Annotated in this window: 106 protein-coding genes and 1 pseudogene (1 of these 107 running past the window's edge); 50 read left to right on the top strand and 57 right to left on the bottom strand. The window is 59.2% G+C overall.

The features are described from left to right. The 15 genes from KVG88_RS11230 to KVG88_RS11160 form a co-directional block, all read right to left on the bottom strand. Positions 1–526, bottom strand: partial view of a sigma-54 dependent transcriptional regulator gene (locus KVG88_RS11230; RefSeq protein ID WP_150704809.1) — the start only. The gene continues 950 nt to the left of window position 1, outside the view; 526 of the gene's 1,476 nt are visible here — the first part of the coding sequence; the start codon lies at positions 524–526; its stop codon lies off the left edge, out of view. Between the two features lie 172 nt (positions 527–698). Next, positions 699–995 carry a flagellar protein FliT gene (fliT, locus tag KVG88_RS11225; protein WP_217871367.1) on the bottom strand — a complete coding sequence of 99 codons (297 nt, stop codon included), beginning with the start codon at positions 993–995 and terminating at the stop codon, positions 699–701. A 24-nt stretch (positions 996–1,019) separates the two neighbouring features. Then, positions 1,020–1,409 carry a flagellar export chaperone FliS gene (fliS, locus tag KVG88_RS11220; protein WP_217871366.1) on the bottom strand — a complete coding sequence of 130 codons (390 nt, stop codon included), beginning with the start codon at positions 1,407–1,409 and terminating at the stop codon, positions 1,020–1,022. A gap of 153 nt (positions 1,410–1,562) precedes the next feature. Then, positions 1,563–2,948, bottom strand: a complete 1,386-nt coding sequence (gene fliD / locus KVG88_RS11215; protein ID WP_217871365.1) for a flagellar filament capping protein FliD — start codon at positions 2,946–2,948, stop codon at positions 1,563–1,565. 81 nt (positions 2,949–3,029) lie between these two features. After that, positions 3,030–3,380, bottom strand: a complete 351-nt coding sequence (locus tag KVG88_RS11210; RefSeq protein WP_217871364.1) for a flagellar protein FlaG — start codon at positions 3,378–3,380, stop codon at positions 3,030–3,032. Between the two features lie 74 nt (positions 3,381–3,454). Continuing rightward, positions 3,455–4,879, bottom strand: coding sequence for a flagellin N-terminal helical domain-containing protein (locus KVG88_RS11205; protein WP_217871363.1), 1,425 nt, complete (start codon positions 4,877–4,879; stop codon positions 3,455–3,457). A gap of 248 nt (positions 4,880–5,127) precedes the next feature. Beyond that, positions 5,128–6,057, bottom strand: coding sequence for a ketoacyl-ACP synthase III (locus KVG88_RS11200; RefSeq protein ID WP_217871362.1), 930 nt, complete (start codon positions 6,055–6,057; stop codon positions 5,128–5,130). Between the two features lie 300 nt (positions 6,058–6,357). Then, a complete protein-coding gene (locus KVG88_RS11195; RefSeq protein WP_217871361.1) occupies positions 6,358–7,950 on the bottom strand; it encodes a flagellar hook-associated protein 3 in 1,593 nt (530 codons plus the stop codon). Positions 7,951–7,963: 13 nt separating this feature from the next. Further along, positions 7,964–9,976 carry a flagellar hook-associated protein FlgK gene (flgK, locus tag KVG88_RS11190; RefSeq protein WP_150704802.1) on the bottom strand — a complete coding sequence of 671 codons (2,013 nt, stop codon included), beginning with the start codon at positions 9,974–9,976 and terminating at the stop codon, positions 7,964–7,966. 24 nt (positions 9,977–10,000) lie between these two features. Continuing rightward, on the bottom strand, positions 10,001–11,287 hold the full coding sequence (gene flgJ, locus KVG88_RS11185; protein WP_150704801.1) for a flagellar assembly peptidoglycan hydrolase FlgJ: 1,287 nt from the start codon (positions 11,285–11,287) through the stop codon (positions 10,001–10,003). Between the two features lie 13 nt (positions 11,288–11,300). Next, positions 11,301–12,410, bottom strand: coding sequence for a flagellar basal body P-ring protein FlgI (locus KVG88_RS11180; protein ID WP_150704835.1), 1,110 nt, complete (start codon positions 12,408–12,410; stop codon positions 11,301–11,303). Between the two features lie 18 nt (positions 12,411–12,428). After that, positions 12,429–13,124: a flagellar basal body L-ring protein FlgH gene (gene flgH, locus KVG88_RS11175; protein ID WP_150704800.1), complete on the bottom strand. Its 696-nt coding sequence runs from the start codon at positions 13,122–13,124 to the stop codon at positions 12,429–12,431. Between the two features lie 53 nt (positions 13,125–13,177). After that, complete coding sequence (gene flgG / locus KVG88_RS11170) at positions 13,178–13,963, bottom strand: flagellar basal-body rod protein FlgG (protein ID WP_008055493.1); 786 nt, start codon at positions 13,961–13,963, stop codon at positions 13,178–13,180. A 45-nt stretch (positions 13,964–14,008) separates the two neighbouring features. Then, positions 14,009–14,749 carry a flagellar basal body rod protein FlgF gene (locus tag KVG88_RS11165; protein WP_150704799.1) on the bottom strand — a complete coding sequence of 247 codons (741 nt, stop codon included), beginning with the start codon at positions 14,747–14,749 and terminating at the stop codon, positions 14,009–14,011. A gap of 274 nt (positions 14,750–15,023) precedes the next feature. Continuing rightward, complete coding sequence (locus KVG88_RS11160; RefSeq protein WP_217871360.1) at positions 15,024–16,583, bottom strand: sigma-54-dependent transcriptional regulator; 1,560 nt, start codon at positions 16,581–16,583, stop codon at positions 15,024–15,026. Positions 16,584–16,951: 368 nt separating this feature from the next. On the opposite strand from KVG88_RS11160, the gene phhA reads away from it, so the two are divergent. The 6 genes from phhA to KVG88_RS11135 all read left to right on the top strand — a co-directional run bounded on the left by phhA (position 16,952) and on the right by KVG88_RS11135 (position 21,394). Next, complete coding sequence (gene phhA, locus KVG88_RS11155; RefSeq protein ID WP_150704797.1) at positions 16,952–17,743, top strand: phenylalanine 4-monooxygenase; 792 nt, start codon at positions 16,952–16,954, stop codon at positions 17,741–17,743. Positions 17,744–17,847: 104 nt separating this feature from the next. Further along, positions 17,848–18,204, top strand: a complete 357-nt coding sequence (locus KVG88_RS11150; protein WP_056853042.1) for a 4a-hydroxytetrahydrobiopterin dehydratase — start codon at positions 17,848–17,850, stop codon at positions 18,202–18,204. Further along, positions 18,204–19,397, top strand: coding sequence for an amino acid aminotransferase (locus tag KVG88_RS11145; RefSeq protein ID WP_217871359.1), 1,194 nt, complete (start codon positions 18,204–18,206; stop codon positions 19,395–19,397). Before KVG88_RS11150 ends, KVG88_RS11145 begins: the two co-directional genes overlap by 1 nt. Before the next feature lie 307 nt (positions 19,398–19,704). Further along, the gene (locus tag KVG88_RS31185) at positions 19,705–19,836 is read left to right on the top strand and encodes a hypothetical protein (protein ID WP_263597392.1); all 132 of its coding nucleotides are present in this window, start codon (positions 19,705–19,707) and stop codon (positions 19,834–19,836) included. 73 nt (positions 19,837–19,909) lie between these two features. Then, the gene (locus KVG88_RS11140; RefSeq protein WP_217871358.1) at positions 19,910–20,095 is read left to right on the top strand and encodes a hypothetical protein; all 186 of its coding nucleotides are present in this window, start codon (positions 19,910–19,912) and stop codon (positions 20,093–20,095) included. A gap of 99 nt (positions 20,096–20,194) precedes the next feature. Further along, complete coding sequence (locus KVG88_RS11135; protein WP_217871357.1) at positions 20,195–21,394, top strand: MFS transporter; 1,200 nt, start codon at positions 20,195–20,197, stop codon at positions 21,392–21,394. On the opposite strand, the gene arfB is transcribed toward KVG88_RS11135, so the two are convergent. From arfB to KVG88_RS11100, 7 genes are all read right to left on the bottom strand, one after another. Then, positions 21,391–21,804, bottom strand: coding sequence for an alternative ribosome rescue aminoacyl-tRNA hydrolase ArfB (gene arfB / locus KVG88_RS11130; RefSeq protein ID WP_056853046.1), 414 nt, complete (start codon positions 21,802–21,804; stop codon positions 21,391–21,393). The two genes, KVG88_RS11135 and arfB, sit on opposite strands and share 4 nt — an antisense overlap. Positions 21,805–22,016: 212 nt before the next feature. Further along, entirely contained in the window at positions 22,017–23,429 is a 1,413-nt protein-coding gene (locus KVG88_RS11125; RefSeq protein WP_150704793.1) for an amino acid permease, read from the bottom strand. Positions 23,430–24,281: 852 nt separating this feature from the next. Beyond that, positions 24,282–25,502, bottom strand: a complete 1,221-nt coding sequence (gene rluB, locus KVG88_RS11120; RefSeq protein ID WP_150704792.1) for a 23S rRNA pseudouridine(2605) synthase RluB — start codon at positions 25,500–25,502, stop codon at positions 24,282–24,284. 251 nt (positions 25,503–25,753) lie between these two features. Then, positions 25,754–26,725: an SMC-Scp complex subunit ScpB gene (gene scpB, locus KVG88_RS11115; protein ID WP_150704791.1), complete on the bottom strand. Its 972-nt coding sequence runs from the start codon at positions 26,723–26,725 to the stop codon at positions 25,754–25,756. Positions 26,726–26,736: 11 nt separating this feature from the next. Beyond that, the gene (locus KVG88_RS11110) at positions 26,737–27,555 is read right to left on the bottom strand and encodes a segregation and condensation protein A (protein ID WP_150704790.1); all 819 of its coding nucleotides are present in this window, start codon (positions 27,553–27,555) and stop codon (positions 26,737–26,739) included. Then, on the bottom strand, positions 27,556–28,185 hold the full coding sequence (locus KVG88_RS11105; protein WP_150704789.1) for an L-threonylcarbamoyladenylate synthase: 630 nt from the start codon (positions 28,183–28,185) through the stop codon (positions 27,556–27,558). 13 nt (positions 28,186–28,198) lie between these two features. Then, positions 28,199–29,062 carry a PHP domain-containing protein gene (locus KVG88_RS11100; RefSeq protein ID WP_150704788.1) on the bottom strand — a complete coding sequence of 288 codons (864 nt, stop codon included), beginning with the start codon at positions 29,060–29,062 and terminating at the stop codon, positions 28,199–28,201. Between the two features lie 87 nt (positions 29,063–29,149). On the opposite strand from KVG88_RS11100, the gene KVG88_RS11095 reads away from it, so the two are divergent. The 6 genes from KVG88_RS11095 (at position 29,150) to KVG88_RS11070 (ending at position 33,437) form a co-directional block, all read left to right on the top strand. Next, positions 29,150–29,746, top strand: coding sequence for a septation protein A (locus tag KVG88_RS11095; protein ID WP_150704787.1), 597 nt, complete (start codon positions 29,150–29,152; stop codon positions 29,744–29,746). Position 29,747: 1 nt separating this feature from the next. Then, a complete protein-coding gene (locus tag KVG88_RS11090; RefSeq protein WP_150704786.1) occupies positions 29,748–30,047 on the top strand; it encodes a YciI family protein in 300 nt (99 codons plus the stop codon). Positions 30,048–30,157: 110 nt separating this feature from the next. Further along, positions 30,158–30,568 (top strand): SH3 domain-containing protein, encoded by a 411-nt coding sequence (locus KVG88_RS11085; RefSeq protein WP_150704785.1) that lies wholly within the window; start codon positions 30,158–30,160, stop codon positions 30,566–30,568. A 7-nt stretch (positions 30,569–30,575) separates the two neighbouring features. Next, entirely contained in the window at positions 30,576–31,253 is a 678-nt protein-coding gene (locus KVG88_RS11080; protein ID WP_056853056.1) for a response regulator transcription factor, read from the top strand. A gap of 277 nt (positions 31,254–31,530) precedes the next feature. After that, positions 31,531–31,980, top strand: a complete 450-nt coding sequence (locus KVG88_RS11075; protein WP_150704420.1) for a Spy/CpxP family protein refolding chaperone — start codon at positions 31,531–31,533, stop codon at positions 31,978–31,980. Positions 31,981–32,093: 113 nt separating this feature from the next. After that, the gene (locus tag KVG88_RS11070) at positions 32,094–33,437 is read left to right on the top strand and encodes a sensor histidine kinase (protein WP_217871356.1); all 1,344 of its coding nucleotides are present in this window, start codon (positions 32,094–32,096) and stop codon (positions 33,435–33,437) included. 112 nt (positions 33,438–33,549) lie between these two features. On the opposite strand, the gene KVG88_RS11065 is transcribed toward KVG88_RS11070, so the two are convergent. After that, positions 33,550–34,116: an NAD(P)H nitroreductase gene (locus tag KVG88_RS11065; RefSeq protein WP_217871355.1), complete on the bottom strand. Its 567-nt coding sequence runs from the start codon at positions 34,114–34,116 to the stop codon at positions 33,550–33,552. A 121-nt stretch (positions 34,117–34,237) separates the two neighbouring features. Here KVG88_RS11065 and KVG88_RS11060 point away from each other — a divergent pair, with 121 nt between their 5' ends. Beyond that, positions 34,238–35,692 (top strand): TrkH family potassium uptake protein, encoded by a 1,455-nt coding sequence (locus tag KVG88_RS11060; protein WP_150704417.1) that lies wholly within the window; start codon positions 34,238–34,240, stop codon positions 35,690–35,692. On the opposite strand, the gene KVG88_RS11055 is transcribed toward KVG88_RS11060, so the two are convergent. Continuing rightward, positions 35,649–36,710 (bottom strand): AraC family transcriptional regulator, encoded by a 1,062-nt coding sequence (locus KVG88_RS11055; RefSeq protein ID WP_217871354.1) that lies wholly within the window; start codon positions 36,708–36,710, stop codon positions 35,649–35,651. The two genes, KVG88_RS11060 and KVG88_RS11055, sit on opposite strands and share 44 nt — an antisense overlap. A gap of 159 nt (positions 36,711–36,869) precedes the next feature. Between KVG88_RS11055 and KVG88_RS11050 the strand changes: the two genes are divergently transcribed. Next, on the top strand, positions 36,870–37,181 hold the full coding sequence (locus KVG88_RS11050; RefSeq protein WP_075948932.1) for an Mpo1-like protein: 312 nt from the start codon (positions 36,870–36,872) through the stop codon (positions 37,179–37,181). Positions 37,182–37,200: 19 nt separating this feature from the next. Beyond that, positions 37,201–37,791: an HD domain-containing protein gene (locus tag KVG88_RS11045; RefSeq protein WP_217871353.1), complete on the top strand. Its 591-nt coding sequence runs from the start codon at positions 37,201–37,203 to the stop codon at positions 37,789–37,791. Between the two features lie 91 nt (positions 37,792–37,882). Here the strand turns inward: KVG88_RS11045 and KVG88_RS11040 are convergent, their stop codons facing one another. Continuing rightward, positions 37,883–38,698 carry a UDP-2,3-diacylglucosamine diphosphatase gene (locus KVG88_RS11040; protein ID WP_217871352.1) on the bottom strand — a complete coding sequence of 272 codons (816 nt, stop codon included), beginning with the start codon at positions 38,696–38,698 and terminating at the stop codon, positions 37,883–37,885. 135 nt (positions 38,699–38,833) lie between these two features. On the opposite strand from KVG88_RS11040, the gene KVG88_RS11035 reads away from it, so the two are divergent. After that, complete coding sequence (locus tag KVG88_RS11035; protein WP_150704413.1) at positions 38,834–39,592, top strand: helix-turn-helix transcriptional regulator; 759 nt, start codon at positions 38,834–38,836, stop codon at positions 39,590–39,592. Between the two features lie 154 nt (positions 39,593–39,746). Next, positions 39,747–40,640: a DMT family transporter gene (locus KVG88_RS11030; RefSeq protein ID WP_217871351.1), complete on the top strand. Its 894-nt coding sequence runs from the start codon at positions 39,747–39,749 to the stop codon at positions 40,638–40,640. Here KVG88_RS11030 and KVG88_RS11025 read toward each other — a convergent pair. From KVG88_RS11025 to recQ, 4 genes are all read right to left on the bottom strand, one after another. Then, positions 40,634–40,921 carry an Rdx family protein gene (locus KVG88_RS11025; RefSeq protein ID WP_150704411.1) on the bottom strand — a complete coding sequence of 96 codons (288 nt, stop codon included), beginning with the start codon at positions 40,919–40,921 and terminating at the stop codon, positions 40,634–40,636. The genes KVG88_RS11030 and KVG88_RS11025 overlap by 7 nt on opposite strands. Before the next feature lie 78 nt (positions 40,922–40,999). Continuing rightward, positions 41,000–42,676: a motility hub landmark protein FimV gene (locus KVG88_RS11020; protein ID WP_217871350.1), complete on the bottom strand. Its 1,677-nt coding sequence runs from the start codon at positions 42,674–42,676 to the stop codon at positions 41,000–41,002. A 127-nt stretch (positions 42,677–42,803) separates the two neighbouring features. After that, positions 42,804–43,238 carry a MarR family transcriptional regulator gene (locus KVG88_RS11015; protein ID WP_150704409.1) on the bottom strand — a complete coding sequence of 145 codons (435 nt, stop codon included), beginning with the start codon at positions 43,236–43,238 and terminating at the stop codon, positions 42,804–42,806. 119 nt (positions 43,239–43,357) lie between these two features. Next, on the bottom strand, positions 43,358–45,484 hold the full coding sequence (gene recQ, locus KVG88_RS11010; RefSeq protein WP_217871349.1) for a DNA helicase RecQ: 2,127 nt from the start codon (positions 45,482–45,484) through the stop codon (positions 43,358–43,360). A 317-nt stretch (positions 45,485–45,801) separates the two neighbouring features. On the opposite strand from recQ, the gene KVG88_RS11005 reads away from it, so the two are divergent. The 6 genes from KVG88_RS11005 to KVG88_RS10980 all read left to right on the top strand — a co-directional run bounded on the left by KVG88_RS11005 (position 45,802) and on the right by KVG88_RS10980 (position 51,927). Further along, positions 45,802–46,389 (top strand): UPF0149 family protein, encoded by a 588-nt coding sequence (locus KVG88_RS11005; protein ID WP_150704407.1) that lies wholly within the window; start codon positions 45,802–45,804, stop codon positions 46,387–46,389. 10 nt (positions 46,390–46,399) lie between these two features. After that, on the top strand, positions 46,400–46,795 hold the full coding sequence (locus tag KVG88_RS11000) for a YbaN family protein (protein ID WP_150704406.1): 396 nt from the start codon (positions 46,400–46,402) through the stop codon (positions 46,793–46,795). Positions 46,796–47,271: 476 nt separating this feature from the next. Continuing rightward, a complete protein-coding gene (gene lapG / locus KVG88_RS10995) occupies positions 47,272–47,979 on the top strand; it encodes a cysteine protease LapG (RefSeq protein WP_217871348.1) in 708 nt (235 codons plus the stop codon). 22 nt (positions 47,980–48,001) lie between these two features. Then, complete coding sequence (gene lapD / locus KVG88_RS10990) at positions 48,002–49,942, top strand: cyclic di-GMP receptor LapD (protein ID WP_217871347.1); 1,941 nt, start codon at positions 48,002–48,004, stop codon at positions 49,940–49,942. Between the two features lie 89 nt (positions 49,943–50,031). Next, positions 50,032–51,045 (top strand): carbohydrate binding domain-containing protein, encoded by a 1,014-nt coding sequence (locus tag KVG88_RS10985; protein ID WP_217871346.1) that lies wholly within the window; start codon positions 50,032–50,034, stop codon positions 51,043–51,045. Positions 51,046–51,090: 45 nt separating this feature from the next. Beyond that, on the top strand, positions 51,091–51,927 hold the full coding sequence (locus KVG88_RS10980) for a carbohydrate binding domain-containing protein (RefSeq protein ID WP_217871345.1): 837 nt from the start codon (positions 51,091–51,093) through the stop codon (positions 51,925–51,927). A gap of 67 nt (positions 51,928–51,994) precedes the next feature. Here the strand turns inward: KVG88_RS10980 and KVG88_RS10975 are convergent, their stop codons facing one another. Then, positions 51,995–59,149: a retention module-containing protein gene (locus tag KVG88_RS10975; RefSeq protein ID WP_217871344.1), complete on the bottom strand. Its 7,155-nt coding sequence runs from the start codon at positions 59,147–59,149 to the stop codon at positions 51,995–51,997. A gap of 592 nt (positions 59,150–59,741) precedes the next feature. Here KVG88_RS10975 and KVG88_RS10970 point away from each other — a divergent pair. The 3 genes from KVG88_RS10970 (at position 59,742) to KVG88_RS10960 (ending at position 64,782) form a co-directional block, all read left to right on the top strand. Continuing rightward, on the top strand, positions 59,742–61,100 hold the full coding sequence (locus KVG88_RS10970) for a TolC family outer membrane protein (protein ID WP_150704398.1): 1,359 nt from the start codon (positions 59,742–59,744) through the stop codon (positions 61,098–61,100). 148 nt (positions 61,101–61,248) lie between these two features. After that, positions 61,249–63,408: a type I secretion system permease/ATPase gene (locus KVG88_RS10965; protein WP_217871825.1), complete on the top strand. Its 2,160-nt coding sequence runs from the start codon at positions 61,249–61,251 to the stop codon at positions 63,406–63,408. Positions 63,409–63,417: 9 nt separating this feature from the next. Next, a complete protein-coding gene (locus KVG88_RS10960; RefSeq protein WP_217871343.1) occupies positions 63,418–64,782 on the top strand; it encodes an HlyD family type I secretion periplasmic adaptor subunit in 1,365 nt (454 codons plus the stop codon). A 138-nt stretch (positions 64,783–64,920) separates the two neighbouring features. Here the strand turns inward: KVG88_RS10960 and KVG88_RS10955 are convergent, their stop codons facing one another. After that, entirely contained in the window at positions 64,921–65,517 is a 597-nt protein-coding gene (locus KVG88_RS10955; protein ID WP_150704396.1) for a tRNA-uridine aminocarboxypropyltransferase, read from the bottom strand. 5 nt (positions 65,518–65,522) lie between these two features. Continuing rightward, the gene (locus KVG88_RS10950; RefSeq protein ID WP_150704395.1) at positions 65,523–66,416 is read right to left on the bottom strand and encodes a LysR family transcriptional regulator; all 894 of its coding nucleotides are present in this window, start codon (positions 66,414–66,416) and stop codon (positions 65,523–65,525) included. A 325-nt stretch (positions 66,417–66,741) separates the two neighbouring features. On the opposite strand from KVG88_RS10950, the gene speB reads away from it, so the two are divergent. The 5 genes from speB to KVG88_RS10925 all read left to right on the top strand — a co-directional run bounded on the left by speB (position 66,742) and on the right by KVG88_RS10925 (position 71,549). Further along, on the top strand, positions 66,742–67,692 hold the full coding sequence (speB, locus tag KVG88_RS10945) for an agmatinase (RefSeq protein WP_056853080.1): 951 nt from the start codon (positions 66,742–66,744) through the stop codon (positions 67,690–67,692). A gap of 9 nt (positions 67,693–67,701) precedes the next feature. Beyond that, the gene (locus KVG88_RS10940) at positions 67,702–68,124 is read left to right on the top strand and encodes a YybH family protein (protein WP_217871342.1); all 423 of its coding nucleotides are present in this window, start codon (positions 67,702–67,704) and stop codon (positions 68,122–68,124) included. Positions 68,125–68,175: 51 nt separating this feature from the next. Then, positions 68,176–69,687: a purine-cytosine permease family protein gene (locus tag KVG88_RS10935; protein WP_217871824.1), complete on the top strand. Its 1,512-nt coding sequence runs from the start codon at positions 68,176–68,178 to the stop codon at positions 69,685–69,687. 42 nt (positions 69,688–69,729) lie between these two features. Further along, positions 69,730–71,109, top strand: coding sequence for a sodium:solute symporter family protein (locus KVG88_RS10930; protein WP_150704392.1), 1,380 nt, complete (start codon positions 69,730–69,732; stop codon positions 71,107–71,109). Positions 71,110–71,297: 188 nt separating this feature from the next. After that, on the top strand, positions 71,298–71,549 hold the full coding sequence (locus tag KVG88_RS10925; protein WP_150704391.1) for an acyl carrier protein: 252 nt from the start codon (positions 71,298–71,300) through the stop codon (positions 71,547–71,549). Positions 71,550–71,772: 223 nt separating this feature from the next. Here KVG88_RS10925 and KVG88_RS31180 read toward each other — a convergent pair whose 3' ends face one another. The 5 genes from KVG88_RS31180 to KVG88_RS10905 all read right to left on the bottom strand — a co-directional run bounded on the left by KVG88_RS31180 (position 71,773) and on the right by KVG88_RS10905 (position 76,751). Then, positions 71,773–71,901 carry a PA1414 family protein gene (locus tag KVG88_RS31180; protein ID WP_007914492.1) on the bottom strand — a complete coding sequence of 43 codons (129 nt, stop codon included), beginning with the start codon at positions 71,899–71,901 and terminating at the stop codon, positions 71,773–71,775. Positions 71,902–72,040: 139 nt separating this feature from the next. Continuing rightward, positions 72,041–72,934 (bottom strand): putrescine utilization regulator PtrR, encoded by an 894-nt coding sequence (gene ptrR / locus KVG88_RS10920; RefSeq protein WP_150704390.1) that lies wholly within the window; start codon positions 72,932–72,934, stop codon positions 72,041–72,043. 78 nt (positions 72,935–73,012) lie between these two features. Then, complete coding sequence (locus KVG88_RS10915; protein WP_217871341.1) at positions 73,013–73,945, bottom strand: DMT family transporter; 933 nt, start codon at positions 73,943–73,945, stop codon at positions 73,013–73,015. Between the two features lie 163 nt (positions 73,946–74,108). Beyond that, on the bottom strand, positions 74,109–75,554 hold the full coding sequence (locus tag KVG88_RS10910) for an NCS1 family nucleobase:cation symporter-1 (RefSeq protein ID WP_150704388.1): 1,446 nt from the start codon (positions 75,552–75,554) through the stop codon (positions 74,109–74,111). Positions 75,555–75,914: 360 nt separating this feature from the next. Then, a complete protein-coding gene (locus KVG88_RS10905) occupies positions 75,915–76,751 on the bottom strand; it encodes a CvfB family protein (protein ID WP_150704387.1) in 837 nt (278 codons plus the stop codon). Positions 76,752–77,100: 349 nt separating this feature from the next. On the opposite strand from KVG88_RS10905, the gene KVG88_RS10900 reads away from it, so the two are divergent. The 3 genes from KVG88_RS10900 to KVG88_RS10890 all read left to right on the top strand — a co-directional run bounded on the left by KVG88_RS10900 (position 77,101) and on the right by KVG88_RS10890 (position 79,168). Beyond that, positions 77,101–77,289: a PFL_1563 family small protein gene (locus KVG88_RS10900; RefSeq protein WP_172668627.1), complete on the top strand. Its 189-nt coding sequence runs from the start codon at positions 77,101–77,103 to the stop codon at positions 77,287–77,289. A gap of 206 nt (positions 77,290–77,495) precedes the next feature. Next, positions 77,496–78,221, top strand: a complete 726-nt coding sequence (locus tag KVG88_RS10895; RefSeq protein ID WP_150704386.1) for a TorF family putative porin — start codon at positions 77,496–77,498, stop codon at positions 78,219–78,221. 77 nt (positions 78,222–78,298) lie between these two features. After that, positions 78,299–79,168, top strand: coding sequence for a DUF6279 family lipoprotein (locus tag KVG88_RS10890; RefSeq protein WP_150704385.1), 870 nt, complete (start codon positions 78,299–78,301; stop codon positions 79,166–79,168). Between the two features lie 65 nt (positions 79,169–79,233). Here the strand turns inward: KVG88_RS10890 and KVG88_RS10885 are convergent, their stop codons facing one another. Beyond that, entirely contained in the window at positions 79,234–79,623 is a 390-nt protein-coding gene (locus KVG88_RS10885; protein ID WP_150704384.1) for a transcriptional regulator, read from the bottom strand. Positions 79,624–79,796: 173 nt separating this feature from the next. Here KVG88_RS10885 and KVG88_RS10880 point away from each other — a divergent pair, with 173 nt between their 5' ends. Both KVG88_RS10880 and KVG88_RS10875 read left to right on the top strand, forming a co-directional pair. Next, positions 79,797–80,531, top strand: a complete 735-nt coding sequence (locus KVG88_RS10880; protein ID WP_217871340.1) for a DUF899 domain-containing protein — start codon at positions 79,797–79,799, stop codon at positions 80,529–80,531. A gap of 75 nt (positions 80,532–80,606) precedes the next feature. Next, positions 80,607–80,882, top strand: a complete 276-nt coding sequence (locus KVG88_RS10875; RefSeq protein WP_150704382.1) for a hypothetical protein — start codon at positions 80,607–80,609, stop codon at positions 80,880–80,882. A gap of 61 nt (positions 80,883–80,943) precedes the next feature. Here KVG88_RS10875 and KVG88_RS10870 read toward each other — a convergent pair whose 3' ends face one another. Next, positions 80,944–82,284 (bottom strand): DEAD/DEAH box helicase, encoded by a 1,341-nt coding sequence (locus KVG88_RS10870; protein ID WP_150704381.1) that lies wholly within the window; start codon positions 82,282–82,284, stop codon positions 80,944–80,946. A gap of 192 nt (positions 82,285–82,476) precedes the next feature. Between KVG88_RS10870 and KVG88_RS10865 the strand changes: the two genes are divergently transcribed. Next, positions 82,477–83,775, top strand: coding sequence for a mechanosensitive ion channel family protein (locus KVG88_RS10865; protein ID WP_150704380.1), 1,299 nt, complete (start codon positions 82,477–82,479; stop codon positions 83,773–83,775). A gap of 131 nt (positions 83,776–83,906) precedes the next feature. On the opposite strand, the gene KVG88_RS10860 is transcribed toward KVG88_RS10865, so the two are convergent. Next, complete coding sequence (locus tag KVG88_RS10860) at positions 83,907–84,551, bottom strand: hydrolase (protein ID WP_150704379.1); 645 nt, start codon at positions 84,549–84,551, stop codon at positions 83,907–83,909. 158 nt (positions 84,552–84,709) lie between these two features. On the opposite strand from KVG88_RS10860, the gene KVG88_RS10855 reads away from it, so the two are divergent. Next, the gene (locus KVG88_RS10855) at positions 84,710–85,597 is read left to right on the top strand and encodes a LysR family transcriptional regulator (protein ID WP_217871339.1); all 888 of its coding nucleotides are present in this window, start codon (positions 84,710–84,712) and stop codon (positions 85,595–85,597) included. Between the two features lie 55 nt (positions 85,598–85,652). Here KVG88_RS10855 and KVG88_RS10850 read toward each other — a convergent pair whose 3' ends face one another. The 3 genes from KVG88_RS10850 to KVG88_RS10840 all read right to left on the bottom strand — a co-directional run bounded on the left by KVG88_RS10850 (position 85,653) and on the right by KVG88_RS10840 (position 87,895). Beyond that, on the bottom strand, positions 85,653–86,519 hold the full coding sequence (locus KVG88_RS10850) for a carboxylate/amino acid/amine transporter (protein WP_217871338.1): 867 nt from the start codon (positions 86,517–86,519) through the stop codon (positions 85,653–85,655). Between the two features lie 312 nt (positions 86,520–86,831). Beyond that, positions 86,832–87,431: an FMN-dependent NADH-azoreductase gene (locus KVG88_RS10845; RefSeq protein ID WP_150704376.1), complete on the bottom strand. Its 600-nt coding sequence runs from the start codon at positions 87,429–87,431 to the stop codon at positions 86,832–86,834. A gap of 149 nt (positions 87,432–87,580) precedes the next feature. Then, positions 87,581–87,895, bottom strand: a complete 315-nt coding sequence (locus KVG88_RS10840) for a 3-phosphoglycerate kinase (RefSeq protein ID WP_150704375.1) — start codon at positions 87,893–87,895, stop codon at positions 87,581–87,583. Between the two features lie 49 nt (positions 87,896–87,944). On the opposite strand from KVG88_RS10840, the gene KVG88_RS10835 reads away from it, so the two are divergent. The 5 genes and pseudogenes from KVG88_RS10835 to aqpZ all read left to right on the top strand — a co-directional run bounded on the left by KVG88_RS10835 (position 87,945) and on the right by aqpZ (position 93,157). Then, positions 87,945–88,868 carry a PA3225 family LysR-type transcriptional regulator gene (locus KVG88_RS10835; protein WP_150704374.1) on the top strand — a complete coding sequence of 308 codons (924 nt, stop codon included), beginning with the start codon at positions 87,945–87,947 and terminating at the stop codon, positions 88,866–88,868. A gap of 14 nt (positions 88,869–88,882) precedes the next feature. Beyond that, positions 88,883–89,688: pseudogene (locus KVG88_RS10830) on the top strand (alpha/beta fold hydrolase). Positions 89,689–89,691: 3 nt separating this feature from the next. After that, positions 89,692–90,249: a peptidylprolyl isomerase gene (locus KVG88_RS10825; RefSeq protein ID WP_150704372.1), complete on the top strand. Its 558-nt coding sequence runs from the start codon at positions 89,692–89,694 to the stop codon at positions 90,247–90,249. 93 nt (positions 90,250–90,342) lie between these two features. After that, complete coding sequence (locus KVG88_RS10820) at positions 90,343–92,175, top strand: ABC transporter ATP-binding protein (protein WP_217871337.1); 1,833 nt, start codon at positions 90,343–90,345, stop codon at positions 92,173–92,175. 283 nt (positions 92,176–92,458) lie between these two features. Beyond that, a complete protein-coding gene (gene aqpZ / locus KVG88_RS10815; RefSeq protein WP_150704370.1) occupies positions 92,459–93,157 on the top strand; it encodes an aquaporin Z in 699 nt (232 codons plus the stop codon). A 16-nt stretch (positions 93,158–93,173) separates the two neighbouring features. Here aqpZ and KVG88_RS10810 read toward each other — a convergent pair whose 3' ends face one another. Then, complete coding sequence (locus KVG88_RS10810) at positions 93,174–94,298, bottom strand: GNAT family N-acetyltransferase (RefSeq protein ID WP_217871336.1); 1,125 nt, start codon at positions 94,296–94,298, stop codon at positions 93,174–93,176. 283 nt (positions 94,299–94,581) lie between these two features. On the opposite strand from KVG88_RS10810, the gene KVG88_RS10805 reads away from it, so the two are divergent. Beyond that, positions 94,582–95,898, top strand: a complete 1,317-nt coding sequence (locus KVG88_RS10805; RefSeq protein ID WP_150704368.1) for a putative porin — start codon at positions 94,582–94,584, stop codon at positions 95,896–95,898. Between the two features lie 132 nt (positions 95,899–96,030). Here KVG88_RS10805 and KVG88_RS10800 read toward each other — a convergent pair whose 3' ends face one another. From KVG88_RS10800 to KVG88_RS10755, 10 genes are all read right to left on the bottom strand, one after another. After that, positions 96,031–97,083, bottom strand: coding sequence for an AI-2E family transporter (locus KVG88_RS10800; RefSeq protein ID WP_150704367.1), 1,053 nt, complete (start codon positions 97,081–97,083; stop codon positions 96,031–96,033). Positions 97,084–97,152: 69 nt separating this feature from the next. Next, the gene (locus tag KVG88_RS10795; protein WP_150704366.1) at positions 97,153–97,959 is read right to left on the bottom strand and encodes a DUF4892 domain-containing protein; all 807 of its coding nucleotides are present in this window, start codon (positions 97,957–97,959) and stop codon (positions 97,153–97,155) included. An 8-nt stretch (positions 97,960–97,967) separates the two neighbouring features. Continuing rightward, entirely contained in the window at positions 97,968–98,627 is a 660-nt protein-coding gene (locus tag KVG88_RS10790; RefSeq protein ID WP_217871335.1) for a glutathione S-transferase family protein, read from the bottom strand. Between the two features lie 50 nt (positions 98,628–98,677). Continuing rightward, a complete protein-coding gene (locus KVG88_RS10785; protein ID WP_217871334.1) occupies positions 98,678–99,532 on the bottom strand; it encodes an alpha/beta hydrolase in 855 nt (284 codons plus the stop codon). Further along, positions 99,529–100,332, bottom strand: coding sequence for an alpha/beta fold hydrolase (locus KVG88_RS10780; RefSeq protein WP_150704363.1), 804 nt, complete (start codon positions 100,330–100,332; stop codon positions 99,529–99,531). The genes KVG88_RS10785 and KVG88_RS10780 overlap by 4 nt, the downstream gene beginning before the upstream one ends. A gap of 164 nt (positions 100,333–100,496) precedes the next feature. Continuing rightward, positions 100,497–100,940, bottom strand: a complete 444-nt coding sequence (locus KVG88_RS10775) for a hotdog fold thioesterase (RefSeq protein ID WP_095056564.1) — start codon at positions 100,938–100,940, stop codon at positions 100,497–100,499. Positions 100,941–100,971: 31 nt separating this feature from the next. Continuing rightward, positions 100,972–102,627, bottom strand: coding sequence for an AMP-binding protein (locus KVG88_RS10770; protein WP_217871333.1), 1,656 nt, complete (start codon positions 102,625–102,627; stop codon positions 100,972–100,974). A gap of 160 nt (positions 102,628–102,787) precedes the next feature. Further along, positions 102,788–103,243: a phosphohistidine phosphatase SixA gene (sixA, locus tag KVG88_RS10765; protein WP_150704361.1), complete on the bottom strand. Its 456-nt coding sequence runs from the start codon at positions 103,241–103,243 to the stop codon at positions 102,788–102,790. Beyond that, a complete protein-coding gene (locus tag KVG88_RS10760; RefSeq protein WP_150704360.1) occupies positions 103,240–103,587 on the bottom strand; it encodes a DUF4389 domain-containing protein in 348 nt (115 codons plus the stop codon). The genes sixA and KVG88_RS10760 overlap by 4 nt, the downstream gene beginning before the upstream one ends. 30 nt (positions 103,588–103,617) lie before the next feature. Then, complete coding sequence (locus KVG88_RS10755) at positions 103,618–104,643, bottom strand: NAD(P)H-dependent glycerol-3-phosphate dehydrogenase (RefSeq protein WP_150704359.1); 1,026 nt, start codon at positions 104,641–104,643, stop codon at positions 103,618–103,620. 195 nt (positions 104,644–104,838) lie between these two features. Between KVG88_RS10755 and KVG88_RS10750 the strand changes: the two genes are divergently transcribed. From KVG88_RS10750 to KVG88_RS10725, 6 genes are all read left to right on the top strand, one after another. Further along, a complete protein-coding gene (locus tag KVG88_RS10750) occupies positions 104,839–106,962 on the top strand; it encodes a TonB-dependent receptor plug domain-containing protein (protein WP_217871332.1) in 2,124 nt (707 codons plus the stop codon). 1 nt (position 106,963) lies between these two features. After that, positions 106,964–107,896, top strand: coding sequence for an ABC transporter substrate-binding protein (locus KVG88_RS10745; RefSeq protein ID WP_217871331.1), 933 nt, complete (start codon positions 106,964–106,966; stop codon positions 107,894–107,896). Next, positions 107,893–109,794 carry an ATP-binding protein gene (locus KVG88_RS10740; RefSeq protein ID WP_217871330.1) on the top strand — a complete coding sequence of 634 codons (1,902 nt, stop codon included), beginning with the start codon at positions 107,893–107,895 and terminating at the stop codon, positions 109,792–109,794. The genes KVG88_RS10745 and KVG88_RS10740 overlap by 4 nt, the downstream gene beginning before the upstream one ends. Before the next feature lie 247 nt (positions 109,795–110,041). Next, entirely contained in the window at positions 110,042–110,557 is a 516-nt protein-coding gene (gene fabA, locus KVG88_RS10735) for a 3-hydroxyacyl-[acyl-carrier-protein] dehydratase FabA (RefSeq protein ID WP_003227150.1), read from the top strand. Positions 110,558–110,568: 11 nt separating this feature from the next. Continuing rightward, on the top strand, positions 110,569–111,789 hold the full coding sequence (gene fabB / locus KVG88_RS10730) for a beta-ketoacyl-ACP synthase I (protein WP_007974551.1): 1,221 nt from the start codon (positions 110,569–110,571) through the stop codon (positions 111,787–111,789). Positions 111,790–112,173: 384 nt separating this feature from the next. Continuing rightward, a complete protein-coding gene (locus KVG88_RS10725; RefSeq protein ID WP_150704355.1) occupies positions 112,174–112,362 on the top strand; it encodes a hypothetical protein in 189 nt (62 codons plus the stop codon). A 52-nt stretch (positions 112,363–112,414) separates the two neighbouring features. On the opposite strand, the gene KVG88_RS10720 is transcribed toward KVG88_RS10725, so the two are convergent. The 3 genes from KVG88_RS10720 to mazG all read right to left on the bottom strand — a co-directional run. Further along, positions 112,415–113,362 carry a hypothetical protein gene (locus KVG88_RS10720; protein WP_217871329.1) on the bottom strand — a complete coding sequence of 316 codons (948 nt, stop codon included), beginning with the start codon at positions 113,360–113,362 and terminating at the stop codon, positions 112,415–112,417. Between the two features lie 186 nt (positions 113,363–113,548). After that, complete coding sequence (locus tag KVG88_RS10715) at positions 113,549–114,091, bottom strand: DUF2058 domain-containing protein (RefSeq protein WP_150704920.1); 543 nt, start codon at positions 114,089–114,091, stop codon at positions 113,549–113,551. Between the two features lie 28 nt (positions 114,092–114,119). Next, a partial coding sequence (gene mazG / locus KVG88_RS10710; RefSeq protein WP_217871328.1) for a nucleoside triphosphate pyrophosphohydrolase occupies positions 114,120–114,944 on the bottom strand: 825 nt, incomplete at its 5' end.

Raw genomic sequence — 114,944 nt, 5'->3', positions numbered from 1 at the left:
ACTCGCCGAGGATCAGCACGCTGGCATCGGTATCGGCGACTTGCTGCATCATCTGGCGGACGTGTTGAATCGCCCGGCTGGTGCCGACAAGGCTACGAAATAGATTGGGTTCGCGATGGCGGCCGCGCTCGCGGGCCTGGTCGTACATCTCGCGATAGACCTGGGCACGGTGCAGCGAGTCGAGCAATTTGCTGTAGCTCGGCGGCATTTCGAGGGTCGAAAGTACCCGACGACGCTGGTCTTCAGGCAGGTCAATGGAAGAATTATCGCCCATTAACAAAACCGGAAGGAACTCATCCCATGTCGACAGTGTCTTTAGCAAGCCCAGAAGCGCACCAGGAGCATTGACCGTCCCGATGAGGACACAGATCACTTCTCGACTAGACGACAAAGAGCCGACAGCCTGCTGCCAGTCATGGCTACCGCAGGGTAAATTTTCTTCACCGAGAAAATTTAAAATCACCGCCAGGTCGCGGCGGCGGACGCTATCGTCATCAATCAGCAGAATTTTGGTTTCACGCCACATGCAATAGCAACTTCCCTAGTCAACTCGATGCCCAAAATGCTGGGGCAAGCTAAACGCTTGCAGGCACAAATATGCCTGAAGACGACTGAAATCTGGAACAGCCACTAGTTAAGTCAAAAAACCGTGCACAGTCAAATTTATGGCGCACTATGTTTGGATTAACTGGCGTCAATTAACCAAACAGATGGTAAACCTTTGATGCCTTTTGTGCTTGGTTGATCTGCGACATCTCGTCGACTATCGCCTGACGCTCACCCATCGTCGCTGTCAGCAGATCCTTGTACACCGCCAACAACCCTTCCAGATTGCTGCGCAATGCCTCTTCGTCGATCGGTGCCTCGCTGAGCACCTCGTCAACGCATTCGCGACAGGCTGAGTCCAGCTCGCCAATCGCATCCCAATTGCGCGCCGCCAGGGCGTCGATCAGGGCTTCACGGGTTTCTTCAATCCGCCGCAGTGCTTGACTCATGACGTCATCCTCAGACCCTCGGGCCTATTGATTGGCAATGGCATCCCAACCGCTTTTCAGGGTTTCGAGCAAACCCGATACTTCGTCGATGATTTCGGCTTTGTTGTCGCGATTGGCCTCCATCAGACGCGTCATCATGTAGGCGTAGAGGTTGTCGAGTTGCTGAAGCGACGCCGGATCATCGGTCTTCTCGGGATTCAAGCCATCGCGCAAGCCGATGATGATGTCCACCGCCTTGCCGATCATCAACCCCTTGAGTGCGATGTCGCCCCGCTCCATCGCGCCTTTGGCCTGGGCCATGCGATCCAGCCCGCCCTCCATCAGCAGTTGTACCAGGCGATGAGGATTGGCTTCAGAGATCTGAGCATGGGAATTGACCTTCTGGTATTGGCGAAGGGCTCTCATGGGGTTCATGTTTCTACCTCGTGACAGACAACAACTGAAAAAGGATTGCTCTGATCATTATGTCGACTGAGCAGCACATAACTTTAACCCAGTCCGACCACCAAAGAAAAAACCCAGGCGCTGTCACTACAGACTGCCTGGGTTTTTTATGCCTGATCCGAATCAGCTGTCCTTCGGATTGTTGAGCGCATTGAGCGTGGTCATGATGCTGTCGCTCTGGGCACGCAGCTTGGCTACCAGGGAGTCCATGGCGGTGTATTTGGCACTCAGGCTTGCTTGCAGGCTGGCCATCCGTGCATCGAGGGAATCCTGTTGTTTTTGCAGGTCACCCAAACTATCAGTAAGGCTAGCCGAACGCGCAGCGAAAACACCGGTCTTGCTTAAGGCAAAACTATCGGTCGCAGCTTTCATCCGCGCCAGCAAGCCTGTATCACCAGTGAATATGCCGTTGATGTCTGCAGCGTTCGTTTTAACTGCGGCATCCCACGCCTTGTCATCAATTGTCAAAGTGCCTGTTTTCTGATCGGTCTGCACCCCAAACTGGGACAGCGCTTTCATCTGGCCTGCACCCGACATCGAGTTCAGCTCACTTCGTACTGAAGACAACATTGAGCGCAAAGCAGCATCGCCAGTCAGAACACCAGATGTTACTGATCCATCGGCATTCTTGGTCACCTGAGTTTCAGCGTTGACCGCCTTAATCAAAGCGTTATATGTATCGACAAAGCCTTTTACTGCAGATTTCAGAGTCGCAGTATTAGCGGCGACTGTGATTGTATTCGCTGTCGGATCAGTAGCGCCGGATGCCTTGGGTGAAACCCCTGTAAGCTTTAGAGTAACGCCGCTAATCGCCTCAGAAATGGTATTAGACTTGGAGCTCATCGTCTGCCCATCAATGCTGTACAACGCATTTTTTGGTGGAGCTAGAACAGTCATTCCGGTCTGCAGACCGGAAGTACCTGTAAGGGTGATATCTGTACCCTCGCCAGTGGTGGTCGAAGTCATCACTAACCGAGATCCGGTTGAGTCGGTCAAAATATTCGCGCTCAATCCCTGATTAGCGTATTGCGAGTTGATAGAATCGCGGACCTGCTGCAGTGTGGCACCAGCTGGAATACTGACATCGTATTTTTTCCCATCCTGATTGATGGTTAGATTCGTAGGTGTGGCACCCGCATTAACTACCGACGTAGCACCGTCAGTAAATACCTTGGTAGATATCTTGGATGCTGCTGCCAACTGAGTTACGACCAGCGAAAAACTCCCGGCTGCAGCGCCGTTCCCAGTAGTTACCGTAGCGACCTTTTCATCAGAGGACGTGCCGGTCAAACCACTGAAGCTGGCAGTGTTTTTCATGGTTTCCAACGCACTACGAAAGGCATCCAGCGCCGCTTGGATTTTGCCAATAGATGACAGCGAGTTTGTCGCCTTGAGCATCTGGTTGTTGATCTGTGTTTGCTTGGGCGCTCTCTCGGAATCAACCAAAGACTTCACGATCGCTTGAGTATCGATATTCGAACCAATACCACTAACCGTTGTACCCGCCATCATCTCTCTCCTTATCCAGTGGCTGCCGACTTCTTGACTAAGCGTGTGCTAATCATCGACAGCAACAAAATTCATGCCAGTTCAGACTTTATCGTCAAACAATAAACTACTGGCGCTCGACAGGCTTTGTGCCAGCTTCAGTGCAGTTTCCGAAGGGATCTGACGAATCACATCACCAGTTTCGGTGGCGATGACCTTGACGACTACCCGGCCAGTGGAATCATCAATGGAAAAATCCAGTTTGCGCTGGGCAGCCTGGACAAACTCCTGGATATCGGTCACTGCTTTTTGCAGGTCATCACGCTTGGGCTCGGAGCCCAATGACGCAACGGCTCCAACCGTAGGCTGATCCTGATTGGCGGTGACACTCGACGCTGCACTCTGCGGCACAACGGCCGGATAAGACAGGTTCAACTTGACGCTCATGTCCATGCTAAATCTCCTCATCACGGAAAAGACGAAAGGGCACGTAAACGCGCCCTTCCGTCAGCCACCAAGCGCTGGAATTACTGAAGCAGCTTCAGTACAGCAGATGGCAGCTGGTTAGCCTGGGACAGGATCGCAGTGGAAGCCTGTTGCAGGGTTTGTTGCTTGGTCAGCTGAGCAGTTTCCGACGCGAAGTCGACATCCTGGATCACGCCACGAGCAGCGGTAGAGTTGTCCGAGATGCTGCGCAGGTTCGACACAGTGCTGTCGAAACGGTTTTGCACAGCACCGAGGTCAGCACGCTGGGAGTCGATATTGCTGATCGCTTGAGTGATCACGTTGATCGCGTTCTGAGCGTTTGCAGCGGTAGTCACGTCGGTGCTGGAAACAGCAACCTTAGTGGAAGCAACAGCCGCACCACCAAACAGACCAGTCAACGCACCAGCTGCAGCCTCGGACATCGAATAGCTGCTGGTGGAGTTCAAGGAAACAGCACCAACAGCAGTCAGGCCGTTAGCTAGTACTGCGGAGCCGCCGGTGCCGCCGGAGGCGTTTTTGGTTGCTACCGAGATAGTGTTAGCACCACCGCCGATGGCGCTAAACGCAAGGTTTTCGCCAGTATCGGATTTCACGGACAAGGTAGACGCCTTAGCATCATAGTTGACGCTGATACCCAATTTGGCAGCACCGGATTTCAGTTGGTCAGCCAAATCGTTGAGGTTGGTCACACCCACGAAAGCTACCGATGCACCGCCAACAGTCAGAGTGAAGTCAGAGGCAGCGATAGTTGGTGTAGCGAGGGTGAACACAGCTTCGGTGCTAGCGGTAGCGGTCAGACCACTTACAGCACCGTCCATTTTGGCTGCGATGGTTTTGGCCGAGTCAGTTGCGACGGTGGCAATAGTCTTAGTTTGACCGCCACCGTTGATAACAATGTTGCCCGCGGCAATAGGAGCTGCAGCTGGAGTGATACTTGTACTTTTAATTTGTTGCGAGCCAATGTTGCTGGCCGACACATCACCCAGAGTCATGTTGATGGTCTGGTTAGCGTTGGCGCCCACTTGGAAAGCGGTAGTACCGAAAGAACCGTCCAGCAGGTTGCGACCACCGAAGGTAGTGGTGGTAGCGATACGGGTCAGCTCGGAAGTCAGAGCAGCATATTCAGCGTTGTTCGATTTACGGTCTTCGGCGCTTGGCGAGCCGTTCGCGGAAGCCAGAGCCAGAGTACGCATTTTCTGCAGGATGTTGGTGGATTCCTGCATCGCGCCTTCAGCAGTTTGCGCGATGGAAATACCATCACCGGCGTTCTTGATAGCGGTCTGCAGGCCGTTGATCTGGCTGGTCAGACGGTTGGAGATTTGCAGGCCAGCAGCGTCATCTTTAGCGCTGTTGATACGCAGGCCGGAGGACAGACGCTGCATGGAAGTCTGCAAGTTGCCGGAAGCTTTGTTCAGGTTGTTCTGAACGGTCAAGGAAGCAAGGTTGGTGTTTACTGTTAAAGCCATGACGAAATCCTCGTTGGATGGATACTTCGGCTTCCGGCCCTGACATCCGTCGGGTTTGGCCTAGAGAACCTACGTAATAGTTATCGTCGTGAGGTGGCTTTGCTTGAGGGGTTTTTTCGAATTTTTTAATGGCAGCGTGCCAGCCCTTTATTTTCAAGGCTTTACAGACAAAAAATCGGCGCCAGAAAAACGCAAAACGCCCGGCAACTTGGGTTGCCGGGCGTTTTTTATGCCTTCGCTCGAGCTGATCAACCGCGATAAAGAATCGCCGACCCCCACGAAAGGCCCACGCCGAAGCCGCTGATCGCCACGCGCGTCCATTTGGAATCGAACACGTGGTTCTGCAACAGCAACGGAATGCTCGATGAAACCGTGTTGCCGGTTTCGAGCATGTCCTTGACGAATTTCTCCGGCTCACCCTCTTCAAAGCGGCGCGCCACGGCATCGACGATGGCCGCGCTGCCCTGGTGAATGCAGAAGGCATCGATATCGGCGGCCTGCAGGTTCGACTCGTCCAGCAGCTCATGCAAATGCGCCGGGACTTTCAGCAATGCAAAGTTGAAGACCTGGCGGCCGTTCATGAAGAACACACCGTCGGTGACCTTCAGGTGCGGCGCGCCGGAACCGTCGGTGCCGAACTTCGACTTGCCCAGCTGCCAGACGGCGTTTTCGCCCATCCAGGTGGCCGTGGCGGCATCGCCAAAGAGCATGGTGGTGTTGCGGTCTTCCGGATCGACGATCTTCGAATACGGATCGGCGGTGATCAGCAGGCCGTTTTTCAGCCCTGCCGCTTCCATGAAGCCTTTAATCGCGTAGATGCCGTACACGTACCCGGAACAGCCCAGGGAAATATCGAAAGCGGCGACATGGGTCGGCAGGCCCAGCTTGTCCTGAACGATCGCAGCGGTGTGCGGCAACCCTTCTTCATCACCGTTCTGGGTGACAACGATCAGGCAGTCGATGGCTTCACGCTTGAGTTCGGGACTGGCGGCGAACAGCGCGTTGGCGGCTTCGACACACAGATCGGACGTTTCCTGATCGGCATCCATGCGCGGCAAAAACGCCGAACCGATCTTGCCAAGGATGAAGGTTTCATCCTTGTCGAACTTTGCACCCTGGGCGTAGTTATCAACCCCGGCTGCCGGCACGTAACTCGCAATATTTTTTATGCCAATCATTATGGCTTCCCAATAATAAACAGCTGAACATCGCCGCTCGCTGAATCGAGGGCGTCTACAGTCAGGGCCTGGCATCGTCGGCGCTCAAGCAAACGCCTTGAACAGTCCGCCACCTTTCACCGCCCGCAGACAGGATACAGTGAAGATGCGCGTTTTGACTGACGGGTCACTCAGAGATCGCTGCTTTATTTGATTTTATGGTCCAGATCCTGCCTCTTCAGCTCCACCACCGGCTGAAAAAAATGCAAAAAAAAGCCAGCCCCCTATGACAGGGACTGGCCGCGAGCGGTCAAGACCGACTCAAAGCTTGTTGAACAGGCTCAACTGAGACACCTTGGCGAACGCCAGTTGCGCGGCTTGCAGCATGGTTTGCTGCAAGGTCAGGCGTGTCAGCACTTCAGCCGGATCGGTATTCTTGATCGTGTTGCCGGTCGATTCGTTGATCAGGCCAGAGCTGGTGTTCTGCTCTGCCTGCATATCCATCACATTACCCCGTGCACCGATCGCTCCGCGCGCCAGGTCGACCTGGTTTTTCGAGTTATTCAGGTTGGCAATGGCGGAAGCGACGGTGTCTTCCAGAAAACGCTGGGCGACAGGGTTGCCTTGGGTTGGCGCATCAAGCGCCGAACGCAGCTGACTAATAGTATCGAGTACGTTCTGGGTCTGGTGGGTATTGACCGCGATATCAAATTGATCGCCTGCCGCTGGCGTCGGCGGTGTACCGCCTAACGTGAAGCTCACACCAGCCGCTGTCGCCACGCCAGCCACTACAGTCCCGGTGGTGACCGGAGTGCTGGTGCTGGTCAGAGGGCGGGTGTAGAGCTCGAAGGTGCCAGGACCGGTGAACTTCAGAACGGCTCCACCTTCAGGGAAGAAGCTCTTGTAATCGGCAGCATTGGTCACTGCGGTCTGGGTGATGATCGCTGTCGAGGTATTACCCGGCGCACGATTGGCCACGAAGCTATCCGGCTTGGCCGCCAGCTGGAAACTGTGACCGGCGATCACCGCATCAGCGGAGGCCGAGTCAGCCGGGGTGTCGCCAGCCTGGAAGGTGATATCCAGCTTGAAGGTCACACCGCGGAAAGTGACGTCGGAACCGCCCTTGGCATTCGGATCAAACTTGCCACCACCGGTTGCTTCGGCCGTCACGTCATTACCCAGCGCATCGGTAATCACAAACTGGGTACTGCTGGTGAACGCCATGGTGTAAGGCTGACCACCGCGGAAATTCGCATCGAAAGCCGGACCGGAACTAACCAGCCCCGGGGACAAGTCCACACGTCCGTCATTGACGGCCGGCGCAGTCATTGTGGTGGTGCTGCGGGCCGCGTTGATCGCCTGCTGGAAAACCTCCCAACCGGTATCGTTCAGACCCAGGGACATCGAATCGCCGATCTTCAGTTCCAGCTGGGTCTGATCACCCTGATAGCTGTAGGTACCATCGCTGTTACGCACAAACGGTTGAGTGTTATTGCTCGCGCCGGAGAAAATGAACTTGCCGTTGGCATCCTTGCTGTTCATCAGGCTCAGCAATTGCTCTTCGGACTGCTTGAGTTCGGCGGCGATGGATTTACGGTCATCGTCATTCAACGAACCGCCACCGGCACGAATCGCCAACTCGCTGACTTTCTGCAGCACGTTGTTGATGCTGTCCAGCACGCTTTCTTCCTGCGCCTGGGCGGTGTTCAACGCGCTGATATTGGTCGTGTACTGACCCAGCATGGCCTTCTGCTGCTCCAGTTGCAGAAGACGAGCCGCACCGACAGGATCATCCGCCGCCGTTTCGAGCTTGACGCCACTGCTGGCCTGCTCGGCCGTCTTCATCACATTCTGGAGGTTGCGAGAATAGTTGGCGGCCGTCGTGGCGTAATACTGTGCTGTAGAAATGCGCATGTTCTACGGCTCCTTAAAGGGCATTGATCAGGGTGCTGAAAATTTCCTGCGCAGTCTTGATGATCTGCGAAGAGGCCGTGTAGTACTGCTGGTATTTGGTCAGGTTGCCCGCCTCTTCATCGAGGTCGACGCCCGACAGCGAGTCACGGGCATTTCGCGCACCGGTCAGGATGGTGTCGGTGGCCGTGCCATCCAGCTGAGCTTGCTTGGTCAGGGAACCGACGGTCGTCACCAGACCACCATAAGCTTCAGTGAAACTCACGCCTGGGCTGGTAGCGCTGGCGCCGATCGTAGCCTTGGTTTGCAGGGCGAGCAGCGACTGCGCATTGCGGTTGTCGGTGCTGTCGGCCGCCGTCATGGCAATGTTGAAACTGTCACCCGAGGCTGGGCTGCCGCTGACCGTCATTGCCACATTGAAGGTTTTGGGGTTGCCACCGGCATCGGTGTAAGGCACGGCAATGTTCAGGTCGTTGTTCTGACCGGGGACGATGTTGCCCGTACCAATGCTGTTGCCCTTGGAGTCGAACACCTCATACGCCGTGGCGCTGGTCATCAGCATGCGCACCGGCATCGAAGCCTTGACTGCCGTCTGCACTTCCAGGCGCTGCACCGGATCGTAGATATCCAGAGAAGTCTTCAAGTTCGGCTGGCTCACTGCACCGGTGCCGTCATTGCCCGAGGCCTTGGTGGACGTCAGCGGAGCGGACGTGGCCAGGGTCTTGGTGTCGGTCATGACCGTGGTCATGTCGGCGGCAGAGCCGCGGGTCGGGGTGATCTTGAACGAATCGCCGACGGCCACGGTGCCCGAATTGATGCTCAGGCTGAAACCATCGATAACCGGATCGGCGGCAGGCGGTGTCGCGAAAGCGAAGTTGCCCATGTCGGAGTTATCCGACAGGCGACGCACGTTGTAGCCCGTCGCCGTGATGGTCACCTGATAATCACTGGCCGCCAGTTTGCTGGTGTCCTTGATGGTGACATTCAGATTGCCGGACGCCGGATTGTTGTTGGCGTTGGCAATGCTGCGCTCGCTTATGGCTTTCAGGCTGTTGATGTTGTTGAACAGCGCCGCGCCGAAGTTGCCGTTCTGATCCAGGCCCTGGCCCAACTGCTTGTTGACCTGATCGGCGACGACCATGGCGATGCGACCGAGGCCATTGACCGCCGGTGCAAGCACTTCGTTGCGATAACGAACCAGGCCGCCCATCTCGCCGCCGCTCATCACACCGGTGATGTCGATCGACGAGCCGTTGCGATCCATGATGATCGAGGAACGGGTCGGATCGGCCGGGTCCGGCGCCACGCGCAGTTTGTTGACGGTATCGCCGACCACCAGTGGCTGGCCGCTGCCCAGGTAAATATCCAGTCGACCATCAGTCTCGGTCACCTGCGTGCCGACCAGTTCGTTGAGCTGGCGAATGGTTTCGTTGCGCTGGTCCAGCAGTTCGTTGGGCGTACCACCGGAACCGCTGACTTCAGCGATTTTCTTGTTGTACGCGGCAACGGTCGACGCCAGCTTGTTGACCTGATCGGCCATCGAACCCAGCTGGTCGTTGATGTAGGTGTTTTGCTGCGACAACTGCTGCGAGATCGCATTGAAGCGGCTGCTCAAGCCCTGGGCATTGGTCAGCAAGGCCTGGCGTGCAGCGTTGTCGTTGGAGTTGCCCGCCAGCGTCTGCAAGGACGCGAAGAACGATTGCAAAGTCTTGGTCACACCGGTGCCGCTGTCGGACAGCAGCTTGTCGACCTGGGTGGCCTGGCCCAGATAAGCCTGCGCGTCGCTGTTGAGCGAGGTGGTGGTCTGCAATTGCGCATCAAGGTAGCTGTTGTACACCCGACGCACATCGGCCAGCGTCGTACCGGTGCCAATGAACACATTGCCGTACTGAATAGAATTCTTGCTGTTCTGCACAGTTTGCTGGCGCGAGTACCCGACGGTATCGACGTTGGAAATGTTATTACCGGTAGTCACCAACGAGGCGTGGCTAGCGGACAAACCCGACATTCCGATGTTGAGTAAACTCATGGTTCAGACCTTGATCCTTAATGCCTATAAAGGCGTGGTGGAAACGCCCGCCGCAGCGTAGTTCTGGTAACTCGTCATCTGCTTGGCTATCTGCGAAATCTTGCTCGCGTAGTCCGGGTCGGTTGCGTAACCGGCCTTTTGCAACTCGCGTACAAACTGTTCTGGGTTATCGGCCGACTTCACGACATCTTGATAGCGATTATTCGTCTGCAACAACGTTACAAGGTCATGGAAACTGTCCTTGTAAGAGTCGTAGGAGCGGAACTCGGCCGTCTCCTTGACCATCTCGCCATTTCTGAATTCGCTGGTGATCGCCCGCGCCGAATCGCCCTTCCAACTGCTGCTGGCCTTGATGCCGAACAGGTTGTGACTGCTGCTGCCGTCCTGCGCGCGCATGACCGACTTGCCCCAACCGGTTTCCAGGGCAGCCTGGGCCACCAGGTAGCGTGGATCGACACCAATGCGTTCGGCCGCTTCTTTGGCCATCGGCAGCATGGTGTTGACGAATTCGTCGGCGGAGCTGAAGGCTTTCTTCGCTGGCGCCAGAGGAATCTGCGCGATGGCCCGACCGTGAATCTGCAAACCGCCGTTCGACGCGGCTTGTGCATTGGCCAACCAGTCGCCGTTGTACAGAGGCCCAGCGCCGGTGATGGTGGTGCGTTCAGGCAAAGCTGTTTTGTTGACCGCCGCAGTTGTCGCAGTTGGCGTGGCCGAAGGCACCAGGCCGGCGAGCAAGCGGTCAGCCAGTTTCGGTGGCAATGCCAGACGCCGCTGATTGATCAGCGCCATGTCATTGCTGTGTGCGCCCTCGCCTGTCGGCGCCTTGACCGAACGCGATGCCCACAAAGGACGCTCACCATTGACCCGCGACAGCGGCCCATTGATTGCCACCGTGCCCGCCGCAATCGGCGTTTGCGCGGCGGCTTTCGCAGCTTCCTGCTTGGCGGCGGACAAGGTCGCGGCCTCACCCGGCGCCAGCGGTTTGTTCTTCGACATCTGCCGCATCAGCACGTCGGCCAGGCCGATACCACCGCCCTCGCGGGACATGGAAACGGCCAGTTGCTGGTCGTACATTTCCTGATACTGCTTGGCTTCAGCGGTGTTGAGCGGGTTGTCCTTGCCCAGCGCTTCGGTGGCCGAGCGCATCGACTTGAGCATTTCGCCGAGGAACAGTGACTCAAACTCCTGCGCCACTTTGCGCATGTTGGCGTCACTGTTCTTGTCGCCGACCTTGAGCTGATTCAGCCGGTTCAGGTCGGAAAACGCCCCCGAATCGCTGCCGCTGACCCGACCACTCTTGAACATGTCCATAGGATCGCCGTCCTTAAATCACGATCAGGTCGGCTTGCAACGCGCCGGCCTGCTTCAGTGCTTCGAGGATGGCCATCAGGTCACCCGGTGCGGCGCCAACCTGGTTCACCGCTCGGACAATTTCGTCGAGGGTGGTGCCCGGGCCGAACTTGAACATCGGTTTGGCTTCCTGTTCGGCGTTGACCCGCGAGCGCGGCACGACAGCGGTCTGGCCATTGGACAGAGGGCCGGGCTGGCTGACGATCGGGTCTTCGGTGATGGTCACTGTCAGGCTGCCGTGGGTAACGGCTGCCGGAGAAACCTTGACGTTCTGACCGATCACGATGGTGCCGGTACGGGAGTTGATGATGACTTTCGCCACCGCTTGGCCGGGATCGATTTCGAGGTTCTCGAGTATCGACAGATAGTCAACGCGTTGGCTCGGATCGAGCGGCGCGGTCACGCGAACCGAACCACCGTCGATGGCCTGGGCAACGCCAGGGCCGAGCATGTCGTTGATCTTGTCGACGATGCGCTTGGCGGTGGTGAAGTCGGAACGGTTGAGGTTCAGGGTCAGGCTGTTGCCCTGGTTGAAACCGCTCGGCACCGCTCGTTCAACCGATGCACCGCCAGGGATGCGACCGGCCGACGGAACGTTGACAGTGATCTTCGAACCGTCCCGACCTTCGGCATCGAAACCGCCGACCACCAGGTTGCCCTGGGCGACTGCGTAGACGTTGCCATCGATACCTTTGAGCGGCGTCAGCAGCAACGTGCCGCCACGCAGGCTCTTGGAGTTGCCGATGGACGACACGGTGATGTCGACCTGTTGCCCCGGTTTGGCGAATGCCGGCAGATCAGCACTGATCGACACCGCCGCGACGTTCTTCAATTGCACGTTGCCCGAACCCGGCGGCACCTTGATGCCGAACTGCGAAAGCATGTTGTTGAAGGTCTGCAGGGTGAACGGGGTTTGCGTCGTCTGGTCGCCGGTGCCGTTAAGCCCGACCACCAGGCCGTAACCGATCAATTGGTTGGACCGCACGCCCGAAATGCTGGCGATATCCTTCAGACGCTCGGCTTGAACGTTGAAGGCTGCCGACAACATCAGAGCGGCAACGAAGAGGCTTTTGAAGTTCAACATGCTCAACTGGAAAGCCACCTAGAAAGGGAACAGCGGGCTGAGGAAGAAACGGTCGAACCAGCCTGGCTGACTCGCATCGGCAAACGAACCGGTGCCCGAGTAGGTAATGCGCGCATCGGCGACGCGGGTCGACGGCACGGTGTTGTCGGTAGAGATGTCATCGGCGCGAACAAGACCGGCTATGCGCACCAACTCATCGCCAGTGTTCAGCGTCATCCACTTCTCGCCGCGTACTGCGATGATGCCGTTGGGCAACACATCGGCGACGGTCACGGTGATCGAACCGGTCAGGGTGTTGCCCTGCGCTGCCTTGCTGTCACCCTTGGTCGCGCGGTCGCCTTCATAGCTGGCGTCCAGGCTCAGGTCACCACTGCCAAATGGGTTGTTGGTGTTCGGGGTGGAGCCGAACAGCGAACTCAGGCCAATGCTGGCCTTGCTGTTCTTGCCGATTTGCGAGTTGGCGTTTTTGCTCGCCTGGGTCTTCTCGTTCAGGGTGATGGTGATGATGTCACCGACCCGGAACGCCTTGCGGTCGCCATAAAGATTCTGCTCAAACCCGGCCTGATAAATCGAACCGTTATTCGCGGCAGCCGGTAGCGGCGTGCGCGGCAACACCGGGGCATAGTAAGGATCATTGGGTTTGGGTGTCGGACCGACACAGCCGGCGAGCACGGTGATCCCACTCAATGCCAGAACAGAAACGAAGCGATTCATGACCCTTACCTCACGGTGCTGCAGGCGGTCGCATGACCGCCTCATAGACTTGATTACAGATTCTGCGTTACGAACGAGAGCATCTGGTCGGCGGTGGAGATCACCTTGGAGTTCATCTCGTAGGCGCGCTGAGTGGTGATCATGTTGACCATCTCTTCAACGGTGCTGACGTTGGAAGTTTCCAGGGTGTTCTGCAGCGTGGTACCGAAACCGGCCAGGCCCGGCGTTCCGACTTGCGGTGCACCACTGGCAGCGGTTTCCAGGAACAGGTTGTTACCGACCGCTTGCAGACCGGCCGGGTTGATGAAGTCGGCGGTTTGCAGGTTGCCGATCACCTGGGAAGCCGGGTTGCCGGCCACGGTGATGGACACGGTGCCGTCCTTGCCCACGGTGAACGTCTGGGCGTCGTTCGGGATGACAATCGCCGGCTCCAGAGCGAAGCCGCTGGCGTTGACGATCTGGCCGTTGGAGTCCAGGTGGAAAGTACCGTCACGGGTGTAGGACGTGGTGCCGTCTGGTTGCAGGATCTGGAAGAAACCGCGACCGTCGATGGCCATGTCCAGCGGCTGCTCGGTGGTTTGCAGGCTGCCGGCGTTGAAGTTTTTCTGGGTGCCGACGATGCGCACACCCGTACCCAATTGCAGACCGGACGGCAGTTCGCTGTCCTGGGTCGACTGGGCGCCTGGCTGACGCTTGATCTGGTAGAGCAAGTCCTGGAACTCGGCGCGGTCACGTTTGAAACCCGTGGTCGACACGTTCGCCAGGTTGTTGGAAATGGTGGTCAGGTTGGTGTCCTGGGCGGACAGACCGGTTTTGGCAACCCATAGAGCCGGAAGCATTCGATTCTCCTCGTGCGCCTGTTTTACGGCGCGACGTTCTGATAATTAGCTGATCTGCAAGACCCGAGCCATGGCCTGGTCGTCTTCTTTGGCGGTGTTCATCATCTTGATGTGCAGCTCGAACTGCTTCGACAAGGCCAGCACCGAGGTCATCTCGTCCACGGCGTTGACGTTGCTCGACTCAAGAAAACCGGACACCAGTTTGACGTCGGCATCGGCTTGCGCCGGCTTGCCGTCCTTGGTGTGGATCGAACCGTCCAGGCCCTTGGTCATGTTCTTGATGTCCGGGTTGACCAGCTTGATGCGGTCGACTTCAGCCATCACGCGAGGCCCTTCGCCCATCGCACGAATGCTGATGGTGCCGTCTTCGCCCACTTCGATCTGCTGCTCGGGCGGCACGGCAATCGGGCCGCCGTTGCCGATCACCGGCATGCCGTTGCCGGCACGCAGCACGCCCAAGGCGTCGACCACCAGGCTGCCGGTGCGCACGTAGCTTTCGCCACCATCAGGGTTCTGCACCGCCAGCCAACCGTTGCCCTGCACGGCGACATCGAGGTCGCGGCCGGTCTGTACCAGCGAGCCGGGAGAGAAGTCGGTGGCCGGGCGTTCGGACATGGCAAACGCACGCGCCGGAAAGCTGTCGCCGAACACCGGCATCGAACGCGCCTGCTCCAGGTCTTTCTGGAAGCCGTTGGTGGAGATGTTCGCGAGGTTGTTGGCATGAGCCTTTTGCGCCAGTGCATTCTGGCTGGCGCCGGTCATTGCCACATAAAGGTACTTGTCCACAATCTTTCCTCTGCCTGCCGGACGTTTGCCGCCCACTGCTGTACTGACGAGGCATAAGCAATTTGTAGACCAACTTGGTTTTGGCGGTGCGAGACCCGGCAAACAAAGGACTTGAAGGATTCAGAGGGGATCAGTGGATTTGAATCGGAGACGAAAAACCGGCGGTGTTATGCCGCTTCGCGGCAACGGAACAAAAGATCGCAGCCTTCGGCAGCTCCTACAGGGGATTGGCGTCCAACCTGTAGGAGCTGCCGAAGGCTGCGATCTTTTGATCTCAGGAAATGTCTTTGCCCACCTCGTAATCACGCAATTTGTTGGCGATGGTGGTATGCGAAACACCGAGGCGCTTGCCCAGTTGCCGGCTGCTTGGGTGCTCGGAATACAACCGTTCCAGCACAGCCTTTTCGAAGCGCCCGACAATCTCGTCCAGCCCGCCCTCCAGCGAAAAATCGCCAAGCGGCTGACGCACGCCGTAATCCGGCAAACGAATGTGCTCGGCCTTGACCATGCCGCCATCGCACAAGGAAACCGCCTGGAAGAGTACGTTTTCCAGCTGCCGCACGTTACCCGGCCAATGATAGTGACTGAGCCGATCCATGGCCGCCGGGGCCAGTTTCGGCAACGGGCAACCGATCTGCCGACTGGCCTGATCGAGGAAGTGCTCCACCAGCGGCGGCAACCCGTCGAGGCATTCGCGCAGTGGCGGAATGTGCAGTGACAATACGTTCAAGCGGTGATAGAGGTCCTGGCGAAACTCGCCACGTGCGCAGAGTTCGGACAGATCGACCTGAGTCGCGCAAATCACCCGCACGTCGAGGTAGACCTCTTCATCGCTGCCTACGCGACGGAAGCAACCGTCCTGCAGGAAACGCAGCAACTTCACCTGCAAACGCGGGCTCATTTCGCCGACGCCATCGAGAAACAACGTACCGCCCGCCGTCAATTCCAGCAGACCGAGCTTGCCTTCCGCCCGCGCCCCTTCGAAAGCACCCGGGCCGTAGCCGAACAGTTCGGTCTCGGCCATGGACTCGGGCAAGCCGGCACAGTTAAGCGCCATCAACGGCGACTGCCCGCGCGGGCTGGCCAAGTGGCAAGCGCGTGCCAACAGTTCTTTGCCGGTACCGGTTTCCCCTTCTATCAATAGCGGTGCATCGAGTGGCGCCATGCGCCGCGCCTCACGTACCACCGCGGCCATGACTTTCGAGCTCTGGAAGATACTGTCGAAGCCGCGCAACTCCTGCTTGCGCACGTTGTAGATGCGCTCGCCCACCCGGTCGGCGCGGTGCAGCGTGAGCACGGCACCGGCCATGGCTTCGCTGTCGTCATGCTCCGATTGCAGCGGCGCGATGTCGGCCAAAAACACATCGCCCTTGACCTTGACCCGCAGCCCGTTGATTCGCGACTTGCTGGCGCGCACCAGTTCCGGCAAGTCGAAATCCTCAGCGTAACGCGACAGTGGAATCCCCGGGACTTCATCGACCCGCACACCCAGCAACTGCGCCGCCGCACGGTTGGCCGCGACGATGGAGCCGCCCATGTCGATCGACAACACCGGAAACTCCAGGGCCCCAAGCAGTGCATTGAGTTCCATGTGCCGACGCTCGCTGGGCATCAGCCCTACACGCTTGACGCCAAATACCCCGCCAATCGCTTCGAATTTCGGACGCAATGCCTGGAACTGAATATTGATCAGGTTGGGGCAATGCAGATAGATCGCGTTGCCATGCTCACCACCCACCTCACCGCGCGCCACGTTGATGCCGTACTCCACCAACAAGTTGAGAATGTCGCGCAGGATGCCGATGCGGTTCTGGCAGTGGACTTTGATACGCATATAAAAGACCTGATAAACGATGATTGACCTGTGAGAGCCGGCCTGCTGGCGATGGCATCGCATCAGGCAATATGAATGTTGAATGACACGCCGCTATCGCCAGCAGGCTGGCTCCCACAAGTTTTGCCCGACTTTTCTGTCGAGACACGCAGATAGTCGTCAAGATTATGTGACAGTCATGACGCTTTTCAAACCCGGAAATCTCAACAACTACGCGCCAGCCGTCGATTCGTAACGAAAACTTTACGAATAACGGGGAATTTTCCTACGTACGGCTCGAGCCCCCTGCTGCAACAACGCAATCCTTGGGGTATTCCTAGGTCCATAGCAGCACATAACAAGAACGAATCCCCTAGCAGGAGAGCAGCATGAAGCAGACGCAATACGTGGCTCGCGAGCCCGATGCGCAAGGTTTTATCGACTACCCCGCCGAAGAACACGCGGTGTGGAACACGCTGATTACTCGCCAACTGAAGGTGATCGAAGGACGTGCGTGCCAGGAATACCTGGACGGTATCGAAAAACTCGGTCTGCCCCACGACCGCATTCCGCAACTGGGCGAGATCAACAAGGTCCTCGGTGAAACCACCGGTTGGCAGGTTGCTCGCGTACCGGCGCTGATTCCCTTCCAGACCTTTTTCGAATTGCTCGCCAGCAAGCAGTTTCCAGTGGCTACGTTTATTCGTACCCGCGAAGAGCTGGATTACCTGCAAGAGCCGGACATTTTCCACGAGATCTTCGGCCACTGCCCGCTGCTGACCAATCCATGGTTCGCCGAATTCACCCACACCTACGGCAAACTCGGCCTGCAAGCGAGCAAGGAAGAACGCGTGTACCTCGCGCGCCTGTATTGGATGACCATTGAATTCGGCCTGGTCGACACGCCGCAAGGCCAACGCATCTACGGCGGCGGCATCCTGTCCTCACCGAAAGAGACCGTGTATTGCCTGTCGGATGAGCCTGAGCATCAAGCCTTCGACCCGCTGGAATGCATGCGCACCCCCTACCGCATCGACATTCTGCAACCCGTGTATTTCGCGCTGCCCAATCTCAAGCGCCTGTTCGACCTCGCCCACGAAGACATCATGGGCATGGTCAAGCAAGCCATGCAGATGGGGCTGCACGCACCGAAATTTCCGCCTAAACCAAAAGCCGCGTGATCCGCCGCTTTTAGAATCAAGTGAGCCTGTCAGAAACCCACGCGATGCATTAGCGTGGTGTGCCTGACGGCCGATTTTCCAACATTCGATTTCAGGAACACATCATGACCGCTCTCACCCAAGCCCATTGCGAAGCCTGCCGCGCCGATGCTCCACAAGTCAGCGACGAAGAACTGCCGATCCTGATCAAACAGATCCCGGATTGGAACATCGAAGTTCGCGACGGCATCATGCAGCTGGAAAAGATTTTCCTGTTCAAGAACTTCAAACACGCGCTGGCGTTCACCAACGCTGTTGGTGAAATCTCCGAGGCCGAAGGTCACCACCCGGGCCTGCTGACCGAGTGGGGCAAAGTCACCGTGACCTGGTGGAGCCACTCCATCAAAGGTCTGCACCGCAACGACTTCATCATGGCCGCGCGCACTGACATCGTTGCCAAGGACGCCGAGGGCCGCAAGTAATGCACTTCGACGCCATTGGCCGCGTGCCCGGCGACCCGATCCTGGGCCTGATGGAGGCTTATGCGCAGGACCCGAACCCACGCAAGTTCGACCTCGGTGTGGGCGTCTATAAGGACGCCCAGGGCCTGACGCCGATTCCGCAGTCGGTGAAGCTCGCCGAAGCACGTCTGGTGGAGCGTCAAACCACCAAGACTTACATCGGCGGTCACGGCGAGCCGGCGTTCGGCAAAGCAATCAATGAGCTGGTACTCGGTGCCGACTCAAAACTGATCGCCGAGCAACGCGCCGGCGCTACCCAGACACCGGGTGGCACCGGAGCCTTGCGCCTCAGTGCAGACTTCATCGCTCAGTGCCTGCCGGGCCGTGGCGTGTGGTTGAGCAATCCGACCTGGCCGATCCACGAAACGATTTTCGCGGCCGCCAAGGTCAGGGTCAGCCACTACCCGTACGTGGGCAGTGACAACCGGCTCGACATTGACGGCATGCTCGCCGCACTCAACGAAGCGCCCAAGGGCGACGTGGTGTTGCTGCACGCCTGCTGCCATAACCCAACCGGGTTCGATCTGTCCCACGAGGATTGGCGCCGTGTGCTGGAGGTTGTGCGCAAACGCGAACTGCTGCCGCTGATCGACTTCGCCTACCAGGGCTTCGGCGATGGGCTGGAGCAGGATGCCTGGTCGACCCGGTTGTTCGCCGCCGAGTTGCCGGAAGTGCTGATCACCAGTTCCTGCTCGAAGAACTTCGGCTTGTACCGCGACCGCACCGGTGCGTTGATCGTCTGCGCCAAAACCGCCGACAAACTCATCGACATCCGCAGTCAACTGGCCAACATTGCCCGCAACTTGTGGTCGACGCCGCCGGACCACGGTGCTGCTGTGGTGGCAACCATCCTCGGCGACCCGGAGCTGAAAAGCCTTTGGGCCGATGAAGTGGAAACCATGCGCCTGCGGATCGCCCAACTGCGCAGCGGCCTGTTGGAAGCGCTCGAACCCCACGGTTTGCGCGAGCGATTTGCGCACATTGGCGAGCAGCGAGGGATGTTCTCCTACACCGGCCTATCGCCGGAGCAGGTGAAAAATCTGCGCGACCATCACAGCGTGTACATGGTCAGCTCGGGACGGGCCAACGTTGCGGGCATCGACGCCACACGCCTGGATTTACTGGCCGAGGCGATTGCCAACGTCTGCAAATAGCCTGAAACACTGCGACACCTCTTGTGGGAGCCAGCCTGCTGGCGATAGCGGTCTATCAGTCAACATCACCCCGCTTAAAAGATCGCAGCCTGCGGCAGCTCCTACAGGATTAACACCGATTCCATGTAGGAGCTGCCGCAGGCTGCGATCTTTGCTTTTCTGAAACAAACCTGTCTATACAACCCCATCCGTCGAAACAAACGGATATAAAAGTCCGATTGTCATTTTTACTGCTGTATCCTGCCCAGGCTTTTTTAAAAGCGCGGATCTACCAGATCTATCAACAGACTTAGCGAGGAGCGCAACCATGCACGAGATTCCTAATCTCCCCTTCCCAAGCCTGCACGTACCTGAGCAGACGACCACGCAACAAGCCGGCGCCCAGCAGCCCGAGCCCAAAGAAGCACCTGACAGCCGCAAGGCTGACAGCGAAGACTGAAACACCTGCCGTACAGACCGTGTGGAAAGCGCTAACATGCGCTTTCCACACTGCCTGAATTGAGCCCTTGACCATGACCGATGAATTTAGCGAAGCCCAGGCCAGCGTCCTGATCGGCACCGCCGAAAAAATGATCGAGATCTGGAATCGCCTCTCCCCCGAGAAACAGGCCGCTTTGCTCGAACGTTTCGGCACCGAAGAAAATGCTTTGGCCGCACTGGTGACCACGCAACTGGTGGCCCCTGCCAAGCCCGAATGACGCCGCCCGGCAAATAGTTTTACTTTTTCACAACCCACGACAACCAGCACCGCTATCATAAGCAGCCTATCTATCCTGCTTTACCGTGGACCTTTACCCATGTCTGAAAACCAGCGCCCCCTGGCGGTCACGCTGCAAGTTGTATCCATCGTCCTTTTTACCTTCATCGGCTACCTGAACATTGGCATCCCGCTCGCCGTATTGCCCGGTTATGTCCATAGCGACCTGGGCTTCGGTGCGGTGATCGCCGGCCTGGTGATCAGCGTGCAATACCTGGCCACCCTGCTCAGCCGCCCGTACGCCGGGAAAATCATCGACAACAAAGGCAGCAAACTGGCGGTCATGTACGGCCTCGCCGGTTGCGGTCTGAGTGGTGTGTTCATGCTGATTTCAGCCTGGACCCAAAGCCTGCCGATGCTCAGCCTGATCAGCCTGCTGATCGGTCGCCTGGTGTTGGGCAGCGCGGAAAGCCTGGTGGGTTCCGGTTCGATTGGTTGGGGCATCGGCCGGGTCGGCGCGGCGAATACCGCCAAGGTCATTTCGTGGAACGGCATCGCCAGTTACGGCGCACTGGCGGTCGGCGCGCCGCTGGGCGTGCTGCTGGTCAATCAAATGGGTTTGTGGAGCATGGGCGTGAGCATCGTGCTGCTGGCCGTGCTGGGCCTGCTGCTGGCCTGGCCGAAAACCGCCGCGCCGATCGTTGTCGGTGAGCGTTTGCCGTTCATGCATGTGCTCGGCCGCGTGCTGCCACACGGCTGTGGCCTGGCGTTGGGTTCGATTGGTTTCGGCACCATCGCCACGTTCATCACCCTGTATTACGCCACCCAGCAGTGGGACAACGCCGTGCTGTGCCTGAGCCTGTTCGGTGCCAGCTTCATCGGCGCGCGCCTGTTGTTCGGCAACCTGATCAACCGCCTCGGCGGTTTCCGGGTGGCGATTGCTTGTTTGTCGGTGGAAACCCTGGGCCTGTTGCTGCTGTGGCTGGCACCGGACGCGCACTGGGCGCTGGCAGGCGCGGCATTGAGCGGTTTCGGTTTCTCACTGGTGTTCCCGGCGCTGGGCGTTGAAGCGGTCAACCTCGTGCCGGCCTCCAGCCGTGGCGCGGCGGTGGGTGCTTACTCACTGTTCATCGATTTGTCACTGGGGATCACCGGACCGCTGGCCGGTGCGATTGCCGCCGGGTTCGGCTTTGCGTCGATCTTCCTGTTCGCCGCGCTCGCCGCACTCAGCGGCCTGGCGCTCAGCGTGTACTTGTACCGGCAGGCGCCGAAACAGCGTGAAACGCGGGACACGCGTTAGAAATCGACCTTGCCGCGCCCGGCCTTGATGTTGCCGCGCTTGCTCTTGGATTCGAGCCGACGGGTTTTCGAACCGAGGGTCGGCTTGGTCGGGCGACGTTTCTTTTCGACCTTGGTGGCGCTCTGTATCAGCTCGACCAGACGCTCGAGGGCGTCGGCGCGGTTCTGCTCCTGGGTCCGGTATTGCTGGGCCTTGATGATCAGCACGCCATCGCTGGTGATACGACTATCGCGCAGCGCCAGCAGCCGTTCCTTGTAGAACTCGGGCAACGACGAGGCCGGAATGTCGAAGCGCAGGTGCACGGCGCTCGACACCTTGTTGACGTTCTGCCCACCGGCGCCCTGGGCGCGAATGGCCGTCAACTCGATCTCGGCATCCGGCAGGTGCACGTTGTTGGAAATCACCAGCATGGAAAAGCGTCCGTATTCAGAGCGTGCAGGATAACGCGAATGATGGACTGACTGCCGATCGAACACTGTAGGAGCTGCCCAAGGTTGCGATTTTTTGATCCTGGCTTTGAAAAGAAAAGTCAAAAGATCGCAGCCTTCGGCAGCTCCTACGATGCGCCAGACGCAGAAACAACAAACCCGGCACTAGGCCGGGTTTGTTGTTTCTGGCGGAGTTACTCCGTCGCGGCCTGCAACGCACGCTGAGCAGTGCGCTTGTTCTTGATGCCGTAGCAAACCCACATGAACACGACCCATACCGGAATCGCGTACACCGAGATCTGGATCCCCGGGATCAACAGCATCACGCCAAGGATGAACACCACGAACGCCAGGCAGACGTAGTTCCCGTACGGGTACCACAAGGCCTTGAACAACGGCGTTTGCTTGGTTTTGTTCATGTGCTGGCGGAACTTGAAGTGCGAGAAGCTGATCATCGCCCAGTTGATCACCAGAGTGGCAACCACCAGCGACATCAACAGTTCCAGCGCGTGTTGCGGGATCAGGTAGTTCAGCAGAACGGCAATCAACGTCACCGCTGCCGAAGCCAGGATCGACCGCACCGGCACGCCGCGCTTGTCGATTTTCCCCAGTGCTTTCGGCGCATCGCCCTGCTCGGCCATGCCCAGCAGCATGCGGCTGTTGCAGTAGGTGCCGCTGTTGTACACCGACAATGCCGCGGTCAGGACCACAAAGTTGAGGATGTGCGCAGCGGTGTTGCTGCCCAGCATCGAGAACACCTGCACGAACGGGCTGCCGCTGTAGGAATCACCGGAGGCGTTCAGCGTGGTCAGCAGGCTGTCCCATGGGGTCAGCGACAGCAGGATCACCAGGGCACCGATGTAGAAAATCAGGATCCGGTAGATCACCTGGTTGATGGCTTTCGGGATCACGGTTTTCGGCTTGTCGGCTTCAGCGGCGGTGAAACCGAGCATTTCCAGGCCGCCGAAAGAGAACATGATGATCGCCATGGCCATCACCAGGCCGCTGACACCGTTCGGGAAGAAACCACCGTGGGACCACAGGTTGCTCACCGAGGCTTGCGGGCCGCCGTTACCGCTGACCAGCAAATAGCTGCCCAGGCCGATCATGCCGACAATCGCCACGACCTTGATGATCGCGAACCAGAATTCGGCCTCGCCAAACACTTTGACGTTGGCCAGGTTGATCGCGTTGATCAGCACGAAGAACGCTGCCGCCGTGGCCCAGGTCGGGATGTCCGGCGCCCAGTAGTGGATGTACTTGCCGACGGCGGTCAGCTCGGACATGCCCACGAGGATGTACAGGATCCAGCAGTTCCAGCCCGACAGGAAACCGGCGAAACCGCCCCAGTATTTGTGCGCGAAGTGGCTGAAGGAACCGGCCACCGGCTCTTCGACGATCATTTCGCCCAGTTGGCGCATGATCATGAAGGCAATGAAGCCGCAAATGGCGTAGCCGAGAATCATCGACGGCCCGGCGGATTTCAGGACCCCGGCCGAGCCGAGGAACAAACCGGTACCGATCGCGCCACCGAGGGCGATCAGTTGAATGTGGCGATTTTTCAGGCCGCGTTTCAGCTCGCCTGAATGCGAGTTTTGTCCACTCATGAAAAGGGTCTCACGCAAGGTTTGATGATGTTCAGAAGACGTTGCTGCTCAAGAAATGCGTTAAGCGGCACCGATCAAACCCCAGCGCAGGCACCAGGAGTTCAGCGTATTTACAACGGTCATGCGTCACCTGTTTGTTTTTATCTGTGACGAAATCGAACCCGACACGCTCGTGACGCGGCGGAGTGAACAAGGCGGATAGCCTTGAGGTTTGCGCAGATGCACAGGAGGTCACAGGTAAAACGCGCGCATTGTACACCGCTAACCCCCTGCTGCCAGACCCGCTGGACAAGCGTGTCTATGGCCGGGATTGCCTGTATCCGCCCCGAGCGACTCGGGCGGCTGCAAATACGGGGTCAGACCCTTGCGGATCCTTGACGGGGACGACAGAAAAACCATCCCGGATGGAGAAATGAAAACGGATTGCGGCGTTCATTGCGCCTCCTTTTTGTTATGCACCTGCACGACAGGCATGGCGCGCATAACACCTTGCTGGGGCCGAGGAAACAAGCGGGCTAGAGGGTTGGGAGGAGTAAAGAAGGCGTCGAGGCGTAAGCGATTTTTTACAGTATTCGGGGAGCGGTGAATTCAGAGGGAAACACGGTGTAATTCGTAAGGTTTTCTTTACGGAGCGTAAATTCGGGTTTCCACATAGGCGTCCGGGGTGCGGCGACTGGCGCTATCGCGAGCAGGCTCGCTCCCACATTTTGAACACCGTTCGCCCATGCAAACTCATTTCCCGGTAGGAGCGGTCTTGCCCGCGATGGCGTCCTCAAGAACGCTAGAGGGCTAAAGCCAGGCACAAAAAAACGCCAACCCGAGGGTTGGCGTTTTTTATGAAGCGCTTACCGATTACTCAGGCTTGCGACGGCCAAAACCAGGACGCTGGCCCGAACCGGCCGGTGCGCCACGGCGCTTGCCCGACGGCTTGTCACCGTCGACCAGGCTGATGCCAGGACGCTTCGACGCCGGCTTGGCCGGACGCTTGGTGTCGGCTGGACGATCCGCAACCGGCGTACCACGACCTTCGCCACGCTCGGTACGGCCATTGGCCGGACGCGGCGTACGCGGACCGCGCTCACCATCCTGACGGGCGGCCGGCTTGCGACCTGGACGCTCGCCTTCGATCTGCGGCTCGCGGCTGGCACGAGGCGCGGCAGGTGCGGTGGCAGCACCAGTGGCGGGACGCAAGGTGCGTACACGCTCGGTCTTGGCCATAGGCCGCGACGACTTGCGCTGCATCCGGTCAAGCTTGTCTTTGCTCTTGGCGTTCATCTGCGGCATGGCGACCGGCGTCAGACCAACCTCGGCACTCAGGATGTCGACTTCGTACTGGCTCATTTCGCGCCAGCGGCCCATCGGCAGGTCGGAGTTGAGGAACACCGGACCGAAACGCACGCGCTTCAGACGGCTGACCACCAGCCCCTGGGATTCCCACAGGCGACGAACTTCGCGGTTACGGCCTTCCATCACCACGCAGTGATACCAGTGGTTGAAACCTTCACCACCTGGCGCCTGTTTGATGTCGGTGAACTTCGCCGGGCCATCTTCCAGGACCACGCCAGCCTTCAAACGCTCGATCATCTCGTCATCGACTTCGCCACGCACACGCACCGCGTATTCACGGTCCATCTCGTAGGAAGGATGCATCAGGCGGTTGGCCAGCTCACCGTCGGTGGTGAACATCAGCAAACCGGTGGTGTTGATGTCCAGACGACCGATGTTGATCCAGCGGCCTTCTTTCGGCTTTGGCATCTTGTCGAACACGGTCGGACGACCTTCCGGGTCGACACGGGTGCAGATCTCGCCATCGGGCTTGTTGTACATGATCACGCGGCGGACCGACTCGGCGGCCTCTTCGCGCTTGATCACCTTGCCATCGATGGTGATGGCGTCGTGCATGTCGACGCGCTGACCAAGGGTGGCGTCTTTGCCATTGACCTTGATGCGGCCGTGGCTGATCCAGGCTTCCACGTCACGGCGCGAGCCGACGCCGATACGGGCGAGGACTTTCTGCAGCTTTTCGCCTGCTGGGCCGATTTCCTGGTCGTCTTTCTGGTCTTTGATACTCATCTGGGCACCTCCCGGTGTGTTCTGAAAACTGGGTACTTGGGCGAAGGGATCGCCGAAGGGTCGCGAATCATACGCGCATGCAGGCGTTTGCGCATCAGAGACTAGCTGATCAGGGCAAGGTTATTTGCTTTTCCGCCGATCGGTGGTGCTGTCTGTTAAGAGCAAGATTAAAAGATCGCAGCCTGCGGCAGCTCCTACATTGGAATGCGTTCCTCTGTACGGGCTGCCGCAGGCTGCGATCTTTTGACGCTTCAGTCTTCGAATTCGCGGCGTTCGGCTTCGATGGCTTCGGCCAGAGCCAGGGCTTCGGCTTCTTCGTCGCTTAATTCGGGCTCGGGTTTCGGTTGCTCCAGCGCGGCAACGGCAGCCAGGAGTTTTTCACGGGCTTCGGCCACGCCGAGGATGTCGTCGTCTTGGTCCGGCTCAATTTCCGGCTCAGGCTCGATCTGCAAAACTTCAGGTTCCGGCTCGATGTCGGGCTGCTCCGAATCAAACTCAGGCGCTACGCCATCGCGGAGTAAATCATCGAAGTCGGTCTTGATCCCCTCTTCCATGCTATCCAGTTCCAGCAGCAGCGTATGGAAACTGGTCTCCTCTTTAGGTTCTTCCGGCTCGGCGCTGGCATCGGCCAATTCTTGCAACGCAGCCGGTACCGGCGCGTCGTCGAAATCGAGCACCGGGTCGGGTTCCAGTTCACGCAGCTCCGCCAACGGCGGCAGGTCGTCGAGGTTTTTCAGGTTGAAGTGATCGAGAAACGCCTTGGTGGTGGCGAACATGGCCGGTTTGCCCGGCACGTCGCGGTAACCGACGATGCGAATCCACTCGCGCTCCATCAGTGTCTTGACGATCTGGCTGTTGACCGCCACACCCCGCACATCTTCAATTTCGCCGCGGGTGATCGGCTGCCGATAGGCGATCAGCGCGATGGTTTCGAGCATGGCCCGCGAGTAACGCTGCGGCCGCTCTTCCCACAAACGCCCGACCCACGGCGAAAACTTTTCGCGGATTTGCAGACGATAACCGGAAGCGACTTCCTTCAGCTCATACGCACGGCCATCGCAGGATTTACCCAGGATGGTCAGGGCTTTCTTGAAAACCGCCGGGTCCGGGCGCTCGGCTTCTTCGAAGAGTTCGAACAGACGTTCCAGGGATTGCGGCTTTCCCGAGGCCAACAGAAAGGCTTCAAGCAATGGCGCCAGCTCGCGGGGTTCACTCAGGTTCATGATTAAACTCGTTATTCGGCTCGGGCTCGCACATGGATCGCGGCGAACGGCTCATTCTGCACCAACTCGACCAAGGATTCCTTGACCAGTTCGAGAATCGCCATGAACGTCACGACAACCCCCAAGCGCCCTTCTTCAGCGGTGAACAGTTCGACAAACGGCACAAAGCCGCCGCCCTTGAGCCGTTCCAGCACATCGCTCATGCGCTCGCGGGTGGACAGGGCTTCGCGGCTGACCTGATGGCTTTCGAACATGTCGCCTCGGCGCAGCACCTCGGCCATCGACATCAACAGCTCTGACAAGCGCACATCCGGCAACAGCTTGCGCGCCCGGGCCTCCGGTGCATCGAGCTTGGGCACCACCACGTCGCGACCGACGCGGCTCAGGCCGTCGATGCCTTCGGCGGCAGCCTTGAACCGCTCGTACTCCTGCAAGCGACGGATCAGTTCGGCGCGCGGGTCGTCTTCCTCGTCTTCGACGGTTTCGGCCCGCGGCAGCAGCATCCGCGACTTGATCTCGGCGAGCATTGCGGCCATCACCAGATATTCGGCCGCCAACTCCAGGCGCACCGACTGCATCAGCTCGACGTAGCCCATGTACTGGCGGGTGATTTCCGCCACCGGGATGTCGAGGATGTTGATGTTCTGTTTGCGGATCAGGTACAGCAGCAGGTCGAGCGGGCCTTCGAAGGCCTCGAGAAAGACTTCCAGCGCATCCGGTGGAATGTACAGGTCCAGCGGCATTTCCATGACCGCCTGGCCATAGACCATGGCGAAGGGCAGCTCTTGCTGGGCTCCGGCCTGACTGTCGACGGGTTCTACTGCTGACATCTATGCCTCGGCCATGAACGGCGCAGGATCGCCGCACCCGACACGGATCACTTCCGGCTCGCCATCGGCGAGGTTGATCACCGTGGAAGCCTTGATCCCGCCGAAGCCGCCGTCGATGATCAGATCGACCTGATGCTCAAGCAATTGGCGCATTTCGTAGGGATCAAACATCGGGTCGGTTTCACCGGGCATGATCAGGCTCACGCTCATCAACGGCTCGCCGAGTTGGTCCAGCAGCGCCAAAGCGATGGGATGGCTCGGCACTCGCAGGCCGATGGTGCGTTTTTTCGGGTGCAACAACAGCCGCGGGACTTCGCGGGTGGCGTTGAGAATGAAGGTATACGGCCCCGGCAAGTGCGCCTTGAGAATGCGGAAGGTGCCGGTGTCGATCTTGGCGAACAGGCCCAGTTGCGACAGGTCGCTGCAGATCAATGCAAAGTTGTGCTTTTCATCCAGCCCGCGCAATCGGCGCACCCGTTCCACGGCCTCTTTGTCGCCGATCTGGCAACCTATGGCGTAGGAAGAGTCTGTGGGGTAAATCACCACCCCGCCTTTGCGGATGATCTCGACTGCCTGTTTGATCAGGCGCGCTTGCGGGTTTTCCGGATGAATCTGGAAAAATTGACTCACATTCTCTACCTGTTCAGACGGCGGCAATAACTGGGTCATGTTTGAATCGGCACCACAGGGGTGGCAGATCCTCCGGGAGCGGGCGGTACTCACCGATTTCCGACCACCCGCCGGGGCCATGAAAATCGCTGCCGGCGCTGACCAGCAGACCGAACTCGCGGGCCAGAATGGCCAGGCTGCCCACCTGTTCGGCGGGTTGGTGACCATTGACCACTTCGATCGCGTGGCCCCCTGCTTGAATATAGTCGGCAATCAGGCGGCGACGTTTGCTGCGAGTGAATTCGTAATGCCAAGGGTGAGCCAGGCTGACCCAGGCCTTGGCCGCGCGCAGGGTTTCGACGGTTTCTTCCAATGTCGGCCAGTGCTGCTTGACGTCTCCCAGCTTGCCGGCGCCCAGCCATTTGCGAAACGCTTCAGCGCGATCCTTTACCAAACCTTCGCGCACCATCCAGTCGGCAAAGTGCGGCCGGGCCGGTGCGTTGCCGCTGTCGCCCAGTTCCTGCTGGATCTGCCGGGCGCCTTCCAGCGCGCCGGGCATGCCCTTGAGCGCTAGTTTGCGGCTTATTTCTTCGGACCGTAGCCAGCGGCCATCGTGCAATTTGGCAATCGCTTCGACCAACGGCGCGGCATTGACGTCGAAACCGTAGCCCAGCACATGAATGGTCGCCCCGCCCCAGGTGCAGGACAATTCGACGCCATTGACCAGTTGCATGCCCAGCGCGTTCGCCGCTTCGCGGGCTTCAGCGATGCCTTCGAGGGTATCGTGATCGGTCAAGGCCAGGACTCGCACGCCTTTCTCGAACGCACGCGCAACCAGTACCGCAGGCGCCAGGGCGCCATCGGAGGCCGTGCTATGGCAGTGCAAATCAACATTCACAGGGCTTTGTAACCTCAAATCAGCTGGCGCTATCGCGCGCCCATATGTTTGTTATTATGCCGCCACATCCTGCTTCTGGCTGCCACTGTGAAACAATTCATCGATTTCATCCCGCTCCTGCTGTTTTTCATCGTTTTCAAAATCGATCCACGGGTCGTCGACATCGCCGGCCACGAGATAACTGTAGGCGGTATTTACAGCGCCACCGCGATGCTGATCATCAGTTCGCTGGTGGTCTACGGCACGCTGTTCATCAAACAGCGCAAGCTGGAGAAGAGCCAGTGGCTGACCCTTATCGCCTGCCTGGTCTTCGGTAGCCTGACCCTGGCCTTCCACAGCGAAACCTTCCTCAAGTGGAAAGCGCCGGTGGTCAACTGGCTGTTCGCCCTGGGTTTCATCGGCAGCCACTTCATCGGTGACCGCCTGCTGATCAAGCGCATCATGGGCCACGCCCTGACCTTGCCGGATCCGGTCTGGACGCGCCTGAACATCGCCTGGATCGTGTTTTTCGTGTTTTGTGGTGCCGCCAACCTGTTCGTGGCGTTCACCTTCCAGAGCTACTGGGTCGACTTCAAGGTCTTCGGCAGCCTGGGCATGACTTTGCTGTTCCTGATCGGCCAGGGCATCTACCTGTCCCGTCACCTGCATGACGCCGATACCACATCGCCAAAAACCGAGGACTGACATGCTTTACGCAATCATTGCCACAGACGTCGCCAACTCCCTGGAAGCCCGCCTGGCCGCACGGCCTGCGCACCTTGAGCGTCTGCAAGTGCTCAAGGGTGAAGGCCGCATCGTTCTGGCCGGTCCACATCCGGCTGTCGACAGCAATGATCCGGGCGCAGCGGGTTTCACCGGCAGCCTGATCGTCGCCGAATTCGAGTCCCTGAGCGCGGCACAAGCCTGGGCCGATGCCGATCCGTACATCGCCGCAGGCGTCTACGCCAACGTTCTGGTCAAGCCGTTCAAGCAAGTCCTGCCATAACGCCCCCCCTACGCGATGAACCTTATCGGTTCATCGCGTTCTCAATCGCTCATTATTCTCGTTTGCCGGCCGACAACTTCCCAATACTCGTATTGGAATCAGGAGTCGCGATGCGCAAAGGTCCGTTGTGTCTGTTGTTGGTCACGTTGTCGATCATGGCCCCCGCCCACGGTGAAGACAGTGCCGAGGGTGGCTCTACGCCTTTGTCCCTGAGCGCCGGCAGCCAGATCAACGAGTTGCAACAACGCTTGAAAGAGAGCGAGCGGCAACGAGAAGAACTGAGCAAACAATTGCAGAGTGCCGATGGTGAACGCGAAAGCGCCCTGTTGACCCGGTTGCGCCAGGAGAACCAGCGCCTGAAGCTGCAACTCAAGGAAGCACAGGCCGGCAGTGCATTGCCGCGCTTGCTGACGGATCAGCAGCAGTGGTTCGTTATCGGCGCCGGGGTAGCGCTATTGGCCCTGCTCTGCGGTATCTTCGCCAGTGGTGCAAGTCGAAAACGTCGACAATGGCTAAATTGAGTGAGTCATGAGCGAGCTGTTACTAATTGATGATGATCAGGAGCTGTGTGAGCTCCTGAGCAGTTGGCTGAGCCAGGAAGGTTTTCAGGTTCGCGCCTGCCACGATGGCCAGAGCGCCCGCCGTGCGCTGGCCGAGACCTCGCCAGCCGCCGTGGTGCTGGATGTGATGCTGCCCGACGGCAGCGGCCTGGAACTGCTCAAGCAGTTGCGCAGCGACCACCCGGATTTGCCGGTGCTGATGCTGTCGGCCCGGGGCGAACCGCTGGACCGTATCCTCGGCCTGGAACTGGGCGCTGACGATTACCTGGCCAAACCCTGCGACCCACGGGAACTGACCGCCCGCCTGCGCGCCGTGTTGCGTCGCAGTCATCCGGCGGCGGTGTCCAGCCAGCTGGAACTGGGCGACCTGTGTTTCAGCCCAGTGCGCGGCGTGGTCAGCATCGATGAAAAAGAACTGACCCTGACGGTTTCCGAAAGCCGTCTGCTTGAAGCCCTGCTCAAGCAACCCGGCGAGCCACTGGACAAACAGGAACTCGCGCAAATCGCCCTCGGCCGCAAGCTGACCCTGTATGACCGCAGCCTGGACATGCACGTCAGCAACCTGCGCAAGAAGATCGGCCCGCACCCGGATGGCCGCCCGCGCATCGTGGCGCTGCGCAGCCGCGGCTATTACTACAGCCTCTGAACCGCTGCAGCAGCTGCCGAGCCTGCGAGGCTGCGTTCAGCTGCGAAGCAGTCGTGAAATCAGGCATCTCGCTCAATCAGGCAGTCTGTGCTGCCAGAATCTACGACGACTGCGTCGCCGGGCGCAGCCTCGCAGGCTCGGCAGCTGCTACAGGTTTGTCAGCAAGTCTCAAAATCATGTTTACCAAAGCTTTACGCTCCGCTGACCGCCGCTGACCTTGATCTCCGTAATCTGTACTCATCCGGAACGTACCGGGAATGAGACAAGGAGATTCACCATGCGCAAGACCCTTATCGCTCTGATGTTCGCTGCCGCCCTGCCAACCGTTGCCATGGCCATGCCTGAAGGCGCCGGTCCGATGGATGGACCGATGGATGGCCCGCGCCACGGCGGTCAGATGCACGGGACGCACGGTAAAGGCCCATACAGCCAGCTGGACCTGAGCCGCGAACAGCGCGAGCAGATTCGCAAAATCATGGGCGAGCAGATGCATGAACGTAAGCAAGTGGTCGACAAGTATCTGGAAAAGCTGTCGCCAGCCGACCAGAAAGCCATGAAAGATGAAATGGCGGCGAACCACAAAAAAGCCGAGGCTGATGTACGCAACTTGCTGAAACCGGATCAACAGAAGAAATTCGACGAGATTCAGAAAAAGCAGGCTGAACGACGCGCCGAGTGGGCCGAATTCAAGGCCTGGAAAGCGCAACAACCGCAAAAAGCGCAATAATGCGTTAACTCCGGACCCAACGGCTCAATACCGTTGGGTCTTATGTTTTTGATCTAATGTGGGAGCGGGCAAGCCCGCTCCCACACTGATCGGTGTTTGCTTGAGGACTTTCTGTGCGTTCATTGTTCTGGCGTATCCTGGCCAGCTTCTGGCTGGCCATCGCTCTGGTTGCTGGCTTGTCCATTTTGCTGGGGCACATGCTCAACCAAGATGCGTGGATTCTCAGCCGCCACCCGGGCCTCAACACCCTGGCTGAACAATGGACCCAAACCTACGAAGCCCAAGGCGAGGATGCGGCCCAGGAGCTTCTTCAGGAACGCAAACGCCAGTATCACATCGACGTTCAGGTGCTCAACGAAAGCGGCGACCCGGTAGTCCGCGGCACCTTCCCGCGCCGTGCCGCGGCGTTCGAAGCACGACAGAACAACGATGACCGCCGCCTGCCATGGCGCCGCCTGACCGACGAATACACCAGCGAAAAAACCGGCGACACCTACCTGCTGATCTACCGCATTCCCCACCCGGAACTCGACGCCTGGCACCGCGAAAGCCTGCTCTGGCCCTTGAGTGCGTTGGGCATTGCGCTGGTGGTGCTGACGCTGTTCAGCCTGCTGGTGACCTTTTCCATCACCCGCCCGCTCAGTCGTTTGCGCGGTGCGGTGCATGACTTGGGGCAAACCACCTATCAACAGAACAGCTTGGTCAAACTGGCCAACCGCCGCGATGAATTCGGCGTGCTGGCCAACGACTTCAACCGCATGGGCGCGCGGCTGCAAAGCCTGATCGGCAGCCAGCGGCAATTGCTGCGGGACGTCTCCCACGAACTGCGCTCGCCCCTCGCACGCCTGCGTATTGCACTGGCATTGGCCGAACGGGCCACGCCTGAAGAACGGGAAAAACTCTGGCCACGCCTGACCCGTGAGTGCGACCGGCTCGAAGCATTGATCAGTGAAATTCTGGTGTTGGCGCGGGTCGATGCCGATAACGCCAGCGCGGAAGAGGTGGATCTCAACGCGTTGCTCAATACGCTGCAAAAGGACGCTCAGTTGGGCTCGCCCGAGCAGCTCGTGCACCTGGAAACCGAACCGCAATTGAATCTCACCGGTTGGCCGACCATGATCGAGCGCGCCGTGGACAACCTGCTGCGCAATGCCCAGCGCTTTAATCCGTCAGGCGGGCTGCCGATTGAAATGCAGGCGCTGCGCCATGGCGAGAAAATAGTCGTGACCGTGCGCGATCACGGCCCGGGGGTGAACGCCGAATACTTGAATCAGCTCGGTGAGCCGTTCTATAGGGCGCCCGGCCAGACAGCCGCCGGACACGGACTGGGCCTGGCCATTGCGCGACGTGCGGCGGAGCGGCATGGCGGCAGCCTGGTCCTGGCCAATCATCCGGAAGGCGGGTTCATTGCCAGCCTGGAGTTTCCGTTGGCGCCGGGGGCTGTCGTCCAGCCTTGAAAATAGTGGTGATGCCAAAGATCGCAGCCTCGTTGCACTCGTCAGCTCCTACGAGGTTTTGTGCCCCCCTGTAGGAGCTGTCGAGTGCAACGAGGCTGCGATCTGTTGATCTTCAGACCTTACCGGACCAAGCGCTGACAAACTCGGCCAGGTCGACTTTCTCCGCCACACGCGGTTCTTTCTGCGGCGTGCCGAGGTACAGGAAAGCGATCACCTCTTCCCCTTCCGCCAGCCCCAAGCCCTTGGCCACATGCGGCGAGTAAGCCAGGTCACCGGTGCGCCACACTGCGCCAATACCTTGCGCGTAAGCCGCCAGCAAAATCCCGTGGGCTGCACACCCCGCTGCCAGCAATTGCTCGGACTTCGGATACTTGATGTGCTCCTGCACTTTAGCGATCACGACCACCACCAACGGCGCCCGCAGCGGGCCATTGCGAGCCTTGTCGATGGCCGCTTCGGTGACTTCGCTGTCCTGCAGTTTTGCAGCTTCAGCCAGCAACTCGCCCATTTGCTCGCGCGCCGCGCCTTCAACCGTCAGAAACCGCCAAGGCTGCAAGTGGCCGTGGTCCGGTGCGCGCATGGCGGCGGCGAACAGCACTTCACGCTGCTCGGCACTGGGTGCCGGATCAAGCAGTCGTGGAACGGAAACACGGTTGAGCAAAGCGTCGAGAGCCTGCATCGGCCACCTCCAGAAAAAATTGTGCGGCTATTCTAGCTGTAACTACTCTGGCAGTGCGGTTTACATGCCCTGCCCCGCAGGTAGAATGGCGCCCTTCCCTATTTCAGCCCGAGCGGACTTCATGGCGTTGCCGACCTTACGTCTCATTGGTTTCATCATCGGCATCTTCCTGATCACGCTGGCTATCGCCATGGTCGTGCCCATGGCCACGCTGGTGATCTTCGAACGCACCGGCGACCTGCCGTCATTCCTCTGGGCCAGCATGATCACCTTTGTCGCCGGCCTCGCCCTGGTCATCCCCGGACGCCCCGAGCACGTTCACCTGCGGCCACGGGACATGTACCTGTTGACCGTCAGCAGCTGGCTGGTGGTGTGCATCTTCGCCGCCCTGCCGTTTTTGCTGACCCAGCACATCAGTTACACCGACTCGTTTTTTGAAAGCATGTCGGGCATCACCGCCACCGGTTCAACCGTGCTCAATGGCCTGGACAACATGTCCCCCGGCATCCTGATGTGGCGCTCATTGCTACACTGGATCGGCGGCATCGGGTTTATCGGCATGGCGGTCGCGATTCTGCCGCTGCTGCGGATCGGTGGCATGCGGTTGTTTCAGACCGAATCGTCGGACCGCTCCGAAAAAGTCATGCCCCGTTCGCACATGGTGGCGCGCCTGATCGTTGCCGCGTATGTCGGCATCACCATACTCGGCAGCCTGGCCTTCTGGTGGGCCGGGATGAGCCCGTTCGACGCGATCAACCATGCGATGTCGGCGATCTCCACCGGCGGTTTCTCCACCTCGGACCAGTCCCTGGCCAAGTGGACGCAACCAGCGGTGCATTGGGTGGCGATCGTCATCATGATTCTCGGTAGCCTGCCGTTCACCCTGTACGTGGCGACCCTGCGCGGCAACCGCCGAGCGTTGATCAAGGATCAGCAGGTGCAAGGTTTGCTGGGCATGTTGCTGGTGACCTGGCTGGTGCTCGGCACCTGGTACTGGTGGACCACCAAGCTGCACTGGCTGGAAGCGTTGCGGCATGTGGCGCTGAACGTGACCTCGGTGGTCACCACCACCGGTTTCGCGCTAGGGGACTACAGCTTGTGGGGCAACTTCTCGCTGATGTTGTTCTTCTATCTGGGTTTCGTCGGTGGCTGCTCGGGCTCGACTGCGGGCGGGATCAAGATTTTCCGTTTCCAGGTGGCCTACATCCTGCTCAAGGCCAACCTCAACCAACTGATTCACCCGCGCGCCGTGATCAAACAGAAGTACAACGGTCACCGCCTCGACGAAGAAATCGTCCGTTCGATTCTGACCTTTTCGTTCTTCTTCGCCATTACCATCTGCGTGATCGCGCTGCTGCTGTCGCTGCTGGGCGTGGACTGGATGACCGCCCTGACCGGCGCCGCCAGTACCGTGTCGGGCGTCGGCCCGGGCCTGGGCGAAACCATCGGCCCGGCAGGCAACTTTGCCACCTTGCCGGACGCCGCCAAGTGGATTCTCTCGTTCGGCATGCTCCTTGGCCGACTGGAGATCATCACTGTGTTTGTGTTGTGTATTCCGGCGTTCTGGCGCCATTGACCACCGCTGGCGTTTGCAGCAGCCTCGCCCGGTACTCACCGGGCGTGGCGTCGAACCAGCGGCGGAAGGCGCGGAAGAAATTGCTCGGATCGGCAAACCCCAACAGGTAGGCGATTTCCAGCAAAGTCATGGTGGGTTGCGCCAGGTACTGTTCGGCCAGTTCACGCCGGGTGTCGTCGAGCAACGTCTGAAAACTCGTGCCTTCTTCCTGCAATCGTCGCTGCAGAGTGCGTTGTGACAGGTGCAGCGTTTGCGCCACGGCATCACGCTTGGGTTCGCCCTGGGGCAGCAAGCGGCACAACACCTGCCGCGCCTTGTGAGTGACGCGACTCTCGGAAAACCGCGCCAGGTATTCACCGGCAAAACGATCATGCAGCAACGCCATGGCTTCGTTGGCCGTCGGCAGCGGCGCTTCCATGTCGGCGCGTTCGAAGATCAGCGCATCGTAGGGCGCGTTGAACACCAGCGGCGCATGGAAGGCTTTTTTATAGGGTTCAAGGTCGGCGGGTTGGTCGCCCTGCACCAGCACCTTGCGCGGTTGTAATGTGCGCCCGGTCAGCCAGCCGCACAGCGCCAAGGCACAGGCCAGCGAGGCTTCGGCGCTCTGCCGGGTCGGCGGCAAATGATCGCCGTGCACCGTCAGAATCAGTGCGTAGCCTTCGTCCAGCAGACGGAAACTCAGGTCGGCACTTTCGGCGATGATGCGCTGGTATCGCACCAGGCGCTGAAAGCCTTCGGCCAGGGTCTGGCTGGACATCAAGGCGTAGCCCGCCACATGGAACGAGGCCGGTCGCACTACTTTGCCCATGTTCAGGCCAATCGCCGGGTTGCCGGACAGCTCAACCGCGCGTTGCCAGAGTCGTGTCATGGAATCTTGCGGGAAGCGCGCATCCGGATCATCCAGTGCCGCGTAGTCGAGCCCTAGCTGTTTGAACAGTACCCGGCAATCCAGGCCGTCCATTTCCAGTGCTTTGACAATCCCCATCGCCCAGCTTGCAGAAGTCGTTCTTTCGCTCATGTCGGTGTCTTACATGATGGCCGCGTGCTACGGCCCATTTCCGAAGGATACTAAAGTGGCGCCCATTGTCACTGGCTGATGCCAATGATCACTCTAGACTCAAATAAGCTACCCGCAGAACAACTTGCAGTCAGAACAATAACCACAGAGATCGCAGTCGTGGAAAACATCAAGCGTTTCAACAGCTTCGCTGAGTTTTACCCGTACTACCTCAGCGAACACAGCAACAGTACCTGCCGACGATTGCACTTTATCGGCACGACACTGGTTATTTTCATTCTGGCGCTGACCATCGGCCGAGGCGCGTGGATGCTGTTGTGGGCCTTGCCGTTGGCGGGATACACCTTTGCGTGGGTTGGGCATTTCTTCTTCGAGAAGAACCGCCCCGCCACCTTTCAGCACCCTTTCTACAGCCTGCTCGGTGATTTCGTCATGTACCGCGACATGATTCTGGGGCGCGTGCCGTTCTAGTTCACCCGAGGGATTGCCGATGAATGCCAACGCTCGTTTCACCCATATGAAAGACGGCACGCAAGAAGACTGGGCGATCATCGCCGCGGACTTCAGTGCCTACGCCCGCCAATTGCCGGCCCGTATCGCGGCGCACCTGAAGTTACTGGAAGGTGACTTTGGCGGCTTTCCCGTGGATCGCCTGACCCATTCGCTGCAAACCGCTACCCGCGCCTGGCGGGATGGCCGAGATGAAGAATACGTGGTCTGCGCCCTGCTCCACGACATCGGCGATACCCTGGGTTCCTATAACCACCCGGATATAGCGGCGGCGATCCTCAAGCCATTTGTCAGCGCCGAGAACCTGTGGATGGTGGAAAAGCACGGGATTTTCCAGGGCTACTACTTCTTCCATCACCTGGGCATGGACCGGCATCTGCGCGAGCAATACAAGGAGCATCCGCAGTATCAGCCGACCATCGAGTTTTGCGCCAAGTACGATGCCGCGGCATTCGACCCGGCCTATGACACGCTGCCGCTGAGCTTTTTCGAGCCGATGATGGAGCGGTTGTTTGCGCAGCCGAAAAACTCGATTTACAAGGCGGCGATGGAAGAGCATTTGCCGGCTTAAGATCAAAAGATCGCAGCCTTCGGCAGCTCCTACATGAGATCGCGTTATCCCTTGTAGGAGCTGCCGAAGGCTGCGATCTTTTGATTTTTCCTCAAGCCAATTCTGCGACTTTAGCCGCCTTCAACTGCGCCGCCCGCGCCTGTACATCGGCCAGACGATACAACTCGATCGTGCCGTCCCAGTGCTCGATCAACGCCGTGCACGATTCCACCCAATCGCCGCAATTGAGGTAGTCCACCTCGCCGACCTTGCGGATCTCGGCATGGTGAATGTGCCCACACACCACGCCATGCAGCTCACGCTTGACGCACTCATGGGCGATGGCTTCTTCAAAGTCGCTGATGAAACTGACTGCGGTTTTGACCTTGTGCTTGAGATACGCCGACAGCGACCAATAGCCGTAGCCATATCGCGCACGCCAGTGGTTGAGCCAACGGTTGAGGGTCAGGGTGAACTCGTACGCCGAGTCGCCGAGAAACGCCAGCCAGCGGTGGTAGCGGGTAATCACGTCGAACTGGTCGCCGTGAATCACCAACAGATGCCGGCCGTCCGCTGTCACGTGCACCGCTTCGTCCACCAACTGGATGTTGCCCAGTATCAGTTTGGAGTAGCGACGCAGGAACTCGTCGTGGTTACCGGTGACATAAATCACCTCGGTGCCGCGCTTGCTCATGGTCAGCAGGCGCCGGATCACATTGGTGTGCGCCTGGGGCCAATACATGCCGCCGCGCAGTTTCCAGCCGTCGATGATGTCGCCAACCAGGTAGATCTTGTCTGCGTGGTAACCCTTGAGAAACTGTGACAAGTGCTCGGCCTGGCAATCGCGCGTGCCCAGATGCACGTCGGAAATCCATAAGGTCCGCACACGTTGCTTACGGCTGGGTTTGGCGAGCTCGGCGCTGGTCATGGGCAACCCTCAGGACAAGTTTTGGCAAGCTTGCGCCGGTCGGGTTAATGGCCCATGACAGACGCAAGTCAGTCGTGTGACAACGCGCTTGGGCCGCACCGTAGTAGACTGGCGCCCAGAACCGGGAGACCCGCAATGAGACCGATCCTCACCCTGCGCCAATACACCGAAGACCTGATCGTCCACAGCCACGAACACGCGCAATTGGTGTTCGGGCTGTCGGGTGCGCTGGATTTCGAGGTCGACGGGCGCGGCAGTCAGGTGGTCCAGCAAAGTTTCGTGGTCATTCCGTCGGGGTTTCATCACGCCTGCGGCAGTCCCAATGGCAGTCGTTGCCTGGTCCTGGACGTACCCGGCGATCAATGGATTGGCCAGTCTCTGGGCGAGCATGCCGAGGCCAGTCGACGCTTGCTCGACAACGCCGGTCGGCTGTCGCTGGACGCCGGGCAGAGCCAACTGGTCGACTGGCTGGCCAACAGCAAGGTCGATGACCCGCTGATCGCACAACAAGGCGCGGTGCTGTTGCTGGCCAGTCTCAACAACGCCAGGCCCGACAGTGTCGGCGGCCGACGCTTGCCCTACGCGGCGCTGAATGCGCACATTGACCAATACGCCGCCTACCCGCTGCAAGTCGCCGATCTGGCGCGCGTGGCCGGCCTCTCCAGCGCCCGTCTGCATGCGCGGTTCGTGGCTGAATGCGGGCAGACGCCGATGGACTACATTCGTAGTCGACGCCTGCACAAGGCCGTGGGGTTACTGCGCAGTTCGCAACTGCCCATCGGCGAAATTGCCTGCCGGGTCGGCTACAGCTCCCAAAGTGCTTTTGCCGCTGCGGTGCTGCGCGAGTTCGGCGCCTCACCGGGCAAACTGCGGCGCGAGGCTGGCGACAAATAACGCGAGTCTGGCGACAGACAGGGCTGCCGCTACACGGTTCAATGTAGAAGCTGCCGCAGGCTGCGATCTTTTGATTTTTTGCTTTGTGCGATCCAGATCAAAAGATCGCAGCCTGCGGCAGCTCCTACCTGTCTATTGATTGTTAAGGATTGCCATGACTCCCCGTACCGCCCTTGGCGCCCTGCATATCGGCGCACTGATGTTCGGCCTGACCGGTGTGTTCGGCAAACTCGCCGCCGCGTCACCGGCCGTCATCGTCTTCGGCCGGGCTGCGTTCGCGGTGTTGGCGCTGGCATTCTTTGCCCGGTTTGCCAGCAACACGCGCTGGCAGAAACTCGAAGCCGTGGACGTACGTCGGCTGTTGCTCAGCGGCCTGTTGCTGGCCGGGCATTGGGTGAGTTTCTTCATTTCGGTGAAGGTCGCCGGCGTGGCGATTGCGACGTTGGGCTTTGCCAGTTTTCCGGCCTTCACCGTGATCCTCGAAGGGCTGATTTTCCGTGAGCGTATCCGCGCCAATGAAATCGTGCTGGTAGCGCTGGTCAGCGTGGGTCTGGTGCTGGTCACGCCTGAATTCGATCTGGCCAGCGGTGCCACCACCGGCCTGCTATGGTCGGTGCTTTCCGGCTTGCTGTTCTCCCTGTTGTCGCTGACCAACCGTGCCAGCTCCGCACGCATCCCGCCGGTGCAGGCAGCATTGTGTCAGAACGTGGTAGTCGGCTTGTGCCTGCTGCCGGCAGCGGCACCTCACTTGAGCGAGGTGCGCGCCATCGATTGGCTGTGGATCGGCCTGCTCGGCGTGTTCTGCACCGGTGTCGCCCACAGCCTGTTCGTCGCCAGCCTGGCCGTGATCAAGGCACGCACCGCCGCCGTGGTGTTTGCCCTGGAGCCGGTGTACGGCATCACCATGGCCTGGCTGTTGTTCAATGAAAACCCAACCCTGCGCATGCTGCTCGGCGGTGCGTTGATCATTGTCGCGATCGTGGTGTCGAGCAGGCTCTCGGGCGGTTCAAGCCGCAAAGCGGTGGCGGCAGAAGCCGCCTCTCACTGAGTGCGGTCGTTGTGCCCCAGGTCACGGTCCGGATCAATCTGATCGCGGACCCGTTGCTTGAGCACCTTGGCCTCAGGGAAGCCGCCGTCAGCCTTGCGCTCCCAGATCTGCACATCGTCACAAAAAACATGAAAGACCCCGCCCGTTCCCGGCACCAGGGACACCTTGCCCAAGTCGTCGCCAAAGGTACTGAGCAGTTCCTGCGCCAGCCACGCGGCACGCAACAGCCATTGGCATTGGGTGCAATAGGTGATGATGATTTCCGGTTTATCCGCGTTCATGACAGGCATATCTCTTGAGCCAGAGGGCGTCGCTATCATAAGCAGCTTCTTCGCTCGCTAAAACCTCACCTTGGATTTTCAACGAATACCGGCCAGCAGGCTGCGGGCTGTCTGCTTCAGCGGTTCTTCGGCGTCCCTGAGCAATTCGTTGAGCAAGGCGATGGCGCTGTCCAGATCGCCGTCATCGATGCAGGTCTGGGCCTGTTCCAGTTTGCCGGCATTGTTCGGTTCGTCCGGCTCAAGGTTGAGCGGCTCAAGCGCCAGCGAGGAATCCGGCTCGCGGAATTCATCGAGGAAACTGTCGTCCAGCGAACGGGAGGCCGACTCGATTTCCCATTCAATTTCCGGCACCGGCAATGCCGGTTCGCTCGCGAAGGACGCATCCGGTACAGCGGGATCCGTGAGTTCAAGCAAGTCCCAGTTCGTATCCATCGCCAAGTCTTGCGGGTTCAACTGGACCTCGTCATCGAATGCTGTGGCCACAGGCGCAACGACAGCCGCCAGCGGGACCGGTGCAACGGGGCTCAATTTCGGATGACGCGCGCGGATCTCCTGGAGTTTTTGCCCATCGAAGCCGGCGTTGCGCAGATTGGCCTCCTGCGCCTCGTAGGCAGTGGCATCGCCCTGTTTGCCGAGCACTTCCAGCAATTGCACGGCAAGGTCCGTGCGCTCCGGCTCTTTGGCCATCGCTTCTCGCAGCAAGCCGAGCGCCTCGGTGAATCGACCATAGGCCAGATACACAGCCACTTCCTCGATCACATCGCTGACAGGCAGTTCATCACTATGTGCCGCGATCGATTGAAGCGCAGAGCCAGACATCGTCGGTTCCGCTGCCCGATTCAGCACCGGCTCCTGAGGCGAAGAAAACTCAGCCTGCTCATGAGTCGCTTGCTGTCTTCGTCGCACGAACCAGCCCAGCAACACCAAGCCCACCAGCGCCAGCAGTCCACTGATTAACAGTCCATTGGTTTTGGGTGGTTCAACAACGGTCGGCGCTGGCACAACCACTGCCGGTGCAGCGGGCTGAGCGGCCGCCTGCTGTACCTCCGCCAAGCGGGTTTGCAGCTCGGTCACCTGTTTTTTATCAGCGGCGATCTGTTCGTCCTGTGCTTGCAGCTTGGCGTTGAGTGCCTCGATAGTCGCCTGCAACTGCTGGGCTTGCAGCACACTGGCGGCCAGTTGCTCGGCCAGCGGATCAGTGGCAGGGGCAGGGGTAGCAGCGGGTTTCGGCGTCGGCTCTTTGCGCGCTGGTACGGGCGGGGTGGTGGGCTGCACGCTCGGAAAGGCTGAAGAGGTGCTATTGCTCTGTGGTTCATCATCAACAGGAACAATGCCCGGCGTACCGGGGGGATCGATCAGTACAGTGTATTCGCGCAGCAAACGGCCGTTGGGCTGATTGAGCTGCACCAGAAAATTCAGGAAGGGTTCGTTAACCGGTTTGCTCGAAGTGACCCGGATCAAACGGCGGTTGCCGCGCAGGATGGGCGTGAACTTCAAGTCGTTGAGGAACAATACCCGGTCGACGCCCGCACGACTGTACTCTTCGGCCGTGGCCAGGCTGACGGACAGTTCGCCCTCTTCCAGCCCCGCCGCATCCACCAAAGCAATGTCGGCGCGCAGCGGCTGGTTCAGCGCCGAATGCAGGGTGATATCACCCAGGCCCAAGGCCGGCGCCAATGCCGACCAAGTGACAGCGGCACCGCCCAGCAACCACCGGGCGCAATACCGTACAACGACTCGCCGACCTTCAAGCATGAGCATCCCTTAACTGACCAAAACCAATCTGCACGCGTTCGCACATCCGGTACGAACACGATATTGCGCAGTAGTTCTTATAGTCGGCTCAACGCGCTATCTCAAAAACCTGGCGAAAGGTTATGCCTCAAGACTTTTCCAGGTTGGTCAGGATGTGCCCGTGAACCCGCATGCAGACCCGCAAGTCCGCCTCATCGACGCCTTCGAATAGTTCATGACGCAGCTGGGTGGCAATGGTTTCAATTTGATCGATCAAAGGCCGGGCCGGGGCGCAGAGGACGATCTTTTTCGCCCGACGGTCCTCCAGCACCGATTGACGCTGAACCAGCCCCTGGCTTTCCAGGCTGTCGAGCAAGCGTGCCAGCGTTGGCCCTTCTACGCCCACGCTTTGCGCCAGTTCACGCTGGGTCGGGGCTTGTTCGAAACGGGCCAGGTGCAGCAGCACCAGCCAGCGAGCCTGGGACAATCCGAGGCCAGCCAGTCGGCGGTCCAGTTCGGCACGCCAGCCTCGCGACATCTGGGCCAATTGCATGCCAAAGCGGTGTTGATCGGTTAACGGCATAAAACACTCATGGTTAGACTGAAATAGAGAAATACTAATTATTAGTCAGCTAAGCATGAGCCTTGGCTGGAGGCAAGGCTTGTTCTGTACTGAATCGTTACATCTTTAAAACCAATCACTCAAATCTCGAATTCCGACTGCAACGCAGCCCGGACGCAATACAACACCCCTTCCGGCACTCGCCCTGCAAACAGCTCGGAAATCTCCGACACCGGTGGCAACTCGCCCTCGCCGTCAAGGAACGCATCCTGAACTTCGCCCATCAGATCCTCAGGCAGATCCAGCGCCTGCTCAAGCGACAACTGCTGTTTGCCAATCGCTTCGGCGAGCATGGTGTAGACGTTCTTTTCCGAGCATTGCAGTTGTCCCGCAATCTGCACCGGCGTCATGCCCGCGCGGGCCAGCGTGATCAGTTCGTGGCGCACATCGGCCACTACCTTCGGCGCCTCGGCCTGGCCACCGAGCACTTCGAGGAAGGCCTCGCCGTAGCGTTCGAGCTTGCGCGCGCCGACACCGCTGACCGTGGCCATCTCTGCCAGCGAAGTCGGCTGGCTGCGCAGCATTTCGAGCAAGGTCGAGTCGGGGAAAATAACGTACGGCGGCACGCCATGTTCTTCGGCCAGTTTGCGCCGCAGTGCGCGCAAGGCTTCCCACTGCTCGCGCTCTTCGCCACGCACCAATTGGCTCGCCTGGCTCTTGCTGCTTTTGGCGGTGGTTTGCGCCTTGAGGTCGCGGCGCAGCTCCAGGGTCACTTCGCCCTTGAGCAACGGCCGGCAAGTATCGCTCAGGCGCAGACCGCCGTAGCCCTCATGGTCGACATCAGCCAGACCGCGTGCCACCAACTGGCGGAACAGCGAGCGCCACTCGCCTTCGGCCCGCGCCTTGCCGACACCGAAGACTGACAGGTGCTGATGGCCGAAACTGCGAACCTTTTCGTTGTCCTTGCCGAGCAGGACATCCACCAGATGCCCGACGCCATAACGCTGGCCGGTGCGGTAGATCGCCGAGAGCGCCTGACGCGCCGGCTCGGTGGCGTCCCAGGTCTGCACGCCGTCGACGCAGTTGTCGCAATGGCCGCACGGCTCGGGCATGTCTTCATCGAAGTAGGCCAGCAAGGTCTGGCGGCGGCAGCGGGTTTCTTCGCACAGCGACAGCATGGCGTCGAGCTTGTGCTGTTCCAGACGCTTGTGGCGTTCATCGCCTTCGGAGTTTTGCAGCATCTGCTTGAGCATCACCACGTCTTGCAGGCCGTAGGCCATCCAGGCATCCGCCGGCAGGCCGTCACGGCCGCCGCGCCCGGTTTCCTGATAGTAGGCTTCAAGGGATTTCGGCAAATCGAGGTGCGCGACGAACCGCACGTTGGGTTTGTCGATGCCCATGCCGAACGCCACGGTGGCGACCATGATCAGGCCTTCCTCGTTAAGGAAGCGTTTCTGGTGGTGGGCCCGCGTGTCGTTGGGCAGGCCGGCGTGGTACGGCAGCGCCGGAAAGCCTTGCTCACTCAGGAAAACCGCCACTTCGTCGACTTTCTTGCGTGACAGGCAATAGACAATGCCAGCATCGCTGCGCCGCTCGGCGAGGAACGCCAGCAGCTGCTTGCGCGGCTGTTCCTTGGGCACGATGCGGTAAAAAATATTCGGGCGGTCGAAGCTCGACAGAAAGCGTTCGGCATTCTGCAAGTGCAGGCGGGTGACGATTTCTTCCCGGGTACGCTTGTCGGCGGTGGCGGTCAGGGCAATGCGCGGCACGTCGGGGAACATTTCCGCCAGCTGGCCCAGTTGTAGGTATTCCGGGCGGAAGTCGTGGCCCCATTGCGACACACAATGCGCTTCATCGATGGCGAACAGGGCGATGTTCAGCCCTTTCAAGAAATTCAGCATGCGCGGCTGGACCAGGCGTTCAGGCGCGAGGTAGAGCATTTTCACTTCGCCGCGCTTGATGCGGGCGGCCAGATCTCGCTGTTGTTCGGCGCTGAGAGTGGAGTTCAATGCCGCCGCGGCGACACCGAGTTCTTCGAGGGTCGCTACTTGATCGTCCATCAATGCGATCAGCGGCGACACCACCACCGCCAGGCCTTCGCGCAGCAGCGCCGGAACCTGGAAGCACAAGGATTTACCGCCACCGGTAGGCATCAGCACCAGGGCATCGCCGCCACTGGCCACGCGCTCAATGATTGCACCCTGGCGGCCACGGAAACTGTCGTAGCCGAAGATGTCCTTGAGGACGCGTTGAGCCTGATCGAGCATAGAAACTCCAAAAATCACCGAAACATCCCTGCAAGGCTGGTTCAGAACCCGCGACGCTGCACCGACAAATCGTAAGTGCGCATTGCATGACGCTTCACATTTGAGCCGTGAAGCCAGCAGGGCATCACAAAACGCGCGAGTATACCCGAGCGCTGTCCGGCAAAGGGCACCGCTGATAAGAGCGAATGGACATGATTCTCTGTAGGAGCTGCCGGGAAAGGCGGTGGAGTCGGAAGGCAAATATGCCGTGCGGCTGGCCCAAGCGCTCAAGAAGGCCTAGAATTCCCGCATCGAACATTCCCCAAGGTAGTCCTTTAATGTCCTTCGCTGAGCAACTAACCCGCCTGCAAGTCTTCCTCGACGCCGATGAACTGCATGACGAGGCGCTGGACTACGTGGCCGCCCACGGCTACCTCACCGCGCTGTCGATCTGTTCCGAAGTCGTTCCTGAACGCGAGTGGATCGATGCGCTGTTTGCCGAAGAGCCGCACTACAGCAGCGAAGCTCAACGCGAAGAGATCGAAGCCACCCTGATCGGCCTCAAGGCCCACATCGCTCGCCAACTGGCATCCGATGAAGAGTTCGAGTTGCCGTGCGACCTGGACCTGGGTGAAGACCCGGACGACTCCGAACTGCGCGGCTGGTGCATCGGTTTCATGGAAGGCGTGTTCTTGCGTGAAGCGGCCTGGTTCGAAACCGCCGAAGACGAAGTCAGCGAAATGCTGCTGCCGATCATGGTGGGCTCGGGCCTGTTCGACGAGCAGCCTGAGTTCGAAGACATCGCCAAAGACGCCAACCTGATGGACGACATGATCGTTCAGATCCCGGAAGCCCTGACTGCGCTGTACCTGCTGTGCAACGCACCAGACGAAAAACCGGCGATCCTCAAGCCTCGTCACCACTAAGGTCCTGCCTATGGACAACCCCATAGGCAACCGCTCCCTGATGTTGCGCTACGTGCTGCTGGCCATCGGCTGGCTGAGCGTAGCGTTGGGGGTGATCGGGATTTTCCTGCCGGTGTTGCCCACAACTCCCTTCCTGTTGCTGGCGGCCGCCTGTTTCGCCCGCAGTTCTCCGCGTTTCTATCAATGGCTGGTGGGGCATCCGCGGCTCGGGCCGTGGATACGTGACTATCTTGATGGCAACGGTATTCCGCTCAAGGGCAAGGTGTATGCCATTGGGTTGATGTGGGCGAGCATTCTGTTTTCCTGCTATCTGGTGCCGATGCCTTGGGCGCGGGGGTTCATGTTGACCAGTGCGGTGTTGGTGACGATTTATATTCTGAGGCAGAAGACTTTGCGCAAGTCTTGATTCTTTGGTTGTTGTTTTGGTTTACATATCCGTTGCTGCGGTAACGGCCGCTGGCGGTTTCGCTCTTACAGCGAGTCCCTTTTTCAAACGCCGGAGTGCCGGCCCGCGCCCCCCCCCTGATGAACACCTCCGCTCGGCCTGCCGAAGGGGCAAAAGATCAAAAGCCAAAGCGAGGCGGCCTGATCGTTAGTTCATGCGAATTTCCCTGTAGGAGCTGTCGAGTGCAACGAGGCTGCGATCTTTTGATCTGTCCGCAAAACTCTGGTCGACTGTCAGGCCGTCATCGCCAGCAGGCTGGCTCCCACAGTTTGGAATGCGTACGAACCAAACAAACAGGCCGGCCGTAAGGGCGATACCATAAGCCGCTGTTACCGCAGCAACGGATATGTACACCCTCAAAAAAACGCCCGACGACCAACCCCACCTTTCAAAAAACTCCACCTAGACTTCACCAATCTGCATCCGAGCAGCCCGACATGCCCCGCGGTCCGCGTAGTCCAGGATGGCAAACGCCCCGACTTCGGTTCGGCGGATGGCTGCTGCTGAGCGCTTTCCTGCTGGCCGGACTGAACACTGTCTGGGCCGACTGGGATTTCACCCAGATCCTGCAAACCGCCGAAAAACGCTACGGCCCCCTCGGCCCCGCGCGCGGGCGAATCGAGGCCTGGAGCCAGCTGCTGCAAAGTGAACGCGGCGCACCGGAGCGCGAGCAACTGACCGCGGTCAATCGCTTCTTCAATCAGCAACTGAATTTCCAGGACGATACCCGAATCTGGCGCCAGACCGATTACTGGGCCACCCCCGTCGAAGCCCTGATCAAAGGCGCCGCCGACTGCGAAGACTACGCGCTGGCAAAGTATTTCAGCCTGCGCCAGCTCGGTATCCCCAGCGAAAAACTGCGCATCACCTACGTCAAGGCACTGATTCAGAACCAGGCGCACATGGTGCTGACGTTCTACAGCAGCCCCACCGCCGACCCACTGGTGCTGGACAACCTGATCGGCGAGATCCGCCCCGCCTCGCAGCGCAAAGACCTGCTGCCCGTCTACGCGTTCAATGCCGAAGGCCTGTACCTGCCGGGCAAGAACGGCGGCCAACGCAGCAGCGATTCAAAAAAACTGTCGCGCTGGCAAGACGTTCTGCAAAAGATGCAAGCCGAAGGGTTCGCCGTGGGCGACGGCTAGTCGCCACAGCAAGGAGCGTTTCATGAAACTGCGCAATCAATTGTTTCTCGCCATCTGCCTGTTCTTGCTGGTGGCGTTCAGCGGCAGTTTTTTTGTCAGCCTGGAAAGCTCCCGCGAGCAAACCCTCAGCCAGTTGCGCGCCCACGCCCAAGACGCCGCCACCGCGTTGGGTTTATCACTGACCGCCCAGGTCGATGACCCGGCGATGATGGAGCTCATGGTCAGTTCGATTTTCGACAGTGGCTATTTCAGCAACATTCGCATCGTCAACATCGCCAACCGGCAAGTTCTCGTAGAGCGCAGCGTTTCGGCGCCGATCAAGGGCGTGCCTGGCTGGTTCGTCCGCCTGGTCAATCTGCGTCATGAAGGGGGCGATGCACTGGTGATGCGCGGTTGGGAACAGGTGGCGCGGGTTGAAGTGTTGAGCAATCCGCAGTTCGCCCTGGCCAAACTTTGGGACAGCACCGTGGGCAGCCTGATCTGGTTGCTGGTGTGCGGTTTGCTCAGTGCAGTGTTCGGTGGTTGGCTATTGCGCCGGCAACTGCGTCCGCTCGACAACATGGTCCGACAGGCCGAAGCCATCAGCAAGCGCGAGTTCTTGAGCCTGCCCAAGCTCCCACGCACCCCGGAACTCAAACGTGTGGTGCTGGCGATGAACCAGATGGTCGAGAAGCTCAAGGCATTGTTCAGCGAAGAGGCGGCGCGCAGCGAAAAACTGCGCAGTGAATCGTATCAGGACAGCCAGACCGGGCTGGCCAATCGGCGCCTGCTGGATGAGCAATTGGCAGACCACTTACTGGTCGCCGAACAAAACAGTGAGGGGCATCTGCTGATGCTGCGGCTCAACGACCTCAACGGCCTCAACCAACGCCTGGGCGGGCAGCGCACCGATGCCTTGATCGGTGCGGTCGGTGAATTGCTCAAGCGCCTGACCCGTCTACCCGAGCGACGCACCTGGCTGGCCGCACGTAATCGCGGTGGCGAATTCAGCCTGCTGACACCGGGCTTGGGTATTGAAGACGCCACGCGCCTGGCCAGCGAGATCAGTGCCACCCTGGAAAACCTGCGCCTGACCGGTGCCAGTGACTGCATGCCCGTCGCCCATCTGGGCATCGTCGCCTACCACCCTGGCGAAGCTGCTACTGATGTTCTGTTGCGCCTCGATCAAGCATTGGCTGAGGCCCGCCAACGTCCCGAGCGCCCTTGGGCAATTGTGAGTCGAAGCGAAATCGCCATGAAACAATCCCCGCACGACTGGCGCGCCAGGATCGACGACGCCCTGACCCAAGGCCAATTGCTGCTGTATTTTCAGCCGGTGGTGCAATGCGCTGACACCAGCGAGGTGCTGCATCACAAAGTCCTCGCGCGACTGCCCGACCCGCAGGGTCAGGCGATTGCCGCAGGACAGTTTTTGCCTTGGGTGGAGCGTCTTGGCTGGTCGGCACGGTTCGATCTGGCGATGCTTGAAGCGACGCTTGACTACCTTGCCGTCAATCGCTGGCCTTTGGCGCTGAGCCTGTCCGGCAGCACCTTGCGCGATAAACCGCAGCTGCAACTGATCCTCGACATGCTCGAATCCTTGCCGGAACTGGCACCGTTGCTGACCCTGGAAATCGACGAACGCCAACTGCCGCCGCCCGACGATCTGCAACGACTGAGCCACAGCCTGCTCGACACCGGCTGCCGCATTGGCCTGCAGCATTTCGGTGGCAGTTTCAGCCAGATCGGCAACCTGACCCAACTGGGCCTGGCGTACTTGAAAATCGATGGGGCCTATATCCGCCACATTGATCAGCAGCGAGATAAACGGCTGTTCATCGACGCAATTTACCGGGCGACCAACAGCATTGACCTACCGTTGATTGCGGAGATGGTCGAGACCCAAGACGAGTTGGAGGCGATCAGGGAGTTAGGGGTGTTCGGAGTGATGGGCAGATTGATCGGGCCGCCGGAGCCGATGTAAACGCCGACTTTGCCGACAATCCTGAAGAGCCTTGATCGCCCTTCGCAGACGAAAACAGCCCTCCTGTTTATCTAAAAAGGTGCGGAGGCTTGTTGTTTTTAGGTGATACGGAGTCGATCAAAAATGTCTTTTACGTTTCGACCATTCATCGGTTTCCGACCTACCCTGTTATTTCTGACAGTAGCCAACTCAGCCGAAGGAGAAAACAATCAAAAAACGCGCCCAAATCAACAATGGCGTTCATCCAACGAGGTGTATTAGCCATGCAACTTGAAAATAATCCATTAACCATTCCCGAACTGCAACTTCCAAAACCGGAAATCCCTGAAGCCGACGAAAATAATGTACTAGACCTGACAATGCATCTCGGCGATGCCACCGCCATCGTGAAAAAATGGGCAGGAGCGCACATTTGGTTAAGGTTGGTTGGCCAGAGCTCCCTAAAAACCCCTCTGATAATAAATATACTCGAAGACCACGAACTTTCCACATTACAGTTTGACAACGGATTACTTGAAAGACTTCCTAGAAGCCAGCTAATGGCACTCGCCCACAACTCAACGGCCACCCTAGAATGCTTTATCACCTTCGATGGTAGTTCCGACGTATCGACTGCAACCGCGTTTCCGTTGTTACCACTCACCATCAAAACCCAACTAGACGACCTCGATGAACTCACAGACTTCGACGATCAAACGCTGGGAGGCTGGACAAAGGGGCGTGGAGGAAGAGAAATTGAGTTTTTTATTGACCGTAACGGTGGCTTTTTTCTATCCAACGATACATTGGAACCTGTCGACAATTACGACGGCATGATATTAGAAAAAACATTCTCTGTAATACCTGGAATGACCTATGAGTTTACAGTCGATGTAAAGAACAATAATCCTTCACATCAACCCCTTAACCACCCCATACTTTTACTGGCGTTTGACGGCATAGGCCCTACCCATACCATTTCCAATTCTTCCTGGAAAAACATTGCATCTAATAGAACAGTCGCAAAATCAGAGACGGTAACTGTAAGTCTCAGAAATCTTACACGCCAATGGGATGGCAACGATTTTTCACTCGACAACTTCAGAGTAAGGCGCGTTCAGTAGATCAAACACCTCATTCGCCCAAACTAAACTCTAGGAGCATCGATCATGTCAGTGTCGACACCCACACTATCGCCTTCTACCCCACAACTACCTGAACTTAACATTCCTGAAATCTCCCACAACGGGGTATTGGACCTAACAACTTTTCCAGGTGATGCCAATATTACATGCCCAAAGTTTTTCGCGCCTCGAGTTTGGTTGAAGATCGAAGGAGAGAAACATCCTGGTGAAACTTTCACAATACCTATTCTCACCAGTCATCCAATTTCCGCGAGGGAGTTCAGTGACGGCCTTTTAGAAATCATCCCAAGGACAGAACTGATTAAACTCGCCAACAACTCGCAACTCTCCCTGATATGCACAATCAATTTTGATGGAACCCCTGATGAATCCACCGCAAATAAATTCCCCGAGTTACAGTTGAAAATAATAACCAAAGACAACTCTATAGACGAGCTAACCGACTTTAACGACAAATCACTGGGAGGATGGATAAAAGGAAGCGCAGGTAGAGAGATCCAGTTCACAAGCGACGAATCTCCAGACAGCTACTACCTATTCAACAACACTTCGGAAAACTCAGACAACCACTCAGGCGTTGTTCTTGAAAAAACTTTTTCGGTTATCCCAGGCCAAAAGTACGAGTTCATCATTGAAGCAAAAAAAGAAAACCAAGGATCCCCTAATTCTCCCAGACTGGTACTAAAAATCGGAGACAGCAGCTCTCAGATATACACTGTCGACAACATGAACTGGACAACATACTCATTCACCGCTACTGCCACATCCAGCACTATGACAGTCAGCCTTCTTAATCTCGAAGCTAAATGGAACGGTAACGACTTCAGCATGGATAACTTCAGGGTTAGATCTTTACTGTAACCCATGCAATACGATCATAAAGTCACCGCCATTCCTGGAACAGGAATGGCGGATTTATTTCTTAAGATCAAACAGTATCCACCTTCAACGAATGATCATTGAGCATCCCATTGATGATGGTCGCCGTATCCGCTCCCGTAATCACCCCGCCCGCCCCCGGCGTTACACCGTAATGGCTGGCCAGGTTGACGCCGGCCAGGTCGATGGTCTGGTTTGGCGCCGCGCCGGCCATGCCGCTGACGTCGATGCTGGTGACCAGTGATGCGCCGCTGCCGCTGACGGTGAAGTGCAGGTAGTCATCCAGCGAAGCGGCGGTGCCGTTTTCGCCTTGCAGCAATTGCGACAGGTCAAGTTTGTCGGTGCCCGGCGTGAAGTCCGTGATCACGTCGTGACCGCTGTTGCCCTTGAGCCACTGGAAGGTGTCCGCCCCGCTGCCACCGGTCAAAGTGTTGTTACCCAGGCCACCGATCAGGAAGTCATCGCCCCCCTCGCCTTTGAGTATGTCGTTGCCGAGGCCGCCGGTGATGACGTTGCTGTTGTTGTCGCCGGTGAGGTTGTCGTTGAAGTTGGAACCTACGAGATTTTCGATGGCGGTCAGAGTGTCGGTGCCGGCGCCAAAGGTGTTCTGCGGGCCGGCCTGGCCGAGATCGACTGTAACCCCGGCGGTGGCATGGGCGTAGCTGGCGGTATCGTTGCCGGTGCCGCCATCGAGCAGGTCGTTGCCCGCGCCACTGAACAACAAGTCATTACCCGCATCGCCATGCAGCGCGTTGTTGCCATTGCCCGCCGTGAGCACGTCATCGCCGTCACCGGCATGGATGACATTGTCACCGGTGCCCGCCACCAGCGTGTCGTTACCCGAGGTCCCGGTAAGGGTGTGACCGTCCTGATAACTGATGGTCAAGTTGGCGCTGTCGCTGCCGCCATGGTTGTCGCTGGCGGTGTAGGTGCCGTGGTAATCCGGGGTGGTGTCGTGGGCGGCGGAGTAATCGAGCTTCATAGTCAGCTGATAGCCTTCCGCGTTGCCTGCACCGCTGCCGCCACCGACGTTGGCAATGTTGGTGACATGAATCTGGTAAACGCCATCGGCGTTCGCCGTAATGGTCTGGCCATCGGCAAGGGGAATCCAGGCGCCACCGTTGATCGAGTACTCCATGGTGATATGGCCGGCGGCCAGGTTGTGGTCCAGATTGAGGGTTTCACCTTGCTTGAGGTTGACGGTGATGCGGTCCTCGTCGTTGGTATTGGCGGCGGTGACCGGCCCCAGGTAACCACTGATTACCAGCAGGGCAGTCATCGTTGCGGTGTTGGCCACGAACGATCCGCGCACATTGCTCAGGCTCTGGTTGCTCGGCTTGACCCCGCTACCGGAGAAGTCGATCGCACCGTTGCCGATGAAGTCGGCGCCCTTGCTGACCCAGCCGGTATTGAACGTGGTGGGCGAGGCCTTGAGCGGATCGCCATCGGCGTCGGTATCGTTGGCCAGCAGCAATTCACCCGGCACCGTCACGCTGCCAGAAAGCACGTTGGTGATGATGTGATCATCGGTGGCCACCGGTGCGGCGTTCGGGATGACTTTGATCACCAGGTTTGAGCTGGCGAGATCACCGTCGTTGTCGCTGAGGGTGAAACCGATGTTTTCCGTGAGCACCACCGAGGTGGTTTTCTGCGACACGTAGTTGTATTCACCGGTATCCAGGTTCACCACCAGCGTGCCCTTGTTATCGGTGGCAATGCTCAGGGTGTTGTTGGTGGTGTTGAACGTGCCGTGGTTGGCACCGCCACTGAAGTTCAGCGAACCCTGGTTGTTGTTGCCTTTCGGATCGAAGGTGTAGGTGGTGCCATCGACGGTGATGGTTTTGACGAAGCCGCCATCCGCGCCGAACGAACCGCCCTCACCCAGCAGCGAACCGGTAACCGGGGCGCCGATCACCGTACCCGAGAGTACGGAGTTGAGTTGCCCCAGGTCGGTGACGATCACGGCGTTGGTATTGGTGCCCGTGCCGGTACCGTCATAGGCCAGCGGATCGAGGGAATCATTGTCGACGTTCTTGCCCAGACCGATCGCGTAGTTCTTGATTTGATTCTCGGTGAGAAACTCTTTCCAGTTCGCCTCGTCTTGGGTCCCGATCGAACCCTCGTTGGGTTTGCCGTCGGAGAAGAAGTAGCCGACGTTCTGTGCCCCCGTCAGCTTGCCGTTGGTGTTGAACGCATCTTGCGCCACGTCCACCGCCGCGTCGTAGTTAGTGCCGCCGCCCGCCGTCAGGCCGGCGACAATCGCCTTGGCAGTCGCCACGTCGACCCACACCGAGGTCTTGTCAGTGGCATTGCTGCTGAACGTCACGATCTGCACTTTGACGTCGCCGAGGTCGTCGTACTTGTCGAGCAAGGCGCTGATCGCCTGCTTGGCCAACTCCAGCCGCGACAGGCCCGGCACACCGGAAGCGTCGGCCATGCTGCCGGACACGTCGATCACCAGCAGTAGGTTGGAATCGATCTCCACCGCTGCCACAGAACGCTCAGACGCCACAGCCTTGGGCACGTCATCGACAATGTTGACCACGATGGTGCTGGTGGTGCTGTTGCCCGCGGCATCGGTGGCTTTGTAGGTGAACGTATCGCTCAGGGTGTTGGGACCATCGTTGGCGCCCGGCGTGGTTTTCGGTGCCGAGGTCAGGGTATAGGTGTACGTGCCATTCGCGTTGAGCAGGATTTGCCCGAAGCTGCCGTTGGCATTGCCGACCAGGGTGTAGGTGATCGCTCCCGCCGCGCCGGTGACTGACCCCACCAGCGTGCCGCTGGCGGTTTCCCCGGTGTTGCCCGGCTCGCTGCCGGTGACGGTGCCGGCTGCCAGGTCCTGGCCATCCTTGCTCAGGTCGAGGGCTTTTTCGTAGACGGTCACGTCGGTGTCGGTGACGGCTTTGATGTTGCTGTTGCAGACATCGATGGTGATGGTCGTGGTGCTTTGGTCGCCGTCGGAGTCGCGCACGGTGTAGGTGAAAGTATCGGTGGCACCAGGCGCCGCGACCGAGTTTGGATTGCTGTGATAAACCGCATTGCCGTCGGCATCCAGGGTCAGGTAACCGTAGTTGCCATTGATTTGCGAATTGAGACCGCCCACCGCTGGGGTCGAAGTATTACTGCCAGCGCGCACGCCGATCACGGCACCGAGACCGTCGGCGCCGCCGATGTCGTTGTCCAGTACGTTACCACTGACGGTACCGCCCTCCGTTACAGAGGCCGTATCCGCTTTGGCGGTTGGCACGTCATCGACGATGTTGACCACGATGGTGCTGGTGACCACGTTGCCGAGGGAATCGGTGGCCTGATAAGTGAAGGTTTCATGGGTGACGTTCGGGCCGTCGTTGGCGTTCGGCGAAGTGCTTGCCGGCGAAGTCAGAGTGTAGGTGTACGTGCCATTCGGATTCAGCACGATTTGCCCGTGCGCTCCGGTGGCACTGCCGACCAGTGCGTAGGTAATCGCACCGACCGCACCACTGACCGAACCGACCAGAGTGCCGGACGCGGTTTCACCGGTGCTGCCCGGCTGGCTGCCAACGACCGTGCCCGGCGCCAGATCCTGCCCATCCTTGTTCAGGTCGAGGGCTTTTTCGTAGACCGTTACGTCGGTGTCGCTCACCGCTTGCAGGCAGCTGTTGTAGACGTCGATGGTAATGGTCGTGGTGCTTTGATCGCCGTCGGCATCGCGCACGGTGTAGGTGAACACATCCACCGCACCCGGGCCGCTCACGGCGTTCGGGTTGCTGTGGTAGACCGCGTTGCCATTGGCGTCGAGGGTCAGGTAGCCGTAGTTACCGTTGATCTGCGTATTGAGGCCGCCGACCGCCGGGGTCGTGACGTTGTCCCCTGCTCGCACACCGATCACCGCACCCAGGCCGTCGGCGCCACCGATGTCGTTGTTCAGCACGTTGCCGCTGACGGTGCCGCCTTCCTGTACCGAATCAAAATCGGCTTTGGCCGTCGGCACGTCATCGACGATGTTGACCACGATGGTGCTGGTGACCACGTTGCCGAGGGAATCGGTGGCCTGATAGGTGAAGGTTTCTTGGGTGACGTTCGGGCCGTCGTTGGCGTTCGGCGAAGTGCTTGCCGGCGAAGTCAGAGTGTAGGTGTACGTGCCATTCGGATTCAGCACGATTTGCCCGTGTGCTCCGGTGGCGCTGCCGACCAGTGCGTAGGTAATCGCACCGACCGCTCCACTGACCGAACCGACCAGAGTGCCGGACGCGGTTTCACCGGTGCTGCCCGGCTGGCTGCCAACGACCGTGCCCGGCGCCAGATCCTGCCCATCCTTGTTCAGGTCGAGGGCTTTTTCGTAGACCGTTACGTCGGTGTCGCTCACCGCTTGCAGGCAGCTGTTGTAGACGTCGATGGTAATGGTCGTGGTGCTTTGATCGCCGTCGGCATCGCGCACGGTGTAGGTGAACACATCCACCGCACCCGGGCCGCTCACGGCGTTCGGGTTGCTGTGGTAGACCGCGTTGCCATTGGCGTCGAGGGTCAGGTAGCCGTAGTTACCGTTGATCTGCGTATTGAGGCCGCCGACCGCCGGGGTCGAGGTATTGCCACCGGCACGCACGCCGATCACCGCGCCCAGGCCATCGGCGCCGCCGATGTCGTTGTCCAGCACGTTGCCGCTGACGATGCCGCCTTCCTGTACGGAGTCCGCGTCAGGCTTGGCGGTTGGCAAGTCATCGACGATGTTGACGTTGATCTGCCCGGACGCGGTGCTGCCATCGGTGTCGGTCGCGACGACGTTGAAGTTCTCGGTGATGCTGTTGGTGCCTTCGGCATCCGGATGGGTTTCGTTGTCGACCAGGGTGTAGCTGTAGCTGACCACGCCGGTTTCGGGGTTGAACCCGGTGATGGTCAGGGTGCTGCCCAACGGGGTGGTGATCGATTGCGGGAAACCGACGGCCACGCCACCGCTGACCACGGTGATGCCGCCCACGGTCAGGGTTTGCAGGCCATCGAGTGCAGTGACGGTGAAGGTCCCGCTTTGGGTCAGCGCCGGAGTATTGGGACTGGTGCCGTCCGTGAGGTTTTTCTCGTAGACCGTGAGTTCACCGCCAGACACGTCGAGGCCGTTGAGGGTCACTCCATCGTCGTTGTTATGGATGTTCAGCACCAGGTTGGCGGTGCTGGTGTCGCCATCGGCATCGGTCAAGGTGTAGGTGAACGTCTCGGTGCCGTTGCCGCCGCCGTGCAGTGCTTTGAAATCGGCATCACTGGTGTTGAGGGTGTAGGTGTAAGTGCCGTTGGCATTCAGCACCAGGGTGCCGTAAGTGCCGACGAACGTGCCGGGAGTAATCGGGCCGGCGGCAGGGCCGGTCGGCACACGGTCGGCACCTTGCACGTCGTTGGTCAGCACGTTGCCGTTGAGGGTCAGCAAGGACTCCGACGCGATCGAAAGGTTACTGTCGTCCACGCCTTGGGGCAGGTCGTCGACGATGTTGACGTCCAGACTGCCGTTGGCGGTGGTGCCGTTGTCGTCGACCACAGTGACAGCGAACTGCTCGGACAGGCCATTGGCGCCGTTGGCGTTCGGATGCGCTTCGTTGTCGGTCAGGGTATAGCTGTAGCTCACCACACCGGTTTGGGGATTGAACCCGGTGATGGTCAGCGTGCTGCCCAACGGCGTGGTGATCGATTGCGGGAAGCCTGCGCTCACCCCGCCGACCACCACGTTAATGCCGCCGATGGTCAGGGTTTGCACGCCATCGAGGGCGGTGATGGTGAAGGTGCCGCTTTGGGTCAATGCCGGTGCATCAGCGCTGCTGCCATCGCTGAGATTTTTCTCGTAGACGGTCAGTTCGCCGCCCTCGACGTCGAGGCCGTTGATGGTCACGCCATCGTCGTTGTTGTGAATGTTCAACACCAGGTCAGCGGTGCTGCTGTCGCCGTCGGCATCGGTGAGGACATAGGTGAACGTTTCGGTGCCGTTGCCGCCGCCGTGCAAGCCTTTGAAATCGGGATCACTGGTGTTCAGGGTGTAGGTGTAAGTGCCATTGGCGTTCAGCACCAGGGTGCCATAGGTACCGATGAACGTGCCGGGGGTGATCGGCCCGGAGTTTTCACCGACCGGCACGCGGTCCGCGCCCTGGATGTCGTTGGTCAGCACGTTGCCATTGAGGGTCAACTGGGTTTCCGAGGCCACGCCGTTATCGTCGTCGATGGCTTTGGGCACATCGTCGGTGATGTTGACGTCCAGCGAGCCGGTGGCCGTGTCGCCATTGGTATCACCGGCAATCACGGTGAAGTGTTCGCTGAGGGTGGTGCCGTCGCCGCTGGTATGGGATTCGCTGCCATTGAGGGTGTAGCTGTAACTCACCACGCCCGTGGCCGGGTTGTACCCGGTGATGGTCAGGGTGCTGCCCAACGGCGTGGTGATCGACTGCGGGAAACCGCTGGCCACACCGCCACTGATCACGTTGATCCCGCCGATGCTCAGGCTGCTCAGCCCGTCAGGCGCGTTGATGGTGAACGTGCCGTTCTGCGTCAGCGCACTGGCGTTGCGTGCAGAACCGTCGGACAGGCTGGCTTCTTTGACGGTCAGTTCACCGCCCTCCACCGACAGGCCGTCGAGGGTGACCGGGTTGTCCGCTCCTGGCGGAACCAGCGGGGTGACCACTGGGGGAACGACCGGGGGAACGAGCGGAGTAATCGCTGCCAGAGTGCCGTCGCCGTTATCCGGCTCGCCATCGTGGCGCTCGTCCGGAAACTCGGGAATGCCGTTGAACCCGGCAGTGGGAAAACCGATGTTCGGATCGACGCGCCCGCCGACCTCTTCCAGCATCACGAAACTGTGCCCGCCCCCCGCCGCACCACCCGGCGCACCGGTCGATGGGCCGGCCGCCGTGGCTTCCGCGGTTTGCGTCGGGTCGTCACCGGCGGCAATGGCTTTTTGCAGTTGTTCGACGTCGCTCAGTTGCGCCTGGCTGGGCGTCACCGCTTCGGCGGTATTTACATGCGGCGTGTGGTTAGCGAGTAACTGAGGATTCATTTGCAGGCTGCTGCCGCGACCGAGGGTCAGTTCCTGGCCATTTTGCAAATGCACGGCCACCGCGCCTTCGGCACCGGTATTGAGCTGATCACCGGCATACAGCCGGTCGCCCTCGATCAGGGCCCGACGTGTGCCGTCGTTCGCCACCGCGAACACCTGACCAATGACTTTACTGACAGTACCGATGAGCGTAGCCATGTGCATCTCCTCCGCTGCCAACCGCTGTCGGCACCTTTTTTGTTGCGGAGAACATGCACATGGCTCAAGCGGGTTGCCGGGCGGATCGTCTACCGGTCAGCAGCGTTACCTGAGTAAGCCACTGTCCTGGTGACGATCTCGCCCAGCGTCTTGCTCACGGGCGATGCAGTCGTTTTGGCGCAAACCCCTTTGCAATCAATGGCATCGGAGTCCCGTTGGAAAACAATCGGCCCTGTGAGCGATGCGTAACGGTTTTGAACCACCAGTGACAGAAAACCGTCACCCCAATCCGCTCCGCGTCCCTCCCCTCCAGCACTTCTCCGCCCTATGTCGATAAGTGGATTGGAACTTTCCATCAAGCCCCGATGAGCGCCCTAAAGCTCATAAAACAAGGGCTTTCGAATTGAACAATGTCTTGGATTTGGCAGAGCGCATAAGTTTTTTTTGGCATATGACTTATGAGAAATACTTCTTAGGTTCTCTCCAGAATGTTCTTAGCTCTTCTGTAAAACGCGTGAAACGGTTTACCTATAAATGTCGTCAAATAATTGGCGACTGATAAAGAACCATCAGGACTCCAGGGAGATGCACCATGCGCCTTTTAACCCCCCTCTGCAGCGCAGTTCTATTGGCCATGGCCTGCACTTCTCAAGCTCAAGCCATGTCGCTGACCGAAGCCATCCAGAGCACCATTGCCACCCACCCGGAACTGGCGTCGCGGGTGGACAGCCGTCTGTCGGCTGATGAAGACGTGAAAGTCGCGAAGGGGGGCTTTTATCCATCAGTGGACCTGAATGCCGCGTACGGGCGCGGGTACAGCGATAACACCAACACCCGCGCGTTTGGTAATCACCACACCGAAATTCTCAATTACACCCAGTCGGAACTGCGTCTGCGGCAGATGCTCTTCGACGGCTTCAACACCGCCAACGAAGTCGAGCGCACCAAAGGCGTGGTCAACTCCCGCGCCTATTACGCTCAGGGCACCGCCCAGGATCTGGCCCTGCGCACCATCGAGGTCTACCTCGAAGTGCTCAAGCGTCGCGAACTGGTGACGCTGGCCAAGAACAACCTGCAGGCGCACTTGCGTGTCAACGATCAGATCGGTCTGCGCACCGAGCGCGGGGTTGGCAGCAACGCTGACGCCGATCAGTCCACCGCACGTCGGGCGCTGGCCGAGAACAACCTCGACACCGCCGAAGTCGACCTGGCCGACGCCGAGTCGAACTTCTACGCCGTGGTCGGGCGCCTGCCCGATGAACTGGAAACGCCGCCCTCGACCCGCGGCGAACTGCCGGCCACGTTGCAAGAAGCCCAGCAGAGCATGGTCGACAACAACCCATACCTGAAATCCGCCCAGGCCGACGTGCAATCGGCCGAGAGCCAGTACGAAGTCGCCAAGTCGCCGTTCTACCCACGCTTCGACGCCGAGGCGGCGGTGGGCGCGAACAACAACATCGCGGGCGAAGAAGGCCACGACAACGAATGGCGGGTCGGCGTGGTGATGAACTACAACCTGTTCCGCGGTGGCAGCGACAAAGCGCGCCTGCAATCGGACGCGCACAAGATCAATCAGGCAATGGACATCCGCAACAACGCCTTGCGCCAGCTCAACGAGAACATTCACCTGGCGTGGAACGCCATGGTCAACGCCAAGAAACAAACCCCGACCGCCCGTGAATACGCCGACACCAGCAAACGCGTGCGCGTGGCGTACCAGGATCAGTTCGGCCTGGGCCAGCGTACCCTGCTCGACCTGCTGGACAGTGAAAACGAGCTGTACAACGCCAACCGCCGCTACACCGAAGTGCGCTACACCGAAGAGTTTTCGATGTACCGTGTACTGGCGAACATGGGCCAGCTGTTGAGCAAACAGCGGGTCGTTCTGCCGGCCGATGCCATCGCCCAGGCCGAAGTGAAAAGCGAAGCCCGTTTGCCTACTCTCAAATAAACACCCCCGTAGGAGCTGCCGCAGGCTGCGATCTTTTGATCTTGATCTTAAAAAACAAAATCAAAAGATCGCAGCCTTCGGCAGCGCCTACAGGGGGGGGCTTGTAGATATTCGTGCCAATTGTTGTAGCTCAACCGGAGCGATGAAATTGACCAGCATGGAACCCGGCAACACCGGTGTCGATCCGCGCCTGAGCTTCGATGACCCGCTACTGGACGGTCTGCTGATCCTCTGCAAACTCCACGGCGCGACGGTCAGTCGCGCCAGCCTGAGTGCCGGGCTGCCAATGGCACACCAACGCCTGAGCCTGGACCTGCTGCCCCGTGCAGCGGCCCGGGCCGGTTTGCAGGCGCGCCTGCTGCGCCGCGACCTCAAGGACATCTCCCCGCTCAACCTGCCGGTCATGTTGCTGCTCAACAATGGCCGCACCGCCGTGCTGCGCCGTTATGGCGAAGACGGCCGGGTACTGATCCTGCCCAGCGAAGCCGACGGCGGCGAACAATGGATCAGTCCGCAAGAGCTGGCCGAGCATTACACCGGTCAGGCCTTGTTCGCCCGACCACGCCACGAACTCGAAGACCTGCGCTCACCACTGGTGCCTCGGGTACAGGCGTGGTTTCGCGACACCCTGAAGCTGTCGAAATGGCTGTACAGCGATGCGATTCTCGCCAGTTTCCTGATCAACCTGTTGGGCCTGATGGTGCCGCTGTTCGTGATGCAAACCTACGACCGCGTCGTGCCGAACCAGGCCACCTCGACTTTGTGGGTGCTGTCCATCGGCCTGCTGATCGGCACCGGTTTCGAATTGGTGCTGCGGGTGGTGCGTGCGCACTTGCTGGACACCGCCGGCAAGAAGACCGACGTGATTCTCTCGGCCACCTTGTTTGAACGCATCACCGGCATGGCGATGAAAGCACGGCCGGCGACCATTGGCGGCTTTGCCCAGAGCATTCATGACTTTCAGGGCCTGCGGGAATTTCTCACCGCGGTGACCCTGACCAGCCTGATCGACCTGCCCTTCGCTTTGCTGATGCTGGTGGTGATCGGCCTGCTCGGTGGCTGGCTGGTGGTGATTCCGGTGCTGGCGTTTCCGATCACGATCATCTTCGCCATGATCATTCAGACGCGTCTGCGCGACACCGTGCAAAAAAGCTTGAGCCTCGGCGCTGAACGCCAGGCGCTGTTGATCGAAACCCTCGGTGGCCTGGAAACCCTCAAGGCGTGCAGCGCTGAAAGCGAGCGCCAGCACAAATGGGAAAGCACCCACGGCGCCCTCACCCGCCTCGACAGCCACGCGCGCAACCTCTCGGCGCTGGCCACCAACGGCACGCTGTTCATCCAGCAATTTTCCGGCATGGCGACCATCGTCGCCGGGGTCTACAGCATTATCGCCGGCAACCTCAGCGTTGGCGCACTGGTGGCGACCTACATGCTCGGCAGCCGAGTCCTGGCGCCATTGGGACAAATCGCCGGGTTGATCACCCGCTACCAGCAAGCGCAACTGACCATGAAAAGCACCGACGCGCTGATGTCGCTGCCCCAGGAGCGCGATGCCCGGCAACGGCCGCTGGAGCGCACGCAACTGCAAGGGGCGCTGGATGTGGTGGGCGTGACGTTCCACTACAACGGACAGGCCGCCCCGGCGCTGGCCAACGTCAGTTTTAGCGTCAAACCCGGCGAACGCATCGGCATCATTGGCCGCAGCGGCTCGGGCAAAAGCACGCTGGGGCGCCTGGTGATGGGCTTCTATGAGCCGGATGAAGGCCAGCTCCTGCTCGATGGCCTGGACCTGCGGCAACTGGACGTCGCCGACCTGCGCCATCAGATCGGTTATGTCGCCCACGACTTGCCGCTGCTGGCCGGCAGCCTGCGCGACAACCTGACACTCGGCGCACGCTACATCAGCGACGCGCGCATGCTCGAAGTCGCCGAGCTTACCGGCGTCACCGAACTGGCCCGCCAACACCCGCAAGGCTTCGACCGCCCCGTGGGCGAGCGCGGACAATTGCTCTCCGGCGGTCAACGCCAGGCTGTGTTGCTGGCCCGGGCGCTGCTGCTCGACCCGCCAATCATGTTGCTCGACGAACCGACCAGCGCCATGGACAACAGCAGCGAAGATGTTTTGCGGCAAAAACTTCATGGCTGGGTCCAGGGCAAAACCGTGCTGCTGGTCACGCACCGCACCTCGATGCTCAGCCTGGTGGATCGACTGGTGGTGCTCGACAACGGGCGGATCGTCGCCGACGGGCCGAAAGAAGCGGTCATCGATGCATTGCGCAAGGGCCGCGTCGGCTCTGCTGCGGTCTAGGAGTCGCCTATGCCAGCTTCATCGGATTCCTCGAAAGATCGCGGCTACTTCGACAGCTTCGGCAAAAGCGCCGAGGCCGAATTCATGCCGGAAACTGCCGGCGCCTCGTTGCAGGACTCGCCACGCTGGTCGCGCGTGACCGTGTGGCTGGCCGCCGCGCTGCTGATCAGTGCGTTGGTCTGGGCCAAGTTCGCCGTGTTGCAGGAAGTCACCATGGGCGAAGGCAAGGCGATTCCGTCGAGCAAGGTCCAAGTGATCCAGAACCTTGAGGGCGGCATCGTCACCGAGATCTTCGTGCGCGAAGGGCAAATGGTCAGCAAGGGCGATACCTTGTTGCGCCTCGACGACACGCGCTACCTGTCGAACAAGGGCGAAAGCGAAGTCGATCGTTATGCACTGACCGCGCAAGTCGAACGGTTGTCGGCGGAAGCGGAAGGTCGGCCGTTCAAGCTGTCAGAAGAAGTGATCGCCAAGGCGCCACAAGTGGCCGAAGACGAACGCTCGCTGTACGAACAACGGCAACGCCGACTGGCTAGCGAACAACGCACGCTGACGGAACAACTCCGGCAGAAAACCCAGGAGCTGGCGGAGTTCCGCTCGAAAGCCGGGCAGTACAGTTCGAGCCTGGCGTTGGTCAACCAGGAGATGAACATGTCCGAGCCACTGGTCAAGACCGGCGCCGTATCGCCGGTGGAGATCCTGCGGCTCAAGCGCAGCGCGGTGGAAATCCGTGGCTCGCTGAACGCCACCACGCTGGCGATTCCCCGGGCGGAATCGGCGATAGCCGAGATCAGAAGCAAGATCGACGAATCGGAACAATCCTTCCGTTCGGACGCGGCCAAAGAGCTGAATGAAAAACGCACCGACCTGTCGAAAATCACGGCATCGAGCATCGCCATCGACGACCGCGTGACCCGCACCACCGTGACGTCGCCGGTCAAAGGCATCATCAAGGTGCTGAAGGTCAACACCATCGGCGGCGTGGTCCAGCCGGGCAGCGACATGGTGGAAATCGTGCCGCTGGAAGACAACCTGCTGATCGAGGCTAAGGTCCGGCCACAGGACGTTGCGTTCCTGCATCCGGGCCAGAAAGCCATGGTCAAGTTCACCGCGTATGACTACACGATCTACGGCGGGCTGAGCGCGAAGCTGGAGCTGATCGGCGCTGACACCATCACCGATGACAAGGGCAACAGCTTTTATCTGATCCAGGTGCGCACCGATAAAAACCATTTGGGCGGGGATGTGAAACCGTTGCTGATCATTCCGGGGATGGTGGCGACGGTGGATATTATTACCGGGGAGAAGACGGTGCTGGATTACTTGCTTAAGCCAGTGTTGAAGGCGCGGACCGAGGCGATGCGGGAGCGGTAAGCATTCTCCGGGTTTTATGGTGATTGATCTGATGCCATCGCGAGCAGGCTCGCTCCCACATGGATCGCATTTCTCCTGGAGAAACCCGGTCAACTGTGGGAGCGAGCCTGCTCGCGATGAGGGCGGCACAAACAACCATTACTTGTCGGCATGATTACGCTGAAAAACCTCCTCCCCCATCGCCGCAATCTGCCCCTCGATCAACGCCTCGAACGGCTTCAACAACGGCGCAAAAGTGGTCGGCGCCTCAAGGGTTTCCAACGCCTGCACAATCGCTTCCACCGTCGACAACGCTCCCGGTCCCGGCGCCTTGCGCAGTCGATAGCGGGACACGCCACCTTCAGCCAGCGTCACTCTCGGCAACGCCGCCAACAGCGGATTGAGGTGCAGCATTTTACGCGCCTTGCGCCAGGTGCCGTCCGGCACCACCAGCAACAGCGGCTCATCGGTCGCGGCACACGCCTGCATCGGTTGGGCATCTTCGCCGGGAAACAGTAACCGCGCCCGATACCCCGGCTGATTCAACAGCGTGGGCAAATCCTCAAACACTTCGCCGACGATTAACTCGGCGTTCTTCAACCCCAGTGCCGCCAGCCGCGCGGTATTCAACGCATGGTTCACTTCACTCGGATGCTGCAACAGCAACACCCGAGTGCGGCTGTCGAGGCTGGGGATCAACGGGCACAGGCAATGCGTTTGCGGACGCAGACAACGCGGACATTGAATTCTGGACATCGTCTTTACGCCTGATTCAGTTGGGCTTTGAGCAGATCACGGAACGTCTGGATCAGCGGCTCGCGGCTTCGCCCCCGGCGCACGATCATCGAAAACGGCGCCTGATAGCCGAAGGTCGCCGGCAGCAGCACGCGCAGATCGCCCTTGTCGGCCCAGGCCTGGGCGTAGTGCTCCGGCAAATAGCCGATGTAGGCGCCGGACAGCACCAGAATCAGTTGCGCCTCCATACTTTCCACCGTTGCGGCACTGTGCTTGAAACCGTGGCGCGCCAGCTCGGCCTGGCTCCAGTAGCCGCGACCGACCATGCGCTGTTGGGTGATGACTTGCTCGGGGATGCGCCGTTCGTTGAACAGCGGGTGGCGCGTGCTGCAGTACAACCAGTGCTGCTCGCGGTACAGCGGCATGTACACCAGACCGCTCATGCGCGTGGAAAACGCGCCAATGGCCAGGTCGAGACGGTTGTCCTGCACGCCGAGTTGCAATTCATAAGGGCTCATGACCGAGAGGTGCAAGTGCACGGCCGGATGTTCCTGGCTGTAAGCGCCGATGGCCTCGGCGAACGGCAAGGCCTTGTCGCTGACTGTTGAGTCGATCACCCCGAGGTTCAGTGTGCCGCGCAATTCGCCCTTGAGTGCGGCGGCGTATTGTTCGAAACCTTCCAGCTCGCCCAATAGACGCAGGGTTTCCTGATGGAACAACTCGCCCTTGCTGGTCAGACTGAAACCGCCACGACCGCGATGGCACAGCACCAGACCGAGGGCCGCTTCGAGCTGACTCATGTAGGTGCTGATGGCCGACGTCGAGAGGTTGAGTTCGTGCTGGGCGCTGGCGAAACCCTGATGGCGAACCACGCTGACGAAGATGCGCAATAGTTTGAGGTCGGGTAAAGCGTTGGCCATGGGGGCACTCCATACACTGGTCGAGACCTGTAGGAGCTGCCGAAGGCTGCGATCTTTTGATTTTCGACGGTTCCAAAGCCGCAAAGGATCAAAATCAAAAGATCGCAGCCTTCGGCAGCTCCTACGGAGTTCTCTGTCAGCCAGTAAGACGAAGGTGAAGTCTATCCCCGCCATCACCATTAGTTTAGAAAAATCTGAACTAAGTATTTGCCCGTAGCGATTCTTTCCGGCCACTACATTTCGCAGAATCGGCGTCACAAGGTGCACCCGTCCTCCGTGAACGGTGCAACCCAATAAATAAAACAACGACGATGAGGCCCTACCCGTGGACAAGATTCTTCACCAACCACTGGGCGGCAACGAAATGCCGCGCTTCGGCGGCATCGCCACCATGCTCCGACTCCCCCACGTACCTACCGCTGCCGGCCTCGACGCTGCCTTCGTTGGCGTGCCGCTGGACATCGGTACTTCGCTGCGTCCCGGCACCCGTTTCGGGCCGCGTGACATTCGCGCCGAATCGGTGATGATCCGCCCGTACAACATGGCCACCGGCGCTGCGCCGTTCGACTCGCTGTCGGTTGCCGACATCGGCGACGTGGCGATCAACACGTTCAACCTGCTGGATGCCGTGCGGATCATCGAAGAATCCTACGACAACATCCTCGAACACGACGTGATCCCCCTGACCCTGGGCGGCGACCACACCATCACCCTGCCGATCCTGCGTGCCATCCATAAAAAGCACGGCAAGGTCGGCCTGGTGCACATCGACGCTCACGCTGATGTGAACGATCACATGTTCGGCGAGAAAATCGCCCACGGCACCACTTTCCGTCGCGCCGTGGAAGAAGGCCTGATCGACCCCGACCGCGTTGTGCAAATCGGTCTGCGCGCTCAGGGCTACACCGCTGACGACTTCAACTGGAGCCGCAATCAGGGTTTCCGCGTGGTTCAGGCCGAAGAGTGCTGGCACAAATCACTGGCACCGCTGATGGCTGAAGTGCGCGAGAAAGTCGGCGGCGGTCCGGTGTACCTGAGCTTCGACATCGACGGCATCGACCCGGCATGGGCACCAGGCACCGGCACCCCGGAAATCGGTGGTCTGACGACCATTCAGGCGATTGAAATCGTTCGCGGCTGCCAAGGCCTCGACCTGATCGGTTGCGATCTGGTAGAAGTCTCGCCCGCTTATGACACCACCGGCAACACCTCGCTGCTGGCCGCCAACCTGCTGTACGAAATGCTCTGCGTACTGCCTGGCGTGGTCCATCGCTGAGGACCGGTCATGAACGAACGTGATCAGGTTTTGAACGCGGCTGCCGAACTGGTATCCGCCTTCGCCCGTAACGATCGCGAAGCCTACTTCGGCGCGTTCAGCGCCGATGCCAGCTTCGTCTTCCACACCCTCGAACAGCCGCTGCTGTCGCGCGATGCCTACCAGGTGTTGTGGGACAGCTGGCGTGCCGAGGATGGCTTCGAAGTGCTGTCGTGCACATCGAGCAACGCCTTCGTCAGCCTGCAGGGTGACGTGGCGATTTTCATCCATGACGTGGCCACCGAGCTGCGCATGCAAGGGGAGCAACACTTCAGCCAGGAGCGCGAGACGATTGTTTTCAAGAAACAAGCGTCTGGCCAAGAACAACAAGGCCTTTGGCTGGCCTGTCACGAACATTTGTCCGCAATGCCGGAAGGGCTGCCACCCCCTTAGCCAAACAGGTGACGCTCACACACGATGAGCGCGCCTTTATGATCGGAGCAGATCATGAATAACAACAACAAAGAAACCAGCCTTAGCATCGAAACAAACGGGGTCGAACAGATCCCGGACAATGAGCGCACCGCACGGCCCAGCGACCTGTTTCGCTTGATCTTCGGTGGCGCCAATACCTTTGCAACCGCCGTGCTCGGCAGTTTCCCGGTACTGTTCGGCCTGTCCTTTCAGGCGGGCGTCTGGGCGATTGTGCTGGGCGTGGTGCTCGGTGCATTGATCCTCGCGCCGATGGGCCTGTTCGGCCCGATCAACGGCACCAACAACGCCGTGTCTTCCGGTGCACACTTCGGCGTGCACGGGCGAATCGTCGGTTCCTTCCTGTCGCTGCTGACCGCCATCGCGTTCTTCTCGCTCTCCGTCTGGAGTTCGGGCGATGCACTGGTGGGCGGCGCCAAACGCTTGATCGATCTGCCGGAAACCGACCTGACCCTGGGCCTGGCCTACGGTCTGTTCGCGTTGCTGGTTCTGACGGTGTGCATCTACGGCTTCCGTTTCATGTTGTGGGTCAACCGCATTGCGGTGTGGGCGGCCAGCCTGTTGTTCCTGCTGGGCATCTTCGCGTTTGCCCCGGCGTTCGACAGCCAGTACGCGGGCACTGTCGCCATGGGTCAGGCCGGCTTCTGGGCCGCGTTCATCGGCGCAGCACTGGTCGCCATGAGCAACCCGATTTCCTTCGGTGCGTTCCTCGGTGACTGGTCACGCTACATCCCGCGTGAAACGCCGAAAGGCCGGATCATGGTGGCGGTGATTGCTGCGCAACTGGCCACGCTGATTCCGTTCCTGTTCGGCCTCGCCACCGCCTCCATCGTGGCGATCAAGGCACCGGACTACATCGCGGCCAACAACTACGTCGGCGGTTTGCTGGCGGTTTCGCCGACCTGGTTCTTCCTGCCGGTGTGTCTGATTGCAGTGATCGGCGGCATGTCCACCGGCACCACGTCGCTGTATGGCACCGGGCTGGACATGTCCAGCGTGTTCCCACGGGTGCTGTCGCGGGTCAAGGCGACGTTGCTGATCGGCGTGATGTCGATTGCCTTCATCTTCATCGGTCGCTTCGCGGCGAACCTGGTGCAGAGCGTCTCGACCTTCGCCGTACTGATCATCACCTGCACCACGCCATGGATGGTGATCATGATCATCGGCCTGGTGACCCGTCGCGGCTTCTACTGCCCGGACGACTTGCAAGTGTTCACCCGGGGCGAAAAAGGTGGCCGCTACTGGTTCACCCACGGCTGGAACTGGCGTGGCATGGGTGCCTGGATCCCGAGCGCGGCCGTCGGCCTGTGTTTCGTCAACCTGCCGGGGCAGTTCGTTGGCCCGCTGGGTAACCTGGCCGATGGCATCGACATCAGCCTGCCGGTCACCCTGGGCCTGGCGTCGGTGGTGTACGTGGTGTTGCTCAAGATGTTCCCGGAAGCGAACGCGGTGTTCGGCCCGAATGATCCACGCAGCAAGAGCACGGACCCGCTCGTTAAACCGGCGATGCAGCAAGTCGCCTGATTTTTAGCCTCACATAAAAAAGACAATCGGAGACACGCCATCATGGCTTTGGATTTATTCGTCGTACTCATCTACGCCGCCGCGATGCTGATACTCGGCTACTACGGCATGCGCAAGGCCAAGACCAACGAAGACTTTTTGGTCGCCGGTCGCAACCTCGGCCCTAGCCTGTACATGGGCACCATGGCTGCCACCGTACTGGGCGGCGCGTCCACCGTGGGCACCGTGCGTCTGGGCTACGTGCATGGCATCTCCGGTTTCTGGCTGTGCGCGGCCCTCGGTTGCGGGATCGTGGCGCTGAACCTGTTCCTCGCCAAACCGCTGCTGAAACTGAAGATCTACACCGTTACCCAAGTCCTGGAAAAACGCTACAACCCAATGGCCCGCTCCGCGAGTGCGGTGATCATGCTGGCGTACGCGCTGATGATCGGCGTGACCTCGATCCTGGCAATCGGCACCGTGTTGCAAGTGCTGTTCGGCCTGCCGTTCTGGGTGTCGGTTCTGCTCGGTGGCGGCGTCGTGGTGATCTACTCGGCCATCGGCGGCATGTGGTCGCTGACCCTGACCGACATCGTCCAGTTCGTGATCAAGACCGTTGGCCTGATGTTCATCCTGTTGCCGATCTGCCTGTACCGCGTTGGCGGTTGGGATGAGTTGGTGTTGAAACTGCCGGCGGCGAGCTTCAGCTTCACCACCATCGGTTGGGACACCATCATCACCTACTTCATGATCTACTTCTTTGGCATCCTGATCGGTCAGGACATCTGGCAACGGGTGTTCACCGTCAAGACCGCCAAAGTGGCTCAGGTGGCCGGTACCGTCGCCGGTGTCTACTGCATCGTTTACGGTCTGGCCTGCGCCCTGATCGGCATGGCTGCACACGTGCTGATCCCGGACCTGGACAACGTCAACAACGCCTTCGCCGCGATCGTGAAACTGTCCCTGCCGGACGGTATCCGTGGCCTGGTGATCGCTGCCGCACTGGCCGCCATGATGTCCACCGCCAGCGCCGGCCTGCTTGCCGCTGCCACCACCCTGACCGAAGACCTGCTGCCGAAACTGCGTGGCGGTAAACAGTCGAGCCTGGGCCTGAACCGCCTGGTGACGATGCTGACCGGTATCGTGGTGCTGGGTATCGCGCTGGTCGTGAACGACGTGATCAGTGCGCTGACCCTGGCCTACAACCTGTTGGTGGGCGGCATGCTGATCCCGCTGATCGGGGCAATCTTCTGGAAACGCGCCACCACCGCCGGCGCCATCGCCAGCATGGGCCTGGGCTTCGCCACTGCCCTGCTGTTCATGGTCAAGGACGGTCTGGACGCCAACACCCCGATCTACTACAGCCTGGGTGTAGGCCTGGTGAGCTTCGTGATTGTCAGCCTGATGTCGCGTCGCCCGGCAACACTGGCGAGCGCTGCATAAGCTGCTCATAACGACTTGATGCTTTCTTCGACGGGTGTGGCGTCGGTTGCCACACCCGTTTTTTTCGTCCGCAGAAAACCATCAAGTGGGTTGACGAGCGGCAACGCCTGCACCGTTGAAGCCTGCTGTACTCAACGACAGGAACACGCCAGCAGGGACGAAAACCGTTTCGGCCTCGAAGAACCGTCATGAAAAAAGCAGCCGTGCGTGCCGCCGTGCATCGATACCTCAGCCGATTGCTGGAGGGTCGGGATGACTTCGACGACAACGCCAGTCTGGTGCAGTTGGGATTGGATAAAGCGGATATCGAGGAGTTGATCTTCCATCTGGAAGATGAATTGGGCTTGACGGCATTCACCGCCGAAGAAGACCGAATGCTCAAGTCCGCCACGACGGCCAATGATTTGAGCCGGTTTTTGATCGAGATCGGGCGGCACTGAACCTTGAGTTCGCCCCCTTCGCTGGAGTTCTGTAGCAGCTGTCGAGCAGCGCGAGGCTGCGTTCGGCGGCGAAGCCGTCGCAAAGTCGCAAACTTGATGTGCCGAGTGGAAATCATTTACGACTGCTTCGCAGCCGAACGCAGCCTCGCAGGCTCGGCAGCTGCTACAGGCAGCCGTTGTGTCACGGTTTTCGGCAGCCGCTACAACAGCCGTTGCGGCGCGATTACCGGCGGCGCTGCTGGCGTCGGCGTTGTTCGTCGTCCGTGCGAATAGGCACAGGTTGCAGAGGCGGTTCGATCAAACCGAGTGCGACACCCAAGTCGTGCAGCCAGTTCTGGATTTTCTCTTTCATGATGCCCCCTTCAGGGTAGTGCCGAGCGGCCAAAATTCTGTAGCCCCTTCGCACTGATAATAGTCCGAAGTCCTGAGCAATGCTCGCCGAAAGTGGCAATGATCTGTTACTGAATAGATCACAATCGAGCGCCATTAAATCACGCAATCGCCAAGGCCTGGCTTTGCGCCGACGGAAAGACCGCTTGCTGCTCCTCGATCCACGCGTTCAGGTTGGCCCCGACCATTCCCTTACGCCACATCAGCCAGGTGGTGGCACTGGCAAATGGCTCAGGAAGTGGGTGCACCGCCACACTTTCACGGCCCGGCAGGCTGGCGAGCATCGACTCCGACATCAACGCCACGCCGGACCCGGCGATCACACACGCGAGCATCCCCGGGTAGGATTCGATTTCTATCGCCCGGCCCATGGCCGCTTGATCGCGGGAAAACCACGACTCCAGACGCATCCGATAGGAACACCCCTGACGGAAAGTGAACACCGATCGCCCTTCCACATCCCGCGCACTGAGCACTGGCGGATGGTCCGCTTCGCTGATCAGCACCAGCCGTTCCTCGCACAACAACACGCCGTCTATCACCGCCAGTTCCGGCGGCCCATCCACCAGCGCCGCATCCAGCCGACCGGTGAGCAAGCCTTCCAGCAACTCCCCGCTCGGCCCGGACTGCACTTGCAGGTTCACCGCCGGGTATCGACGGTGATAGCGCGCCAACAGTTTCGGCAGGTGGATGGCCGCAGTGCTGTACATGGTGCCGAGCACGAAGTCGCCGGCCGGTTGCCCGCCCTGCACCGCCGCGTGAGCCTCATCGTGCAAGGCGAACAACTTGGCGGTGTAGTCCAGCAGGACCTTTCCCGCAGGCGACAGCTGCAATCGCTGACGCTCACGCACGAACAATTCGACGCCGAGTTGCTCTTCCAGCTGTTTAAGCCGGGTCGACAAATTGGACGGCACACGGTGCAGGCGTTCGGCGGCGCGAGTGATGGACTCTTCCTGCGCCACAGCCTGAAAGATTCGTAGCTGGCTGAACTCCACGACATTCTCCAAAAAAGAACAAGTTTCCCACTATTGTTCTTTTAAGGAGAAAGTCAATCGGTTCCGCCTGACAGGCTATCAGCCTTGCCCAAGCGCTTTGCGCAAACGGCGGCGCACCCATTGCTCAGCACTGACGAAGGTGATGCCCAGCAACACTAAAACGGCGCCGATCACAAAGTTGAGGCTCAACGCCTCCCCCAGCAACAACACGCCGAACGTGACGCCGAACAACGGTGTCATGAACGAAAACACCGCCAGGTTCGCCGCCAGATAGCGGCGCAACAGCCAAAACCAGATCAGGTAGCTGAAGAACGACACCACAACGCCTTGAAACAGCACACTGGCCACCGCCACAGTGGTCAGGTTGACGTGGGTGATCTGGCCGCTAAGCAAGGCGATCAACAGCAGTCCGACGAAACCGACGATCAACTGATAGAACAGCGTCAGGGTCACCGGCGCCTCGGACAAACGCGACGCGCGCACCACGACGGTGGTCGCGCCCCACGCCGCACCGGCCAATACGCCCAGGGCATCGCCGAGCAACATGCGGCGATCGAGATTGTCCCACGACACTCCTCCGGCAAATGCGATGCCGATCCCGATGAACGCCAGGAAAATCCCCAGCCATTGCACCGGTCTCAAACGCTCACTGGGCAACAACCAATGCACGCCCAGCGCGGTGAAAATCGGCGCGGTGTAGAGGAACACCGACATGTGCGCCGCTGTGGTCAGTTGCAGGCCTTCGGAGATGAAGAAAAACTCCAGGCCGAACAAGGCACCGGCCAGCAGCCCGCCTCGCCAGGTCGTTGCAACCTGGTTCCAGCCGCCCTTCCAGCAGATCAACAAGCCGACGAGCAACGCCGACATGCCCGATCGCCCCGCCGCCTGCATGACCGGAGCAATGTCGGGCGCGGCCCACTTGATCATCACCTGCTGGATACCCCAGATCAGGCACAAACCCAGCATCACTTGCAGGGCAAATCCATCGGCGCTGCGCCGGGTGGCGCTCACCTTGAAACCTCGACAGTACAAAACATGGCAGTGACTCGACAGTAAAAGCAAAGCCCCGACGCATTTGCTGAACAAACGCTCGGGGCGAAAAATGATGCTGTCGATTATTCACCAGCTGGCTGCAAATTGCCGCCTGTCAGAGACCTTTATGTGGCTGCTTGCGTCATCCCGCCGAGGCCAGAGCAAGGGATTGTTGCGACTGCTCACGTCGCGCCAGGATGAAGAACAATGCACCACCGAGGAAACAACCGGTGAACCAGGCGAAGTTGGCCATCGGCTGCAGAACCGGGGTGAAGGTGATCGCCACCCCCATCAGCGTGGCCGGCACCAGTGCCTTGACCGCCGTCCAGTTCACCCCGCCGCTGTAGTAATAGCGCCCGCTCGGGCCGTCGTTGAACAACGCATCCACGTCGATCTGCTGTTTTTTGATCAGGTAGTAATCCACCAGCAGGATCCCGAACAGCGGCCCGATGAACGCAGCCAAAACATCCAGGGTGTAGTGAATCACTTCAGGGTTGTTGAACAGATTCCACGGCGTGATGAAGATCGACGCCACTGCCGCAATCATGCCGCCGGCGCGCCAGCTGATTTTGCTCGGGGCGACGTTGGCGAAATCGAAGGCCGGGGAAACGAAATTGGCGACGATGTTGATGCCGATGGTCGCCGTGACAAAGGCGAATGCGCCGAGCAACACGGCCACACTGTTGTCGATACGGGCAACGGTGGCGATCGGGTCGTGGAGCATTTCACCGAACACCGGCAAGGTGCCGGAAACAATCACCACGGTCACCAGAGAGAACGCCAGAAAGTTTACCGGCAGGCCCCAGAAATTGCCGCGACGCACGTCTTTCATGCTCCGGCAGTAGCGACTGAAATCACCAAAATTCAGGGTCGGGCCGGAAAAGTACGACACCACCAGGGCCATGGCCACAATCACTTGGCCGAAAGCTTCCCAGCCCGACAGGGATTTTTCCGCGAGGGTGAAACTGATATTGCTCCAGCCGGCCTGCCAGACAATCCATCCTGCCAGCATGAACATCACGCCGTACACCACCGGCCCCGCCCAGTCGATGAAACGACGGATCGACTCCATCCCGGCCCAGAACACCAGTGCCTGAACGAACCACAGGCTGAGGAACCCGAACCAGCCCAGGTAAGACAAACCGGCGAAGTGCGGCTCGGCGTAGACCGCCATCGAAGGAAAGAAGCGCAGCACCACAATGATCAGCGCACTGGAGGCCAGGTACGTCTGAATCCCGTACCACGCCACGGCGATGAGCCCGCGAATAACCGCAGGAATGTTCGCCCCGAACACCCCGAACGCCAGCCGGCAGATCACCGGGTATGGCACTGCCGCTTGTTGACTGGGCCTGGCCACCAGATTGGCGATCAACTGCACGATGCAGATCCCGCCCAATAGCGCGATCAACACCTGCCAACTGGCCAGCCCCAGCGCGAACAAACTGGCCGCGAACACATAACCGCCGACGCTGTGCACGTCACTCATCCAGAAGGCAAAGATGTTGTACCAATTCCATTTCTGCGGCAGCGGTCCCAGGTCCTGGTTATACAAGCGCGGGCTGTAGCCGTTGGGCAATTGCTCGGTCATCACGGAGCTCCTCGAAAGCGCCCCCGAGTCGATGTGGCAAGCACACTGCGTACGGGAGTCGGCATGGTTTGTATACGAGTCGCTACGCAGAATGCGTGCCATAGGCGGGAAAGGTGTGACGGATCACGGCTTACCGGGGATTTATCGGGGCTAAAAAGAGATGTTGAATCCGAAGAATGTGCCCACGCACAGGGCATGCGCGCTTATAAACGGTGCACAGTTTTTGTATACATAGGGAAATAGCGGACCGCTGCACGGTTAATCGCGAGCGGTCGCGCTCCCACATTGACCCGGTCGATTTCGGGTGCAGCGCAAACTTGTGGGAGCGCGCCAGCCCTCAGAGGGGCTGGCGGTACAAGATCAGCTCAGTTCAATGCGATCGGCATGAATGACAATCTGGCCACTCTTGTACAACGCACCGATGGCCTTTTTGAAGTTGCCTTTGCTGACACCGAACATACTGGTGATAACGGTCGGATCGCTCTTGTCGCTGACCGGCAGACTGCCGTTGTTTTCACGCAACTTGGCGAGGATCTTCGAGTTCAGGCTGGTAGCCGCTTCCTGGCCAACCGGTTGCAGGCTCAGGCTGATCTTGCCGTCGGCACGAACTTCCTTGATGAAGCCCTTCTCTTCTTTGCCGGCCCGCATGAACTTGAAGATTTCGTTCTTGTGGATCAAGCCCCAGTGCTTGTTGTTGATGATTGCCTTGAAGCCCATGTCGGTGGCTTCGGCAACCAGAAGGTCAACTTCCTGGCCAGGTGTGTAGTTGGCTGGCGTCTTGTCCAGGTAGCGGTCCAGACGCGCCGTCGCGGTGATGCGGCGGGTGTGCTTGTCGAGGTAGACATGCACCACGGTGTATTCGCCGGCGGTCATCTGGCGCTTTTCTTCGGAATACGGCAGCAACAGATCCTTGGGCAGGCCCCAATCCAGGAATACACCGATGCTATTGACTTCAACAACTTTCAAACTGGCAAATTCACCGACTTGAACTTTCGGCTTTTCAGTAGTTGCGATGAGTTTGTCATCGCTGTCCAAATAAACAAATACGTTGAGCCAGTCTTCATCTTCGCTGGGAATATCTTTTGGAATATAACGGTTCGGCAAAAGAATCTCGCCGTCCGCGCCACCGTCCAGATATAAACCGAAGTTAGTGTGTTTAACCACTTGCAAACTGTTGTAACGCCCGACTAAAGCCATGTCCAATACCCTCATTACGTGGCGGCATTCTACCCGGTTTTGCGGGCCACGTTCGGTGACCGGCCCGGTGGCGGGTGAAAAACCTTCCCGGGCCTTGTTTTTTCCGGGTTTTGCTCACACCGCTGGCCGCTCGTCTGACCAACCCGACGACTTTCGTCGGTGCTCGCAACGCAGAAGAAGCGACTTTTCATAGGTCTGTTTTTATTTAAAACAGCGACTTAGGGGAAATACACCCACCCTATTCCACACATTAATTCGCCTCTGCCTCGAATCGCCTACGGGATATTTGCCAAGCAAATTGCAGGTATTTCCTGTACGATGCCTGGCCAAGTTAATTTTCTACAGGTTAATGGCCGCCATGCGCGTAAAAGCATCCAACAGCAAAGCAAAGCCAGCTCCAGCCGTCGAAACCAGCGAATCGATCAACAGCCAGATCGCTGCATTTTTGAAGTCCGGCGGTGAAATCCAGCAAATTGCCAAAGGCGTCAGCGGCCAGACGTTCGGCCCGTCCAAGCAGATCACGCTGGGCAAGAAGTAAACACCCCGCGTCATCTGGTCCCTGGGCGCTTTGAGCTTCGAAGCGCCTGGACTGGAACCCTCGCTACAACATCCCCGAACAGCTCATTCTCGTAAAAATCGACGAACGGCCCTCGATCGCTGTCATTCGTCGGTATCCTTGCACGCGTCTAGATCAAGCGTTTCAGCAGGCCAAACCGCCCGCACTCGCTGTTCATGGAGTGACGCATGCTCAAATCCTCCTGCTTATCGTTACTCATTGCCGGTGGCCTGTTGGCCTGCCCCCTCGCCTACGCGCAAGTTTTTCAGCGCGAGCTGGGGGACTTCGACCTCAAGCTTGGCACCAGCCCCAGTCGCAGCATGGCCCAGGGCTTGGTCAAACCCTCTGCGGCAGGTTCGTTCCATGGCGGCCTGGACCTGACGCATGACAGCGGCTTCTACTTCGGCCAATGGTCACCCAGCATGGGCATCAGTCCGGGGAAGAACCTCGAAATCGATTCCTACGCAGGCTTTAAACAACCCTTCGACCAAACCCTCGGTTACGAAGTGGGCATCATTCATTACAGCTACCCCGAAGTGGACACCCTCGACAGTCAGGAGCTGTTCGGCGGCCTGACCTTGCTGGGCAGCCGTTTCGGCGTTGCCTTGAGCAATGACCCGGACAAACAGAACAACACGCTGTTCGCCGACCTCAGCGGCAATCAGCCCTTCGGCATCGGTATCAGCATGAAGTACACCACCCACCAGTTGAATACACCGGTGGCGGTGGACGGCGGTTACGTAGGCAGTTTCACCGATTGGTCGGTGAAATTGTCCCGACCGTTCATGGGCATCGACCTTAACCTGATCTACAGCGACTCCAGCCTCAGCGGCAGCTATTGTTCAGCCTATTCAGGACACAACAGCCAATGCGACGGGCTCGTCACCCTCAAGGCCGAACGCACCTTCTATTGATCGGCTGAACTGCCGGCCTCATCCTGCGTTCACATGAGAATCAGACCCCGAAGCCAGGCCTTCGCAAGGATTCGCCCATGTCTCGCTGGTTTAAATACATCGCCTTTGTGCTCATGTTCAGCCTCACCCTCGGCGCGTGCAGCCGCATGGGCCTGGCCTATCGCAATCTTGACGTGATCATCCCCTGGACGCTCAACGACTACCTGGACATGAATGGCGAGCAAAAGGGTTGGTTCAATGAACGCCTCAAGGAGCACTTGAGCTGGCATTGCACCACGCAAATGCCCGGTTACCTCGACTGGCTGGACCGCTTGCAACAAATGGTCGCCAGTAATCAGGTCACCGATGCCGCGCTACAGGCCCGCGCCAGTGAAGCCAAACAGGCGATCGCCGAAACTGCACGGGAGATCACGCCGTCAGCGGTGGAGTTGCTGCAAGGCCTGGATGACAAGCAGGTCGCGGAGATGAACGAGGCCTTCGCCAAAGACCAGCGCAAGCGACAGGAGCAATACCTTAAACCGTCCCTCGAGCAGCAGATCAAGGAACGTGGCGAGCGCATGGAAAAACGCTTGGGTGATTGGCTTGGTCCGTTGAACGCCACTCAGCATGAGCGCGTCGTGGCATGGTCGAATGCCTTGGGCGACCAGAACACTCAGTGGATCGCCAATCGTGTCCACTGGCAGAAGCAGTTCAGCGCAGCAGTTGCGCAACGACACAGCCCGGAATTCCCACAACGCATCGAGACGCTTCTGGTTGAACGCGAGCGTTTATGGACACCGGAATATCGTCAAGCCTTCGCCAAAACCGAGGCACAGGCGCGTTCGCTGTTCGTTGACTTGATGGCAGAAAGTACACCGGAGCAACGCCAGCGTTTGCAGACAAAGATTGAAGGGGTGAAGAAGGATTTCAGTGATCTGAAATGCCTTAAAGCGGTTAAGCGGGGTTGAACATCAAAGATCGCAGCCTGCGGCAGTTCCTACAGGAGGGCTCTGCCGCAGGGTGAGATTTTTGTTCAGGCAATCTGCGCTTTCGAAGCCACTTCGTCGAAGGTCAGCTCATCCAGCGCATCCTCTTGCTCGTCCAGCACCTGTCGCGGATGGTCATTGCCCGGAATGCTGCTGTCGATCAGGCTCAATAAACTTGAGCCCCTGGGCGTCAGAATGTAGTTGGAACCGGTCCCGCCCTGCTCTTCTGGCCGAGGCTCAATGTAGCCCCGCTCCAGCAGTAACTTTTCGTACTCACCCGCGACCGCTTTCAGATGATCCAGATTCTCTGTTTCCTCACCTTCCGCGGTTTTTTCCGCCACATATTGCTCAGCATAAGGCCGTGGCGTGAAGCTGGCTTCGCCGCGCTGCACTTCATGCAACAGGCGCTCGATCAAATCCCAGTTATAAGTCGTCATCCTGCAACCTCCGGTGCCCGTGAGTGAGGGCCTTCATAGGTTGTGACCGGCAACACCGGCAGCCGTTCAGCCGAGGTTTTTACGGTGACCGACCAGCGGTATGTCGAATAGCGGGCAAGTCAAACGACTAGGCTGTGTAAGTCGACTCCCAGCCCCACGCAGGAGAAACCCGCATGAACATTCAGAATCATCCCGTCGTGTCCCGGGAAGAATGGCTCGCCGCTCGCAAACAGCATCTGGCCCACGAAAAAGCCTTCACCCGCGAACGAGACAAGCTCAGCGCCGAACGTCGCGCCCTGCCCTGGGTGAAAATCGACAAGGACTACCACTTCCAGGGCCCCAACGGCGAACTAAAGCTCGTCGACCTGTTCGGCGGCCGCAGTCAGTTGGTCATTTACCATTTCATGTTCGCCGAAGGTTGGGATGAGGGTTGCCCGGGATGCTCATTCCTTTCCGACCATATCGACGGTGCCAATCAGCATCTGGCCCACCATGACGTGGCAGTCGTGGCGGTTTCCCACGCGCCGTTTGCCGAATTCCAGGCATTCAAGCGACGCATGGGGTGGAAGTTTGATTGGGTTTCGTCAGAGGGTTGCGACTTCAACTACGACTTTGGCGTTTCGGCCAGAGCCGAAGATGTCGCTGCCGGAAAAGCGACCTACAACTACGAAAAAACTGACGGCTCCGAGGAAGAACTCCCGGGCTTGAGCGTGTTTTATCGCAACGAAAATGGCGACATTTTTCACACCTACTCGACCTATGCCCGTGGTCTGGACATGCTGGTAGGCGCCTACAACTACCTCGACTTGACGCCCAAGGGCCGCAATGAAGAGGAGATCATGGAGTGGGTGAAACATCACGACAAGTATGGTGACGCTGCCCCGGCAAGTTGCTGCCACGGCGGGTGAAAATGCCCCTGAACTTTTTTCACCTTTCAGGCCTCAACCAGTTAACCCGCCTTAACCGGAACTGAGGCCTGACACATGAAAACCCTGCTCAAACTCTCCCTCGCCGCCACACTCGCCTGCGCGCTGCCCGTCTGGGCCTGTACGCCGGAGGAGGCCACCGCCAAGCGCGAACAATTGGCCAAGGAAGTGACCAAGCTCACCGAACAGAACCCGGCGAAGGCCAAGGAGATCAACGATGAGTTGCAGAAGATGGACCTGGGTACCGCCGCGAAGGATCTGCCGGACAAGTGCCAGTTGATTGATCAGCGTTTGAAAGAGTTGGCAACGGCCGAGAAAAAAGCCGAAAGCTGATAAACGCTGCTCATAAAAAAACCGGACATTAGTCCGGTTTTTTTATGGGCGACTAAAACACTTATTCAGCCGCCGGCGCTTCCGGCTTGCGGCGCTTGAGCGGGGCCATGCCGTCCTTGCTGACCAGCGAATCGCTTTTCGGGCGATTGACGCTCTTGCGCTTGGTCGGGGTCTTGGCGACGGTTTTCTTCTTGTCGCCCTTGGCGTCGGTCTTTTTCTTCTTCACGCCGACAGCCTTGCCCGAAGCCTTGACCTTTTTCGGTCCGCCGTAGGCGCCTTTGACTTCCTTGATGGTACGACGCTCGAAGCTCTGCTTGAGGTAGCGCTCGATGCTCGACATCAGGTTCCAGTCGCCGTGGCAGATCAGCGAGATGGCCAGGCCATCGTTGCCGGCGCGACCGGTACGACCGATGCGGTGCACGTACTCGTCGCCACTGCGCGGCATGTCGAAGTTGATCACCAGGTCCAGGCCATCCACGTCCAGACCGCGAGCGGCAACGTCGGTGGCCACGAGGATCTTCACGCCGCCCTGCTTGAGGCGGTCGATCGCCAGCTTGCGATCCTTCTGGTCTTTCTCGCCGTGCAGCACGAACGCCTTGTATTCCTGCGCCACCAGACGACCGTAGATGCGGTCGGCCATGGCGCGAGTGTTGGTGAACACGATCGCTTTCTGGTAGGTCTCGTTGGCCAGCAACCAATTGACGATCTGTTCTTTGTGCTGATTGTGGTCAGCGGTGATGATTTGCTGACGGGTGGTTTCGTTCAGCTGGCTGACCGCGTTGAGCTGCAAGTGCTCAGGGTTGTTCAGGACCTTGGCGATCATTTCACGCAGGCCCGAACCACCGGTGGTGGCGGAGAACAGCATGGTTTGCTGACGGTTGGTGCATTCGTCGACCAGACGCTGAACGTCATCGGCGAAACCCATGTCGAGCATACGGTCGGCTTCGTCGAGCACCAGCACTTCAACTTCTTTCAAGTCGAGGTTGCCGGCGTTCAATTGCTCGATCATCCGGCCCGGAGTACCGATCAGGATGTCAGGCACCTTGCGCAGCATGGCGGCCTGGACCTTGAAGTCTTCACCGCCGGTGATCAGGCCGGACTTGATGAAGGTGAACTGCGAAAAGCGCTCAACTTCTTTCAACGTCTGCTGGGCCAGCTCACGGGTCGGCAGCAGGATCAGGGTCTTGATGCTGACGCGGATCTTGGCCGGGCCAATCAGGCGATTGAGGATCGGCAAAACGAATGCAGCGGTTTTGCCGCTACCGGTTTGCGCTGTCACCCGCAGGTCACGCCCTTGGAGCGCCAGCGGAATAGCCGCTGCTTGCACAGGCGTAGGCTCGACAAATTTAAGCTCGGCCACGGCTTTAAGCAGGCGTTCGTGCAGGGCGAATTCGGAAAACACGGGTGCTACCTCGAAGAAATACAAAAAAACAGCTGCATAGGGTACCGGTTTCGAGCGCCGAGGCCGAGTTTCTTTATGCAAACGACCGTAAACAGTGGCTTTTTTGTTGCCTGATTTGTCCCCGAAGGTAATACAAAGCGTCTTAAATGCTCTAATCGCCCTTCGCGCCTTACAGAAGAATCGTTTTTGACCATGGATATCAAACAGCTCTGGATCAATGTCCTGGACCTTTGGGGTGCCCTCGACCAACACCCGCTCGTGCATTCCAGCCTGTCGCTGCTGTTGCTGCTGACCATTGCCCTGTTCCTCGGACGGGTGGCGCGCTACCTGATTCTGCACGCCGCCAAAATGCTCAGCCGCCAGCCGGCATTGCACTGGATCAACGATTTTCTCCAGAACAAGGTATTTCATCGCCTCGCGCAGATAACGCCGTCACTGGTGATTCAGTTCGGCCTCAACCTGGTGCCGGACCTGAGCAAAACCAGCCTGAACTTTCTCGGCAATGTGGCCCTGGCCTTCACCTTCCTGTTCCTGCTGCTGGCGGTCAGCGCCCTGCTTAATGCGCTGTTGGACATCTATGCCCGCACCGAACACGCCCGCACTCGCTCGATCAAGGGTTACGTGCAACTGACGAAAATGGTCTTGTACGTGTTTGGCGCGATCATCATCGTCGCCACGCTGATCGACCGCTCGCCGCTGTTGCTGCTGTCAGGTCTGGGTGCGATGTCGGCGGTGATTCTATTGGTCTACAAGGACACCCTGCTGTCGTTCGTCGCCAGCGTGCAGCTGACCAGCAACGACATGTTGCGGGTCGGTGACTGGATCGAAATGCCGCAGGTTGGTGCCGATGGCGATGTGGTGGACATCACCCTGCACACAGTCAAAGTGCAGAATTTCGACAAGACCATCGTGTCCATCCCGACCTGGCGCCTGATGTCCGAGTCGTTCAAGAACTGGCGCGGCATGCAGGCGTCCGGCGGCCGCCGGATCAAGCGCAGCCTGTATATCGACGCCAGCGGTGTGCGGTTTCTGCGTGATGAAGAAGAGCAGAAACTTTCGCAAGTCCATCTGCTCACGGACTACATGACACGCAAACACGCCGAGCTCAAAGCGTGGAACGAAGCCCAGGGCAACGTCGCCGCGCTGTCGGCTAACCGCCGACGGATGACCAACATCGGTACGTTCCGCGCCTATGCGCTGGCGTATCTGAAAAGCCACGCGGAGATCCAGCCAAACATGACCTGCATGGTCCGGCAGATGCAGACCACCGCACAGGGTATTCCGCTGGAAATCTATTGCTTTACCCGGACCACGGCGTGGGCCGATTACGAGCGGATTCAGGGGGATATTTTCGATTACCTGCTGGCGGTGCTGCCGGAGTTTGGCTTGAGCCTGTATCAGCAGCCGAGCGGTACCGATTTGCGTGCGGGGCTGTTGCCGGCGGTGCTTGGCGCGAGCCACCTCCCCGAACCCGAAAAGCGCCTGATGTAACAGCACAAAAACCTGTAGGAGCCGGGCTTGCCCGCGATGAGGGAGTGTCAGCAACAGGTTCGTTGACTGGTACTCCGCTATCGCGGGCAAGCCCAGCTCCTACAGGGATTGCGGCCGTTCAGTAATATTGATTATTTCACCTGCCGCTGCGGTGCCTTGTGCACCATGGTGTAGGCGTAATCGACGCCCATGCCGTACGCGCCGCTGTGCTCCAGCACCAACGCCATCACTGCTTCGTAAGTGTCTTTGTGCGCCCAGTCACGCTGGTATTCGAGCAACACTTGCTGCCAGGTCACCGGCACTGCGCCCGCCTGAATCATCCGTTGCACCGACATATCATGTGCTTCCTTGGTGGTACCGCCGGAAGCGTCGGTGACGATGTACACCTCGTAGCCTTCAGCCAGAGCTTCCAGTGCCGGGAAGGTCAGGCAGACCTCGGTCCACAGCGCGGCAATGATCAGCTTCTTGCGACCGGTGGCTTTCACCGCGTCAACCAGTGCCTTGTCTTCCCAGGAGTTCATCGATGTGCGTTCGATCGGCTTTTGATCCGGGTGCACCGCCAGCAACTCCGGCCAGATGTAACCGCTGAAGCTTTCGGTTTCGACCGAGGTGTAGATGGTCGGCACGTTGAAGATCTTCGCCGCCTTGGCCAGGCCCACGGTGTTGTTCTTCAAGGTCTGACGGTCGATCGACTGCACGCCGAAAGCCATTTGCGGCTGGTGGTCGATCAGGATCAGGGCGGAGTTGGTTGGGTTGAGCAGTTCACGAATAGACATGGCGCGTTCCTTTTGATGTCGATATTTCGAATGGGTAATGGGTTAGTCGACGTTGCCTTCAGCGGCGTTGTCGTCGGCTTGGATGTCACTTTAGGGGCTAGCGATAAAAGGGACAATTACCTAAAATTGAGAATCATTGATTCTAAAATAGGGACAATATGGATCGCATCGAATGCATGCGCGCCTTCGTCGTCACGGTCGGCGAGAACGGCTTCGCCGCAGCCGCCCGGGCCATGGACGTGCCGCGCTCGAAAGTCAGCAAACAGATTCAGGCGCTGGAAGAAGCCATCGGCGTGCAGTTGCTGCAACGCACCACCCGCAGCCTGCACCTGACCGAAGCCGGAGCCGAGTATTTCGAAGCGGCACGGGAAGTGTTGGCGGCGCTGGACGAGGCCGAGCAGCGAGCCCGTGACGGCATCGGCGAGTTACGCGGTGTGTTGCGGGTCAATGCGCCGATGTCGTTCGGTCTTCGGCGGCTGGGGCCGTTGATCCCGCTGTTTCATGAACAGCACCCGAATATCGAATTGCAACTGGTGCTCAGCGACCAGCAGGTCGACCCGGTGCGAGGTGGCTTTGACGTCACGATCCGCATCGCCAGCATGCCCGACTCGACGATGATCGCCCGGCAACTGGCGCCCGCACCGCGCATCATGGTGGCGTCCCCCGGTTATCTCGAGCGTGCAGGCGTCCCGCAGACTCCGCAGGATCTGCGCGCCCATCAATGCCTCAACTACGGGTATCTGCAGAGCGGTGTCAGCCTGCAACTGTGCAATGGCAAGGAAACCCAGCGGGTGACCGTGACCGGCCCCTTGCACGCCAACAACGGCGACCTGCTCGCCCAGGCCGCCGAAGCTGGCATGGGCATCGCCCTGCTGCCCGACTTCATCGTTGAGGATGCACTGGCGGCCGGCCGATTGGTGCCGGTGTTGTGCGAATGGCAGGCTCCGGCAATCACCATCAATGCGGTCTATTCGTCAGCGCGGCGGGTGCCGCAGAAGACCCGAGCGTTTATCGAGTTTCTGCTGGAGCAGCTGGCGCCGAATTGATTTTCGAAGATCACCCAATCTATTGTGGGAGCGGGCTTGCTCGCTCCCACAGGGTTCAGCGTGCCACCAACGACGGGCGTACACCCAACCGGCTGATCCACACCGCCATCAAAATCACCGACCCACCCAGCAGCAATCGCCCCAACTCTTCATGCTGATTCCAGATCAACAGATTGATCAGCAACCCCACTGGCACATGCAGGTTGTTCATCACCGCCAGCGTCCCGCCATTGACCAGGCACGCGCCTTTGTTCCACCAGTACAGCCCCAATGCGGTCGAAACGAGGCCGAGGAACAGCAGCACGCCCCACTGCAGCGGCGCTTCGGGCAGAAAGTTCTGTTTGCCGAATAACAGGAATGCCGGCAATGCCACGGCCAGGGCTCCGAGATAGAAGTAACCGAAGCGTCGGTAATGCGGAAGATCGCTCGGGTGGCGCGCGACCATATGCTTATAGAGCACCTGCCCGGCGGCATAGGTGAAGTTGGCCAATTGCAGCAGCAGGAAGCCCATGAAGAAATCCGGATTGATCCGGTCGAAGCGAATCACCGCCGCGCCCGCCACCGCCACCAGTGCGGCGACCAACGCCCAGGGATTGAAGCGACGGTTCAGCGCATCTTCAATCAGGGTCACGTGCAAGGGCGTGAGGATGGTGAATAGCAGCACTTCCGGTACCGTCAACACGCGAAAGCTCAGGTACAGGCAGACGTAGGTCACGCCGAACTGCAGCGCGCCGATCAGCAACATGCCGCGCATGAACGCCGGCTCGACCGAGCGCCATCGCGTCAGCGGAATGAACACCAGCCCCGCCAGCAGCACGCGCACCAGCACGGCGAAGTAGCTGTCGACATGACCGGCCAGGTATTCACCGATCAAACTGAAGGAAAACGCCTGGATCAGCGTGACAAAAAGTAGATAGCCCATGCTCGCCTCGTTTTGAATGGCGGCGACGATAGCGGGTTTTGCCTCTTATCGCGAGACGCCCACAACACTGTAGGAGCTGCCGCAAGCTGCGATCTTTTGATATTGCTTTTTTAAGGTCAAAAGATCGCAGCCTGCGGCAGCTCCTACACAGGTATAAAACGCAGGCAAAAAAAAGCCCGATCTCGCTAAAGCGTTCAATCGGGCTACAGCACTCAGGAGCAATAAGTGCAAAGGGAGGTTCGATGCGCGTACAGGCTTGAAGGGTTGCGCCAAGTCACTAGACCATCCAGTGATTATCTGGCGATTAACGGGTCAGGCCACTTGCGAAAGCTTGGCGTTGGCCTGGTTCAGGCCCTTCTCCTGGAAATCGCCGCCCAGGTTCATGCCTTCCGCGTGAATGAACGTCACGTCGTGGATACCAATGAAGCCCATGACCTGACGCAGGTACGGTTCCTGATGATCCGCCGTGCTACCGGCGTAGATGCCGCCGCGAGCCGTCAGCACGTAGGCGCGCTTACCGCTGAGCAGACCTTGAGGCCCGGTTTCGGTGTACTTGAAGGTCACGCCGGCACGCAGCACATGGTCGAGCCAGGCCTTGAGCGTGCTTGGAATTGCAAAGTTGTACATCGGCGCAGCCATCACCAGGACGTCGGCGGCCAGCAGCTCGTCGGTCAACTGGTTGGAGCGTTCCAGGGACACCTGTTCGATGTCACTGCGCTGCTCGGCGGGTTTCATCCAGCCACCCAGCAGGTTGATGTCCAGGTGCGGCACCGGGTTGACGGCCAGGTCACGCACGGTGATTTGATCCTGCGGATGGGCGGCTTGCCACTGGCTGATGAAGGTCTGGGTCAGTTGACGGGAAACCGAGTCTTGCTGACGGGCACTGCTTTCAATGATCAGAACGCGGGACATGGGGTGTAGCCTCCATCTGAGAATGCTGTAAGTCGATGGAGTGAAGGTTAAACAGAGTCATATCGATGAAAAAGCGCAAATAACTGCTACAACCCATCAATAAATTCGTTTATAAGCGGAGCATGCCCGTCAGGTTTGCTCCGTTTGTTTTATTTCGGGGTGCAGATCAACTCGATACGCAGCTTGATGATGTTGCGGTTGAACTTGGCGGTGGCGCTTTTGTGCTTGCCGGCCGGCACATCGATCTTGCGGGTTCGTGGTGCTTCCGGGCCATTGCTGAACACCGCCTTGCAGCTCGCGTCGACGTCGCCATAGTTGGCCACCCGAATGGAGCCGATATCGCTATCGGTGTCGAAGGTTTCGTAATCGATCTTCAGGCCGTTGAGGTCTTTTTTCACATCGATCGGGTACGCCATCGCCGTCAGTGGCAGCAGCGCCAGCAACACACAACACATTTTTTTCATTCAGCAGTCTCCAATAAGAACTGCCAGCTTAGGACAAGAGGAGCCCCTCATGAAAGCGCCCCGCGTGACCCTTGATCAATGGCGAACGCTTCAAGCCGTGGTCGACCACGGTGGTTTCGCCCAGGCCGCCGAAGCGCTGCATCGCTCGCAATCGTCTGTCAGCTACACCGTAGCGCGGATGCAGGACCAACTCGGCGTGCCGCTGCTGCGCATCGACGGGCGCAAAGCGGTGCTGACCGAAGCCGGTGGCGTGTTGCTGCGCCGGTCCCGGCAACTGGTGAAACAGGCCAGCCAACTGGAAGACCTGGCCCATCACATGGAGCAAGGCTGGGAAGCTGAAGTGCGGTTAGTGGTGGACGCTGCTTACCCCAGCGCCCGCCTCGTGCGCGCCTTGACCGCGTTCATGCCACAAAGCCGTGGCTGCCGCGTGCGCCTGCGCGAAGAAGTGTTGTCGGGCGTGGAAGAAGTGCTGCTTGAAGGTGTGGCCGACCTGGCCATCACCGGTTTCAGCATTCCCGGTTATCTCGGTGCGGAACTGAGCGATGTCGAATTCGTCGCAGTCGCCCACCCGGAACATCCCCTGCATCGCCTCAACCGTGAACTGAATTTCCAGGACCTGGAAAGCCACATGCAAGTGGTTATCCGCGACTCCGGTCGCCAGCAACCACGGGACGTCGGTTGGCTCGGCGCTGAGCAACGCTGGACCGTCGGCAGCCTGGCCACCGCCGCGACCTTTGTCGGCAGCGGCCTGGGCTTCGCCTGGCTGCCAAGGCACATGATCGAGCGGGAACTCAGGGAAGGCACGCTCAAGCTGCTACCTTTGGATCAGGGCGGCAGCCGTAACCCGAGTTTTTACTTGTACTCGAACAAGGACAAACCCCTGGGACCTGCAACGCAGATTCTCGTCGAACTGCTGCGCACCTTCGACACCGCACCACTGGACGCACCGTTCGCCGCCCCTGAACAAGCCTGACACGGAGTGTATGCATGGCCTATTTCGAACACGAAGGTTGCAACCTGCACTATGAGGAATATGGCCACGGCACGCCGTTGCTGCTGGTCCACGGTCTGGGGTCGAGCACCCTGGACTGGGAAAAACAGATCCCCGCGCTGGCTGCGCGCTACCGGGTAATCGTCCCTGATGTGCGCGGCCACGGCCGCTCCGACAAACCCCGCGAACGCTACAGCATCGCCGGCTTCAGCGCTGACCTGATCGCCCTGATGGAGCATCTGAACCTTGGCCCGACACATTACGTAGGACTTTCCATGGGCGGCATGATCGGCTTTCAACTGGGTGTCGATCAGCCCAACCTGCTCAAGAGCCTGTGCATCGTCAACAGCGCGCCCGAGGTCAAGTTACGCAGTCGCGACGACTACTGGCAGTGGTTCAAACGCTGGAGCCTGATGCGCGCCCTCAGTCTGCGCACCATCGGCAAAGCCCTGGGTGGCAAACTGTTCCCCAAACCCGAGCAGGCGGATTTGCGACAAAAGATGGCTGAGCGCTGGGCAAAAAACGACAAACATGCTTATCTCGCCAGCTTCGATGCCATTGTCGGCTGGGGCGTTCAGGAACGACTTTCGAAGGTCACCTGTCCAACCCTGATCGTCAGCGCCGATCGCGACTACACGCCGGTCTCGCTGAAGGAAAACTACGTAAGACTGCTGCCGAATGCGCGGTTGGCAGTGATCGCCGATTCGCGTCACGCCACCCCACTGGACCAGCCCGAACTCTTCAACCAAACACTGCTCGAATTCCTCACCGCAGTCGACACCAACACACTCAGGATCACTGACCCATGCTGAAAAAAATCGCCCTCGCCGCTGGCTCCGTACTGTTTGCCGCCAACCTGATGGCGGCAACGCCTGCCAAGGCGCCACATGTTTTGCTGGAAACCACCAACGGCCAGATCGAAATCGAACTGGACCCGGTCAAGGCCCCGATCAGTACCAAGAACTTCCTTGAGTACGTCGACAGCGGTTTCTACAACAACACGATTTTCCACCGAGTCATCCCGGGCTTCATGGTCCAGGGCGGCGGTTTTACCCAACAAATGCAGCAAAAAGACACCAAGGCGCCGATCAAGAACGAGCACAACAACGGCTTGGTCAACGTCCGTGGCACCTTGTCCATGGCCCGTACCTCGGTGCCTGATTCGGCCACCAGCCAGTTCTTCATCAACGTCAAGGACAACGATTTCCTCGACCAGGGTGATGGCTACGCGGTGTTCGGCAAAGTGGTCAAAGGCATGGACGTGGTCGACATCATCGTCAATTCGTCAACCACCAGTCGCGGCGGCATGAAGGATGTACCGGCCGACCCGGTGTTCATCAAGTCGGCCAAGCGCATCGACTGAGACTAAGCTGGACAAGGATGTCCGAGCCGTTGCCGGTGTTACCGGCAACGCTCAATCCGTTTAAAGGAGAGCCCGGTCCCGGGCGAAAAACCGATGCTTTATCGCCGTTTTGAAAAACTGATCGACATCTTCCGCGACGCCCCGACAGCCGCTCCACCGGACCGCGTCCTGCCCTTCTACACCTATTACCTCAAGCAGGTCTGGCCGAGCTTCGCCGCCCTGCTGATCGTCGGCCTCTTCGGCGCGCTGATCGAAGTGGCGCTGTTCAGCTATCTGAGCCGCATCATCGACCTCGCCCAAGGCACGCCCAACGCTGATTTTTTCAAGGTTCACGGCCTGGAACTGGCCTGGATGGTGGTGGTTGCACTGGTCCTGCGCCCGGTGTTCGTCGGCCTGCATGACTTGCTGGTGCACCAGACCCTGAGCCCCAGCATGACCAGCCTGATCCGCTGGCAAAACCACAGCTACGTGCTCAAACAGAGCCTGAATTTCTTCCAGAACGATTTTGCCGGGCGCATCGCCCAACGCATCATGCAAACCGGCAACTCGCTGCGTGATTCCGCTGTGCAAGCGGTGGACGCGCTCTGGTACGTGCTGATCTACGCCATCAGTTCACTGGTGCTGTTCGCCGAAGCCGACTGGCGCCTGATGATCCCGCTGCTGACCTGGATCGCGGCCTTCATCAGTGCCCTTTACTACTTCGTGCCACGGGTCAAGGAACGGTCAGTCGTGTCCTCCGACGCGCGCTCCAAGCTCATGGGGCGGATCGTTGATGGCTACACCAACATCACCACGCTCAAGCTGTTTGCCCACACCAATTTCGAGCAGCAATACGCCCGCGAAGCGATCAAGGAACAAACCGAAAAAGCCCAACTGGCCGGCCGTGTCGTCACCAGCATGGACGTGGTCATCACCAGCATGAACGGCCTGCTGATCGTCGGTACCACCGGCCTGGCCCTGTGGTTGTGGACGCAGTCGCTGATCAGCGTGGGCGCCATTGCATTGGCCACCGGGCTGGTGATCCGTATCGTCAACATGTCTGGCTGGATCATGTGGGTGGTCACCGGCATTTTCGAAAACATCGGCATGGTTCAGGACGGCCTGCAGAGCATCTCGCAACCGGTCAGCGTCACCGACCGCGACCAGGCCAAACCCTTGGCCGTAGCTCGTGGTGAAGTGCGTTTCGAAGACGTGGATTTCCACTACGGCAAACAGAGCGGGATCATCGGCGGCCTCAACCTGACCATCAAGCCCGGTGAGAAGATCGGCTTGATCGGTCCGTCGGGCGCGGGCAAATCGACGTTGGTCAATCTGCTGCTGCGTCTCTATGACGTGGAGGGCGGGAAGATTCTCATCGACGGCCAGAACATTGCCGACGTCAGCCAGGAAAGCCTGCGCGAGCGGATCGGCATGATCACTCAAGACACGTCCCTGTTGCATCGCTCGATCCGCGACAACCTGCTTTACGGTAAACCCGACGCCACCGATCCCGAACTCTGGGAAGCGGTCCACAAGGCGCGGGCTGACGGATTCATCCCGAGCCTGTCGGACGCGGAAGGCCGCATCGGTTTCGACGCCCACGTCGGTGAACGCGGGGTGAAACTTTCGGGTGGCCAGCGTCAGCGCATCGCCATCGCTCGCGTACTGCTCAAGGACGCGCCGATCCTGATCATGGACGAAGCCACGTCGGCACTGGATTCGGAAGTCGAAGCGGCGATCCAGGAAAGCCTCGAAACCCTGATGCAGGGCAAAACCGTCATCGCCATCGCCCACCGGCTCTCGACCATCGCCCGTATGGACCGGTTGGTGGTGCTGGAAAACGGCAAGATCGCCGAAACCGGCAGCCACGCCGAACTGCTGGCGCAAGGCGGCTTGTATGCACGGCTGTGGCAGCATCAGACAGGCGGGTTTGTCGGGATTGATTGATCCCCTGAACAACACCCATTCCCTGCAGGAACGAGCCGGCTCGCGATAGCGGTGAGTCAGACAACAGATACTTCTTCATCGCGAGCACTCGCTACAGATGTCGAGTGATGCCTAAAAAGCCGAAAAGACCGCCAGGCCCCGTTAACAGCGGGGGCTGGCGGTTTTTTATGTCTGCTGGAATTCTGAAAAAACCATGCTGTACTTACTTCAACGTTCTGGAGATGGTTCTGCAGTCCATCGGCTGGATGCTCAAGGCTGCATAATCTCGAAAGGGCACTCTCCTATGTCTCTGTTAAAACGTTCGGCGACTGAGTTGGTAGGTACTTTCTGGCTGGTATTGGGTGGTTGTGGCAGTGCAGTGCTGGCCGCTGCATTCCCTGATGTCGGTATCGGTTTGCTGGGGGTATCCCTGGCGTTTGGCTTGACGGTACTGACCATGGCATTCGCCATTGGCCATATTTCCGGTTGTCACCTCAATCCGGCGGTGTCATTGGGATTGGTGGTTGGCGGACGTTTCCCGTCCAGGGAACTGCCGGCCTACATCATTGCGCAGGTCATTGGCGGTGTGATTGCAGCCGCCCTGCTGTACTTCATTGCCAGCGGCAAACCCGGTTTCGAGCTGGCGGGAGGCCTGGCGTCCAACGGCTTCGGCGAACATTCCCCTGGCGGCTATTCAATGGCGGCGGGGTTTGTCTGTGAGCTGGTGATGACCGCCATGTTCATCCTGATCATCCTTGGCGCCACCGACAATCGTGCGCCTGCGGGGCTTGCGCCGATCGCCATCGGCCTGGCCTTGACCCTGATCCACCTGATTTCAATTCCGGTCACCAATACCTCGGTCAACCCGGCGCGCAGCACCGGCCCGGCGCTGATCGTCGGCGGTTGGGCGATCCAGCAATTGTGGATGTTCTGGGTTGCGCCGCTACTCGGCGCAGTCGTCGGCGGTGTGCTTTATCGCTGGTTGGGCAAGGAAGAGACCTGACCGGGCACCGCGAGGATCAGCCTTGCCGGTAAGGCAAGGCTGTCCTTGCCTCGTCTGCGTAGGCTAATACCCCCATTCGCTCTTGCTGCAAAAAATCCTTCACGGCTGCTTTCAATCCCGGATGACGCAAGTAATGCCAGGAGTGCGTGATGACTGGCTCGAACCCGCGAATCAACTTGTGCTCGCCCTGCGCGCCGGCATCGAACCGCTGGAAGCCATGGGCAATCGCGTAATCCATGCCTTGATAAAAACAGGTCTCGAAATGCAGGCGATCGAACTCCGCCAGGCAACCCCAGTAACGGCCATAAAAACTGTCGCCGCCCACCAGACTGAAGGCCATCGCCACCGGCCGTGAGCCTTGTTTGGCCAGCACCACGCGGATCGATTGCGGCATGCGCTCGGCCAGAAGACTGAAGAACTCCCGCGTCAAATAAGGCGCTTGCCTACGCACCGCGTAGGTATTGGCGTAGCAGGCGTAAACAAAATCCCACTGCGCCTGCGTCAACTCTCGACCTTCCAGCCACTCGAAATCAAACCCCTGCCCCGCCACCTGCTCGCGCTCTTTGCGCATCTGTTTGCGCTTGCGTGAACTCAGTACATCAAGGAAATCCTGGAAGTCACGGTAACCGCGGTTTTGCCAGTGATACTGGCAGCCAACACGCTGCAGCCAGCCTGGTTGTTCCGCCAATGCAGCATCGGTAAACGGGTCGGTGAAGTTGATGTGCGCACTGGAAAGTTGTTCGATTTCCAGATAGCCCGGCAGACTTTTCAATAGCTCGAAGCCATCCTCGACCCGGGCTGCCAGTAACCGTGGACCGCTGACCGGACTAAACGGAACGGCAGTCAAAAGCTTAGGGTAGTAATCAATCCCGGCACGTTCGCAAGCGTCGGCCCAGGCGTGATCGAAAACGTACTCACCATAGGAATGCCACTTGCGGTAACTGGGCAATGCAGCGACCAGTCGATCCCCTTCGATATGCAGCAAATGCTCGGGTTGCCAGCCGGAATGAGGCCCGACACTGCCGCTGTCTTCCAGCGCACTGAGGAACGCGTGAGACAAAAACGGTTGGGTCTCTGGCACCAGTGCATCCCACGTTTGCGGGGCAATTTGCGACAGACTTTGCAGGCATTGCAACGGCATCACCGTCCTCTCTCATTCATGGCGTGAAAGCTTCGCGAGTATCGCTTATCGCCATCCATTGCACACGATCAATTCGACGACAGCGCTCTAGATCAATAGTTCGCGAGAGCTTTGTATCGTCATCGACATGCCATCACATTGCCACTGCACTGTCATAAACCATCGCGATACTGGCGCCTGTTTTTAGAGCGTCGGGTTCTAACCCGGCCACTGTTTTCCGTCCATCAATGGTCGGTTGTGTCCTGGATGGCTCAGCCATCCACTCTCATCTTCGGAGATTGATATGCGTCTTGCTTCCACGAAAACTGCGGCAGCCTTGTGTGGCGGTCTGTTGCTGGCCATGAGTGTTCCAGCCAGCGCCGCAGTCGACGCCAAACTGCTCGACATGCTCAAGGCAAACGGCTCGATTACCAACGCGCAGTACAGCGAACTGCAAGCGGAGCTGGCCCGGGATCAGAAAGATCAGCAGATCGCCCGTCAGGCTCAACAAGAGACCAACGAGCAGATCGCCGCAACCGCGAAGAAAACCAATGAGTTGAGCACCTTCGACCAGAAACTGGCGTGGGCTGCCAAGACTCAGTTCAAGGGTGACGTGCGCTTCCGTCAGGAAAACGTCCACAACGATGGCGTTTCGAACAACAAAGACCAGGATCGCCAGCGCATTCGTGCCCGCCTGGGTGCCTATACCGAGATCAACCCGCAAGTCGACACCGGTATTCGTATCGCCACCGGCAACAACGACGATGCGCGTTCCACCAACCAGAGCCTGGACAACTACTTCGACAAGAAGCAGATCTGGCTGGACCAGGGTTACGTCGACTACCACCCCGATGCCATCAAGAACCTGCACATCGTTGGCGGCAAGATGCCGCAGCAATGGGTGAGCATGGGCGACGTGATCTGGGATAGCGACATCAGCCCGGAAGGCCTGTCCCTCTCGTACAAGTACCCGCTGAGCGGCAGCACCGAGCTGTTCGGTAGCGCCGGTCACTACACCCTCAAGGACAACGTCGACGGCGACGGCGTGCAGTTCAAGCACGACCTGCGTCTGTACGCCGGTCAGTTGGGCGCACGCTTTGGCATCACCGACAACCTGAAACTGACCTTGGGCGGCAGCGTCTACGGTTACGACAACGATGACGACATCACCCCGGGCGGCACCACCATCCCGGCCGCACTGGCCGTCAACGGCAACAGCCCGAACGAGCAGTTCAAACTGTTCGAAGGTTTTGGTCAGCTCGACATCGGTGGCCTGCCAATGCCGCTCTCGCTGTACGGTCAGTACGTCAACAACGACGATGCCAGCAACGATCAGGATACGGCCTGGCTGGCCGGTGTGAAGACCAAGGTCTACGGCTTCGCCATCGACTACAACTACCGCGATGTGCAGCGTAACGCAGTGGTGGGTGCCTTCACCGACTCCGACTTCGCCAACGGCTTTACCGGTTCGCGTGGCAGCAAGTTGAAAGTGAGCTACGAGTTGGACAAGAACTTCAACCTCGGCGCGACGTACTTCATGGCGACCTCGGACTACACCAACGCCAACCTGAAAGACTCCGACATCAACACTCTGCAACTGGATGCTGAAGCGAAGTTCTAACGAAGCAGCAAGAAGCAGCGGCAAGCTTCAAGCTGCTTCTATTCAGCCTGGCGTTGGTCTGGCGGTCCCCATCATCCGTCCGCCGGACCAACGCGAGTCTGTGTTACCCGCCTTGCGCCATTCCCCGTCGTATCAGCGACGATCTTCGACCCGCGACTGGCTCTTGCTCCAGTCGGTCAACAGGCTGTACGCCACCGCCAGCAACGTCGGGCCAATGAACAGGCCGATGAAGCCAAAGGCAATCAACCCGCCGAACACTCCCAGCAACACAATCACCAGCGGCAAGTTACCGCCACGACTGATCAGGTAAGGCTTGAGCACGTTGTCCACGCCACTGATGATGAAGGTGCCCCAGATGCCGAGGAAAATCGCCATCCCGTATTCACCCTTCCAGGCCAGCCACGCCGTGGCCGGAACCCATACCAGCGGTGGGCCCATGGGAATCAGGCTGAGCAGGAATGTGACGATGCCCAGTACCAGGGCACCCGGCACACCGGCAATCAGGAAACCGATCAACGCCAGTACCGCCTGGGCCGCTGCGGTACCGATCACACCGTTCACGACCCGCTGCACGGTACCTGCCACCAACTCGATGTAGTACCCGGCGCGCTTGCCGATCAGACGTTCCAGCAAGCCATGAACAAACGCCGCCAGCCGTGGCCCGTCGCGATAGAAAAAGAACACGAAGACGATACTCAAGGTCAGCTCGAGAATTCCGCTACCAATTTGCGCACTGCGCGCCAGCAACCAGTTGCCGACCTGACCGAAGTAAGGCTTGAGCGACACCATCATCGCCGCGCCCTGCTGATCGACACTGTTCCAGATCCCCACCAGTCGCCCGCCCACCAGCGGAATGCCGCCCAGCCAGGCCGGCGCTTCCGGCAGACCATCGACCTGCACATCCTTGATGAAGGCCGTGGCGTCACGCACATGGTCCGCCAGATTGAAACCCAGCCACACCAACGGCGCCGCTACCAGCACCATCCAGCCCACGGTCAATAAAGCTGCCGCCAAGGATTCGCGGCCATTGAGCCATCGGGTCAGCAAACGCATCAACGGCCAGCTGGCGAACGCCAACACCGCGCCCCAGAACAACGCCGACCAGAACGGCGCCATCACCCAGAAGCTCGCGCCAAACAGCACCAGGAGCAGGATCTGCACCAACAGGCGATCGTTATTGATCATCTAGAGTCTCGAGAAAATCAGTCATAAACAGAGTAGGCGAACGCGACGCGCGCGTTCGCCGGATAAAGCCTAGCGCAATAGCTCGATGTGCAGGCCAGAGCCTTCGACACTGCCCGTTTCCAGACGTGCCGCCCGCACACCCTGACCGATCAGCGCTTGCCGCCAGGCTTCGGCGTTTGGCCCGGAAAGACTCGTCCGCAGTGTCGTGTCCAGATTCAGGCCACGAGAGATCAGACGCAGCCAGGTGTCGTCCGGAGCATCGGTGAGTTTGGGGAAGTCGAGTTCGCCGGTGCTTTTGAGTTCACGCAGCAAGGTCGCCGACGTCGGCAGCAAATCCCCCAGCGGCGCGGCGGCTTCAAACTGCTCTACGTGCAAATAGGCTTTGCGATTGCCGCGGGTGATGCTGTAAAGCGCGACCAAGGTGTTGTCATGGGGGGCCGCCAGACGCAACAACAGGTACGCCTGTTCATTGTCAGAACCATACAGTTTGGCGTTGCCGAAGACCTCGTTGGCCCACAGGCTGCTTTCACCGCAATCGCGGGCCTGGCACCAGAACAGCAGCTGAGCGTCCTGCTTCTGCAAGGCTTCGCGGGCGGCGGTGAAGGCTTGTGTCGCGGAATGCTCCGGTGGCAGCTCATAGGTCACCGACGTGGCATTGCCACGAGCGCTGACCTGACCATCAAAGCGCAACTGGCCGCTGATCTTGCGGATCGAACCCAGCGGATAAATTCGTTCGAGTTCGACGGCCGGGCGATAGTCGACGATCTGCGCATCGACCATACGCGGCACGATCGGCAGGTCCTGGCTGCCGGGCACATCGGCGGCAAACGACAAACAACTGAAACTACACAGCGCCAGCAAACTGAGGGAACGCATGGATAGACTCATCGGATCAGCATGGCCTGGGCACCCTTGACGACACTGGCATCATCGGAGCGCTGCGGCACCAGCAAACCACGCTGCACGGCGGGACGCGCCTCCAGGGTCGACATCCAGCGTTGCAACGCGGTCAGACCGTCCACCGAAACACCGGACCACTCATAGCCTCGCACCCACGGGAAAGTCGCGATGTCGGCGATGCTGTAGTCGCCGGCGAGGAATTCTTCGGTTTGCAGGCGGGTGTCGAGGACTTCGTAAAGGCGACGGGTTTCGTGCTGATAGCGGTCGATGGCGCCCTGCAGCTTTTCCGGAAAGTAGCGGAAAAACACGTTGGCCTGGCCCTGCATCGGACCGATACCCCCCATCTGGAACATCAGCCACTGCAATACTACCGAGCGCCCCTTGGGGTCGGCGGGCAACAATTTGCCGGTCATTTCAGCGAGGTAAATCAGGATGGCGCCGGATTCGAACACGGCAAAATCACCATTGGCGCGATCGACAATCGCCGGAATCCGGCCATTGGGGTTGATCTTGAGGAAGTCCTCGGACTTCTGTTCCTTCTTGTCGAAACTCAGGGCATGCACCGTGTAGGGCAGGCCGAGTTCCTCGAGCACGATAGAGACCTTGTGGCCATTCGGGGTCGCAGCGGTGTACAGATCTATCATGGTTGTCTCCCATTTCAACCCGCCCAGCCTCGACAGTTGCCCGGTGCAAGTCAAGGAATGGCGAAGAACCGATTGAAACAGTCTGCGACAAGGTCGGCACCGGGCTCGTCATTCAGGTGCAAATGATGGCCGCCTGGCAGCTGTTCACGGCTAAAGGGTAGACGCTCCAGCAATTCGGGATGCTTGGCGAGCATGCCATCGGCAGCCACCACCAGTTTTGCAGGACAACTGACCCGCTTGACGAAGGCCATGGCCTGTTCCGTTGTAAGACGCAGCGGCGATGGCAACGTCAGGCGGTTGTCGGTGCGCCAGGTGTAGCCGCCCGGCACCGGCATCAGGCCACGTTGGGCCAACAGCTCGGCGGCTTCGCGACTGACCGCCACCAGACCTTTCATTCGCGCCTCGATGGCACGGTCCAGGGTGTCGTAGACCGGTTTGCGTTTTTCCCGCAGGTCCAGCTGCGCTTGCAGGGCCATGCCCATGCGTTCGGCAGCATTTTCGCCCTTGTCGGTAGGAGGAATGACGCCATCGATCAATGCCAGGTGGGTGACACGTTCCGGCAACGATCCGGCAATGATCAGCGAAGCAATCGCGCCCATGGAGTGGCCAAGCAGCGCGAATCGCTTCAGGCCCAGTTGTTCGGCAACTTGCAGGACGTCGTGGGCGTAGTCCCACATGGCATAGCCGGCACCCGGCGGGCGATGCCCAGAGTGCCCATGCCCAGCCATGTCCAGGGCAATAATGCGCAGGCCTTTGAGCTTGGGGGCCAGGCGGGCAAAGCTGTTGGCATTATCCAGCCAGCCGTGCAGGGCAATCACCGGCACACCGTCTTCGGGGCCGAACAAATGTGCAGCCAACTCGATGTGCGGAAGGCTCAGGCGGACTTCTTCAACGACGCTGTTCATGCGCAATCCTGCTGGCGACCGTCCCAGCGGCTGAACAGGTTTTTCAGCAGCGAGGCCGTGTCCTGCGGACGTTCGAGGGGAAACATGTGGCCACCGGGCATCGACAACGATTCACCCAACGGCATGCGCCCGACCGAACTGGCGTGATGGCGCATCACCACTCGGCTCTTGTGCCCGCGCACCACCGCCAGCGGCACCTTCAACTGCCGCGTGCTGCCCGGGCTGGTGTGGGGCACGCCACGGTAGATGCTGATTTCCGTGGCAGGATCGAAACGCAGGCGCAGTTTGTCGCCGACCTTGTGCAAACCATGTTGCAGGTAGGCGTCGAAACATTCTGGATCGAAGCTGCGAAACAGGGTCTTGCCCGCGAAATAGCGCCGGGCGCTTTCAAGATCGGCGAACTCTTCACGACGGCCCAAGGTACGGCCGGCCGGGGTCAGGCGATCAATGAAGCCGAAACGTTTGGCCGCGCGGATGACCCATTGATCGGTACGGGTCAACACCGGGGAATCGAGCATCACCACGCCGCGATACAGTTCAGGGCAACGCAATGCCGCGTGCAAATGCAACACGCCGCCAAACGAATGGCCAACGCCCCACACCGGTTCGGCCTGCTGTTGCAGGTGATGAATCAACTCATCCACCAGGTTGTACCAGTTGTCGTCCGCCGGGAAACGCGGGTCATGGGCATGCTGCTCCAGATGCGTCACCTGATACTCGGGTGCCAGCGCCGCGAACAATTTGCCGTAGGTGCCCGAAGGGAAACCATTGGCGTGGGCGAAAAATATCTGTTGCGACATACCGGCAAATCCATGAGCGAGAACAGGCGTTGATTGTCCGCAAGACCGCGTCCTACAGCAATGACCGTAACTGACAGGAATGATGACAGTCCGGCCACGCTGATACCCGTAGCAGCTGACGAAGTCTGCGTCCGGCTGCGCCAGCAGCTGCAACGGATGATTGATCAACGGGCTGGCGGGTTCTCACCGAGCGGCACCACCGCCATGGTCAGGCGCGATACGCAACTGGCCTTGCCTTCATCGCTGGTCAGGCGAATGTCCCAGACGTGGGTCGTACGCCCGATGTGAATCGGTTTGGCCACCGCCGTCACCCGCCCGCTGCGCAAGCCGCGCAAGTGGTTGGCGTTGATCTCCAGGCCCACGCAGTAAAACTTGCTGGCGTCGATGCACAGGTAACTGGCCATGGAACCCACGGATTCGGCCAGCACCACCGAAGCGCCGCCGTGCAGCAAGCCGTAAGGCTGGTGGGTGCGATGGTCGATGACCATGCTGGCGGTCAATGACTCTTCATCGAAGGCTTCAAAGCGGATGTCCAGCACTTCGCCGATGGTGTTTTTCTGGATTGCGTTCAACTGTTCGATGTTGGGGGTGGTGCGCCACAGACTCATCGCTGATTTCCTTGTTGGTTTTGTTTGTGACTCAATCCTGCCACAGCACCGCTTCGCTGCGCTCGCTCCATTCTTCGAACTGCCCGCCATAAGCGGCTTCGATGACGTTGCGTTTGATCTTCAAGGTGGGCGTGAGAAAGCCGTTTTCCACGGCCCAGCTGTCCTTGACCACCACCAGACGCCGCAAGCGTTCGTGCTTGTCGAGTGCGCCATTGACCTCTTCGAGCAGTTTTTCCAGGCTTGAATGCAAGCCTGCCCGCGCCTCCTGTTGACCGACAGCCGAGAGCACGCAAAGCCCCAACGGCGCACTCAACCCATCACCGACCACACAGACCTGTTCGATCCGCGAATGCACCGCCAGGCGATTTTCAATCGGTGCCGGCGCCACGTATTTGCCCTTGCTGGTCTTGAAGATTTCCTTCAAGCGTCCGGTCAGGCGCAGGTTGCCGTCGGCGTCCTCTTCCCCTTTGTCGCCGGTACGCAGGAAACCGTCCTCGGTGATGGTATCTGCGGTTTTCTGCGGTTCCTTGAAATAGCCGAGCATGGTCGCACCACTGCGCACCAGCACCTCGCCTGACTCATCAATGCGCACTTCGACCTCGGGGCAAGGCTTGCCGATCCAGCCCGGTTTGTTCTGGCCCGGCAGGCAAATGTGCGAGTAACCGCAGCTTTCGGTCATGCCGTAGACCTCCAGCACATCAAGCCCGAGTTTGCGGTACCACAGCAGCAAGGTTTGCGGCACCGGCGCCGCGCCGGACAAAGCCACGCGCAGAGCATCGAGCCCCAGCCCGGCGAGCACCTTGTGCCCTACCCGCTTGCCGATAATCGGCAAGCCGAGCAGGAAATCGAGGCGTTTCGCCGGGATCTTGCTGTACACGCCCATCTGGAATTTGGTCCAGATCCGCGGTACGCCGAACAGCGCCGTCGGCCGGGCACGTTGCAGATCGGTAAGGAAGGTGTCGAGGCTCTCGGCAAAAAAAACGGTTTGCCCGGTATAGATCGCCGCCATTTCGACGAACATCCGTTCGGCCACATGGCACAGCGGCAGGTACGAGAGCAGGCGGTCCGACTCGTTAAGGCCGAACAACGAGGTACCGCGCGTAGTGGCGAAACCCAGGTTGCCTAAGCTGTGCATCACGCCTTTCGGCATGCCCGTGGTGCCGGAGGTGTAGATGATCGTCGCCAGTTGATCGGCGGCAGGTTTGGGGTCGTCCTGAATCGGCGAGCTGTGTTGCAGGTCGGCCCAACTGAAATCGAAGGTGCCCGGCGGATGAAGCGGCAGACTGATTGTTGGCAGGTCCGGGCTGACCCCACGGGACATGCCCGGCCAATCGTCGAGTTTGCCAATGAACGCCAATGCCGCTTCCGAATGCTCCAGCACCTGGGCCACGGATTCGGCCGTCAGGTTTGGGTAAAGCGGCACCGAGACATGACCGGCCATCCAGATCGCCAGGTCGGCAATGATCCAGTGCGCGCAGTTTTTTGAGATAAGGGCGATATGGCTGCCTTGGGGCAATTCCCGCGCCCGCAGCCAATGTGCCGCGCATCGGGCCTGATGGCCGACGTCGGCCCAGGTCAGCGTCTCGACTTGACCACCGCCAATGGGCTGAACCAAAAAACGCTGGCGAGGATGTCGGGCCTCACGCTCGTAGAAAACGTCCAGCGGCAAACGAAAGGCAGCAGACATGCGACTCGCTCCTGTTTTTTTGGTCTGGAGCAAGCGTAGTCAACCAAGCAAGTGCTTGGTTGATATTTTGTAAGAAAAAATAGATCAAAGGATCGCAGCCTTCGGCAGCTCCTACTGCACATTTCTATGCAGGAACTGCCGAAGGCTGCGATCTTTGTTTTCAGGGATGCTTGATGCTATCGAGCGTCATGGATCCGACCAGCAGCTCCTCACCCTTGAGTTCCGCCAGCCCGGCGGTGCTGACGCGCTCCGGTGGATGCCCGGCGCCATGCTGCAAGTAACTCAGCAGGTTGCCCACCAGCGGGTTGTGACTGACCAGCAGCACATCGCTCACCGCCACCATCTGCTCGGCGACCTTGTCCGGTTCGGTGTCTGGGGTGAGCCATTCGACCGTGCGGATTTCCGGTTCGAAACCCAATGCTTCGCGCACCAGTTGCGCCGTTTGCTGTGCCCGCAGGTACGGGCTGGCGTAGATGGCAGTCAGCGGTTGCCCGATCAACTTTGCAGCGCTGCTCAGCACTTCTTTTCGACCGTGCTCCGTCAGTTCTCGCTCGGAATCGCTGGAGCGAGAGCCGTGTGGCACGGCTTCACCATGACGCAATACCCAGAGTTTCATAGCTTGGGTTCCTCATCTCGGGCCGGATGCGGTGCTGGCGCCACGACGTGCGGCGCTTCACCTTCCGGCGTACGCGGCGTCGGCCAATCGGCGAACGGCCAAGGCTTCTGGTCGCTGTGAAAACTGCCGAAACGACCGATCTGCGCCAGGAACTGGCTCAGACTGTCGCCGAAGTTCATCAAACTGGCGCTCGGGGCGCCGTAAATCAAACGATAGATCAACTGCACCAGCACCACGGCGCCAAGGATGAACTGCGCCACCTGCCAGACCAGCACAAAGACGATCATCCACAGCACTCGCAGCAAAATGGATTCGTACTTGGCTTCTACTTTCTGATCGTTCATGTCTCGCTCCGTTCCGGTTAAGTCGTGGGCTCAGTTGAAACCGCTGGTGGAAATAAAGTCGACGTCGGTCTTCGGTTCGCCGCGCATCAGCAGCCCGATCACCTGTTCAAGCGTGCGCCCTTCAAACAGAATCGCATGCAGCCCGGCGACCAGTGGCATGTATACGCCCACTTCCTGGGACTTGGCCTTGAGCACCTTGAGGGTGTTCACACCCTCCGCCACTTCACCCAGGCGATTGACCGCCTCGTCCAGGCTCAAGCCCTGGCCGAGGGCAAAGCCGACCTGATAGTTGCGGCTTTTGGGCGACGAGCAGGTCACGATCAAATCGCCCACGCCTGCCAGGCCCAGGAAGGTCATCGGGTTGGCCCCCTGATTCACCGCGAAGCGGGTCATTTCCGCCAGTGCCCGGGTGATCAGCATGCTCTTGGTGTTTTCGCCCATGTTCAGCGCCACCGCCATGCCGGCGATGATCGCGTAGACGTTTTTCAGCGCCCCGCCCAACTCCACGCCAAAACGGTCGGCGCTGGCGTAGACGCGGAAAGTGCGGCCATGCAGTACGGCCTGAACCTGCTCGCAGAGTGCTTCGTCTTCGCTGGCGACTACTGTGGCGGTCAGCGCATGTTCGGCGATTTCACGGGCCAGGTTCGGCCCGGACAACACGCCGATGCGCGCTTGCGGGGCGATCTCTTCGAGAATCTGGCTCATCAGTTTGAAGGTGTGAGCTTCGATGCCTTTGGTCAGGCTCACCAGCATCTTGCCGCGCAAACGCTCAGCGTGCGGCGCCAGCACCGAGCGCAGCGCGCTGGACGGCAACGCCACGAAACTCAGGTCGCAAGCGTCGAGGGTGGCTTGCAGGTCGGTGACCGGTGTCACGCCGGGCAAAATCTTGATGCCCTTGAGGTAACGCGGGTTCTCACGATTGACCCGAATGGCCTCGGCCTGTTCGGGATCACGCATCCACTGCAGCACCTGATGCCCGTTCTCGGCCAGCAGGTTTGCCACGGCGGTACCAAAACTTCCGCCTCCCAGGACCGCAATCGGGCGCTGTTCAGTCATATGTATTCCGTTAATCCATACCAGTGGCGATGTCGGCATTATACGGAGCGCCCCCGTGTCGGCCAGCCCCTGCGTCAATTACCGGCGCGTGTTGAAAGAAGTCGGATAAAACCGAGGAAAATGCTGACATCGTGACTGGAAAAGTCATCGGCCTCGGTTAACATGCGCGCCATCACTCGTTAACAAGGATGTGTTGTGTCACTGGGCTCCCCTTCACCTCGCTCGCCGTTGGTACTGGCGCTGGTCTTCAGCTCGCCCGTGCTGGCCGACGATTTGTTCCTCGACAGTGAGCCGTTGCCGCAAGTACTGACGGCGACGCGCCTGAAACAGTCGCCGGCCGCTGTACCGGGGAGCATGACAGTGATCGACAGCGCGCTCATCAACGCCAGCGGCGCCCGGGACATCAGTGAAGTGCTGCGGTTGGTGCCGGGCATGATGGTAGGCAACATCAGCGGCAATCAGGCGACGGTGAACTATCACGGCACCAGCGCCAGCGAAGCACGGCGCATGCAGGTGTTGATCGATGGCCGCTCGGTGTATCGCGCCGGCCTGGCCACGGTGGACTGGAGCGATATTCCGGTGGCCATGGAAGATATCGAACGCATCGAAGTTTTCCGCGGCCCGAACACCGTCAGTTATGGCGCCAATGCGCTGATGGCCGTGGTCAATATCATCACTCGCAACCCGGCCGACAGCCATGGCACGCGAATGAAAGTCACCCGCGGCCAGCGCGGCATCAACGACTTCTACGCCAGCCAGGGTTTGGGTTGGGCTGACGGTGATTTGCGCTTGTCGCTGTCCGGTCAACAAGACGACGGCTTCGACACCGACCGCACTGGCGCCGATTATCGCGACAGCCGCCGTTTGAACCGATTCAACCTGGCCGTCAGCCAGACGCTCGACGAGCGCCAAAGCATCGATTGGCAATTGAACGCCAAAGAAGCCAACAACCAGCGGCCGTATACCTACCGCCCGGTGTTTTCAGGGATTACCCGCGCCGGCGACAATTCCGACGTCACCGCCAAGGATTACGCCGGTTCATTGCGCTGGAACCTCGACCTCAATCCCGATCACAGCCTGTATGTTCAGGGCTCGGCCCAGCATTGGGATCGCCAGCAAACCTGGCGCGCGTGCGATGCCGAGGTGTCGTTCAGTCCGCAACTGACCGAGCTTTGGCAGCTCAACCCGAATTACACCGAACGTCTGGCACGCAACATCGAACGCTTTACCGGGCCTGGCGCTCCTCCCGGCGATCCGGCCCAGCAAGCGCTGGCCAACCAGGCGCTCGACCAATGGCGCAACGGCGCCCGGCAGACCCTGTGCGGTGACATCGACCAAAGCACCCGCGAAACCCGCTACGACCTGGAGTTGCAGGACACGTTGAGCCTGTCCGATAGTCTGCGACTGGTCAGCGGCTTGAACTATCGTTACGACCGGGCAGACTCCGAGACCTACTTCAATGGCACGCTCGATGACACCACGTGGCGGGCCTTCGGCCAACTCGAGTGGCGCGCCAGCGAACACTGGTTGCTGCAAGGCGGCGCGATGTTCGAAGACACGCAGTTGATCGGCAGCTCGCTGACCCCGCGCGTGGCGGTCAATTACCTGATCAACCCGCGCCACGGCTTGCGGGCGGTGTACTCCGAAGCGATCCGTTCGCCGGATATGTTCGAGAACAGCGTCAACTGGAGTTACCGCGTCACCAACCTGCAACCGGCGGCCTATGGCCAGACCAGCGCCCGTTACTTCGTAAAAACCCGCGGCCCCGGCGATCTCGACCAGGAACACATGCGCTCTCGTGAGCTGGGCTACAACGGTTACTTTGCCGAACAGCGGCTGGCGGTCGATGTGAAACTGTTCTACGACGAAATCACCGGGATGATCAGCGAACCGCTGCGCAACAATCAGTTCATCGCCAGCAACGCCAACACCGCACGTTTTTCGGGAACGGAAACCCAACTCGACTGGAGAGTCGGCGACGCTGACCGCCTGCGCTTTACCTATGCTTACGTGGACGCCGACGCAAGCAGCCCACAGGATGTGCAACAGACCGCTCGCAACAGTGGCTCCGCCGGCTGGATGCGCGACTGGGGCCAAGGCTGGAACAGCGCGCTTTTCTATTATGGTGACGACGCACTGAACGGCTATCGCTTCGAACGTATCGACACGCGCATCGCCAAACGTATCCGCTTGGGCAAGGCCAGCCTGGAACTGGCCGGCGTACTCCAGCAGCGCCTGGATCATCAACCCACCACCTTCGTCGACAATAATTATGACGAGCGTCGCGTGATGTACTTCAGCGCGGAGCTGGCGCTTTAAGATGGCGCAGTGTCCGCCACGCCAGACGCCAGGCCTGGGCCATTTGTTGGCCATGCTGTGCCTGGTGATCAGTGGCTGGCTCGGCAGTTTTTCGGCAAACGCCGCGGACATTCTGTTGACCGGGGCCGAAGACAGCGCCGGCGTGCAATCCTTCGTCCAGGCGCTGCGCGAGTTGCGCCCCGCCGACACGGTGCGTTTTCAGCCGCTGGCCAATCTGCCGGCGCCCGGAAAATTACCGGCGGACACCCGTTTGATCCTGCTCGATTTGCCGAGCCTCGACTGGCGCCAGCAGGACCACCAAGGCCCGGCCACCCTCGTGCTGCGCATCAGCCGCCTGCAAGCCCGGCAACACCTGGGCGACGCCCTGCCCCCGCGCCTTAGCCTGCTGTGGAGCGATCCGCCGCTGGATCGCCAATTACGCCTGACCCGAATCCTCCTGCCGCAAGTGAAACGGGTGGGCGTGCTGTATGACAACCACAGCGAATTCCTTTTGAAGGAGCTGCGTCAGGCTGCACACACACTGGGGCTTGAGGTGGTCACCGAACGCTGGGACAACACCCAGGACAGTCGCCCGCTGCAAACCTTGCTGGACAACAGCGACGTACTGCTTGGCCTCGATGACCCCGATCTGTACAACTCGAAAACCGCAAAAAACCTGTTACTCAGCAGCTATGCCCGACAACTGGCGCTGATCGGCCCCAATGCGGGCTTCGTCAAGGCAGGAAGCCTGGCCAGCAGCTACAGCGATCAAAATGACTGGCTGGTGATTCTCGATCAATTGCTCGACCGACCGCCGGCCACTTGGCCACGCACGTACTATCCAACGCGTTTCAAAGTCTCAAGCAATCCGCAGGTGGCTCGTTCATTAGGTATTGAACAGATAAACGAAGCGTCTGTCGCAACACTGTTGGCTGAAGGAGAACGCCACCCATGACCTTCCGTCGCCGTTGGGACATCAACACCCGCACCCAGATCATCAGCCTCGGTCCGGCCCTGCTGCTGACGTTGCTGTTGATCAGTTTCTTTACCTTCGTGCGGATTCAGGACCTGCGTCAGGAGCTCAATCACACCGGCCAGCTCATCGCCAACCAACTGGCGCCCGCCACGGAATACGGGGTGATCTCCGGCAACAATGAAGTGCTTGAAAGCTTGCTCAAGGCCACGCTCGCCACGCCCAACGTGCGCTTTCTGGAGATTCAGGACAGTGCCAACCGGATTCTGGTGTACGTCGAGCAGCCGTCGGCAGACCACAGCCGCCCGCATCAGGTCGAAGTGTTCCAGGCGCCCGTGCGCCTGCAGCGTGTGCCGTTGCACAATGACTTTTTCCAGAACAGCAAGGTCGCCACCACCGCGCCCGCCGAGGATTATCTGGGCCGGGTGATTGTCGGTCTGTCCAACGATGCCTTCAGTCAGCGCCAGCAGGAAATCCTGTTCAAGGCAGCTATCTTGGCGCTGTTCGCCCTGCTGTTTACCTTCCTGCTGGCCCGGCGTCTGGCCGGGAGCCTGTCGCAACCGATCCGAGATATCGGCAACGCGGTCAAGGCGATCCAGGACGGCGACTACAAGACACCGCTGCCCATCGTTGACGACACCGAACTGGGCGCGCTGTCGCAACACATCAACAACCTCGCCAGCGGCCTCGAACAGGCCAGCCGCGAGCAGCATCAAGCGATGGCCCAGTTGATCCAGACCCGCGAAGAAGCGGAAAAGGCCAACAACGCCAAGTCCGACTTCCTGGCCATGATGAGCCACGAATTGCGCACGCCCATGAATGGCGTGCTGGGCATGCTGCAACTGCTGGAAACCACCGAAATGACCGAAGAGCAGGTCGAGTACGCGGCGCTGGCCTCGGAGTCCACCGAACACTTGCTCAAGGTCATCAACGACATTCTCGACTTCTCGCGCATCGAACGCTCGGAACTGGAGCTGGAACACATCCCGTTCAACCTGGCTGACCTGATCAGCGCCTGCGCCCAATCGTTCCAACACAGCGCAGCACAACGCGGGCTCGAATTGCAGTTGCAGATCCCCGAGGACATGCGCGCATTGCAGGTTCAGGGCGATCCGACGCGCATCCGCCAGATTCTGGTGAACCTGGTCGGCAACGCGTTGAAGTTCACCGAGCAGGGCCGCGTGACCATCGAACCGCAGTGGCAATCGCTGGATCACGAATTGTTGTGGTTTACCTGCAGCGTGCGCGACAGCGGCATCGGTATTCCGGCCGACAGCCTGGAGTTGATGTTCAACGCGTTCCAACAGGCCGACAGTTCTATTTCAAGACGCTACGGCGGCACCGGCCTGGGCCTGCCGATTGCCCGCACGCTCGCGGAGCGCATGGGCGGAACCCTGCGAGCGCAGAGCGAAGAAGGCCGTGGTTCGGTGTTCACCCTGGAAATTCCGCTGGCGCTCTATCAACAGGCATTGCCTGTCCTGACAGCACGCACGCCCACGGGTGACGGCGATGGCGAGGGGCGCAATTTGCTGCTGGTCGAGGACAACCCGGTCAATCAAACCGTCATCGAAGCAATGTTGCGCAGTCTGGGCTTTACTGTGAGCGTCGCCGCCGATGGCGCGCAGGCCGTGCGCAGCGCCGAGAGTCTGATTTTCGAGGCGATTCTGATGGACTGCCGATTGCCGATCATCGACGGCTACGAAGCCACCCGGCAGATCCGCCAATTGCCCGGTTGCACCGACCTGCCGATCATCGCGCTGACCGCAAATGCCTTGCAGGGCGACCGCGAAGCCTGTTTGTCGGCGGGCATGAACGATTACCTGGCCAAGCCGTTCAAACGTAATGATCTACAGCAAATTCTGCAGCGCTGGGTGCAGTAGTACAGGCCTTTCGACCATCTGTGACTGGCGTGAAAGGCGAAAGTGCGGCAGTCTTAGGCACCCGAACAGGCCCGAAAAGGGGCTTGAATAAAAATTTCAGTGCACAAGTGTACATTCATGTCCTTGGTGCTGTGACTTTCACCACAACGCAATAGTCTATGAGTAGGCTGCCGGTTCGAGGCATGAACGCTTCGATCGGCCGGGAAGATTTGCCCCACCTGCCGCATGGGACTATTGAGGAGCTCGCATGACCAAACAAAACGCCTTTACCCGGGAAGATCTGCTGCGCTGCAGTCGCGGTGAGCTGTTCGGCCCAGGTAACGCGCAACTGCCCGCCCCGAACATGCTGATGGTTGATCGCATCACCCTGATCAGCGAAGAGGGTGGCAAGTACGGCAAAGGTGAATTGGTCGCCGAGCTGGATATCAATCCGGACCTGTGGTTCTTCGCTTGCCACTTCGAAGGCGATCCGGTGATGCCGGGCTGCCTGGGCCTCGACGCCATGTGGCAACTGGTCGGCTTCTTCCTCGGCTGGCAAGGCCTGCCGGGCCGTGGCCGTGCGTTGGGTTCGGGCGAAGTGAAATTCTTCGGCCAGGTCCTGCCGACCGCCAAGAAAGTCACCTATAACATCCATATCAAGCGCGTCCTCAAAGGCAAGCTGAACCTGGCCATCGCCGACGGTTCGGTCACTGTCGACGGTCGCGAAATCTACACCGCCGAAGGCCTCCGGGTCGGCGTGTTCACCTCCACTGACAACTTCTAAGGGTTATTCGCATGCGCCGCGTCGTTATCACTGGTCTGGGCATTGTTTCGTGCCTGGGCAATGACAAAGAGACCGTCTCCGCTAACCTGCGTGCAAGCCGCCCTGGCATCCGGTTCAACCCGGAATATGCTGAAATGGGTCTGCGTAGCCAGGTTTCCGGCTCCATTGACCTCAACCTTGAAGAACTGATCGATCGCAAGATCTATCGTTTCGTCGGCCACGCGGCAGCTTATGCCTACCTGGCCATGAAAGACGCCATCACTGACTCCGGCCTGACCGAAGAGCAGGTTTCCAACCCGCGTACCGGCCTGATCGCCGGTTCGGGTGGCGCATCGACCCTGAACCAGATGGAAGCGCTGGACATCCTGCGCGAGAAAGGCGTGAAGCGCGTTGGCCCATACCGTGTAACGCGGACCATGAGCAGCACCGTTTCCGCTTGCCTGGCCACGCCGTTCAAGATCAAAGGCCTGAACTACTCCATCGCTTCTGCCTGTGCCACCAGTGCTCACTGCATCGGTACCGCCATGGAACAGATCCAGATGGGCAAGCAGGACATCGTTTTCGCCGGTGGCGGTGAAGAAGAGCACTGGAGCCAGTCGTTCCTGTTCGACGCGATGGGCGCCCTGTCCAGCAAGCGCAACGACACCCCGGAAAAGGCTTCCCGTGCCTACGACGCTGACCGTGACGGTTTCGTCATCGCCGGCGGTGGCGGCATGGTCGTGGTTGAAGAGCTGGAACACGCTCTGGCCCGCGGCGCGAAGATCTACGCGGAAATCGTTGGCTACGGCGCGACCTCCGACGGCTACGACATGGTTGCCCCAAGTGGCGAAGGCGCGATCCGCTGCATGCAGCAGGCGCTCTCCACCGTCGACACCCCGATCGACTACCTGAACACCCACGGCACTTCGACTCCGGTCGGCGACGTTGCGGAAATGAAAGGTGTGCGTGAAGTGTTCGGCGACAAGGCTCCAGCCATCAGCTCCACCAAGAGCCTGTCGGGTCACTCCCTGGGCGCCGCCGGCGTTCACGAAGCGATCTACTGCATGCTGATGATGGAAGGCAATTTCATTGCCGGTTCCGCCAACATCGACGAGCTGGACCCTGAAGTGGCCGACCTGCCGGTGCTGACCAAGACCCGCGAAAACGCCACCATCAACACCGTGATGAGCAACAGCTTCGGTTTCGGCGGCACTAACGCCACGCTGGTGCTGAAGCGCTGGGAAGGCAAGTAATTTCCCACTGCTGAGCCGCACATGAAAAAGCCCCGACTGGTTCGGGGCTTTTTTGTGCCATCGAGAAACCTGGCGCCAAACGCAACTCCATGTAGGAGCTGCCGAAGGCTGCGATCTTTTGATCTTGTTTATAAAAAATCAACGTCAAAAGATCGCAGCCTTCGGCAGCTCCTACAGGGGCATTTACCGTCTCTGAAGATGAAGCATTTGTCATGAAACCAAAGGCCCTGCGACCGAATGTCGCGGTTTTCGGGGGCTGCAGGACTGTTGCCGTTTTTGCAAAAGTCCCTTTCCAAACTCAGTCGTTTACTTAGCAAGCTACCAAACTCTATAACAGAGTCCTGCACACGCCTTGCTGCAGATAACAGAGATTGGAGCTAGCAGATGACTGTCAAAGTAACTGAACGCGACGATTCACATAAATCCCACGAAGGTGTAGCCGCCGGTATCCGGATCTGGGACGTGCATCAACAAGGTTTGCTGGTCGGGATGTTCCATAACGAGATCGATGCCCACAACTACAAGGCCGAACTTGAAACGCTGGAACACAAACGCGAACTCGCCACCGGCTGAATACCGAACCTGTCAACGCTGCAGCCTGACGGGCTGCAGCGCTCACTGAACGTCAGGCTATATCAATAGAGGCTAGATGGATGCTGCCATCAATTACCTCTGAAGGCACAGCCCCGACGATACGCCCAGACTTAAGTTTGACCACCTCACATCCCCCATCGCCGTGGCCGTCATTCCTGATTGCATATTGAACCGATGAGGAGTGTTGTTTGCTGTAGTCGAAGCTCATGCCACAGGCGATCAGAAAATCGATCTTCGCTTCCGTCAGCTTGATTTCCTCATCGCGCTCACCGTCCTGGACCACATCATAATCCAGACACAAATTGACGCCAAAGGGACAGCCTGGCACGAGGTCGTTCAAGAACGTCCCCTCATAACCACTCGAATCACTGTGTTCGGCTTGTACATTGCTGACGCGCTTGACCTTTACCACCACGTCACCAAAAAGATTGAAGTACCAATAACCCTCTGACATTCCCACATACTTGCCAAAATCAATACCTGAAACATTGCGTTTCGGCCACATCGACATCACCGGTTTATCACCTGCATATTCTTTGTTGGTGATAGCCAGCAAATAATTGATTACATCGTAATAACTGGACTCACCCTCTCCCACCTTGATAAGGGTTGCGCAACTTCCACCCAGTAGAACTATATCGCCGTATTGCTGGGCAGGAAGTGCTTTCATCAACGACACAACGGCAGCAGATACGTGCTCGAGGTAGGCAGAGTTCAGCTCGTGGAGTTCTTCTTCACTGCGAACGACGTGCCAAGGAACGTTCCAGAAAAACTCGGGCAGGGTAAAGAAAAGACACTCAGCGCCAACATGGCGTTCTCGAGCGGCCTTGGCGGCTTCTTTTATTTTCCAGAGCACATGATCAACCCGCGCATCCAGTTCGCTCATCAAATAATCGCTAATGGATAAATAAGACGGCCGCTGTTTTGAAAACTGCGATTTGTAAGTGGGTTGGCGTAACGAAGCAATACTGATCAACATTAAAATATCCTTATATATTAAAGTTCATTCCATTCGTTCTCTCCGGACAGAAACATCACTACTAAGCGAATTATTTTTTTGGCAAAAGAAAACCCGAAAGATCGTATCGATACAATCTTTCGGGCTCAATGTATAAATAAAATCAAGTGCGAGCAAACATGTAAGTTTGCTAGCGCTCGAAATGAATTACCACATTAGGTCATCAGGAATCTGGTAGGCCGCGTACGGATCATCCTCGACACTGACCTCTTCAGTCTTCACGTTCAGTTGCACGATGCGCTGTGGGTCGCGCTCCTGAATCTTCAACGCCGCTTCACGCGGGATGACTTCGTAACCACCGGCGTGATGCACGATGGCCAGCGAACCGTTGCTGAGCTTGTTGCGCATCAGGGTGTTGACCGAGAGGCGCTTGACCTTCTTATCGTCGACGAAGTTGTAGTAATCCTCGGTCGTCAACTTCGGCAGGCGTGTGGCTTCGATCAGTTGCTTGATCTGTGCAACACGGGCCTTGGCCTCGGCTTTTTCTTTCTGCTGGCGATTGAGCTCCTGATCGCGCTTGACCTTTTCGGCCATGGCTTCCTGAGCTGCGCGTTGCTGGGAATCATCCAGTTCAACCTGGCCTTTGTGGGCCAGACGCTGTTGCTTCTGTTTGTCTTTGCTGACCTGCTTGGCCTGCTTCTGGTTGACCAGTCCTGCTTTGAGCAACTGGTCGCGAAGGGAAATGCTCATGGTGCTTATTACTCACTTAGGCAACTGCTCAACCGCAGCTGGGCAAATTCTTTTCCTGACGTTTGGCTTCGCCCCACAAGGCGTCCAACTCTTCGAGGGTGCAATCTTCCATGGGACGGTGGGTGTCGCGCAATGCCTGTTCGATAAAACGGAAGCGCCGCTCGAACTTGCTGTTAGCGCCACGCAGCGCGGTTTCCGGATCAACCTTGAGATGGCGTGCCAGATTGACCACGGAAAACAGCAGATCGCCGAGCTCGTCGGCCACAGCCTGCGGATCATTTTCCGACATCGCTTCGAGCACTTCATCGAGCTCTTCACGTACTTTATCAAGCACCGGCAAAGCGTCCGGCCAGTCGAAACCGACCTGCCCTGCCCGCTTCTGCAATTTTGCTGCGCGTGACAATGCCGGCAACGCACCCGGCACATCGTCGAGCAACGATAACTGTTCAGGCGCCGAGGATTTCTCCGCACGCTCCTCGGCCTTGATCTCTTCCCAGCGCTGCTTGACCTGGTCTTCACTCAGGCGCGGCACATCCAGCGGCGCATAGAGATCGCCCGTCGGGAACACGTGGGGATGACGACGGATCAACTTGCGGGTGATGCTGTCAACCACGCCGGCAAACTCGAAGCGCCCTTCTTCCCGGGCCAGCTGGCTGTAATAAACCACCTGGAACAGCAAATCACCGAGCTCACCCTGCAGATGATCGAAGTCCCCGCGCTCGATGGCATCGGCGACTTCGTAGGCTTCTTCAAGAGTGTGCGGGACAATCGTGGCGTAGGTTTGCTTGATATCCCACGGGCAACCGTACTGCGGATCGCGCAGACGGTTCATGAGGTGAAGCAGGTCTTCAAG

The organism is Pseudomonas azerbaijanoccidentalis, from assembly GCF_019145495.1.
GTDB classification, from domain to species: Bacteria; Pseudomonadota; Gammaproteobacteria; order Pseudomonadales; family Pseudomonadaceae; genus Aquipseudomonas; species Aquipseudomonas azerbaijanoccidentalis.
This window is presented reverse-complemented; position numbering and strand designations above follow the sequence as displayed.

Coding starts and splice junctions, on each gene's coding strand:
- fliT (WP_217871367.1), bottom strand. CDS start 995: ATGAGTCAAGCACTGCGGCGGATTGAAGAAACCCGTGAAGCCCTGATC.
- fliS (WP_217871366.1), bottom strand. CDS start 1,409: ATGAACCCCATGAGAGCCCTTCGCCAATACCAGAAGGTCAATTCCCAT.
- fliD (WP_217871365.1), bottom strand. CDS start 2,948: ATGGCGGGTACAACGGTTAGTGGTATTGGTTCGAATATCGATACTCAA.
- KVG88_RS11210 (WP_217871364.1), bottom strand. CDS start 3,380: ATGGACATGAGCGTCAAGTTGAACCTGTCTTATCCGGCCGTTGTGCCG.
- KVG88_RS11205 (WP_217871363.1), bottom strand. CDS start 4,879: ATGGCTTTAACAGTAAACACCAACCTTGCTTCCTTGACCGTTCAGAAC.
- KVG88_RS11200 (WP_217871362.1), bottom strand. CDS start 6,057: ATGATTGGCATAAAAAATATTGCGAGTTACGTGCCGGCAGCCGGGGTT.
- KVG88_RS11195 (WP_217871361.1), bottom strand. CDS start 7,950: ATGCGCATTTCTACAGCACAGTATTACGCCACGACGGCCGCCAACTAT.
- flgK (WP_150704802.1), bottom strand. CDS start 9,976: ATGAGTTTACTCAACATCGGAATGTCGGGTTTGTCCGCTAGCCACGCC.
- flgJ (WP_150704801.1), bottom strand. CDS start 11,287: ATGGACATGTTCAAGAGTGGTCGGGTCAGCGGCAGCGATTCGGGGGCG.
- KVG88_RS11180 (WP_150704835.1), bottom strand. CDS start 12,410: ATGTTGAACTTCAAAAGCCTCTTCGTTGCCGCTCTGATGTTGTCGGCA.
- flgH (WP_150704800.1), bottom strand. CDS start 13,124: ATGAATCGCTTCGTTTCTGTTCTGGCATTGAGTGGGATCACCGTGCTC.
- flgG (WP_008055493.1), bottom strand. CDS start 13,963: ATGCTTCCGGCTCTATGGGTTGCCAAAACCGGTCTGTCCGCCCAGGAC.
- KVG88_RS11160 (WP_217871360.1), bottom strand. CDS start 16,583: ATGCGTATCAAAGTCCACTGCCAGAACCGCATCGGCATCCTGCGCGAC.
- phhA (WP_150704797.1), top strand. CDS start 16,952: ATGAAGCAGACGCAATACGTGGCTCGCGAGCCCGATGCGCAAGGTTTT.
- KVG88_RS11150 (WP_056853042.1), top strand. CDS start 17,848: ATGACCGCTCTCACCCAAGCCCATTGCGAAGCCTGCCGCGCCGATGCT.
- KVG88_RS11145 (WP_217871359.1), top strand. CDS start 18,204: ATGCACTTCGACGCCATTGGCCGCGTGCCCGGCGACCCGATCCTGGGC.
- KVG88_RS31185 (WP_263597392.1), top strand. CDS start 19,705: ATGCACGAGATTCCTAATCTCCCCTTCCCAAGCCTGCACGTACCTGAG.
- KVG88_RS11140 (WP_217871358.1), top strand. CDS start 19,910: ATGACCGATGAATTTAGCGAAGCCCAGGCCAGCGTCCTGATCGGCACC.
- KVG88_RS11135 (WP_217871357.1), top strand. CDS start 20,195: ATGTCTGAAAACCAGCGCCCCCTGGCGGTCACGCTGCAAGTTGTATCC.
- arfB (WP_056853046.1), bottom strand. CDS start 21,804: ATGCTGGTGATTTCCAACAACGTGCACCTGCCGGATGCCGAGATCGAG.
- KVG88_RS11125 (WP_150704793.1), bottom strand. CDS start 23,429: ATGAGTGGACAAAACTCGCATTCAGGCGAGCTGAAACGCGGCCTGAAA.
- rluB (WP_150704792.1), bottom strand. CDS start 25,502: ATGAGTATCAAAGACCAGAAAGACGACCAGGAAATCGGCCCAGCAGGC.
- scpB (WP_150704791.1), bottom strand. CDS start 26,725: ATGAACCTGAGTGAACCCCGCGAGCTGGCGCCATTGCTTGAAGCCTTT.
- KVG88_RS11110 (WP_150704790.1), bottom strand. CDS start 27,555: ATGTCAGCAGTAGAACCCGTCGACAGTCAGGCCGGAGCCCAGCAAGAG.
- KVG88_RS11090 (WP_150704786.1), top strand. CDS start 29,748: ATGCTTTACGCAATCATTGCCACAGACGTCGCCAACTCCCTGGAAGCC.
- KVG88_RS11085 (WP_150704785.1), top strand. CDS start 30,158: ATGCGCAAAGGTCCGTTGTGTCTGTTGTTGGTCACGTTGTCGATCATG.
- KVG88_RS11080 (WP_056853056.1), top strand. CDS start 30,576: ATGAGCGAGCTGTTACTAATTGATGATGATCAGGAGCTGTGTGAGCTC.
- KVG88_RS11075 (WP_150704420.1), top strand. CDS start 31,531: ATGCGCAAGACCCTTATCGCTCTGATGTTCGCTGCCGCCCTGCCAACC.
- KVG88_RS11065 (WP_217871355.1), bottom strand. CDS start 34,116: ATGCAGGCTCTCGACGCTTTGCTCAACCGTGTTTCCGTTCCACGACTG.
- KVG88_RS11060 (WP_150704417.1), top strand. CDS start 34,238: ATGGCGTTGCCGACCTTACGTCTCATTGGTTTCATCATCGGCATCTTC.
- KVG88_RS11055 (WP_217871354.1), bottom strand. CDS start 36,710: ATGAGCGAAAGAACGACTTCTGCAAGCTGGGCGATGGGGATTGTCAAA.
- KVG88_RS11045 (WP_217871353.1), top strand. CDS start 37,201: ATGAATGCCAACGCTCGTTTCACCCATATGAAAGACGGCACGCAAGAA.
- KVG88_RS11040 (WP_217871352.1), bottom strand. CDS start 38,698: ATGACCAGCGCCGAGCTCGCCAAACCCAGCCGTAAGCAACGTGTGCGG.
- KVG88_RS11035 (WP_150704413.1), top strand. CDS start 38,834: ATGAGACCGATCCTCACCCTGCGCCAATACACCGAAGACCTGATCGTC.
- KVG88_RS11030 (WP_217871351.1), top strand. CDS start 39,747: ATGACTCCCCGTACCGCCCTTGGCGCCCTGCATATCGGCGCACTGATG.
- KVG88_RS11025 (WP_150704411.1), bottom strand. CDS start 40,921: ATGAACGCGGATAAACCGGAAATCATCATCACCTATTGCACCCAATGC.
- KVG88_RS11020 (WP_217871350.1), bottom strand. CDS start 42,676: ATGCTTGAAGGTCGGCGAGTCGTTGTACGGTATTGCGCCCGGTGGTTG.
- KVG88_RS11015 (WP_150704409.1), bottom strand. CDS start 43,238: ATGCCGTTAACCGATCAACACCGCTTTGGCATGCAATTGGCCCAGATG.
- recQ (WP_217871349.1), bottom strand. CDS start 45,484: ATGCTCGATCAGGCTCAACGCGTCCTCAAGGACATCTTCGGCTACGAC.
- KVG88_RS11005 (WP_150704407.1), top strand. CDS start 45,802: ATGTCCTTCGCTGAGCAACTAACCCGCCTGCAAGTCTTCCTCGACGCC.
- KVG88_RS11000 (WP_150704406.1), top strand. CDS start 46,400: ATGGACAACCCCATAGGCAACCGCTCCCTGATGTTGCGCTACGTGCTG.
- lapG (WP_217871348.1), top strand. CDS start 47,272: ATGCCCCGCGGTCCGCGTAGTCCAGGATGGCAAACGCCCCGACTTCGG.
- lapD (WP_217871347.1), top strand. CDS start 48,002: ATGAAACTGCGCAATCAATTGTTTCTCGCCATCTGCCTGTTCTTGCTG.
- KVG88_RS10980 (WP_217871345.1), top strand. CDS start 51,091: ATGTCAGTGTCGACACCCACACTATCGCCTTCTACCCCACAACTACCT.
- KVG88_RS10975 (WP_217871344.1), bottom strand. CDS start 59,149: ATGGCTACGCTCATCGGTACTGTCAGTAAAGTCATTGGTCAGGTGTTC.
- KVG88_RS10970 (WP_150704398.1), top strand. CDS start 59,742: ATGCGCCTTTTAACCCCCCTCTGCAGCGCAGTTCTATTGGCCATGGCC.
- KVG88_RS10960 (WP_217871343.1), top strand. CDS start 63,418: ATGCCAGCTTCATCGGATTCCTCGAAAGATCGCGGCTACTTCGACAGC.
- KVG88_RS10955 (WP_150704396.1), bottom strand. CDS start 65,517: ATGTCCAGAATTCAATGTCCGCGTTGTCTGCGTCCGCAAACGCATTGC.
- KVG88_RS10950 (WP_150704395.1), bottom strand. CDS start 66,416: ATGGCCAACGCTTTACCCGACCTCAAACTATTGCGCATCTTCGTCAGC.
- KVG88_RS10940 (WP_217871342.1), top strand. CDS start 67,702: ATGAACGAACGTGATCAGGTTTTGAACGCGGCTGCCGAACTGGTATCC.
- KVG88_RS10930 (WP_150704392.1), top strand. CDS start 69,730: ATGGCTTTGGATTTATTCGTCGTACTCATCTACGCCGCCGCGATGCTG.
- KVG88_RS10925 (WP_150704391.1), top strand. CDS start 71,298: ATGAAAAAAGCAGCCGTGCGTGCCGCCGTGCATCGATACCTCAGCCGA.
- KVG88_RS31180 (WP_007914492.1), bottom strand. CDS start 71,901: ATGAAAGAGAAAATCCAGAACTGGCTGCACGACTTGGGTGTCGCACTC.
- KVG88_RS10910 (WP_150704388.1), bottom strand. CDS start 75,554: ATGACCGAGCAATTGCCCAACGGCTACAGCCCGCGCTTGTATAACCAG.
- KVG88_RS10905 (WP_150704387.1), bottom strand. CDS start 76,751: ATGGCTTTAGTCGGGCGTTACAACAGTTTGCAAGTGGTTAAACACACT.
- KVG88_RS10900 (WP_172668627.1), top strand. CDS start 77,101: ATGGCCGCCATGCGCGTAAAAGCATCCAACAGCAAAGCAAAGCCAGCT.
- KVG88_RS10895 (WP_150704386.1), top strand. CDS start 77,496: ATGCTCAAATCCTCCTGCTTATCGTTACTCATTGCCGGTGGCCTGTTG.
- KVG88_RS10890 (WP_150704385.1), top strand. CDS start 78,299: ATGTCTCGCTGGTTTAAATACATCGCCTTTGTGCTCATGTTCAGCCTC.
- KVG88_RS10885 (WP_150704384.1), bottom strand. CDS start 79,623: ATGACGACTTATAACTGGGATTTGATCGAGCGCCTGTTGCATGAAGTG.
- KVG88_RS10880 (WP_217871340.1), top strand. CDS start 79,797: ATGAACATTCAGAATCATCCCGTCGTGTCCCGGGAAGAATGGCTCGCC.
- KVG88_RS10875 (WP_150704382.1), top strand. CDS start 80,607: ATGAAAACCCTGCTCAAACTCTCCCTCGCCGCCACACTCGCCTGCGCG.
- KVG88_RS10865 (WP_150704380.1), top strand. CDS start 82,477: ATGGATATCAAACAGCTCTGGATCAATGTCCTGGACCTTTGGGGTGCC.
- KVG88_RS10860 (WP_150704379.1), bottom strand. CDS start 84,551: ATGTCTATTCGTGAACTGCTCAACCCAACCAACTCCGCCCTGATCCTG.
- KVG88_RS10855 (WP_217871339.1), top strand. CDS start 84,710: ATGGATCGCATCGAATGCATGCGCGCCTTCGTCGTCACGGTCGGCGAG.
- KVG88_RS10850 (WP_217871338.1), bottom strand. CDS start 86,519: ATGGGCTATCTACTTTTTGTCACGCTGATCCAGGCGTTTTCCTTCAGT.
- KVG88_RS10845 (WP_150704376.1), bottom strand. CDS start 87,431: ATGTCCCGCGTTCTGATCATTGAAAGCAGTGCCCGTCAGCAAGACTCG.
- KVG88_RS10840 (WP_150704375.1), bottom strand. CDS start 87,895: ATGAAAAAAATGTGTTGTGTGTTGCTGGCGCTGCTGCCACTGACGGCG.
- KVG88_RS10835 (WP_150704374.1), top strand. CDS start 87,945: ATGAAAGCGCCCCGCGTGACCCTTGATCAATGGCGAACGCTTCAAGCC.
- KVG88_RS10825 (WP_150704372.1), top strand. CDS start 89,692: ATGCTGAAAAAAATCGCCCTCGCCGCTGGCTCCGTACTGTTTGCCGCC.
- KVG88_RS10820 (WP_217871337.1), top strand. CDS start 90,343: ATGCTTTATCGCCGTTTTGAAAAACTGATCGACATCTTCCGCGACGCC.
- aqpZ (WP_150704370.1), top strand. CDS start 92,459: ATGTCTCTGTTAAAACGTTCGGCGACTGAGTTGGTAGGTACTTTCTGG.
- KVG88_RS10810 (WP_217871336.1), bottom strand. CDS start 94,298: ATGCCGTTGCAATGCCTGCAAAGTCTGTCGCAAATTGCCCCGCAAACG.
- KVG88_RS10805 (WP_150704368.1), top strand. CDS start 94,582: ATGCGTCTTGCTTCCACGAAAACTGCGGCAGCCTTGTGTGGCGGTCTG.
- KVG88_RS10800 (WP_150704367.1), bottom strand. CDS start 97,083: ATGATCAATAACGATCGCCTGTTGGTGCAGATCCTGCTCCTGGTGCTG.
- KVG88_RS10795 (WP_150704366.1), bottom strand. CDS start 97,959: ATGCGTTCCCTCAGTTTGCTGGCGCTGTGTAGTTTCAGTTGTTTGTCG.
- KVG88_RS10790 (WP_217871335.1), bottom strand. CDS start 98,627: ATGATAGATCTGTACACCGCTGCGACCCCGAATGGCCACAAGGTCTCT.
- KVG88_RS10785 (WP_217871334.1), bottom strand. CDS start 99,532: ATGAACAGCGTCGTTGAAGAAGTCCGCCTGAGCCTTCCGCACATCGAG.
- KVG88_RS10780 (WP_150704363.1), bottom strand. CDS start 100,332: ATGTCGCAACAGATATTTTTCGCCCACGCCAATGGTTTCCCTTCGGGC.
- KVG88_RS10775 (WP_095056564.1), bottom strand. CDS start 100,940: ATGAGTCTGTGGCGCACCACCCCCAACATCGAACAGTTGAACGCAATC.
- KVG88_RS10770 (WP_217871333.1), bottom strand. CDS start 102,627: ATGTCTGCTGCCTTTCGTTTGCCGCTGGACGTTTTCTACGAGCGTGAG.
- sixA (WP_150704361.1), bottom strand. CDS start 103,243: ATGAAACTCTGGGTATTGCGTCATGGTGAAGCCGTGCCACACGGCTCT.
- KVG88_RS10760 (WP_150704360.1), bottom strand. CDS start 103,587: ATGAACGATCAGAAAGTAGAAGCCAAGTACGAATCCATTTTGCTGCGA.
- KVG88_RS10755 (WP_150704359.1), bottom strand. CDS start 104,643: ATGACTGAACAGCGCCCGATTGCGGTCCTGGGAGGCGGAAGTTTTGGT.
- KVG88_RS10745 (WP_217871331.1), top strand. CDS start 106,964: ATGGCGCAGTGTCCGCCACGCCAGACGCCAGGCCTGGGCCATTTGTTG.
- KVG88_RS10740 (WP_217871330.1), top strand. CDS start 107,893: ATGACCTTCCGTCGCCGTTGGGACATCAACACCCGCACCCAGATCATC.
- fabA (WP_003227150.1), top strand. CDS start 110,042: ATGACCAAACAAAACGCCTTTACCCGGGAAGATCTGCTGCGCTGCAGT.
- fabB (WP_007974551.1), top strand. CDS start 110,569: ATGCGCCGCGTCGTTATCACTGGTCTGGGCATTGTTTCGTGCCTGGGC.
- KVG88_RS10725 (WP_150704355.1), top strand. CDS start 112,174: ATGACTGTCAAAGTAACTGAACGCGACGATTCACATAAATCCCACGAA.
- KVG88_RS10720 (WP_217871329.1), bottom strand. CDS start 113,362: ATGTTGATCAGTATTGCTTCGTTACGCCAACCCACTTACAAATCGCAG.
- KVG88_RS10715 (WP_150704920.1), bottom strand. CDS start 114,091: ATGAGCATTTCCCTTCGCGACCAGTTGCTCAAAGCAGGACTGGTCAAC.